The sequence below is a fragment of the Streptomyces stoeckheimensis genome (genome assembly GCF_045822005.1).
GTDB lineage: Bacteria > Actinomycetota > Actinomycetes > Streptomycetales > Streptomycetaceae > Streptomyces > Streptomyces stoeckheimensis.
The window spans coordinates 1-114,998 of the sequence record NZ_CP169550.1; the positions used below are offsets into that span (position 1 = coordinate 1).

A 114,998-nucleotide genomic window follows, 5' to 3' on the forward strand; every position below is an offset into this window, starting at 1 on the left:
GCACCGTCCCACCACACTCACGAACGCCCGAGAGAACGACCACCACAAGGTGGGCCTCACGTTGCTCATGGGCGACGCGGTCGCGGACGACGTCGGCGTAGGACTGGGAGCTGAAGCCGCGGACGAGCACCGGGATGCCCGCGAACTCGAGCCAGCCGGTCAGCTGCTGGCGGAGGGTGTCCTTCTCCGCGGCGACGTACAGGGCGTGCTCCTGGCCCGCTGTGCGGTCGAGGCGGAACCAGTCGGAGATCTCCCGAACGAAGGCGTCCGCGTCCGGCCAGGCCGGCAGGACGTGGACTTCGCGGACGGTGTCGATCAGGTCGGGGAAGCGGGCCTTCCCGCCGGGCCTGGGCCAGCTGCGAGGACAGCCGCCGGTACATCGGCGGCGTGTGCGGCAGCACGCCCTCGGCTGCGAGCCGGTACATAACCTGTTCTCCACCGTTTCGATGTCTCACGAGACACGGAAACGAGTGCGCTCTCCATGACGGTTCCGCCTCGCCAGTCTTGGTTGTCAGACCCGGCTGAGACAGTCTTCACGATGCCGTGCGCTGATCATCCTGACTGTGAGGTGAGGGAAGCGCGCTGAGGCCCGGTCAGGAGTGGGACGTGGAGCGCAAGTGTGTGGACTGCCAGAAGACCTTCCGCGGCAACGGACTGCGCTGCAATGCGTGCAACGCCCGGGACCGACTGTGCGTGCTCTGCAATCACCCCTTCCATGGCCGAGAGGCAAAGTGTCCAGACTGTCGATCCATCGAACGGAATTGCACTCAATGTGGGAATTCATTCAAGGGTGACAAAAGCCGATGCTGGCGCTGTAAATCCAAGAAGCGCAAGTGTTCAAATTGTGACAACGAAGCCTATGGAAGTTCCTTGCTCTGCAACCCTTGCAAGGCAACCACCAAAAAATGCATAAGCTGTGACCGAGAGTTTCGTAGCCGCGGACGAAAATGTGGCAGCTGTCAGAGAGTCGTCCGAAGCTGCACGGACTGCGGAAAAAGGATCACAGGTACCAATACTCAATGTGCACCCTGTCGTGCCGTAGATCGGATCTGCTATGGCTGCGATCGCCTATTTCATGGCGTAACGAATCGATGCAAGCCATGTCGGGCGACCAAGCGAACTTGCAAGGATTGCTCCAGACCATTTAGAGGCCATGACAATCGGTGCCCCAGCTGCTGGCGCATGCTCATCCCCGAAGCGGTTCGCTCTGCCATGGCCCGGGCCAGCACCAACCTGAGGCGTGCTCGAAAGAAGGGCGCGACTGTCGCCGATCCGGTATCAGCTGATGTATATAGACTGGTGCTCGCGTCAGGCCCATGTGTTTATTGTGGCGAGCCGCCCGAGCACGTCGATCACATTCGCCCGCTTTCACGGGATGGATGGGAGCACGAGTCGAATTTGGTTCCAGCCTGCGAACATTGCAATCTGAGCAAGCGCGAGAAGCTGTTGTCCGAGTGGACGCCGGACAAGGTCCACCACGGTGTGATGAATTCAGTCAAGGTGGCGATCGAATACGCCCGACAGACAGGTGCGGAGTTGGTGATGAAGTAACCCGTCATTCACCCCGGGGGGCGTTGAGTGAGACCACGGACCCTTTGCGTGAGCCAATATGTTCGTGGAGCGCTGCATTGTCGTGGTGCAGGGCCGCAATGACCGTTGCGGCCGCGTCGACCTTGGCCTGGAGCTCGGTGCGTTGGCGCTTGAGCCCTTTCACCTCGGCTCGCAGGCCCTGGAGTTCGTCATCACGGCGGGCCTCGCCCTGGGTGCGGGATCCGGTTTCTTTCGTCCGCTGGTCCCATTCGGCCAGGACGGCCCGGGCCCGGTTCATCGTGGCCCGGCTGACGCCAGCCTCCTTGTAGAGGTTCTCCTTGGTCAGTCGGCCGTCCGTGCGACGCGGACGGCCGGCCAAAAGCCGGTCCATGGCCTCGCGCAGGGTCTTGGCGGTCGCCGCCGGGACGCCTTTGGTCGGGTCGATGGTGGTCACAGCTCGTCCGCCTTTCGGATCACATCCTGGACATCGTTAAGTTGCCGACCCAACTGTTCGCGGCGGCAGGGTGGCAGCTTGGGCGTGTCCAGGAGCTTGAGGAGGCTGTGCTCCTCCGATCGCCAGAGCTGCAGGTGGTCGGGGGTGATGACGCTGTTGTGGCAGCGGCTGGGCTGGCAGCGGTCGATCAGCGGGCCGCGGTGTCCGGGTGGGGCGGTCGCCTGCTCCAGGCAACGAGCGCCGGCGGGGTTGTTCTCGTCGAAGGTGCAGTGGTGGAGCTTGCCGAACCGCAGCGAGATCCGGGTCTTGCGCAGGAAGGTGTACTCGGTGCGCTTGTCGCCGCCCACCGCGGTGCGGGTGCAGTGCCCGGCGGCGGCCTTCTTGACCGCGTCAAAGGCAGTGGTGAAACGTCTCGACGGCCGGCTCGTCCAGCACGACCGGACCCTCCAGTGCCCGGTCCAGCCAGGTCTGCTGGGCGGTGGTGACGGTGTTCCCCGACAGCACCCGCAGCGTCGTGCCATGGGCGTAGTGGCCCAGGAACGTCTCCGCGGTGTGGTCGTCGGCGATGTCGGTGACCACCCCGCGGAACGCGACGGCCTTCTCGACCTTCACGGACTTGCGCAGGCGCCGGATGTCGAGCCTTCCGGCGACCTGCACGTTCGCCCGCTTGGCCCAAGCCGCCAGGCAGCCGTTGCTGTCGGTCGACTCGAAAGGCGCGAAGGCCAGCTCACCGCTTCCCACCCTCATGGTGCGTGGCAGCACCCGAGCGCAGGTGAACAGGAAGGCGGGCTGATGGCGCTCTTTGAAAATAGATCCGCATCAGCGTCGCCCTCCGGGTGGACTAGGCCATGTCTCTCCGATCATCTGACTTGTTGTCCCTGCGCGACTCGACAGGATCTTCGTGCCCGTCAGATCGCTGCAACCAGATGTGGTGGGTAGTAGCCCTGTACCACTGGGCGCGCTCCGGCAGAATCTGGATGCCGCACCGGCTGCCCAACTGGTAGCGTCGGGATCTTCACCGGTCCGCCGGATGGAGTACCCGGACAGGATCCCCATGACCGACCCCCACCGTCGACTCAGGAACGCACTCGACGCACTGGACGTCGCCTTCGCGCCCCTCACATCGGATGCAATCACCGTTGGCGGCTGCACCCACTGCTACGCCGACAGCGACCTCGCGACCCTCGAAGGGCCCGTCGACCAGGTGCCGGATGACCTGATCTCCTCCATCGCGGCCAAGTCGGTCGGCCACTGGGATGACTTCCCCGCGCTGCATCGCCGAATGACGCCCCGGATCGTACGGCTCCTGGCAACCGACCAGCTCCACGTCGATCACGGGCTGATCGCCTCCCGGCTGGTCACCGCAGGTTGGCACGACTGGCCCGTCCCTCAGCGGGACGCGCTGGAGCAGGTCTGGCACGCCTGGTGGCGCTCGACTCTGCACGAACACCCCGGCCCCGCGTACATCATGGGGGTGTTGGAGACCATCTCCGTCAGCACCCGCACCCTGACACCATGGCTGACGATCTGGGCCGACACCCGGACGGAGGCGGCAGACCGGCACCTGGACGACGCCCTCGACGACTGGCTCTTCGAGACGCGACTCACCACCCTGCGGCTGGGCTTCTACGACGAGCTGGATGCCACTGTCGAACTGGTGCCCTGGCTACTCTCCCTGGGCGCTGCCCGGATCGGGGCCACCCGGTTCTTCGAGGTGGAACGGATTTCACTCGGCCAGGCCATGCCCCACCATTCATGAGCGGAGCCAGATGATAATGGCCGCGAAGGTCACAGTGCCAAGAAAAACGTGGCCGCGCTTGTCGTAGCGCGTGGCCACGGCCCGGAAACCCTTGAGCCTGTTGATCGCTCGCTCGACGACGTTGCGCTTCTTGTACCGCTCCTTGTCGAAGCCGGGAGGCCGACCGCCGCGGGAGCCACGTGTCACGCGGTTGGCCGCCTGGTCCGCCTTCTCCGGAATGACGTGACGGATACCGCGTCTACGCAGGTAGGCCCGCGTGCGTCGATTGCTGTAGGCCTTATCCGCGCTCACGCTGTCGGGGCGTGTGCGGGGCCGCCCGGCGCCGGTCCGGGGGACACGGATCTTCTCCATGACCGGCTCGAACTGGGTACAGTCCGCCCGCTGTCCGGGTGTGACCAGCAGAGACAGTGGGCGACACCTGCCGTCGACACTCAGATGGACCTTGGTGGTGAAGCCGCCGCGCGAGCGGCCCAGTCCCTCACCTGCCGCACCACCTCCGCCAGGTGGGCGGCCAGCCCCGCCCACACCGGCTCGATCTGATGTCCCATCTCCACCGCCCCCTTTGAGGACACGGCAGGCGGCAGGGCCTTGCGCGCGCCGGCTGCGTGTTGGTGGGCGCGCATCACCGTGGAGTCGACCGAGACGTCCCAGTCGATCGCGCCCTCGGCATCCGCAGCAACCTGGACTTGCTGCAGCAGCCGCTCCCAGGTCCCGTCGGCCGACCACGGCAGGAGCCGCTTGTGGACGGTCTTCCACGGGCCGAACCGCTCCGGCAGGTCGCGCCACTGCACGCCCGTCCGAACTCGGTGCAGGACACCGTTGATCACCTGTCGATGGTCCCGCCACCTGCCGCAACGTCCATTGCTCACGGGCAGGAGGGCCTCCAGCCTGGCCCATTCCGCGTCCGTCAGATCACCGCGACCAGTCACACCAAGCTAACGATCCGATGATCGGAGAGACATGACCTAGTGCCACGCGCACTTCGCGGGTCAGGCTGTCGGCCCGAGAGGCCAGGTCCGGGTCGGTGACCAAGACGGGGTGCCGTAGCTGCCCTTGTCACCCCACAGGCAGACGGCTCGCGGGCCACTGCCGTCGGTGAGCTCTATTCATTCCAGCCAGCCGCTGGCCAGCCCGGCCGCCGGTTTCAAGGACCGCACCAAGTCGGCCCAGCCGGGGGCGGCCGGCGAGCAGGCGCACCGCGAGGGTTCACACTGCGGGGCGTTCTACCGGCTGCCAGTCCTCCACCGGCTTCGTACGGAACAGGCCCCGGTACACCAGGCGGGTCAGCACCACGGCGCCCTCCCCGTACTCGTCGAGCTCGTCGAAGGCCTCGGTCGCCGAGTCGTACACGAACTTCTTGCCCTTCGCGTTCTGGATGACCCACTCCCGATCAGCCGCAGCACCAATCCCACCGGTCTGCATAGCTCCCCCATCTGCATCTGCAAGATCTCAACGAACGCGCGATCGTAACCCTGCCGTCCCGCCAGCTATACCCCTGCCCCTGGGCTAGCCCTCAGAGCCAGAGGCGGCGGGGCTCGAAGCCACCGCTTGCAGCAGCGGCCTGAGAATCCACGCCACGGCGGTTTACTCGGCCATCTCCTCCGGAGAACGACGGGTGATCTTCATACCCGCTTCGGTCTCCACCAGAATCACTGCACCGATCCAGTCGCCATCTGGGTACTCCCAGTTGGCCGCGTCCTCCAGGACGGCCGGGAGCTCGTCACGAGGCACCAGCTCTCCGGGCTGGAAGCCCTGCTCCCCTGACGGGGACGTCCACGGCGCGACTCGACGAACCTCGATCCATCCGCGATCGATAAGACTGAGCAAGATCCCTGCCAGCTCCCTCACGGGCCGGGCCCGATCGACATCGTCGAAATCTCCCCAGACGCCAGCCAGGATGTCAATCTCAAACGAATTGACCATGAACGCTTCCTCGGACTTGGTCAAGGCCTGCCACTCACGCTCGCTCATTCACCGATCATCGCAGGACACCCCAGTGATCATTTCGGGTCCAAGGACCCGCGTGGGCTGCCGTATGCACGGGCCCATAAGGCCGCTGGCCCATCTCCCCGAGGGAGGCGGGCCAGCGGTTGATGGGTCAGTGGGTGGGGCTAGCCGATGGCTCCGAGGGGTGAAGCGAGGCCGGAGGCGTGCCAGCGTTGTGCGTTGGATCCGTTGCAGTCGGAGAGTTCGAGTTGGGTTCCGTTGACGGTGCGGGCGTAGGGCAGGTCGAGGCAGCGGCCGGATTTCGGGTTGTAGAAGCCGCTGGTGGCGGTGGGGAGCCACTGCTGGCTGCCGGCGCCGGTGGTGCAGGTGTTGAGCTGGATGAGGGTGCGGTTCGCGGTTCCGCCATCCGCGGCGGTCACGCACTTGCCGGCCACGCGCAGTTCGCCGTCCTCCTGGATCTGGAAGGTCTGCGAGATGCCGGGGGGCGTGTTGCAGTCGTGGATGTAGATGCGGTTGTCCTCGGCGTTGCTGCCGCGGTCGTCATCGGCGCACTTGTTGCTGTTCACCGCTGAGACGAGGGTGGTGCTGGTCGCGGTCGGGACCGTCGAGTGGTCGTAGACGGTCACGTTGCTGATCTGCCCCTTCCAGAAGGACCAGGGCTTGCTCTGGTTCTTGAATCGACCGAGGACCAGCGACCCGGCGGCCTTCCAGACGTTGGCCTTGGGGTGGTGTCCGGTCCCAGCAAGGGTGCCGTTGACGTAGAGGGCGATCAGGCCCGTGGTCTCGTCGTAGGTTGCGGTGAGCTGGGTCCACTCGTTGAGGCTGACCTTCGCGGCGTCGTTCATGACGCCGGTCTGGTCGTAGTCCCAGCCGTCATCATCCCTCTTCGACATACCGAACCGCCAGGTGCCGTCCGCGTCGTGCCAGATCATGAAGCCACTCGCGTGCAGCCCGTCCTGGCTGAGGACGACGTCCTGCCCCGCGGACTTGGCCCAGGCCGAGACGGTAAAGCTGCCCGTGGTGTCGACCGGCGAGCCGGCGGAGGTGACGGTGCCGGTGGCGCCGTCGAGGCTGACGACCTGGGTTGCCGTTCCCGCGACGGTGCCGGCGATGCGAGTGGCGCCGGTGGCGCTGAGCGTTCCGTTGTTCCGGCGGCGCATGTCGAAGACGGTCGGTCCGGTCGTTCCGTCCGCTTCCTTCTCGTCCAGCTTCCAGTGATTGGTCGAGATCCGGGCATCGCCCATGAGCTCGGAACCAGCGAAGCCGGTGACCTTGCCGTTGGTCGCCTTGCCGTTCCACGTGCGCAGGCGGTGGTTGCTGTCGAGGGCCCACAGGTCGGGGATACCGTCGGCGCTGGTGTCGCCGGAGGTACCGATCACCGGGTAGGAGCTGGCGGGGACCCCTGAGCCGATCTTCGTGCGCTTGGTGTGGTCGCCGAGGGCGGCGGGCTTTCCTGCGACGTTGGCGTACTGCCAGACCTCGCCTGTGAGGTCGTCACGGGCCCACAGGTCGGCCAGGCCGTCGCCCGTGGCATCGCCGGGGGCCATGAGGGTGAGGTTCTCCCAGCCGCTCGGGCTGAGGATGAACGTGCCCGAGTCCATCAGAGCGCCGGTTGCTGCCTTGCCTTGGAAGAGGACGAGCTGTGTGCCGCCCGCCCCGTTGCTCTCCACGGTGAGCAGGTCGTTTCGTTGTGTCGTGGTGCTCATGTCGGGCAGCACGTCGCCGACGGCGAGGATCTGCTTGACCCGGCTCCAGTTCGCTATGTACTCGGCCCCGCACGGCTTGCTGGTGGTGGCCACGGTGCAGCCCTCGCTGGGCCTCAGCACATCCACGACGCTGCCGGCGTCGAAGTAGGGACCGCCGTCCTTCTTGGTGTTGCGATAGACCTGAAGCTGTCCGCCGCGGAAGGCCCACAGATCATCAACCTGGATCCCGTTGCCCCCGCGATGCGTGGTCAGGGTGCCGTTGCCCCAGCCCGAGCCGCCAGGGCTGTCTGCCTTGATGGAGGCGATCTGGCCGCCTGATGAGGGGTCGGTGGCGGTGGGGTAGACGATGAGGTCGCCGTTGTCGGCGGGGGCGATGAAGTCGACGAGGTCGTCGTTGGTGATGTCGCCGAGGGTGGTCTTGGAGTTCGGATTGTCCGGAACGTAGAAGACGTAGGTCTGCTGCTGTGAGCGGTTGCCTGCACGGTCCACGGACTGGACACGCAGGATGTTGGTGCCCCACCACGTCGGCGTCAGCGGGATGGTGGCGGTACCGTCGGCCGCCGCGTTGATCCGGTTGGCGCCGCCGACCGGGATGTCTTCGTTGAAGGCCCACTCGTAGTAGAGGACGCCGCTGAGGGAGTCGGTGGCCTCGACCTTGAAGTTGCCCTTCTGGCCGACGTACTTGTTGGAGCCGGGAAGCGTGCCGGAGGGCGGGTACTCGGCGGAGGTGACGACCGGGATGGACGGCGGCTGGCTGTCCATGGAGAAGCGGCCGCCTTCGACCCAGGCGGAGCCCAGTTCGCCGTCCGAGCTCTGGACCTGCCACAAGTATTGGTGACCGTCGATCAGGTTGGCGGGGTAGGCGGTGACCTTGTGGTCGCCGTTGGCCTCTCCGATCATGGCGCTGTCGTAGACGGCGCCGCTGCCGTTGGTGTCGTAGACCATGAACCGGGCCGAGGTGGCCTGGCCGTCGGGGTCGCCGCTCCAGGCGCTGAGGCTCATACCGGGGTAGGAGGTAGCGCCGAGCCAGCCGCCGTTCTGCGGCGCAGGCGTCATCGCGAGGCCCCAGGGGGTCTTCGGGGCCCGGTTGTACTCGATGTAGAAGAACGGGAGCTTGGTCTTGTCGCGGGTGAACCGCTTGAAGCCGTTGTTGCTGTCGTTCTTGGACTCGTTGTCCGCGAAGAGTGCAAAGGTGAGAGTGGGGTTGTTCTTGTAGGTGGTCAGGTGGCTGGCCACGTCCCACTCGCCGCGCGTGGTGGAGTCGGGGCAGCCGGGACCGCCGGCACTGTTCATCGAGGCCGTGCCCAGAACCCCCAGGTCTACGGGCTGGTCCTGCCAGGTGATGTTCGACAGGAGCGGGCCGGTGGCGTGCAGGTCCACGTTGTAGCGGTTGCTGCAGGTGGCGTCGGCGGCGTAGGACTGGGTCGCGTTGAAGGAGGCCTTCTTGATGACCTTGTCAGCCAGGTCATTGGCATAGAGCTGAACGTAGTAGCGCTCCCGGCCCGTCTTCGTACGCCAGTGCTGGTAGCCGACCCCGGGGTCGTAGGGGTCCGCATAGTCGTTGTAGCTGGTGGTGGTGTCGTACGCCTCCTGGACCCAGGCCCAGCTCTGGGTCTCGCGCTTGATGGGGATCCACGCCGGGTCGATGTACACCGGGTAGGCCGTGTCGGGGGCGGTGAGGAAGGACGGGTCCGGTGTCAGGGCGACGGAGTCCGTGCCGAGGTCGGCCTGCAGGCGGGTGGTCTTGGCGAAGTCGCCCGGGCCGTCGCTGTCCGAGGTGGTCTTGACTGCCTCCTCGTTCCCCGTACCGGACGGTGTCTCGTCGGCGATGACCGCCTGGGAGAAGGCGATGGTGCCGGAGGACTTGGCGAGCGGGACCTGAACGGGGGCGGTGGAGTCCCACATGGTCGGGGTCGGCGCCTGGAAGACCGTACGGCCTGAGGCGTCAGCGGCCTGCAGGTTTCCGGCGGCGTCGGCGGAGACGGTGACGCCCTCGCCCTTGAGGCCTGTGGTCAGTTTGGCGAGCTTCGGGTTCTTGGCGGCCTCGGCCGTTTTGACGACGAGGATCTGTGAGATCCCGCCGCCCACATCGGCCGTGACCTTCAGGTCCGCTCCCGGGAGGACCTCGCGGTAGACGGCGCTGGATTCCTCGAGCACCGGTTCGGGCAGCGGGTCCGGCCAGCTCAGCACCAGCTGCTTGCCGTCCTGGTCCAGGGTGGCCAGCGGGGCGGTGCCGCCGCCGGACAGGGTCAGGCTGCTTGCCGAGGCCTTCGGGCGGAGGGTGCCGTCGGCCGCTTTGATCAGGGTGGCGTCCAGGTCTGCCCAGTTGCCGTCCTGCTTGGTGCGCACGGGGGCGACGCTGCGGGTGATGCCCAGAGTGCCTTCCGGGTTGGCCACCACGGTGTCGGTCTCGGTGGTGCCGGCCGGCACGGGGACGGGCTTGCCCGTGAGCTTGGCCTCCGCGAGTGCCGTGTCCTCCGCCTGCTCCCGCTCGGTCCTCGGCCGCTCGGGCGGAGTCGGCTCGCTCTGTGCGGGCGGCGTGTCCACGGTTGGTGCTGCCGTGGCGCCGGGTGCGGCACCAACGGCGGTTATCGACAGGGCCAGTGCGATCAGCCCTGACAGTGCGACCGGCCGGCTGGCCGGTCGTTTGCTTCTCTGTGTGCCCCCCACGGCAAAACTCCCAATGCGGTCGCGATGGTCAACTGGCCGCGAACGCTAACAGCCCGCCTGACCAGGCCTTTCAGAGCCCCCAGGATCTGGAACCAAGAATTCCAATCAAATATCCGACAATGCGGCGTTTGTCCGTCATCGACAGTTAGGGCATCACGTAAGCGAATGATCAAATTTAGATCACACTTTCAAACATCGCAGGTCAGACGCAGGTTGATTGTCTGGATTGATCCACGTTTCGCGAACCAGAAGGAAGCGTAGGATCCGTCGCCAATTGATCATTTGGCTGACCGTGGGGGGAATGCCGTGCAGGCGCCACCAGAACTACGCTCGAAAAGAAGGCGATCTGCGGTGAAACGCCGCATATTCGTCAGCTCCGCTGTTGTGCTTTCGCTGCTCGTGGGGGCCGGTACCGCCGGGGCCTCCGAGTGGAAGCCCAAGGACCCGACTCTCTGGTCACCCGGCCCCGTGCAGGAAACCGAATCGGTACCTGGCAAGAGCGCCCCGAAGCCGGGAGAGGAAGTTCCTGAGGAGCAGGTCGATGCCTGGGCTCCGAAGGACGTGTACTGGCCGCCGGCCACCGAAGCCGAGGTCGATCTCGGCGCCACCGCGCCCATTCCGGCAGACGGCTCGCTCTTCACCAACCCCGGCCTCGCCAAGGGTCCGGCCGCGCCAATGCCCGATCCGAGCCGTGTTGGTGACGCACCGGTATGGGTCGCCCCCGCCGCCGCAGAAGATGCGCCGCGCAGCGGCAAGGCCGATGTGGAGCTCGAGGACCGCGCGGCTGCCGAGAAGGCCGGCCTGCAGGGCATGCTGGTCTCGGTCCGCCCGGGTGAGGGGGTGACCAAGGGCGGTCCGGTCAAGGTATCCGTGGACGTCTCGCACATCTCCGGGTCCTTCAGTGCGGACTGGCTCTCGCGGGCCCAGCTCGTCGCGCTCCCCGAGTGCGCGCTGACGACGCCCGACCGTCCGGAGTGCCGTAAGCAGACTCCGCTGACCACCGCCAAGGACGGGGACCGGCCCGGTCTCCTCAGTGCGGAGGTCCCCCTCGCGGCACCCGAAGGCGCTGCTCAGACCCTGAGTGCCGACTCCGGTACCGCGGGCGGGGCCACCGTGTTCGGTGCGGTGGCGAGTCCGAACGGCCCGGCCGGCAGCTTCGCAGCCACCAGCCTTGGGTCTTCAGGTTCCTGGAGCAGCGGCTCCAACACCGGCGGGTTCTCCTGGTCCTATCCCATCGACGTACCAGAGGGCCTGGGCGGCACGAAGCCGAGCGTTGGACTGTCCTACAGCTCCCAGGCGGTCGACGGCCGTACGGCCGCGACGAACAACCAGGCGTCGTGGATCGGTGAGGGCTGGGACTACTCGCCCGGCTTCGTGGAACGCAGCTTCAAGCCGTGCTCCGAAGACGGCCACGAGAACTCCGGCGATCTCTGTCTGGCCGGCCAGAGCGTCACCGTCTCCCTGGGCGGCAAGTCCTCCGCGCTGGTCAAAGACGACACGACCGGCGAATGGCGGCTGGAGAACGACGACGCCTCGAAGGTCGAGCGCCTGACCGGTGCGGTCAACGGAGACGACAACGGCGAGTACTGGAAGGTCACCACCACCGACGGCACCCAGTACTACTTCGGTCTCGGCCACCAGCCTGAAACCACAACCGGTCCGGCCACCAACTCCGCCTGGACCGTGCCCGTCTACGGGAACAACACAGGCGAGGACTGCAACAAGTCGACATTCGAGGCGTCCTGGTGCCAGCAGGCCTGGCGCTGGAACCTCGACTTCGTCGTCGACACCCGCGGCGGCCTGATCACCCACACCTACGGCACCGAGACCAACCGCTACAAGCGCGGTATCTCGGCCGCGAACCCGACGGGCACGCTCACCCAGTACATCCGCGGCGGCAACCTCGAGAAGATCACCTACGGCTCAAAGCTCTCCGACGCGGCCACCGTCAAGCCGGCCGCGCAGGTCCTTTTCGAGACCGATGAGCGCTGCCTGCCCGAGAAGGACGTCTTCGACTGCGACGCGTCGAAGCTGACCGCGGCCAACCAGGCGAAGTGGCCGGACGTGCCCTTCGACCAGAAGTGCGAGGCGACCGGTACCTGCGAGAACTACTCGCCGACGTTCTGGACCACCAAGCGACTCACCAAGATCACCACACAGGTCCTGGACAGTGCCGGCGGATACGACAACGTCGACTCCTACGCGCTGACCCATCAGTTCCGCGACCCGAAGGACGGGACAGCCCCGTCGCTGTGGCTGGCCTCCGTCCGGCGGACGGGCTACGACGGTGCGGCGACGTTCACCCTGCCGCAGGTCGTCTTCTACGGCCTCCCGCTGAACAACCGTGTCGACTCCAGCATTGACAACCGGCCGGCGATGAACCGGCACCGCATCGTGAAGATCAAGTCCGAAACCGGGAAGATCACCGACGTCGGGTACGCCGACGCGGACTGCTCTCCCGGCGCCGGCCTTCCCACGGCCGCAGACGCCAACACCAAACGCTGCTTCCCCGTCTACTGGAACTCCGACCCCCGCAGTCCCAACAAGCCGAGCCTGGACTGGTTCCACAAGTACGTCGTCGACCGCGTCACCGAGTTGGACCCCTTCGGCGGCTCCCCTGACCAGGTGGTCACCTACGAGTACGTCGGCGGGGCTGCCTGGCACCGCGACGACGAGGAACTGACCAAAGACGAGTACCGGACCTGGAACCAGTTCCGCGGCTACGGACAGGTCATCACCCGCGCGGGCAAGGCCCCCGATGTCCTCTCCAAGACGGCCTCCTTCTACCTGCGCGGCATGGACGGCGACGTCCGGGCCAACAAGACCAAGCGGGCCGTCACCTTCACCAACATCGCCGGGACCGCGGTCAAGGACAGCAACCACCTCGCCGGGAACCTCCGCGAGCTGCAGACATTCGCCTCCGACGGCGGGGAACTCATCTCCACGGCCCAGCACGACCCGTGGATCCCGGCAGTGACCGCCACCCACAGCCGCGGTGACGACCTGCCTCCCCTCACGGCCCAGATGCAGGGCACGGCCCTGTCCCAGCAGAAGGTGCTGCTCGCCAACAGCGCCTGGCGGACCACCTCGCAGGCTGTCGACTACGACACAAACTACGGACTGCAGAGGACGGTCCTGGACAAGGCCGACGGCCTGCCCGACATCTGCACCACCACCTACTACGTCCGCAACACCACCACCCGGATCGTCGACCGCGTCTCACAGGTCCTGCGGACCCAGGCCGCCTGCGACGTGGACCCGACCGAGGCGAACACCCTCGGCGGCAGCCGCGTCCAGTACGACAACAAGCCCTTCGGTACCCTCGACGGCCCCGGAGACCCCACCAACACCAGCGTCCTGGACCGCTTCGAGTCCGGGGTCCACAAGTACATCCCCAAGTCCACCACCACGTACGACGCCTACGGCCGCATCACCAGCACCACCGACGCCGCAGGCGCCACCACCAAGACGGCGTTCACGCCGGCCGCTCCGGCCCGCCCGACGACCCTGAAGGTCACCAACGCCAAGAACTGGACGACGACCACCACCCTGCACCCCCTGCGCGGGCTCCCGGTCAAGACCGTCGACCAGAACAACCGCATCACGGAGATCGCCTACGACGAGCTGGGCCGCACCACAGCGGTGTGGCTGCCAGGCCGTGCCCGCGCCCAGAGCGCCAGCAAGGTGTTCACCTACGACCTGAACCAGTTCGGGACCAGCTCGGTCACCAGCCAGACCCTCCGGGCCGGAGAGACCTACGCCACGTCCATCAGCATCCTTGATGCGATGGGTCAGCAGATCCAGACCCAGTCGGTACCGCTGGACAATGCGTCAAACACCCGTCTGATCACGGACACCGCCTACGACAGCCGCGGCCGCGTCTCCAAGACGAGCAGCACCTACCCCAACAAAGAGTCCAATCCGGTGAAGGACCGCTTCATCGCCAAGGACGACATGGTGCCCGCCCAGAACGTCACCCAGTACGACGGCCTCGGCCGGCCGGTCGCGGGGATCTTCTACTCCAAGGCAAAGGAGCAGTGGCGTAGCACCACCGCGTATCCGGGTGCCGACCGTGTCGACACCACGCCGCCCCAGGGCGGCACCGCTACGAGCAGCATCACCGACGCCCGGGGCCGCAAGACCGAGCTGCGTCAGTACAAGGTCGGCACCCCCACGGGGGCGTTCGACACCACCCGCTACGGCTACGACACTGTCGGCCAGCTGACGCAGATCACGGACCCTGCCGGCAACGACTGGGCCTACGAGTACGACCTGCAAGGCCGTCAGACCAAGTCGGTGGACCCGGACAAGGGCACCTCCACGAGCACGTACGACGTGGCCGACCGCCTCGTATCGTCCACGGACGCCCGCGGCACCACCGTCTTCACCAACTACGACATCCTGGGCCGCCCGACCACCCGCAACCTCAACGCGGCCGACGGCACCAAGCTCGCCGAGTACGAGTACGACACCCTTGTGCCCGGCCTGGCGACCGGATCCACGAGCTGGGTTGGCGGCAAGGCCTGGATCCAGGAAGTCACCGGCTACGACATCGGCTACCGCCCCACCGGCAGCAAGCTGACCGTCCCCGCCGGTGAAGGAGCCCTCACCGGCACCTACACCACCTCCACCGCCTACAACGCGATCACCGGCCTGGAAACCAGCACCGACGTACCCGCAGCGGGCGGCCTGCCCGCCGAGGACCTGTCCACCGGCCGTAATCCCAACGGCCTTCCCGTGTCATTCGGCTCGAACACCGTCGACTACGTCAACGAAACCGACTACAACGAGCTCGGCCAGGTCCAGCGCACCACCTTCGGTGACGTTCCCAAGCAGGTCGTCGCGACCAACATTCTGGAACCGGCTACCGGCCGCCTCCTGCGCATCGAGCTCGCCAAGCAGGAAGAGGCCGCCACCTCGGTCAACTCCACCGCGTACACCTACACACCCAACGGTGACGTCACCTCCGTCACCAACATCCAGGGCGCAGCCCGCGACACCCAGTGCTTCACCTACGACTACCAAGGCCGTCTCACCGAGGCCTGGACCGACACCGGCACCACCACCACCAAGCCCGGCCCCAGCGTGCCCGGCATCGGCGGCTGCACCAACACAGCACCCAGCAACGGTGAGATCGGAGGCCCGGCGCCGTACTGGCAGTCGTTCACCTACGACGTCACCGGCAACCGCAAGACCCTGACCGACCACGACCCGGGCGGCGACGCCAACAAGACCGCCGTCACCACCAACACCTACCCGGCACCCGGCGCAGCGCGCCCGCACACCCCCATCTCCACCACCAGGAAGATGGGCGACGGCGGCCCGGTCACGACCAACCTCACCTACGACAAGACCGGAAACACCCTCACCCGCCCCGACACCGGCGACGCCCCCGACACCCTCCCCGGTGACGGCGGACCCATCCAGACGCTGACCTGGAACGCCGAAGGCAGACTCGCCACCAACACCACCAACGCGGGAACCTCCACCTACATCTACGACGCAGCCGGCAACCGCCTGGCCCGCAAGGACCCCGGCAAAACCACCCTGTACGCCGGGACGGACGAGCTCACCCGCGACACCGCCACGGACAAGGTCACCGGCACCCGCTACTACGCGACCCCCGGCGGCACCACCATCGTCCGGACCTCCGCCGGCAAGCTCTCCTACGTCGCGGCCGACCACCACAACACCGGCAGCACCTCCATCGACGCCGCAACGCTCGCCGTCCAGCGCCGCTTCACCAAGCCGTTCGGTGAAGAACGCGGCACCAAGCCGACCGCCTGGCCCGGCGAACGAGGGTTCGTCGGCGGCACCCAGGACAAGACCACCGGCCTCACCCACATCGGCGCCCGCGAATACGACCCCCAAGCCGGCCGATTCCTCTCCGTCGACCCGCTGATGGTCGTCGACGACCCCCACCAGCACAACGGCTACCAGTACGCCAACAACAGCCCCCTCACCAACTGGGACCCCACCGGCCTCGCCACCGACGACGGCACCGGACACGGCGAAAAGCCCGACGGCACACCCCCCAGCAACCCCGTCACCCCAGGCGGTAAATCCCACGATGGTAGCGGCGGCTACAGAGGCGGTGGCCCCCCGTCATTCCGCGGTAGCAACTGCGGCAACGACCCTGACTGCCGCAACGTGAGCAGCAGCACGACCCCATGGCAGCGACATTGGGGCCCGCCACCAGTCTGCAAACTCTGCCTAGCACCAACCCCGCCGCGACCTTCTCTGAAAGACCAGGCCGCTGGGTTCGTGAGCGGCTTCATCACCAGCATGCAGAGCGCGAAAATTTCCAGGTGCGTCGGGGACCCTGACCTTCCTTCCTGCCAACTGGACGACGCATTCGACAGGTGGACGAAAAGAAATGGGGTCAGCGATTACGGCCTTGAACAAGGGAAACTAGCCTTCGCAGCGGCAATCCCTGTTCCTGGTCCTAAGATTTCCACGAAACTGAGCGCAAGGCAGTTTCGGCACGTCAAGGGGCGCCCAGAGTTTGAGGGTGGCGGATATCTCCTACACCGCAACGACGGGGAAGCGGTTCTCGCCGCCTACCACGCAGGCCGCACGAAGGTCCTAGGCGCAACAAGCGAAGGGCACCTTGTAGTCCGCTACGAAGGCGTTACCGGATACAATAACAACCCCGGCGCCGGCTATCTCGATCAGCCGACACACGTATTCTTCATCAAGGGAACATCCAAACCCAGCATCGTCCCAGCAAATCCGAATTGGACTCCTTAAAATTGAACCCCCTTGAACGCGAGAACTACTTCGTAATTCAAGCCATGCAGGCCTGCATCGGGCTAATCACGGAAAATGTCCTCGCAATTGCAGTTCAGGTCGATTCCAAGACCGACGCCATCACCCTACACTTCTCACTGTCGAGCCAATCCTCAGATTTCGAAGAGGATGTCGACGACATCAAATTCAAGCTAGACCAATTCCTTCAGGGGAAGTTCCAAATCGACGTTCAAATCTACGAGGGACTTCCCGACGAAAACTGGGTCGGACGTTCCTGGAGATTGATCTATCTAAGGAACCCAAGATTGTGGGCAAGTGAGCGCCTTGAAGATTGAATAACGCACACCAAATCCCATGCGAAACGTGAGCAGGTGCACACTAAACACAATCGTCAGAATGGTGATTTGATTTCCATCACTTCCACCTTGAAGGCTGAAGTGTTGAGCCAATCTTCTCGATTCTCCTGAGAATAGAGTCCCCGTCAGGCACGTCCTGGCGGGGACTCCGCACGGGGACAGCGCTATCCGGGGTCCCGCCCGCCACAGCTGCGGCCCCAGCCCACCCAGAACGAGCACCACGGCCGGGGAGCACTACGTGCAGGACCGAGACCTCTCGGAACCCGCCCGCGACCTCCCCGCCCGTGCGCAGCAGGCCCGGAGTACGGTCCCCGCGCCTCGGAGATCCGCTACCTCTACCTGATCGACCGTCAGCGCAACCAGGTCGTGTTCTCGGTGCAGCTGTGGGTGAACCGTTCCGGGTTCGGTAGAGACTCTAGATCTGGGTTGTGACCTGGGGTTTTGTGGTTGCGAGGTGGTAGGCGGTCTCGTATTCGACGGGTGGGACGTGGCCTATCTCACCGTGGAGTCGGCGGTGGCAGTACCAGTCGACCCACTCGGCGGTGGCGAGCTCGACCTGGGAGTGCGTCTTCCAGGGGCGGCCGGGTTTGATCAGTTCGGTCTTGAACAGGCCGATCGTGGACTCCATCAGGGCGTTGTCGTAGGCGTCTCCGACCGAGCCGATCGAGGCCGCGATGCCGGAGGCGTCGAGGTGTTCGGCGAGCCGGAAACTCGTGTATTGCGACCCGGCGTCCGAGTGGTGTATCAACTCGCCACGCTGGTAGGGGAATCCGTCGCGGTCGCGCTGCCACAGGGCCATCTCCAGGGCGTCCAGGACGAGCCTGGTCTCCTTCGTGGTGGCGGCCGACCACCCGACGATCCGGCGGGAGAAGGTATCCACGACGAACGCGACATAGATGACCCCGGACCAGGTCTTCACGTGCGTGAAGTCGGCGACCCAGCAGCGGTTCGGCGCGCTCGCGACGAAGTTCCGGTCCACCAGGTCCGGGGCCCGCTCGACAGATCCGTCCGGAATCGTGGTGATCACCTTCTTGCCGCGGACGGCGCCGGCGATGCCGTTCTCGCGCATGAGGCGCTCGACGGTGCAACGGGCCACGATGTGGCCTTGCCGGTTCAGCTCGCGCCAGATCTTCCGGGCTCCGTATACGCGGTAGTTGTCCTTGAAGACCTGGTGGATCAGGGGCTTGAGTTCCTCGTCGCGCACGGTCCGCGCGGATGGTTCGGTGAGGCGTTTGTGGTGGGCGTAATAGGTAGAGGGGGCGATCTTGCAGTCGTGCTCGGTGAGCGTCCTGCAGATCGGCTCGACGCCGCCAAAGCGGTCCCGGTGCTCGTCGATGAACGCTACGAGCGAAGATGTGGCCGGTCGAGCTCGGCCGCGAAGAAACTCGCCGCCGCCTTCAGGATGTCGTTCGCCCGCTTCAGCTCAGCGATCTCCTTCTTCATCGCCTTGACCTGCGCGGATTCCTCGCTGGTCACGCCGGGACGGGCGCCGGAGTCGACCTGGTCCTGACGGACCCACTTGCGCAGCGTCTCGGTCGAGCCGATGCCGAGTTTCTCGGCCACGGCCTTGATCGCGGCCGACTCGTTCGGGTAGTCGCCGCGGACCTCGGCGACCATACGGACCGCTCGTTTGCGCAGCTCAGCGGGATAGGAGGAAGGACGTGCCATGACTCGATCCTTTCATGCAATCGAGTCTCTACCGAACCCGGAACGGTTCATCCAGCCGCGTGCTGATGAGCCCGGCAGGAGGTGGAGTCCACGCTCACCATGCTCCAGTCGATCCGACCCTCAGCGTCCGCGTCCGCCTGGTCTGCCGTGGCAGGATCTTCTCCCACGTGCCGTCCGCTGACCATCTGCGGTGACGGTCGTGAACTGTCTTCCACTTCCCAAAACGGGACGGCAGATCCCGCCACGGCAGACCAGCCCGCTGCCGAAAGAGGACCCCGTTGATCACCCTGCGGTGACACTGCCACCGCCCACCCCGACCAACACTCCTCGGCAAATGAGGTTCCAGCCGAGCCCATTCCTCATCCGAAAGATCACCCCGCCCCACGTTGACCGCAACGATCCACCGGAGGCGGAGTCACGCGACCCATCGGACACCACCTAGTCCCCGGTTGGCCACGGCGTGTGCGCTGACGGCGCGAAGCCACGTGTACAGGGCCTGACCGGGGCCGTCGGGTCCGTCGAGAAGATCGCCGGCCTTCGCGCAGAGAACCTCCACCCGGTCCTTGAAGACCGCTTCCAGGAGTGCCTGGCGGCGCTACGGGGCAGTGGGAACAACTCGCCCTGCACCTGCCTGTCTAGCGGGCCGCCACCCATCACCCGACCGACCGAAATGGTGACCCGTCCGGCCGCCCTCTGTCCTGTGCAGGACATGTCGCGTTGAGGACACCCGAGAACCCTGGTCCATCCCCTTCACCTGCGGCAACCTTGATCACGTCAGCAGGAAACGCCGCACAACTCCGGGGGAATCCAGTCATGTTCAGCCGCCTCGAGGCCGCCACGTCCGTCACCGTCACGGCCACGCACACCACCGGTGCGAACGGCAGACGCCTGGCGACCGACAGCTGATCACCGGGCAACGATCCGGCGGGAAGAGGGTCCGCGAGTCCGGCCGGTGTTCGCAGCGGCCCGGCCGGAAGCACCTTCCCGTACCACGGATCGCTTCGCTTGCTTTCCCCCGCCGCCCCCCGCGGCCACGGCCCCTGCTCGCCTCCGGCGCGGTCCGCCCCCGAGGACGCACCCCCGGCCCCTCGCCTTCGCCCGCGGTTCCGCCCGCGCGCCCAAAAGCTACCCCCTCATCCTGTCCCTTTTCCTTCCATGGAGTCACGCGTGAAGAGATCCAAGCGGGTCGTGCTCGCCGCCTCGGCAGTAGCCGCCGTTCTCACTGCGATACCGGTCGGTCTCAACCCCTTGTCCGGTGCCGGTCCGGCGTTCGCCGCTGAGAACGGGGCGATCGACGCGCCGCTGTTCGACGAGACCCAGGACGGCGGCACCGTCCGCGTCAACGTGCTTCTCGACGCCCAGTCGGAACTCTCCTCCGCCTCCGAAGCGGGCGAGGTCCTCGTCTCCTACGAGACCCTGCCGATGGTCACGCTGCGCGTGGACCGGGCGGGCCTGGACTCGCTGAGCACGATGCCGGGTGTCGTCAGCGTCACCGAGGACATCCCGGTGGCGCCGACGCTGAACGAGTCCACCGCCATGATCGGCAGCGACGCGGCCGTCGCCGCCGGGAAGGACGGCGCGGGCAGCGCGATCGCGATCCTCGACACCGGTGTCGCCACCAACCACCCGTTCCTCGCCGGCCGGGTCAAGGCCGAGGCGTGCTTCTCGGTCACCGACGAGGCGTACGGTGCCACCAGCCTGTGCCCCGACGGCATGACCGAGCAGGAAGGCCCCGGCAGCGCCGACGCCGACAGCGGCCCCTGCACCACCGTCGGCGCCGGCTGCTCCCACGGCACCCACGTCGCCGGCATCGCCGCGGGCAACGGAGCCGGCGTGGCCGGAGCCCCCGCACGCGGTGTCGCGCCCGGCGCGGACATCATCGCCATGCAGATCTTCTCCAAGATCACCTCCGAAACCCGGTGCGGCACGACCCCCAGCCCCTGCGTCCTGAGCTTCCCCAGCGCGCAGATCAAGGCCCTGGAGAAGGTCTCGGCCCTCAAGATGGCCGGCACCAACGTCATCGCGGCCAACATGTCCCTGGGCGGCGGCTTCTGGACGGCGGCGTGCAACACGGACGCCCGTAAGCCGATCATCGACACCCTCTTCGCCCAGGGCGTCGCCACCGTCGTCGCGGCCGGCAACATGGGCTGGACGAACGCCGTCAACTCCCCGGGCTGTGTGCCCTCGGCCCTGACCGTCGGCTCCACGACGGACGACGACCAGCTCTCCACCTTCAGCAACCGCGGCCCGCTCCTGGACATCCTCGCGCCGGGCACCGCCATCACCTCCTCCGTCCCCGGCGGCGGCTTCGCCGCGAAGAACGGCACCTCGATGGCCGCGCCGCACGTGGCCGGCGCCCTCGCGATCCTGCGCCAGGCCCACCCCGGCAAGACCCTCGCCGAGCTGGAGGCGCTCCTCAAGGAGAGCGGCACGCCCATCACCTACAACGGCGCGGTCACCCCTCGCCTCAAGGTCGAGATCTCGTCGACGCCGGAGCCGACCCCGACCCCGACCCCGACTCCGACTCCGACTCCGACTCCGACTCCGACTCCGACGCCGACCCCGACCCCGACCCCGACTCCGACCCCGACTCCGACGCCGGCCGCCACCCCCGGCGACATGTCCGGAGACAAGAAGCCGGACCTCGTCGCGGTCGACAGCGCCGGCAAGCTGCTCCTGTACCCCGGCATGGGCACGGGCGCCCTCGGAGCGCACACCGTCATCGGCACCGGCGGCTGGACGGGAGCGTCCGTGACGCACCGCGGCGACTGGACCGGTGACGCCAAGGAGGACATCGTCGCCCGCGTCGGCTCCGAGCTGCGCGTCTACCCCAACCGCGGCGACGGCACGCTCGGCGCGCCGATCAAGATCGGCACCGGCCTGCCCACCACCGCCCAGGTCGTCGGCGCCGGCGATGTCACGAAGGACGGCCACCCGGACCTCGTCGTCCAGCACTCCAACAAGCTGTACCTGTACGCGGGCAAGTCGGGCTCCGCGCCGTCCGTCGCCGCCCCCATCACCATCGGCACCACCGGATGGGACGTCATGGACCTCACCGCGCCGGGCGACGCCGACAACGACGGCCGCGTCGACCTGCTCGCCCGCAACAGCACGGACGGCATCCTGTACCACTACCTCGGCCAGCCCGACGGGAAGACCTTCAGCGACTACACCGAGTACGGCCGCGGGTACACCACTGCCTTCCGGCCCCTGATCGCCGGCGGCGCCGACGCCGACGGCAACGGCACCGCCGACATGTGGGCGACCGCAGGCGACGGGACCCTGAAGTTCTACAAGGGCGGCAGCTCGATCCACGGCCCGGTCGACGGCCCGAGCATCCAGGTCGGCACCGGCGGCTGGGGCTCCATCAAGTCCATCAGCTGACCCGGCCCCTTACGCCCGACCTCAGCGCGGGGCCCTCCACCGAACCAGGTGGAGGGCCCCGCGCTCGTACAAGGCCGATGGCCTCCTCGGCGACCTGGGCGATGTCGCGGTAGGGCCGCGGATAGGCCGCGCCGATACCGAAGCCGGAGGCCACGATGTCGGCGAAGGCGGCTGCGATGCGGATCTCTCCGTTGGGGTTGGGGTGGGTACCGTCCCACGTGTGCTTCTCGGCCACGAACTCAGCGGCCGTCTCCGCGACGTACAGCGGGGACTGCTCGGTGGAGAGCTCCTTCACCACAGTGCGCAGCCGGTTCGTTGGCCCCGGCCACCTTCAGCGCGAACTCCGCTTCCTGGACGGTGCGGGTGGTCTCCATGTCGGTGCCGAAGGCTGCGGCGAGGTTCGGGTTGCTGCGGCGGGCGTTGGCGATGAACTCACGCAGGTTCACCTCGAACTTCGGCGGGTCCACGTCGTACCAGACCAGGTCGTTGATACCGAGGAGGACCAGCAGGTAATCGGGCTCGTGCTCGGCGACCTTGGCGCGAGGAGGAGGCCATTGCCTTCAGTCTCCCCACTCCCCGGCCCGGCTTTTCAGGGAGTGCTGGTCCGGTCGGTGGCCTCCGCACGTCTGCGCGGTTGGGTGAAGGACATCGGCAGTGCTCCAGGACGGACGGATGCCGCTCGTCTGCGCCTGGGGCACGTATTCACGGGCGTTGACGTAGCGGGCGGTATCGATGTGGTAGTCGAAGTTGCCGCGCAGGAGGTGTCTGTAGCCCTCCAGTACGTCGAGGGCCGCTTCAGTGATTTCCGGAGTAGCGGCGCTGGTGGCTTTTAGTTGCGCGGGAAGTGCCTCGCAGGCGGCCTGGAACTGGGTGACGAGTCCGGTCAGCACACGGTTGACGATGTCCACGGCCTCCCGCGTCGAGCAGGAGCGGTCCGCCCGGATTACTTGGACCACGTTGTGGAGGTAGCCGACGGCCTCCTCCTTCTCGTTCGAGAAGACATCGTTGTAGAGCGCCCGACCCATTCGATCGCGCGCTCTCGTGCCTGTGTCATGGCGGGCAGGTCTCGGACTTCGGATGGCAGCTCGATGTCTCTGACGTGTTCAGCCATGAGGAAGAAGATCCGTTCTCCCACACCGTCCCGGCGATGTGGGGCATAGGCGTTGAACTGCATGATCCGTCCCTCTCGGCTGGCCTGTGCCTCGATCGGGTACGTGCCCAGCCACGCCGTGTTGGCCTCGGCCAATGCCAGCCGCCACTGCTGCGAACGCCCGAGGCACAGAGCATCAAGGACTTCACGCAAGGCGCGACCCGCGATGCTCTGCGGGCGCTCGTCGTCGCGGGCTACACCGATCAGCTCGGCGCTGAAAGCCGAAACGCAATCTTCATCGCCGGCGCTGATCGAGTCGTCGAACAGGTCGTCGACGATGAACGCCCAGGCCATGAACCGATTGATGACCTTCAAATGCTCGACATCCGCCCGGGGGTAGTACAGGGCGGTCGTGTACTGCGGCCGGGTGCGCACGAGTTGTTCACGCAGTGACTCGTTCGCGATGAGGCCATGCCGCTCGAGCCAAGCCCACATGTCCTGCTCGATGTCGGCCATCGCGGCCGAGGCCCCGTACTCCGGCAGAGGCATGACGAAATCTGGCAGCTCAAGGGACGTCATGAGGGTTCCTCTCGGGTGTGGCAGGCATCTGCGGGTTGCGGGTACGGGCACGGGCACGGCGAAAGGCTGATGCGCCTCGGCAGTGCTGATGGTCTCGACGTCGTGCGCGCTCATGCACGGACTCGGTGAGTAGGTGGAGCCGGACGGGCCACCCTCCTGCCACGGCCGGGCAAAACGTTCCTGCCGCCCCGTATCGACGACCAGCGCATCCGGGGGCGCCGATGACCGGGGCAGGGCGAGATGCCGATTCCATTACCCTCAGCCCGGTCCCAGACACTCACCCGCCGCGCACACCCCTCCGTCAGAAACTCCCGAATCCCGGCGGCCGGCTCGGTACGGATCCGATACCAGTACAGACATCGCCGGGGCAGGTGACCGACGCCGGGGTTTTCTCCGCCTGTACCGCCTTCGCGGTCACCATTTCCGTATCCGCTGATCCACCATGCCCGGACTTCCGGACTTCGGCCGAAAACAGCTCATCATCCGTACAGCCCTCGACATCCCCCTCCGGTGCCCCAGCACTCCCCTCCGAAGGGGCGCACGGAATCGCCACGAGGCAGTGCACACGACAAAGGCATACTCCGCACTCCGGCCCGCGTCCCGGCGCACTCAGTGCGCCCACTGATGCACCCCCAGCCCCAACACAGGCCTCGGACCGCTGGCCCAAAGCTCCACCGCGCACGGGCGGCGGGACCCACGCCACCGCCGATGCCTGCGCAGTACAAGAACCACACCCAGGGCAGCACAGACCGCGCACCACGCCGAACACCCCCGACCCCTCGTCCCGAAGTCTTCAGGCGATCTGGTCCGATCGGTCTCCCCGCACCAGATCTAGGGCGGCTGGCATTATCCGGGCAGTCCGTTGCGCGAGGAGTGACCCGGACGCGGGTTGATCATTTCTGTGGTGGTGTCCGGCGTACCGGGTCCGGCGCCGGCCTTCACCTTGCGCGTGGTATCCGCGGTGCGGGAGGGGCCCCGGGATCCGGATCGTACGATACGCCCCTTGCGCTTGGGCCAGGAGAATTTCTGATGTGCGGGCTGGTCGCGTTTCGCATGACGCTTGACCCCGAGGCCGACACGACAAGCAACCGGTCTGAGGACTCACAGCCGGTCCCAATGTCAGATCCTTGCGGACGGCTGTGCTCCTGGGTGCTGTTCCAAGCGATCCAGGGAACGGTGCAACCCCTCGACGAGGCGCGCCCTGCTATGTGCGTAGGCGAGGACGCCGAGGCCCGAATACGTTACCGAGAGGCGTCGGGCCGCTTCGGCCATGCTGTATGCCAGCAGTTCGCCGAGCGCGGACCCGGCCGGCAGAGCGGCGACACGGGCCTCGAGCTCCTCCAGGATCACCCGGGCGTGACCCGTCAGCTCGAGCGCGGCCAGGTCGATCACTTCCAACGGCGGGGCAGTCGGCGTGGACCAGGCGAGGACCTGTGCCGCCCGCTGTAAATGAACTTCCCGGTCGAGCGACAGCCCACGACCGAACTCTCCGTCCGGATCCTCCACGAACCCCGCACCGGCCACTTCGGCCCCTCCCTCCGTCGCGCGGATCACCCGAGCCCGGCCGCCCGCACCTATCTCGATGAATCGCGTGCAGCGTGCCAGTACGCATTTCGGCTCATGGCAGCTCACCGGATGCACCCGGGCCCCAATCCGGCACATGCCGGCGCGTGCTGTCCATCGGCCCATTGATCCAGCCGGTTGTTGGGCGCCCGGCAGTCCGGGGAGGGGTGGGCTGCCGGGCGCACGGCATGAAGGGGCGGTCCTGTCACCGCGGGTCCTCATGCCGTGAACTCCCAGGAATACGGGGCGCCGGGGGGATGACGCCCATGCGTGCATTCCACAGGGAATTCGGCCCTTCAACGATCCGGAACAGAAACGGTTCTGCACGCATGTCCGGATCCCTGGGCCGCCAACCGTCCTGTCATCGGCTCGCTGACGGAGGGACGGGGGATGCACACCCGCACCCAGCACTCCGAGCGTGCCGGGTGCGGGCCCGCATCACACCGCACCGGAGGGCTCGGGTCCGCCCATAGGGCGGTAGCGGGCAACCCCGGCCACGACCCCGGTGAAGGTCTGCCCGGATGTCGGGACCGAGCACGCCGCCCAGCGGGGAACCAGGCGGTGGTGTCGTGTCGCAGCGCGGCGGGACCAGCACCGCCATCCTTGGTTCGCAACGAGACCGCCGAGCACCACGACGGCACGGACTGTGTCGGGGTGCGGCCCCGTCGCTGCCCTGGTGGCCAGGGCCGCACCCCGTACCCCGCAACGTACCCCGACGGCTGCCGGCTCTACTGCACGGAATGAGGTCCGTGCCGAAGGCGGGGGTTCCCCCGGGACCGATCGCCGCGCCGGCACCACGATCCTTGCAGGGCGAGGCACACGGGGATGATCAGTTTTCGGCGGCCGACGGCCTTCATGCCTTTTACGATCATGTACCAGCCCGTCACGCCCTCGCCGGCCGCCGGTCGCTGGAAGACCTCTCTCGGTTCCAGCCGGCGTCGAACTGCTCTCCGGTGGAGTAGGCAACCGAGGCGCAGTGGACCTCGACCCGGTTCACCTTCAGCCTGCACCCTTGCCCATACCAAGGGCGCAGGCCCCGAAAAGCTCCGCACTGCCGCAGGGCATGAGCGGTGACGGATGGGTCACGGCCCGCGACGGCGCGAGTCGCTAGTCGTTGGGCAGGTCATGGAGCAGAGAACCGTTTCGGCGCCGAGGTGTTCCACTGATCCGAGCACAGGTGGCGGATGGGCATGGGATTCGCCGATCTATGACGCCGTTGAGCGGCAGTGGCTCCAGGAGGGCCGTGAGGTTCCGCGTGCGGGAGGATCCGTGAGAACGCGGATCGGCTCACACCGGGCCCCTGACCCAGACCTGTTCCACCGGGGCTGACCGGGCCCGGCTCGTTGACCCGCCGAGCCTGCTGTCCCCGCAAGGACGGCGGTGCCGAGGCCGCGGGAGGCACACGCACACTCCACACCCCGGGCCGGGGTGTGGAGTGTGCGTCCTGGTCTGTCAACGAACCAGAGCACCGGTTCCGCTCCCGATGCCGGAAGCGCCCAGGCCGCCTCCGGCCCTCGTCTTCCTCGGCTGCGCAGCGGGTCTGAACGGCCTGATTCCCGTGCGGCGCAATGCCCCGTGACGTTGCGGGTGGCGGATCGTTTCAGCGAACATGATCAACAGCCGACGCTCCGGAGCGTCCTCCGCCGGCCCGCCGCACTCCCCCACGATGGACGGCGCACCCCGCCCACCAGGTCTGCTCACGCGGCGGGACACTACTGGTGCCCGAGGACCGTCCAGGTCTGGGGCGGGGGTGTGAGGGAGCGGGAGCGGTCGTTCTACTGGTGCCGGGCCTGCCGCCAGCCCCTGTACGCGACCAGCACCGCCACCGCTTCGTCGGCCCGGGACTGGGAGATCGACCACCAGCAGCCCGGAACCTGCACGCGCCAGCACACCCTGCCCCTGACCGGTATCGCCGAAGGCCCGGAGGACCTGCCGACCGCAACAACGATCCTGCGGCACTTCGGCGCATAGCCCCGGCCCCTCAAGCCGGCCGTGCACGCCTTGATTGGGCGCAGGAGGGAACCGCTTGAAGGTGGAGTTCTGCGCCTTTCGGGAGGAGACGCCGGTGGGCGCAGGGGGCTCGCCGGCCTGCTCCAGGCCTCCGGCTACCTGGCCGAGGAGTCCGACATCGATCGCTTCGTCAGCGTCGTCGAGGAGATCCTCGAAGAGCAGAAGTGGGAGACCCAGGCGGTCATCCGGCTGACCATCGACGGGCACTCGGACTCCGAGATCGCGGACAAGCTGAAGATGACCAACGCGGCGGTGCGCATGCGCAAGAGCCGCTTCCGGGGGCGTCTACCAGGCCACCCGGAAGCGGCGTATCTGGATTCCCGAGCAGCTCCACACCAAGGACAAGACCAACCCCGTCAAACAGCAGGACGGTGCCGCGTGAGCACCCCGGCGTCGACGACCCCGCCGGATCCCCCGACCTACGCCCCGGCCCCGGCCCCGGCCTCACCGACATGCCCGTCTTTGTCTTCCTCCTTTCCGGGGCCTGCGCCGGTCTCGTCGCCTTCGTCATCGCCCGCTACCTCGAGGCAGAACCGCTCGTGGCCCTCGGCGCGGCTGGCTCTGCGGCTGGCCAGGGCTGCGGGGCCGTGGTGGCGATCAGATGGTCGACGACGTCGGTGAGGCGGGCGCGCTGGCGGTGGGCCGCGCGTTGGGCTTCAGCGCGGTTGCCTTGGGTACGCAGCCGGGACCACAGCGTGTGGACGAGGTGGGTGTCGCCGTGGTGGTGGAGTGCGGGTTGCAGGTGGGCCAGGAGCTGGTCGATCTGCGGCGTGGCCGGCTTCAGGTGGCCGGTGAGGGGGTCGAGGCTGTGGCCGGTGATGCCGTCGCGGGCTGCTCGCCAGCTGGCGGCCCTCAGGAGTTCCGGGGCGGGTTGAGGGGCCGGTTCGCCCGCGTCGATGGCCGTCATGGCGGTCGCGGTCAGCGCTCTGACGATGCCGGCGAGCAGCGCGGTGTCCTCGGGGGTGGCGGCGGCGTCAGCGGGGCGGAACTCGAGGGTGGGCTGATGGTGGGAGGGGCGGATGTCCCAGTACAGGCCGCCGGAGTCCAGGATCGTGCCGCTGGTGAGGAGATCTGAGATGAGGTCCTCGAAGTGTGAGGGGGATTCGAAGTACGGCGGGGGGCCGGCGACGGGCCAGCGTCCCCAGGTGTGGTGCGCCAGCTGGCGTAGCCGGTGTCGAGGCCCTGCCAGTACGGCGAGTTGGCCGACAGGGCGATCAGGACGTGGATCCAGGGCCGCAGGTGATTGCTGATCTTCAGGGCGGTGGCGAGGTCGGGTACCCCGATGTGGATGTGGCAGGCGCAGGCGATCTGCTCGTCGTCCAGGGCCCGGAACATGGCGGCGCTGGCGGCGTAGCGGGGGCCGTCGGTCAGGGGCGTGGTGAAGCCTCGCCCGCGCCTACACCCTCATGTTCACTCGGGGAACAACGGCCCGGGGCCAGACCGGACAGGGCCCCGGCTGAAGCCAGGTCCCTGTCCGGTTGTGAGGCTCAGTACCAAGGCCGCCGAGTGTGTGGGCCCAGGTCAGCCGTGAAGCCGGAGGAAGCCGTCGGTGACGCCTTCGCCAGCGTGGGTGTGCGGGGAGTTGTAGTTGACGCAGGTAATGGCGCGCAGCGTGCACAACGTGCTCTGCTTCTCGTCGCCCCACTGTGCGGACGGGGTGTCGGAGGGTGCTGCTGTGGCTGTGGGAGCTGCCACCAGGGCAGCGCCAGCCGCGAGGACTACGGCGGCGAGAAGTGTACGAGTGGTCATGCCGTGATCAACGATGAGGAGAAGGCACGGATGTGCCTCCTTGCCCCACGTCCTCACCAGCATTTCTTGAGGCCCGGACACAGGTCCCGGGCTCCAGGCCCCACAAGCGGTGCGCATACCGCTGGGTGGTACCACTTGATCAGTCGCCGGTTGGCGGCTGACTGTCGAGTTCGGAAGCGCGTACAGCGCGGAGTGCGACGTGGCTCTTCCGCGTCGATCACGCCATCGTGGCCCACTGGAGCAATTGACCTCCGGCGCGTTGCTGACAAAACCCTGCGCCGTACCGACATCTCCTCTGCACCCGACACGTACGACGAAGCCGCCGCGACGGCCTCGGACATCGTGCGTCCGGTGACCTCTACCGGCCCGACCCTGTTGGAGAACCTGTGAGCACCCAGTCAGGCTTGGGAGCGGGCGCCGGACGGGACCACGCGGCGGGGCCGGCCGGTCATGGTTGGGCCACGGGCGGCCCCGCCGGCATCGACCGCTACGTTCGGCAACTCATCGATCGGATCGTCCAGGCCGTACGCGCCGGCGACGATCCGAGGATCCGGGACCTGCTGGCAAAATTCGCGACGGTAGCCGACACCACCGCCCTTCTGCACCTGCGCCGGCGGCTGTACGAAAACGTGCCCACACCGGGCTCCCACCACTGACAAGACCCGTGTCGCCGACAACGCGCCCGAAGGGCGCCCGGCGATGCACCCGCAGGGCCCGCCAGGGCCCGGAGGGCGGCACACGGCACGCCGCGTGGGTGCTCGCCTACGGACCAGGTAGTGACGGAGCGGATGGCGTCGCGCTCGCCAGCTGGTGACCCGCGTTCACCAGAGCGGACGCCGACGCGTACGGAGCGAAAGCCTTCACCGGCGCGTCATCCGCGAGCGCGACACCTCCCGTCACCCGCGCCGCCACAACGGCCAGAACAGCACATCCCACTACGGGCTTGGACAGCTTGATCGAACGCAATCTCTTCAGCGTTCACGGGCATCGTCGCGGGCCGCACCACAGAGTGATCGTTTTCGCACAGACGGACACGACGCCGGTGTCGCCGAAGTCCACCCACCCAGCCCCCGACCGCCCTCCAGCCAAAGGCCGCGCCCTGGCGTGTGGCAAGAGCCCGGCCAACATCGTCACGGCAGGCCCGGCCGGTCAGCGCAGCCATCCGCGGCGGCGGAGCTTGGGAACGGTCCCGTCGGCCAGGAGCACACCCACCCGGCCCTGATGCGACGCCCCGAACTCATCCGACGTCCACGTCGGCCTCGCCCCACAGCTCACGCGGCGGGGGCAGGCCGTGGGTCAGGTCGGCGGGTGGGCGGCAAGCCAGTGGCGGGCGATGCGCTCGCGCGTGGTGACCCATGCTCCGCCGCGCTGCGCGACGTGCTGCAAGAACCCGTCCAGCGCACGGATGCGGCCCGGGCGGCCGATGATCCGGCAGTGCAGGCCGACGCTCATCATCCGCGGCCGGTCGGCCCCTTCGGCGTGCAGCGTGTCGAAGGTGTCCACGAGGTAGGTGAGCATGTCGTCGGCCGTCGTGAACCCGTGCACGATCAGGAACTTGAAGTCGTTGGCGTCGAGGCCGTACGGCACCACGAGGTGCGGGCGGCCGGCTGCCTCCACGTAGAACGGCAGGTCGTCCGAGTAGTCGTCGGAGTCGTAGAGGTAGCCGCCCTCCCGCGCCACCAGCGTCCTGGTGTTCCCGCTGGTTCGGCCGGTGTACCAGCCCACGGGACGGCGGCCGACGAGCCGTTCGATCGTCGCGGTCGCCCGCCCGATGTCGGCGCGCTCCACGTCCTCGGGCACGTCCCGGTAGTCGATCCAGCGCCGGCCGTGGCTCGCCACTTCCCAGCCCGCCGCGCCCATCGCCCGCGCCGCACCGGGGTTGCGTTCGAGCGCCTGCGCCACCGCGAACACCGTCAGCGGCGCGCCGTGGGCCGCGAGCGTGCGGTGGACGCGCCAGAAGCCGGCTCGTGATCCGTAGGCGAACATCGACTCGGCGTTCAGGTCGCGGCCGCCCACCACCGGCGGTGCGCCCACGATCTCGTGGAGGTAGCCCTCCGACTCCGCATCGCCCTCCAGGACGTTGCGCTCGCCCCCCTCCTCGTAGTTGAGGACGAGACTGACGGCGACCCGGGCGCCCCCGGGCCAGGCGGCATCCGGCGGCACGGCGCCGTATCCGACGAGATCATGTTGCGGCTGGGACACGGGCCGGACTCTACCGCCGGTCCCGCGCCGCCCCCGGCAGGCCGCACCCGGCAGGAGGCGCGTCCCCGGCTCGGCGATCGCTCAGATGACGACCACGGCCTCCGTCCCGCTGTCCGGTTCGAAGCGGATCAGCACCGACTTGTAGGCCGGCGTGTTGCTCACGTCGGAGGTGTGGTCCAGCGGCACCAGGACGGTGGCCTCCGGCATGTAGGCCGCGGCGCAGCCGCGGGCCGTCGGGTAGGCGACCAACTTGAAGTGGGCGGCCCGGCGTTCGCGGCCGTCGGGCCACGCGGAGACCAGGTCGGTGTACGCACCCTCGGTGAGGCCCAGCCGCTGGATGTCCTCGGGGTTCACCAGGACCACGCGACGGCCGTCGTGGACGCCGCGGTAGCGGTCGTCGAGGCCGTAGATGGTGGTGTTGTACTGGTCGTGGGAGCGCAGGGTCTGGAGCATCAGCCGACCCTCGGGGATTTCCGGGACCACCATGTCGTTGACCGTGAAGTTGGCCTTGCCCGTGTGGGTGGGGAAGGTCCGCGTGTCGCGCGGGGCGTGCGGGAGCGAGAAGCCGCCGGGGACGCGGACGCGGGCGTTGAAGTCCTCGAAGCCGGGCACCACGCGGCCGATGCGCTCGCGCAGCCGGTCGAGGTCGTGGGCGAACTCCTCCCACGGGATGTCGTCGGACGCGCCGAGTGCGGCGCGCGCGATGCCGCTCACGATGGCGGTCTCCGAGCGCAGCGTGGCCTCGCCCTTGAGGCGGCCTCGGGAGGCGTGGACGCGTCCCATGGAGTCCTCGACGGTGACGAACTGGGGGCCCGCCTCGGTGCGGTCCTCGTCGGAGCGGCCGAGCGTCGGCAGGATCAGGGCGCGGCGTCCGGTGACCAGGTGGGAGCGATTCAGCTTGGTGGAGATCTGCACGGTCAGCGCGCAGCGGCGTACGGCTTCCTCGGTGACCGGGGTATCCGGGGCGGCGGAGACGAAGTTGCCTCCCATGCCGACGAACACGCCGACCTTGCCGTCGCGCATGGCGCGGATGGCGTTGACGGAGTCGTAGCCGTGGTGGCGGGGCGAGGTGAAGCCGAACTCGGCGTCGAGGGCGGCGTGGAAGGCTTCGGGCATCCGCTCGAAGATGCCCATGGTGCGGTCGCCCTGCACGTTGGAGTGGCCTCGGACGGGGCAGACCCCGGCGCCGGGGCGGCCCACGTTGCCGCGCAACAGGAGGAAGTTGACGACCTCGCGCAGGGTGGGCACGGAGTGCTTGTGCTGGGTGAGTCCCAGGGCCCAGCAGACGATGACGCTGCGGGACTCCAGGACCATCGCGGCGGCCCGTTCGATCTGCTCGCGGGGCAGGCCGGTGGCGGCCAGGACGTCGTCCCAGTCGGTCGTACGGGCGTCCTTCGCCCAGGCTTCGTACCCGAGGGTGTGCTCGTCGACGAAGGCCCGGTCGACGACGGTGCCGGGCGCGGCGTCCTCGGCTTCCAGCAGGAGGCCGTTCAGGGCACGGAAGAGGGCCAGGTCTCCGCCCGCGCCGATCTGGAGGAAGAGGTCGGTCAGACGGGTGCCCGATCCGAGGACCCCGCGGGGGCGCTGCGGGTTCTTGAAGCGTTCGAGTCCGGCCTCGGGGAGCGGGTTGACGCTGATGACGCGTCCGCCGTTGTCCTTGGCGCGTTCGAGGGCGGCCATCATGCGCGGGTGGTTGGTGCCGGGGTTCTGGCCCGCGACGATGACCAGGTCGGCGTGGTGGATGTCGTCGAGGGTGACGCTGCCCTTGCCCACGCCGAGGGTTTCGACGAGGGCGGAGCCGGTGGACTCGTGGCACAGGTTGGCGCAGTCGGGCAGGTTGTTGGTGCCCAGGCGGCGGGCGAGCAACTGGAGCGCGAAGGCTGGCTCGTTGGGGGTGCGGCCGGAGGTGTAGAAGACGGCTTCGTCGGGTGAGGCGAGTGCGGCGAGCTCGGCGCCGATGATCTCGTAGGCCCGTCCCCAGCTGACCGGGGCGTAGTGAGTGGCGCCCTCCTCCAGGAGCATGGGGTGGGTCAGCCGGCCCTGCTGGCCGAGCCAGTAGCCGGAGCGTCCGACCAGTTCGGCGACGGAGTGGCGGGCGAAGAAGTCGGGCGTCACGCGGCGCCGGGTGGCTTCCTCCGCGACGGCCTTGGCGCCGTTCTCGCAGAACTCGGCGCGGTGCACCTTGTCCTCTTCGGGCCAGGCACAGCCGGGGCAGTCGAAGCCGTCGTGCTGGTTGACGCGCAGGAGGGCGCGGGCGCCGCGGACGGCGCCCATCTGCCGCTCGGCCATCCGCACGGCTGTCGTGACGGCGTGGACGCCGACCGCGTGGTGCTCTGGGCGGCCGATGCGCGGAGTGTCCTGGGCGGGGTCGGATCCCGGTGCGCGGGCGATCATCGTGCTCCTCGGGCTCGGCGCCGTGTCCGCTTGGTACGGGGGCCTCCGTGGGATCCGCGAGCACAGCTCCACCACGTTAAGGCGGCCCGGGCGCCGCGCTCATGGGCCGGAGGTAGGGCTCCGCTCGGGCCCTACGTCCCGGCTCGCGGTACTTCGGGCCTGCGGGGCGGCGGCGAGGGCTGCCCGGCTCCACTGGTGCGCGGGGTCTCGTCGGTCGGGCGCGGCCGCCGCTGGATCCGGCATCGCCGACAGTCCATCGAGCAGTCCGTTCCACTCCGTGACAGACACCCTCGTACGTCACCATCACGTCCCGGGGCTGTAAGGGAACCGGGCCCGGGGCACCCGCACGCCCGGTCGGCCACTAGCCTGCGGGCGTCGGGCCACGCAGCCCAGCGGACCACCACACCCCGGGAGACTCAGCCATGCCCCTCGGTCGCCGCGCCCTCCTCGCCACGATCGCCCTCGCAACCACGCTGGCGCTGACCGCCTGCGACCCCGCAGCCGAAGGCGAAGGCTCTCCCGCCACCTCCGCCCCGGCCTCCCCGCCCGCGAAGTCGACCGTGTCCACCCCGCCCGCCGTCTCCACCTCACCCGCCGTCTCCACCTCACCCGCCGGTTCGGGCCGGCACACGCTGACCGAGGCCGCCACCGCCGGCGGGCTCACCAAGGCCACCGGTGCCGGCGCGGTCTCCGACGTCCCGGTCGACCCGGGCGAGATGCGTGACGGCATGCACCTGGTGGTCGCCGCCTACGACCGTGCCGGGCAGACCTCCGGCCGCCGCATCCTCTTCGTCGGCGTCGACGGCGTTCCGGAGGACCCGAACAGGCGCCGCGAGCACCTGTGGCGCGGCCTGATCGACTACGCGCTGCAGAACGGCTCCACCGGTACCCCCACCACCGCCAAGCCCTACCCGCCCGGCCCGTTCGGCGGATCCCTCGAGTGCTTCAGCCTGCCCGAGTCCGCCAACGCCACCGACGTCATCTGCGGCTGGTCCGACACCACCACCGCCGCCGTCGCACTCTTCCCCCGCACCACCCCCGCCGACGCCGCCCGCCTCTTCGCCGCCATGCGCACCGACCTGGAACACTGACCGGCGACCAGCCCTCGTCCAGACCCACCGCACGTGCCCGGGCGACTCCCCCGCGAGCTGACGGCCGTACTCCCCGTCCCGATGACGCGTCAGGGTTCCTCACGGTGCGGTGCGGATGGGCGATCGGGGGGTCGCGGGCTGCCGGTGTGCCCCGGCGCCGTCCGGTGGCGATCCCGCCATGCGGAGGGGGCCGGCCGCGTCGGAGTGGGGGCTGCACGCTTCCAGCGGCCTCAGGTCCGACGACCTCCTTCCCCCGCCCCCGGTGGCGGACCACGGTCCGACACCTGGCGGGAGGCAGCCAGCCACGGCAGCAACTCCGGCACCGATCCCGATGTATCCGGCGAATCGGGCATATCGGCAGGATGGTCACTGGATCGCGGAACCGATCGAGGCCCTGGGCCCTGTAACGCGCGCCAGATCGAGCATCTCCCCTCGTACTGTTCGCCCCCCTGACCACCGGATCGGCCGACCATGCCCCTGGGCCCCGTAGGAGCCCCCGCCCCCGCCCGCTTTCCCGCCCGCGTCCCCGCGTACGCGGGTGCCGTACTGGCACTCGCGGCCGGGCTGGCGGGCTGCTCCGGTGGGGCGGAGGCCCGGGACTACGGCCCGGCTCCGAGCCTGTCCGCGCCTGCGACGGTCTCGGCGCTGTGGCCCGACCGCGCAGAGACCGCCGGTGCCGATCGCCGGGACCCCTCGGGAGACTCCCGCCTCCCGGTGCCCGGCGTCACCGTTCCGCCCGGCGGGGTACGGGAGCTGGACGGCGCCGCCGTCCTCGCGGCCGACCCGGGTACGGAGGCCGCCGTGAAGGCCGGCCTACGGGGGTGCCCGGGCGCCGGGTGCCGACTGCGCCCGCCCGAGTACGCCGATCTGACCGACAGCGGGCGCCCCGGGCTCGTCCTGGCCTACGACGACCCGGACCGTACGCTGATGTGGGTGTACGCGCCGGAGGCGGATACTCCGTCTCCACCGCCGAGGACGGGCTGGAGGGCCTCGAGGCCTTCCACGAACACGAACCCGACCTGCTGCTCCTGGACGTGATGCTGCCCGCGCTCGACGGCATCGGCCTGTGCCGCCGGATCAGGGAGACGAGCATCGCGCCCATCCTGATGATGTCGGCGCGCGGCGACGGCCTGGACGTGGTGGCGGGCCTGGAGGCAGGCGCGGACGACTACGTGGTCAAGCCGGTGCCGAGCGCGGTGCTGGTGGCCCGGATCCGCTCCCTGCTGCGCCGGGCGGCACTGCCCGCCAGCACCGTCCGGGGCGGAGGCGCCGCGGCCGGTGGCTCAGCTGATTTTGCCCCCGCTCCCGTGCCTGTCGCCGCTGCCTCTCCCCCTCCCGCTCCCGCTCCCGTCGCCGTTCGCGACCCGGAAGCCGGATCCGGCCATCCGGATCCCCACGTGCTGGTCTTCGGGGACTTGGAGATCGACACGGACGGCCTGGAGGTGCGGCTGTCCGGGGATCCCGTACGGCTGACGCCGACCGAGCTGCGGCTGCTGCTGGAGTTCGCGGCCAATCCCGGGATCGTCCTGGAGCGGCGCACCCTGCTGCGCAACGTGTGGGAGCACACCTGGGGCGGGGACAGCCGGGTCGTCGACCTGGCAGTCCTGCGGCTGCGCTCCAAGATCGGTGTCGGCCGGATCGAGACGGTACGCGGCTTCGGCTACAAGCTGCTGCGCACGTAGTGGCAGGCGTGGAACGCGCCGGTGCCCGGCTGCGGCAGGCCTGGGGACGGCGGACAGGGAGATGGCCCGCCGGGAGGGGTGCCTCGCTGCGCTGGCAGATCGCCGCCCTGGTGGCCGCCACAACGTGCGCGGTCGCCGCCGCCATCGGCCTCCTCGTGCACGATGCGAGCCTCTCCAGGACCCTGAGCCAGTCGCGGGACGCGGCGATCCGGCAGTTGGACCTCGCCACCGCGGCCTACGTCCGCACCGGATCGGCCGAGGACTCGGGTGCCACGCTCGACAACGGTCGGGTGCCTCAGGAGCTGCGCGGGCTGGTTGCCGGGGGCACGTCGGCGCCGAACTCGGCGAGGGGGTGTACGGCGGGCACGTGATGTGGGCGGCGCGCCCGGTCGGCGGCCGGATGCTCGCCGTGGAGATCGACCTGCGCTCAGAGATGCGCGATCTGAAATGGCTCGACGCCAGCACGGCGCTCGCCGGCCTCCTCTCCGTCGCCGTCGTCGTACCGCTCGGCGTCCTGGTGGCCGGACGGCTCAGCGGGCGGCTGCGGTACGCGGCGTCCACCGCCCGACGCATCGCGGACGGGGATCTGGAGGCGCGGATCGCAGCCGGCGGGCGACCGGGACGACCCGGCGACGAGATCGCCGAAATCTCCGCCGCCGTCGACTCGATGGCGGGAGCACTGCACGGCAGACTGCTGGCCGAGCAGCGGTTCACGGCCGATGTGGCCCACGAGCTGCGCACCCCCCTCATGGGACTGGTCACCGCGGCGGAGCTGCTCCCGGACTCGGAGGCGACGGGCTACGTCCGCGACCGGGTCGACGCTCTGGGCACGCTGGTGGAGGAGCTACTGGAGATCTCCCGCCTCGACGCGGGAGTCGAACGGGCGGACCTGCTGCCCTGTCCGGTCGGGGAGACGGTCGCGGAAGCCGTGCGCCGCACGGGACTTGAGGTGCGGGTGCACGTGGTGACCGATGCGGTCGCCGTGACCGATCCGCGCCGTCTCGACCGGATCCTGGCCAACCTGGTCGCCAATGCGCACCGGCACGGCCGCACCCCCGTGGAGGCGACCGTGGACGGGCCGACCGTGACGGTACGGGACCACGGCGCCGGCTACCCGCCGGAGGTGCTGGCCGGGGGTCCCCGCCGGTTCTGCACGGGAGCGCGGGAGCGGGGCCGGGGCCACGGGCTCGGGCTGACGATCGCGCTCGGCCAGGCCGGTGTGATCGGAGCCGAGCTCGATCTGGTCAACGCCCCGGGTGGCGGCGCGCTGGCGAGCCTGCGGCTGCCGGCGGGGCACTGACGCCGGATCCGGGCGAGGCCGCTTCAGTCGACCGTGAAGCAGGGCCGAAACAGGGTCGAAACCGGCCCAAGCAGTCACTGCAACACGCCCACATCGGGACGGAAACCCCGACCACCAACGATGGCGGCAGCCGGCCGGCACTCCTCGTGCCCGGACACCTCGCCCGCCAGTCCCGATGCGTGATGCGGCGTACGCGGTCCGAGAAGGCCGCCCCGCCCGCGAAGGAGCAGTGATCACCCTTGTCCCGTCCCACCCAGACCCTGCGCGCCGTCCCCGATCCGCCCGATCCGGCGATCGGTCCGATCCGTGCGTTCCATCCGATCGCTCCGGCCCGTCCGATCGCTCCGGCCCCTCCGGTCCATCAAGTCCGTCCGGCCCGTTCAGCCTGTTCAGCCCTTCGGTCCGCCGCCCCTACTCCCCCGGCCTCGACGGACTGCGGGCGCTCGCCGTCACCGCGGTCGTCGTCTACCACCTCAACCCCGCCTGGCTGCCCGGCGGCTTCCTCGGCGTGGACGTCTTCTTCGTCCTCAGCGGATTCCTCATCACCGATCTGCTCCTGGCCGAGCACCGGGCCAACGGCACCGTCCGGCTGGGCCGCTTCTGGATGCGCCGGGCCAGGCGGCTACTGCCGCCGCTCGTGGTCGTCCTCATCCTGTCGACGGCCGTGGCGGCCCTCCTACGCCCGGCCCGGCTGGCCGAGGCGCGGGGCTCCATCCTCTCGGCCCTGACCTTCACCAACAACTGGTGACAGACGGCAACCGATGCCTCGTACTTCGCGCATTTCGGGCCGCCCCCGCTCTTCCGCCATCTGTGGACCCTCAGCGTCGAGGAGCAGTTCTACCTCGTGTGGCCGCCGCTGCTCCTCGCTTTGCTGGTGGCCGTACGGTCTCGGTTCCGCCCGTCCCTGTGGCTGGGTCCCCTTGCCCTAGCGGCTGGCTCGGCCCTCGCGATGGGGCTGCTGTACTCACCGGGGGCGGACTCCTCGCGCCTCTACTTCGGTACCCACACCCATGCCTTCCCCTTGCTCCTCGGCGCGGCCCTGGCCCTGACCCGGCCCGGCGCCGGGCTCGCCGCCGCCGCGCGAGGCGCCGGGCCCACGGGCTTCGCCGGACTCGCGGGGTTCGCGGGGTTCGCCGTGCTCGTCGCGTGCTTCTGTCGCCTGCGTGACACCTCGGCCGCGCTGTACCCGGGCGGGTTCCTGCTGGTCGCCGCCGCGGCCGCGGCGGCGGTGCTGGGCGCCGTACAGCCGCGCGGCCCGCTCGTGCGCGCCTTGTCCGCCGCGCCGCTGGCCTGGCTCGGCAAGCGCTCGTACGGGATCTACCTCTGGCACCTTCCCGTACTGTCCCTCGCCGTCCCCGACACCCGGACCCCCGCCGAGGTGCCACTGAACTCCCTTTCGGCCGCAGCGATTTCGGTGGCGCTGGGCGCGCTCTCGTACCGCTGGATCGAGGAGCCCGTACGCCGCCAGGGGCTACGGGTGATGTCCCGCCGGCTGAGCCTGGCCGTGGAGGGGGCGCCGCCAGCGAGCCGCCCGGCCCGGGCAGGTGCCCGTACGGCCGTGGTCGCTGCGGCCGTCGCGATGGGGCTGGCTGTCTGGGGCATGGCCTCGCCCCGGCCGGGGGACAGCGCCGCGGACCGGGTCAGTGCGGGGCAGCGGGCCCTGGACGACGCGGCGTCACCCTCGGGCGGATCCGTACCGGGCAGCATCAGTGCCATCGGCGACTCCGTGATGGTGGCTTCCGCGCCCGCGCTGAAGACGCGGTTCCCGGGGATGGTCATCGATGCCGAGACCAGCCGCCAGCTCTCGGCGGCCGCCAGGGAGGTCAAGTCCCTCAAGGCGGCGGGCACCTTGGGCGACACGGTGGTCATCGGCCTCGGGACCAACGGCGTGGGCGGCCGGAACGACCTGGAGTCCGCCGTGCGCGAGGCAGGTCCCGAGGAGCGGATCGTGCTCGTCACCGCGCACGTCCCCAAGTCCTGGCAGAAACAGGTCAACCAGGCCATCGAGGCGGTCTCCGCAGCCCACTCCAACGTGGCCGTGGCCGACTGGGACAGGGCCATCGCCGGCCAGGAGGGCCTCTTGGTCGCCGACCACGTACACCCCGGCCCGCAAGGAGGCCGCGTCTACGCCGACACCATAGGAACGGCCCTGGCGTCGCTCCCCCCGATCCCCCTGATCCCGCTCACCTCGACGATCCCGCTGAGGCGCCCCTCCCATCCGTGGCGGGGCGCCCGCGTCAGATCTCCACCCTCGGTAGATCCTCGAACTTGCCGCGGATACAGGGGATTTGACCTCTCCCCTACTCACGGCGGGACCGTTGGCCGAGGGGACTGCCATGGACCTGAACGAGGCCATGGCCGCCTTCGGGTCACACCGGGCCCCTGACGCGAAGTGGCGACAGCCTGGCGTGACGGACGTCGGTCCGGTGGAGATCGAGGTGCCGCGGCCGAGGTCTACGGAGCCGAGGTCTCCGAACAGACCATCGCCACGATCACCCACTCGGTGATGGAGGGCATGGCCGAGTGGCGGGCCCGGCCTCTCGCCTGACAGCTGCGGCCGCGCACGCACCGCCACCGCTGCTCGGAGGTGTCGATCGCGTCACCGCAGCGGGGGCACACCTCGGGGAAGGCGATCGGGCTCTCGGCGCCGGTGCGCTGGTCGACCAGTGGCGCCTCGACCCGCGGGGTCACCTCGTCGGCCCGGTAGACGAATACAGGGTCAGCGCGGCAGTGCCCGGCGGCAGCGTGACCGGGAGGCGGGCGGCGTCGGTGTCGATGGCCGAGCCGGCGCTTGACGGACCTGGCCCTGAAGACGCTGCCCGGGGTCGGCTTCCTCGGGCGCGCGGATCGCCCTCTCTCAGGCCCCATTCCCCGCCGATGGGATGTTTATACCGTTTCTTGACAGTTCGGAGTGAATTAGAGTACCGTCGACGTGCCATGAAAGAGAAGCGCGCGTACGAGAGTCCGCTGCGTGCCGGGCAGCTCGAGCAGACCCGGCAGCTGATCCTCGCCGCGCTCACCGAGGCCATCGCCGATGAAAGCGTCCAGGAGCTGACCATTCCGCTCGTGGCGGAGCGCGCAGGCGTCGCCGTCCGCACCGTCTACCGGCACTTCCCGACCAGGGAGGCGCTCTTCGCGGCTTGGAGCGGGTGGGCCCAGGAGAATCTGCACGTGCTCATGCAGTCCTACCCCGACACCTTGGACGGGCTGCGCCGCGTCGCGCCGGAGCTCTACCGCTCTTACGACGAGCACGCGCCCCTGATCCTCGCCATGCTGAACTCCAAGGCGGCCCGGCCTCTGCGGGAGCAGGGCCGCAGGGACCGGTTCCACTCCGTGGAGACCGCACTGGCCGAGCTCACTGCGGAGGCCGACCCGGTCGCCCGCCGCCGTGCGGTCGCCGTGCTGTACCTGCTGGTGAGTGCCCCGGCCTGGCAGGCCATGCGGCTACAAGCGGGGCTCGACGGGGTCGAGGCCGGCGCGGCGGCCGCCTGGGCGGTGCGGGTGCTCACGGACGAACTGCGGCGAGACCCGGACGGCCCGCTACGCCACCCTGGCAGATGACCGGCGAGGAGGAGAGCCATGAGCATCGCCACGGAACGCACTTTCGCTCCACCGGGGCCGGGCACGTGGTTCCTGGACCCGACCCACTTCACCCGCCCGGTGACCAGGTTCCACGCCGAGATCTTCATCGAGGAGATGCACCGCGGCTTCGGAGAGAGCCTCCGCCGGTACGGATCGCTGCTCGAACGGCTGGACTGGGCCTTCGTCAACGGTTTCTGCTACTACCATCCCCAGCCGCTGGGAGCCCCGCCGGACGCCACGGACCATCCGCCGAGGGAGGTCTGGGAACACCTTGCCGCCGATCACCCCGAGATCCGCACCAGGCTCGCGACCAGCGCGACCGTCTTCGAGCGCAAGCTGTGGCGCGAGGACCTGCGCCGCTGGGACGAGGAGGTCAGACCCGGGCTGCAGCGCGAGCGGCGCGAACTACAGCAGGTCGAGCCCGGTCTCCTCGATACCGGCAGTCTGCTCGCGTACCTCGACCGGTGCCGGGAGCACCAGCGCCGAGCCGGTTACCTGCACCACCTGTTCAACATGCCGGCACTGCTGCCGATGGGCGATCTGCTCGCCCACTGTCAGGAGTGGACAGGGCGCACCACCGGCGAGATCCTGGCCCCGCTGGCCGGATCGAGCCCCGATCCGCTGGCGGACCGGGAGGAACTGGCCGAGCTGGCCGCCGCCGTAGCAGCGGACCCCCGGGCGAGCGAGCTGCTCGCCTCCTCGGCACGACCCCAGGAGCTGCTGGCGGCGCTGGGGGCCGTCGCGGGACGTACGAGTACCGCCCTCGCCGAGTACCTGGCGACGGCGGGCTGGCGCCCCGTCAACGGCGAGGACGTGGGCGATCCCTGCGTGGCCGAGTTGCCCGCCGTCGTGCTCGCGGCCATTCGCTCGGCGGTTTCCTCCGCGACGAAGCCCCAGGAGGACGCCCCCGCCGAACAGCGCGCCGACGCGGCGGCCGACCTTCGCGACGCCGTACCCGCGCCGCACCGCTCCCGCTTCGACGAGCTGCTCGCCGAGGCGCGGTTGGTCTCCCGGCTGCGCGACGAGCGCGGGTCGTGCGCGGACCTTCCGGCCATCGGCCTCACCCGGCGCGCCATCCTGGCGGCCGGCCGACGGCTCACCGAGCAGGGCCGGATCCACGCACCCGCCCACCTGGCCGAGGCGGACTACGTCGAGCTGCGCGCCCTGGTCCGTACGGGCTCCGGGCCCGACGCCGCAGAACTCGCCTCCCGGGCGCACTACCGCGACCACGCCCGGTACGCGGACGCGCCACCGATGCTGGGTCCACCGCCGGGCGACCCGCTGCCTCCCGATTGGCTGCCGCCCGCCGCGGCACGCCTGGAACGCGCCCTCGGTGCCGTCGTCCTTGCCATGTTCAGCAACCCGGCAGCCCGGACCGAGGGGCGGACCGTCCACGGGCTCGGCGCGAGCCCGGGCGTGTACGAGGGCACGGCACGGGTGATCAGCGGCGTGCCCGAGTTCGACCGCATCCAGCCCGGGGACGTCCTGGTCACCGGCGCGACCACCACGGCCTTCAACATCGTCCTGCCGCTGCTCGGCGCGATCGTCACCGATCGCGGCGGAGCGCTTTCCCACGCCGCCATCGTCGCCCGGGAGTTCGCCATCCCCGGCGTCGTCGGATGCACGGATGCCACGGCGGTGATACCCGACGGCGCCTGGGTGCGGGTCGACGGCCGGGCCGGAGAGGCGGCGGTGGTCCGATGACCGGTCTGCTGTCGCCGAGCACGTGGTCCGCCCCTGTGCCGCTCCGCCTGGCCACCGACGAGAGCCAGTACGGCGGCAAGGCCTCGCAGCTCGCGGCCGCCGCCCGGGCCGGTCTACCGGTACCGGCAGGAATCGCCCTGGAATGGCTGTTCGTCGACGCCGTCGCAGCAGATGACGACGAGGCGCTCGCCGCCCTGCACGTGGCAACCGCCGGCTTGCAGGGCGGCGGGCTGGCCGTGCGTTCCTCCGCGCTGGGCGAGGACTCGGCCGGGGCGAGCTTCGCCGGACAGCACCTCACCTGCCTCAACGTACGGGGTCCGGACGGGCTGACCGAGGCGGTCCGAATGGTGAGAGATTCGGCGCACTCGGCCGCCGCGCTCGCCTACCGTGAGCGGCTCGGGCTGCCCGGCCGGCCCAGAGTGGCAGTGGTGGTACAGGAGTTGGTGGAACCCGAGTGCGCCGGAGTCCTGTTCTCCCGAGACCCCCTCGACGGCTCCGACGTTCTGGTGATCGAGGCGAGTTGGGGCCTGGGCGAAGCCGTGGTCAGCGGCCTGGTCGTACCGGATCACTACCGGGTCCGCCACGACGGCAGGGTGATCGAGCGTACGGCGGGCATGAAGGACCTGGCCGTGGAGCCCGCGCCGGCCGGCGGAACGAGCCAGGTCCCGGTCCCCGCCGACCGAATCCACCGACTCTGCCTCGACGAGACGCGGCTGGAGAGCCTGCGGGATCTCACCGCCCGCTGCGAGCAGGTCTTTGGCGGGACGCAGGACCTGGAGTGGGCCTTCGTCGCCGACCGCCTCCTTCTGCTGCAACGCCGGCCGATGACCGGGGCCGCGCCCCCGCACTGACCCCTGCGTAGCCGCCCACCTCAGCTCGGGACGAGCATGGACTGCTTATGGTTGAAGATGTTGGCGGCGTCCCGGATGGGGCGTGCCCCAGAGAGGGTCCTTAGGTCGTCGAACGGTGTAACCAGGTTGTTGGGGATACCCTGTTCGACCTACACGTTCCAAAATCTGTTGAGATACGGCTTCTAAGTCACACCTGGCCGTGACTTAGAACTCCTAACAAAATGAGATGAAGGATGGCCCCAGGTCGGACGAGGATCGCTCGGTACTCGCCGACGAAAGGGCAGCCATGGGTGACAGTCCCCCGAGGGAGCTCATCTCGCTTGCTGATGACGAGGGCAACAGCGTCTCGGTCAACGTTCTGGGACGTAGCCCCAGATGGACCGCCGGGCTCGACGTGGAGATCGTCGTCAAGACGCCCTTCGTGTCCGGCCGTATCGACCTGGCGCTGTATGTTGCGCGGTTGGAGAGCTGGGCCGACGCACTGGACCGGCTTGACGCCGGTGAAGACGTGGCCTGGATGGCGATGAGCAGTGGGCCGTCCATCTTCATCCAGCTCACGGGCGAGCGTGACTGCCCGGAGGTGGTCGTGGAGGACGAGTCGGGGTCCATGGTCACCGTGCGGGTCCCGCTCGTCCCGCCGGATGACTGGATTGCTGACCATCGCCAGCGTCTGCGCCAGGTGATGGATCACTGGGTTCCGATGCTGTCAGGGTAGGGAGATAAGTCGCCGCCAGCAGATGAGGGCGCATCCGAGGGTCAGGAAGGCTTCGTGGATGTCGTCGCGGATCTCCCAGCGAATCCGCAGGCGGCGGAACCAGTGCAGGTGGGCGAATGCACGCTCCACGAACCAACGTTGGGTACCCAGTCCCGAGCCGTGCTCGGAGCCGCGTCGGGCGATCACCGGCTTCACCCCGAGGGCCCAGACGAGGCGGCGGTACTTGTCGTGGTCGTAGCCGCGGTCACCGAGCACGATGTCCGGTCGGCGCCGGGGCCGGCCGCGCTTGCCCCGCACCGGTGGAATGGCTTCGAGCAGCGGAATGAGCTGGGTGACGTCGTTGCGATTGCCGCCGGTCAGGGTGACGGCGAGCGGGATGCCGGTGGCGTCGGTGATCAGGTGGCGCTTGTTGCCCGTCCTGCCCCGGTCAACAGGACTTCGTCCCGTCTTGGGGCCCCCTTTGGCGCCCGAATGTGAGAGCCCTCGACCGCCGCGCGGGAGAAGTCCAGGGCGTTCGCGCCGCGCAACTTCGCCAGGAGCTCTTGGTGCAGCCGGGGCCACACGACAGCCTCGGTCCACTCGGCCAAGCGGCGCCAGCAGGTCATGCCCGAGCCGAAGCCGAGCTCCTGCGGCAGGTGTTCCCACCCAATCCCCGTGTGCAGCACGAAAAGGATGCCCTGGAACACCAGCCGGTCCGGTTGCCGCTTCCGCCCAGGATGCCGAGTTCGACGCTCGGCCTTCGGCAGTAGCGGTTCGATCAACGCCCACAGTTCGTCATCGACATCCCACGGCTTCGGTCGAGCCACCCCGCGCCCCCAGATCAAGAGTCCCGGAGCGATCCAACCACCAAGAAGATCATTTCGTTAGGAGTTCTAAGGGCCCGGGCGCCGCTGTGACCGGTACCGGAGCCGGGGCGCGCGGTTGGCCGCCGTGGGCTGTGGACGGCGTCGGGTCACCCCCGAACGACACATCCTCGAGCCCGTCCCACAGAACGTACCGAGGGCTTCGCCACGCCACGTGGACCGCGCGCACCCTCGGTGCCCTCCCTCTCCTTACCACCGCTCCTGCCTCCATCGGCATCTCCCCTTCGATGAAGGTGACCTCCTTCGCCGAGCACGGTCCCGTCGATAGTGCCGGAGTACCAGGTGCTGCCGGAACGACGCCGAAGTCCAGGCTCCCTCGGACTTGCAGAGGACTGCCCGAATACCACCGTCGTCTCCGAAGACGCCCTATTGGCTCTATGGACGACAGGTGACTCCAGTCGGAAGGTGAGTTCCGACTCCACTTGGCGTGTTCTGCACCGTGAGCCCGAGAGCCCGCAGTGCGACAGTTGGGAGCATGCCTACGTGCTCCCAAGGGCGGTTCGGGCTTCCTGGAGGAAGGATCCTGTGGACGCCTTCGTTTTGGCCATCGCCTGATTGAACGCGTCAGCCATCGCTGGCACAGGACAGTAGGTGACTTGTGCCTTGGCGCCGTAGTCGGCACCTGTCCGTTGCCGTCCATATCCAGGCGCTTTGACAGCGAACATAGTTGCTGCGGCTTCCTGGCCAGCGAACCCAATCGTACGAGGGTCTGGACCCGACTCAGGAGCGACAGCGCCCAGTTGTCTGCCGGCGGAGGAATCGCTTGGTCAGTGCTCGTGGAGAGATCATCATGTGGGAATGCCTGAGAACCGATCCGCTGTGGCACCGACTGTGGTGCGCCTCCCCCACTATACGAAGGCGGACCAGGAGGAGATCCTTGGCGCCAGCGATGATCCCTTCGGTGTCGCCTCGACCGGTCTGACCTGGCTGCCGAAAGAAGAACACTTCGGAATCAGACACGAAGACCGGCTCGTGGCACACGCCGGCCTGCTGCGACTGTTTGTCGCGATCGGCGACGCCGAGTCGGAGGTGGTGGGCGTCGGCGGGGTGGCTGTCGCACCCGGCATGCAAGGTCAGGGCCTGGCTCGGCTCGTCGTCACAGCTGCCCTGGAGCACGCCCGCACGATGGGTCCTCAGCACGCACTCCTGTTCTGCCGGCCTCCTCTTGTGCCGCTCTACCAGCGCCTCGGATGGCACCCGCTCGACAAGGACGTACTCGTCGAACAACCCGAAGACCGCTTGGTGACCATGCCGCTGCGAACTATGGTGACACCCTTGCGCGACGACGCCCGCTGGCCCTCAGGGCCAGTACGGCTGTTCTCGCTCCCTATGTGACGCAGGGCCACCCGGCACCACAGCAAGGGTTCACCCATCCCACACCGGTCCTGACTGATCATTTGCCATTCGATCCAGTCGTCGCAGGCCAACGCGAACAGACCGACCAACTTCGTTGTCCAAGGGCAGCACCTGAGCGTCGTGGTTGGCACCGGAGGACAGCAGGGCGTTGTAGTTGGCCTCGATGCGTGTTCTTGTCGGCCCAGAGTGGGTGCGTAGGTGGCCCGAAGGGGGAGCGCGCTCAGACCCCGTTTCACGGGGTCGGGGCCTACGGCCCGTTGGGCGGGTCCGCTCCGCTCCCCCGCTGGCCGCAGTAGGAGGTGGGGTGCCAGGGCAAAGGACAATCCTTCCTCGCCCCAGACTCCCTGAAGCCCTTCGGTTGTGCTCCGCTCCACCAGAGCAGGGCACAACCGCTCCCACCCGGCACCTCGCGCGACCGTCGTGCCTCAGAGAGCCCGTCACCAAGCCCGGATGCGGTGTGGTCGCATCAACACCGCGGCCCACCCTCGGGAAGGGGCATGCCTGCGACTGAAGGATCTTGCTCGCACTGTGGACCGCCGCCGCGAGCTCGCCGACGTCGCGGAGTTCGGCAGCAGTGATGCCAAGCTTTTTGAGTTCCGCAATGTGACCCTGGGCATTCGATCGGGTTCCCCCGACGATCGATGCCGCAAGCGTGTAGATCTCGAAATGCTTCTTCTCGACATCGCCGTGCGTCGCGTAGGCCTGCATTCTGATCTGCGGCGGCTGGGTCTTCAGCTCGGAGTCGTCCGCGTCCTCCACGTACTCGGCCTGGAGGCGGGCGAGGAATTCCGGTACGCGGCGACGTGGTTCTCGACCCGCGGCGATCGGCTGGCAGCCGAAGGCCCGGCAGGCCTCATGGCCACCGGCTCCGAGGGCGGTGCCACCCTGTGGGACCTCTCCTCCCGGCCCGGCGAGCCGGAGCGGCTCGGCTTCATCAAACGCGAGTGGAAGAAGGTCCGGGAGGTTCTGTTCGCCCCCAACGACCCGGTCCTGGCAGTCGACGGGGCGCTGTACGACGTCGGCGACCCGCGCAAGCCCGACCGGCTGTCCGCGCTGCCCTCCGCGGACGGAGGCAGGAACCTTCCGATGCCGCGCGCGTTCTCCCCCGACGGCAACCGGCTGGAGGTGACGGACTTCCGTGCATCGGGAGGCTTCCTTTACGACGTCTCCGGCCCGGCCCGGCCCCGGTTCCGCGGCCGCGTCCCCCAGGGCAGCGAAGAGGCGCCGTACGCGTTCGGCGCGGACGGCCGACTGCTCACGGGAGCCGGCTCCGGATCCCGGCTCCTGGCCTGGGACGTGTGGGACCCCACCGCTCCGCACGCCGTGGCGACCCTCACCCTGGACGAGGAGGCACGCCCCCTCGGCATCTCCTCCGACGGCGCCACACTGACCACCTACACCTACACCTACACCTACACCTACACCTACACCTACACCTACACCTACCCCGGCCAGGCCGTCCGCTGGAACATCGCCGAGATCGGCGCCACCCTGAGTGACCCGATCGCACGTGCCTGCCGCCTCGCCGCGGCCAACCCCACTCCCGCCGAATGGAAGAGGATGGCTCCCGGCGCCCCCTTCCGTCGCGTCTGTCCCACCCTCCCGCCAACCCCTTCCCCACCCCCAAGGACGGCTTCCCGACCCCTTCCCTGTCAGCCCCAGTGCCCTCCCCGCGGGGAACTGAGGCCCCCAGGCTTTCCCACAACTGGATCAGCCTGCCAGCCCTGGTCGTGGGTGTCGGGAACGAGGGCCAAGGGCGCTACGCCGTCCGGTACCGCGACCGGGCCGCCCGCGGACGCGAAGGCGCCCGCCCCGGGCGCTGTTCCGGGGCGGGCGCCTTCTGCGCGAGAGGTGGTACGTCTGCGAGCCGGAGGCCTGGACGGCTCGGTCTCAGAGCAGGGACACCCTGTACTTGGCGAGGGCCTCCGGCACCGGCTGGTAGAACGTCGTGCCGCCGACCGAGCAGTTGCCGCTGCCGCCTGACGTGATGCCGAGGGCCTTCGTGCCGTCGTACAGGGCGCCGCCCGAGTCGCCGGGCTCCGCGCACACGTTGGTCTGGATCATGCCGCGCACCGTGCCGCCGCCGCTGTAGTGGACGGTGGCGTCCAGTGCGGTGACCGTTCCGCTCCGCGTGCCGGTGGTGGAGCCGCTGCGCTTGACGGGCTCGCCCACGTAGGCGTCGGCGGCGGTGAAGCCGCCGGAGTGGCTGAGCGAGGCGTTGTCGTAGCGGACCAGCGCGTAGTCGTTGCCCGGGAAACTGGACCCGACGGTGGGTCCGATCAGCGTGCTCTGCGCGGAGTTGGTGTACCAGGTCTTGACCACGTCGCCGCAGTGGCCGGCGGTCAAGAACGAGTCTTCGCGAGGTCAGCGGCAGACACCGTGCTGTCGGCCGTCACGACGACCCGGCCGCTCTCCCGGTCCACGTACCACGCGGTGCCGCCGACATCGGCGGCCAGGACGGCCTGGTCCACCTTGGCGAGCTGCGCCGCACCGAAGGACGGGGGTGTGGCTGCCTGGGCGGTGGGCAGGGTGAGCGCGGCGGCCGTCAGCAGGCCGGTGGCCACGGCGGTGAGTGTGGCCCGCCGTGCGGTGCGGGTGGGGGAACTGGTGCGCGTGATCCTCACTGATCTCCTCCTCGGAGCGTCGGGGCCCATGGGGTTGGGGGCCCTGTGAGGCGCATTCAGGGATTGGCGTGTCCCTGACAGGCGCTGCCAGTGAAGTATGTGAAGGCGCGTGCTCGCGCACAAGACCGCCGCCGCGAGATGCCGACTCCGGTGCGCGTGTGGTTGCGAAAACCTCGCGGCACACAGGGGGTTCTCAGTGCAATTTCACATTGCTATGTTACGCGTCACTGCCACTCCCCCCTTCTTGTCGACCCGTAAGGAGACTTCGTTGCGCGCTCCGAGATCTGTGCGTGTTTCCCTGCTCACCGCCGCGATAGCCGCCACCCTCACGCTGTCCGCGATCCCCGCCACCCGGGCCGCCGCCGCCCCGGCCCCCGCCGCCTCACCCGCCGTCGCGGCGAAGGCGGCGCCCGCGCCGGTCGCAACCGGCCGCGACCAGCACGGCCGCCGCAAGCACGACCGCGCGGAGCGGGCCGCCACGGCCGCGGACGCCACGCAGGCCACCGGCGGCGGCACCTGTCATTCGCCGAAGTGCAAGGCCGAGCTGGAGGCGCGGCTCTTCCCGTACACGTACACCTACGACAAGGGCGCGATCAAGGTCCGCACCGCGCTCGACCGGACCACTGTCGACCAGCTCTACTACGCGAGCAAGCAGGTCAAGACGCAGTTCCACCGCGTACTGGGCACCGATCAGCCGATCGCCGGGGATGCCAACACCACCCTCACCGTGGTGCTCTACGCCTCGCGCGCCGACTACGTGGCCTACCAGCCGGTCCTCACGGGTCTGAGCACCGACAACGGCGGCATGTACATCGAGTCCACCGCGACCTTCTACACCTACCAGCGCCGCGTGCCCCAGGACTCCTCCCTGACCCTGGAGGAGCTGTTCCGGCACGAGTACACCCACTACCTCAACGGCCGGTTCGCCGTCCCGGGCACCTTCGGTTCCGGAGCCTGGTACAGCGGCGACCGGACCACGGCGATGGACGAGGGGACGGCCGAGTTCTTCGACGGCGCCACCCGCGACGACGGGATCGCGGTGCGCAAGTCCCTGGTCCAGGGCGTCATCGACGACACGGCGACCGGCGGCCCGCGGATGACCGTGAACCAGCTCCTGCACGCGACCTACGCCGGCGACGGATTCCGGTTCTACGACTACGCCGGCACCTTCTACGAGTACCTGTGGCGGGACAAGCCGTCCGAACTCCAGTCGATGTACCGGTTGTTGCCTTCCAGCCCACCGCGACCCTGACCCACGACACGGCGGCCCAAGTGCAGTCGGCGCTCACCGCGTCGAGCGGGACCGCACCGCAGTGCGCGGACACGGGCGCCACCGGCACCAACCGGCGCTTCGTGTGCACGGGTCAGCTCACGACCGCGCTGAGCGGCGCGGCGAGCGCGGACCTGGTCTTCAAGGACATGTCCGCCGCCACCGACAGCCGGCTGATCGAACGCGCTCTCGGCAGCGGCACCAACTTCCAGGACATGAACTGCTGGTTCGGCCCGGCCGCGATCGCGGGGAGCGCCGCCACCTCGTCGTACGCCTGCGAGGGCCCGCTGCGGGGCTGAGGGTCCAGGGACGTCGGCGGCGTACGGGCGGCCCCCACCCCTGGCCACGCCGCCGCGCGGGCCCGAGCCGCCGACGTCCCACCCTGCCCCAGCTTCGCCGCCCCGCGGTGCTCGGCGCGGTCCTGAAGGGGGCAGGTGGCCCCCGGCCGCCGAAACCCAATAATCGTCCGCAACGAAACTATCTGCTACGGTCTTCCTTGTTGCGTCAACTGGCCGGAGACACCACGCGTTTGCCGCATCCGGTTGTCTGACCCGCCCTCCCACCCCGACCAGCAAAGGCTGATCCCCATGAGTGAGCACACCGCCACCGAGACCCCCACCACCGGCACCACCCAGAACGACGGCCCGGCACCCCGAGCACTCACCGACCAAGAGCTGTCCCAACTGCTGAGTCAGCAGCAGTTCGGCGTGCTCGCGAGCGTCAGGAGCACCGGCCACCCGCACCTGTCCACCGTTCTCTACGACTGGAACGCCGAGGAACGCGTACTGCGGGTCTCCTCCACCGCCGACCGCCTCAAAGTCCGACAGTTGCGCCGCGACCCGCACGCATCACTGCACGTCAACGGCCCGGACATCTGGTCGTTCGCCGTCGCGGAGGGAGAGGCGGAGATAGTGGACCCGGCCGACGGGGCGGCCCCCGGGGAGCAGCCACTGCCTGATCGGCGCGTGACCATCCTGCTCCGGGTGTCCCGCCTGTACGGGACCGCCCTGGACATCCCCGCCCAGAGCTGATCCGGCCTGCCGAAGGCCGGAACGGTCCCAGACTCCTTCCCGCCCTTCCACTTCCAGCCGGTCAGACTCGACCGGTACCCGTCCGGGTCGTACGTGATCAGGCGGGCGCGGACTCAGCCGGCCCTCTCGACCCGGTCCCGTGCAAGGGGCCATGGCCTGCCGAGGCCTGCCGAGGCCTGCCGGGCGAGTTGCCCGTCGGCCGCGCTCTGAGTGCTCCGCGGCTACTTGGGGTCTTCGCTGTCCCAGGGGTAGACGAACTGGCTGAACGAGGTCCTCGCGCCGATTCACAGCCAAACGCGAGCGCAGATCTTCAGCAGCTTCCTCGGCCCGAGCCACGATCGTGTGGCTCCATGCCGTATCCCGCAGCATCTGCGCGGCCGCCTCACGGGCCGCCCCATCCTCAACCTGCTGGCCCGCGGCGAGGCGATCCACCAGCCCTGGGAAGAGCCTGTCGACCGAACCCCACGAGGGGTTGTAGGCCACAACGTGATCCGGCCCGAACTGCGCCAGGGCCCGCTCCACCCCAGCATGGCCCACCGCCGGCCGCAAGGACGACCACGCTGCCACTGCCTCCCCACGACTGCGACACCCGCGCCAGACCGAGAGCCATCCACCGCACCCAGTCCTCGTCATGAGGCACCACGACCACCAACCGCGGGGGACGCGCCGACACCGACAACGGCACAAACGAGAAGGCCCGCTCACCCATCCCCGCAGCATCCCAGCCACAAGACCAGCCGGAGAAGAGCCGAGCAGTGTCCGGCACCGTCCCAAGCCGACAGGTCGTGCACTGGAACAGTCACGCCCATGTCAGCCGGCCATCCTCGTGATAGGCGCCTGCCGGCAGCAGCCTGGTCATCTCGTGACAGCCGTGATCACAACCACCGTGCAGCTTGAACTGGGATAGCCGCCTTGTGTTGACTGACGCCCAGTCAGTGCCACCAGCTCGCTGATTCACAGTGGTGCCGCCCGAGCAGCGCACCCAAAGACCATCGACAGGCGGAAGAAGGGATAGCTGCCACCGGACTCTGGACTGCGCGAGCTACGGCCCCCGCGCTGAGCGCCGGTGGACCGCCGGAGCTGTCGGTCGTATCGACGGGATCAGCCGGACAGCGGGCCGTAGCGGGCGGCGGGCGCCTGGGTGGCGTGGGCCCAGTAACGGTCACCGTACGACCAGTGCCACCACTCGGTGGGGTAGTTGACCAGGCCCGCCGCGACCAGTGCCGCGGCAAGGATCCGCCGGTGCTGCCGGGCGAGCTCGGAGATCTGGGCGGCCTCTGTGTAGCAGGCGAGGCCGCTTTCCTCCGGGCTCACGTTCAGCTCGGTGCCGAAGTCGAGCTCGGTTCCGTCCTCGGTGCACAGGGTCAGGTCGACGGCCGCTCCGGCCACGTGCGGGGCCACCTCGGGCGGGGCGAGCGAACGGCTCGCCTGGACGCGCAGGTGCTCGTCCGTCCAGTCGGGGTTGGCCGCCCGGAGCTGCTCGGCGTACGCGGTGAAGTACGCCACCTGGAGGTTCATCGGACGGTATCCCTCCACGACGAGCAGGCGCAGTCCACCGGGCAGCAGTGCGGCCGCGGACCGCAGGCGGCTCGCGACGCCCCGGCGCAGGTGGGCGTAGTGCCCGTCGGCGTCGGCCAAACGCGGGTCGATCCGCAGCTCGGGGAACCCGCGCAGGTCGACCAGGGGTTCGCCGCATTCGGTGACGGGCAGTGCGGTGACGCGGGGGTCGCTCATCAGCACGATCTCGGACATGGTGCTCCTCGAAGCGGCGGTGTCCCGCCACGCGGACGTGGCGGGACACCTGTGGCGGATGCGGTTACAGCAGGACCCAGCCCGAGTTCCAGGATCCGTTCGGGACGGACTGCCAGCGGTGGAAGGCATTGCCGTCGCCGCCGATCACCGACACCTCGAGCCGGCCGTCGAGGTTGGTCGCTGCGGCCACCCTGCCCGAGAGGGTGTTCCCGCCGAGGTTGCCGAAGCCGGACACCCAGCCGCCGTTCTTGACGGTCTGCCACTTGTCGTACAGGTGCCCGTCGCCGGCAACCACGAAGACCTCCAGTCGGCCGTCGGCGTTACTGCCGACCGCCACGCCCTTGAGGGCGCTGCCTCCGAGGTTCTCCCAGCCGCTGATCCAGTCGGCGCCGGGCGTCTGCTGCCACTTGTGGTAGAGCTGCCCGTCGCCCCCGACGGTGAAGACCTCCAGCCTGCCGTCGTCGTTGCGGCCGACCGCGAGGGCGCTGCTCGTGCCGTTGCCGCCGAGGTCGCCCCAGCCGGCGGACCAGCCTCCGCCCGCCGTCAGCTGCCACCGGTCGTAGATCCGGCCATTGCTCGCGGTCGCGAAGACTTCCAGTCGGCCGTCGTTGTTACGCCCGGCCGCGACTCCGACGAGGTTCTCTCCGCCCAGGCTCTCCCAGGCGTCGACCCAGTCGGCGCCGGGCGTCTGCTGCCACTTGTGGTAGAGCTGCCCATCACCCCCGACGGCGAACACTTCCAGCCGGCCGTCCGCGTTGCTGACGGCCGCCACGCCGCCACGCAGGCCGCTGCCGCCGAGGTCGCCCCAGCCGGACCAGCCGCCGTTGGGTTCCAGCTGCCACTTGTTCTGCACCCGTCCGTTGGAGATGCGGAACGCCTCCATCCGTCCGGAGGTGCTCGCCGCGCTGCCGGTGCTGGTGGCGAGTGCGACGCCGTCGTCGACGAAGTCCGCCGCCCGGTCGTAGCGGATCGCGGTGTAGCCGGTCACCTCGGACCACGAGTTGAACCCGAGTTTTTGGAAGTTGCTGACGGCAGAGGGGTTCTCGACCGTCTCGCCGTTGGTGTTGAAGGAGTAGACGTAGGCGCCCTGGGTGTGGTCACCCGGGTTCTTCCAGTGCGAGAAGAGTTCCATGTGGCCGTCGGAGCCGTATCCGTCGGAGTCGCGCACCATCGCATCGCCTGGCCGGAAGTCGTCGCGGGAGATGACGCGCATGCCGCTGCTTCCGGCCTGGGCGTACGACAAGAACTCGTTGGTCAGCGGGCTCGACCCGAGGTGCCAGGCCATCGCCACCAGGCCCGAGCAGTCCCGGCGGTAGCCGTGGCCGCCGTCGGTGTCCGTGGCCGTGTACGACTGGGTGTAGGTGATGCCGCGGTCGACCCAGTCCTGGGCCCGCGTGAGTATCTCGGTCCGGCTGATGGTACCGGTGGCCGACGAGGCCGCCTGCGCGGGTGCCGATGCCATCAAGGTGATGGTGCTGCCCAGTGTCGCCACGGCCAGTGCCGCCGCCGTCGTTCCGGTCAGCCGTCGTGACGGGCGTCGCTTGGTGCTCCTCATGTCCGGATCCCCCTCCGTGTGTCCGTTTGCCAGCCGCCGGGCCTCAGCTCGGCCGGCCGCCGTCCCGCTGAGGAACACACTTCCGGTCGCCGCTCTAAGTTCCCTCTAGGTCCCCCGACGCCGCGTGGAGGCCCGAGAGTTCGGTGTACTCGCGGGCGCCGAACTCGGCGAAGACCGCCAGGGCCCGCGCCCGGACGGCGTCGGCCCGGGCACGGTCGCCGGCGGCGGTGTACACCGCGGCGAGGTCCCGCAGCGTGCGCGCTCCGAACAGCGGCAGCTCCAGTGCGTCCCAGACCTCGCCCGCCGCGGTGAGGCAGGCCTCGGCCGGGCCTAGTTCGCCCGCGGCCAGGTGGAACTCCCCGATGGTCCGCAGCACCAGGCCTTCGCCGAGCCGGTCGTGGTGGGCCCGGCAGACCAGCAGCGCGTCCTCCAGAGGCGCTCGCTCGGCGGTGCCCAGCCGGATCCTGGTCTTGGCCAGCGCCTGGTCCGCGTAGGCGATCATCAGCTGGTCGCCGAGCGAGCGGAGCATCTCCAGCGATTGCTCGAGCAGCATCTCGGCGGCGCCGTACTCACCCATGGCGCGCCGGACCAGGCCGGTAGTGCGGAGGGTCAGGGCCTCGCCCCGGCGGCTGCCCAGTCTTCGGTAGGCCGCCCGCGCTCCGTCCAGAGCGTACAACGCGTCGGCGTACCGGCCCTGTTCCAAGTGGACCGAGCCCGCGAGTCGGCCGGCGTAGCCGAGTCCGGCGTCGTCGCCGACGGTCCGAAAACCGGCGACGGCCTCGTCGAGGGCATCCCGGGCCGCCGAGAACCGTCCCTGTTCCCGGTAGGCGCTGCCGGCGCCGGCTCGGCTGACGGCCTGGCCCCGGAGGTCTCCTGCTGCGGCGAACAGCCCGAACGCCGACGCGAAATACTCGTGGGCCTGGTCGAAGCGGTCCTCGGCGTAGCGTAGTTGGCCCAGTCCGGACAGCACCATCGCCTCGCCCGTGCGGTTGCCCGCGCGCCGGGCGGCGGCGAGTGCGGCGGTATGGGTGCGCCACCATTCCTCGAACCGGTTGCGGACGCCGAAGGACGACGAGGAGAGCGCGACCGACACCTCGCACGCGGCCACGTCGAGGTCGATCGCGGCGGCGTGTTCGACCGCGAGCACCAGCACGGGCGCCTCCTGCTCGAACCAGTCGTTGGGCGGGTCGGGCAGGCTCCGCACCGGGCGCGCGGTGGTGAAGTCGGCGCCCGGTTCCACCTCGCCGGAGGGCGCCTGCCGGCGGATCAGCCAGAGCCACGAGCCCAGGGCCCGTGAGAGCGCCGCGCTCAGGTCGGCGGGGGTGTCCTCGGCCTCGGCCCGTTCGAGGGCGTACACCCGCAACAGCTCGTGGAGCCGGAAGCGTGGTCGTCCGACCCCGGTGACGCCGAGCAGCTGCGCGTCGATCAGCGCCTCGACCGCGTCGTCGGCGGTCCGGTCGTCGGTGTCCAGCAGCGCGGCCACCACCCAGGGCGCGAAGTCGGCGGCGCCGAGCAGGCCGATCAGGCGGAACGCGCGCCGGGCGGCAGGGTTGAGTACCTGGTAGCTCAGTGCCACGCTGGCCCGGACCTCCAGGTCACCGACGGCCAGCTCGTCGAGGCGGCGACGCTCGTCGGACAGCCGGTCCGCCAGGGTGGCGGTCGTCCAGTGCCGGCGGGTCGCGAGCCGGGCGCCGGCGATCCGGACGGCGAGCGGCAACTGCCCGCACAGGGCTACGATGCGCCGGGCGGCCTCGGGTTCCGCGGCGATCCGGTCGGGGCCTGCGATCCGGGCCAGCAGGTCCAGGGCGGCGGCAGTGTCGAACACCTCGAGTTCGGTACGGGTCGTTCCGGCCAGGCCCGGCAGGCGGTTGCGCGAGGTGATCAGTACGCCGCAGCTCGGGCTGCCGGGCAGCAGCGGACGGACCTGTTGCTCCGTACCGGCGTCGTCCAGGACCATCAGGATCCGGCGGCCGGTCAGCACGGTGCGGAACAGGTCCACCCGTTCCGCCACCACTTCCGGCACCTCCTGGCCAAGGGCGCGCAGGAACCGGCCGAGGATCTCGCCCGGGGTGGCCGGGCTCTCCGTGACGCCCCGCAGGTCGGCGTAGAGCTGGCCGTCCGGGTAGGCGTCGGCGACCTGGTGGGCGGCCTCGGCCGCGAGCGTCGACTTGCCGACGCCGCCGGCCCCGGACACCACGCACACCGCAACGGCGGTCCGGGCCCCGGTGAGCGCCGCGGCGAGCGCGTCGAGTGCCTCCACCCTGCCGGTGAAGTCGGGCGCGGTGGGCGGAAGCTGCGCAGGAGTCAGCGCTGGGTCCCGCGGCGCCGCGAGTAGGGCGGGGTCGCCCCGGAGGACCGCCTCATGCAGTCGGCGCAGCTCCGGACCGGGGTCGATCCCGAGTTCTTCGGCCAGCACCCGCCGGCCGTCCTGGTAGACCTCCAGCGCCTCGGCCTGCCGCCCGACCCGGTACAGGGCCAGAATCAGCGCACCACGGGTCCGCTCCCTGGTCGGGTGGTCGGCCACCAAGGCCGCCAGCTCGGCGATGTCGAGGTCGAGCCCCTGCGCCGACTCGGCTGCGATCCGCTCGTCGAGGACGGTCAGCCGTTCCTGGTCGAGGTGGGCCGCCGTCGCCTGCAGAGCGTCGCCGATACCGCCGAGCGCGGGCCCGCGCCACAGGTCGAGTGCGGTCCGGAACTCCCTCGCCGCGACGTCGTGGCTGCCGTTGGAGGCGGCCTGTCGGCCCCGGGCCACGTGGTCGGCGAAGACGTCGCGGTCCACCTGGCCCTCCTCGACCCGCAACAGGTATCCCGGTGCCCTGGTCTCGATGACGTCGCCCAGTTCACGGCGCAGCAACCATACGTAGGTCTGGAGCAGCGTGCGGACGGTGTCCGGTGGACGCTCGCCCCAGACTGCGTCGATCAGCGTTTGGGCGGAGACGACGCGGCCCCCGTGCAGCGCCAAGGTCGCGAGCAATGCGCGCGGCTTCCTGCCGCCGAGCGGCAGCCGCTGCGAGGTGCGCCATACCTCCACCGGCCCTAACAGTCGGAACTCCAATTTCCCCCTCATGAGCGACGAACCTACCCCCGGCCCCAGGCACGAGAACCAGTTCCAGGATCTGGGCGGCAACGTCACCGTCTTCCCACCCGACGACGTCGAAGCGTGGGTCCCAGAGATCCCCATCATGTGGGCCCTCCGCCGACGGCGCGGGCGGCTCCGGCGACGGGCCGGCGGAGGATGAGCTGCCGTAGGGCCTGGCGGGTGAGCGACTCGGATCACCACCGAAACGTTCGCGCAGCACACCCCACTGACCGTCCGTCTCACCCCCACCCCTGACGACGTGGTCACACCGGAAACCAGGGGCTGGTAGTCAACGGCCTCAGCCAGATTGAGGTGGCCAGTCTCAATGTGGACTTGCTCGGCAGGTTCAACATCGACTTCGTCGTGAACGGTCCGGTTCAGCCTGAAGAGGGTCTGTCCGGCACGGCCAAACCCGGCCGCGCCGGACTCACCGTTCAACGGGTATGCGGCCCGGGAGCGCCCTGCCCGGGCCCCGGTGGTGGGCCGGGCCCCGGGCCGCCGCCACGTCCGGTTCCTGGGCCATGAGGGGTTGGGCGGTCTATTGGACGGTCCCGGTCTCCTCTCGGATGTCGATGACGGGAATGCCGGCGGCGCGGGCCGAGGTGATGCCTTCGGCTGTGTTCTCGAACGCGAGGCAGCGTTGGGGGTCGGTGGCCAGTTGCGCTGCGGCGAGCAGGTAGGCGTCGGGTGCGGGTTTGAGCTGGGTGACCTGTTCGCGGGCGACGAGGACGTCGAAGAGGTCGGCCAGGCCCACCGCGGTCAGGCCGGCGCGGACGACCTGGCCGTCGTTGGCCGAGGCGACGGCGGTGGGCACAGTGGCCGCCAGGTGGCGGGCCGCGGCGATGACGCGTGGCACGGGCCGGGCCTGGAAGCTGCGGGTGAGCCAGTGGGCGCGGGTGCGAGCAACGAACTCACTATTGGAGCAGGTGAGTTGGATGCCGTGGTCGGTGTGCAGGTGTTCGCGTAGGGCGTCGAGGTCGGCGAGGGGGGCCGTGTTCAGCCACGCGTGGGAACGGCGAGGGCGAGGTCGGTGAAGGTGGCGTGGATGGCGTCGGTGTTGAGGGTGCTGGTGTCGACCAGGGTGCCGTCGAAGTCGAAGACGGCGGCCGCCGGCCGCAGGGCGGCCAGGAGCTCGCGGGTGGGGGCGTCGGTGGGGGCGGGGCTCGTCAGCACGGACCGTTCTCCAGGTTCGCGGTGAGTGCGTCGCGCAGTCCGCGGGCTGCCAGAGCGTGGACCGGGGTGCCGGTGACAGTCAGGAACGGCCGGGGCCCGTACATGACGGGCCGGTCGCTCCAGGTGCCGTCGGCGCTCTGGGTCTCGATGAGGAAGCGCACGGTGTCTCGCGCGGCGTCTCGCAGGGCGGGGTCGCCGGCGCGGAGGCGGCTGCCGTGGTGCGCGGCGAGGGTGGTCAGGGCCAGGCCGGTGGCGGTGGGACTGGAGTACGGCTCGACTTCGATGCGGGGCCAGCCGCCGTCGGGGCGCTGCGCGGCCAGGAGGGTCTTCAGGTTGGGGTGGTGCGGGATGTGTGGGTGAGCGGTGGTGCTGATCTCGGCCGCGCCGTAGGCGGGGGGGGTACGTACCAGTCGCTGTTCCAGTGGCCGCCGGCGCCGAGGGCGGCGAGCCAGGTGCGGGCCAAGGTGAGGTCGATGCCGGGCAGGGCGGCAGCCTCGATGCCGGCGCTCATGTGGGCGACGACGTCGGGGGCCGGGGTGTCGTCGTGGGAGAGCCAGGTGTTCCACAGTCCGTCGGCCCTCTGGTGTCGGCGCGCGAAGCCGGCGGCAGCTGCCCGTACCTGGTCGGTCCAGGTGCAGCCCGGCCCGATCTCCGGATACACCACCGCCTCCGCCAACAAGACTTCCTGACGGGTGTTGCATGCGTCGTCGGGCAGGTCACGGCAGTCCAGTGCCGGAAGCCGGTGCGCTGGTTCAGAGCCCAGAGCGGCAGTTCACTCCCCCGGGCCGTCCGATTCACCGCCGAAACGCCACTGCACCCCAACCCATGCGAGCAGGGCGTGGTCGGTGTAGTGGAGGACTTCTGCGGGGGTGAGGACCCTCAGGTCGCCGAAGACGTTGCACGGCGGGATGGGGCGTGGGTCGCGGTGAACAGGAGGCCGGCGGCCAGCGTGTCCGCGCTGATCGCGTAGCGGTTGCTGTGAGCGCCGGGCATGCGGTCCTTGTTCTTCGGAAGGCGTGGTGACCAGTGCGCTCCAAGATCGTTCATCCCTGTATGAACAACACCAAGCGCGTACTTGTCGCACTCACACTTTCGGGAGCCGTCCTGACCACGTCGGGAGCTGCCCACGCCGAGGCCGCGACGGCGAACAGTCCCAGCAGCGCCGCTGGGGCCAACATCCTCGGCATCGATCTCAACCACATCCTGCACGGTCTGGGCCTCGGCGTCGGCGGCCAACTCCTCGGCAACGCCAGGGGCGAAAACCACGCCACGGGCCATTTCCTCCCCGCCGGCCACTCCGTCGTGCTGCCCGCCGCCGCCACGGTCCCCATTGCCGGCGGTCTCCAGTAGCAGCCACCGAGCTCGCTCTTCCAGAACGGCGAGTCCCGCATGCGGGACTCGCCCGGGACGCTGCTCCGAGGTGGCCGTGCTCCGACATGAGCAACGCTCCGTCCACCACCTCCTGCGGACGCCACCCCGTCACGTCCACCAGCATGCCTTCCAAGGGGCCGCCCACCAGTTCCACGTAGTCGTGACCCAGCCTCGGGCCGGTCTCCGGATCATCCGGCTCCCACCCGTACACACGCCGATCCCACCACGTAGCGTCCACGCACGCACCCTCCCACCACGAGGCCGGCGGCCGGGCGGAGATGCCCGGTCCGGGCCCGGGAGGAGTGAAAGGCGGGGCGGCCCCAGCCGGCGCCCGCACCCGAGCGCTTCGCGACCCTACGAGCGCACCCCCACCCCAGCCAGCCGCACACATGTATGGGCAACCCCCGTAACAGCCACCCACCCTGCTGCTATGCAGCCCATGGCAGCAGACTAGTCACGCCATGACAGCCAGGATCTGAACCGCTGCACGACCCGACCAGGAACAACCACGCGGACCCGGCTGACGCCCAACGAATGCCACCGACGCTCCCATTCACATTTCGGGGCCGTCGGACGGTGACAGGGTGGTGACGAGGTTGCTCACCCAGACCGCGGCCCAGACGAAGCGGCCGTCGCCCGAGACGAGCGCGAGCGACGGGTACTCCCTGGTGCCCGCCGCGGCGTCGCCCGAGCCCAGCGCGACCTCACCGATCTGGTGCAGTCTCGCCAGCTGGGCATCCCCGCGACCACCGGCTCCCCCAGCAGAACAGCCCCGCCGCGTGCCTGCCCGTCAGCGCGGCTGAGCCAGCGTCGTCGTACGACGGGGGATGGTACGAGCACCGCGCCGATGGGCTGTGTGGATCATCGGCATTGACTCTTCCAGGGGCCGATCCCTCGTTGGCGGCGAGCCTGTCGCATGCGCGGGCCGCGGGGTTGGCTACTGGGGGTTGTCGTCACACTCCCGTCGTCGCCCGAAGGGCGAGGCAGACGGGAGTGTGACGACAACCCCCAGTAGCCAGGCAGCGGAACAGGTACCCGGGAGAGACGAATGGAGCAGCCCCCGGCGGCCGAAGGTGCGGGAACGGGTCCTCCTCCCCGCTCGACCGGCCGCAGACGCCTCCTCGCCCTCGCCGCCGCGTCCCTGGGCGCCGTCCACTTCCCCGGCGCCGCCGGCGCCGCCGGCGCCGCGCACGCGGCCGCCCCGCGCTGCGGCCTCGACGTGGCCGGGGAGAACGCCCTCACCGGCACGGCCGACTGGCGCGTGACCCGTACGGGAGCGGCCGGCGACATCGAGGGCTTCGCCGGGCGGGCCAGCGTCCTGGCCGGCGAACCGGTGAACCTGCACGTGTCGACCACCGCGCCCCGTTTCACCGTCTCCGCGTTCCGCATGGGCTGGTACGGCGGCGCCCGGGGACGCCTGGTCTGGCGCTCCTCACCGCTGCCCGGAGCAGTCCAGCCCCGGACCGAAACCGACGCCGCGACCCGCATGGCCCATGCCGCATGGCAGCCCTCCGCCCGGCTGGACACCGCCGCCTGGCCCGAAGGGTGCTACCTCCTGCGCCTGGATACCGCCGACGGCCGGGCGCAGCGGTACGTACCGCTCACCATCCGCTCCGCCTCCACGGCCGGCCGCCTGGTGATCGTCAACTCCGTGGCCACCTGGCAGGCGTACAACCGCTGGGGCGGCGCCGACCTCTACAAGGGAACCACCGGGAAGAAGGCCTCCCGTTCCCTGGCCGTCTCCTTCGACCGCCCCTATGCCGGCGGCCAGGGATCCGGTCAGTTCCTCGTCTACGAAGCGCCGCTCGTAGCACTGGCCGAACGCATGGGCCTTCCGTTGGCCTACGCCACCGGGGCCGACATCGCTCGGGACCCGAGCCTCCTGTGCGGGGCGGCCGCGATCCTCTCCCTGGGACACGACGAGTATTGGAGCCCGGAGCAACGCCTCCATGTGGCCCGAGCACGGGACGCCGGTACCAATCTGGCGGTCTTCGGAGCCAACTGCTGCTACCGCCGCATCCGCTACGAACCCTCGTCACTCGGCTCCGACCGGATCGTGGTCTGCTACAAGGACGACTACGCCCGGGACCCGGGCTACCGGCGCGGACTCCCGCCCACGAACGACTTCCGGCGTTCCCCGGCGGCCGATGCCGAGAGCAAGCTCCTCGGAGTCATCTACGACGGTTACCCGGTCGATGCTCCCTACGTGGTCACTCACCCGCACCACTGGCTCCTCGCGGGGACCGGTGCCCGGCTCGGCGAGTCCATTCCCCACCTCGTCGGGGTCGAGTACGACCGGGTGAACACCCGTCATCCCACCCCGCGACCGATCGAGATCCTTTCGCACTCCCCGGTGGTGCGCAAAGGACACCGGAGCCACGCGAACACGGCATACCTGACCCTGCCCGGTGGCGCGGGAGTCTTCGCCACCGGCACGATGCGCTGGGTCGAGGCACTGGACGCGGGCGGGCCCGGCGCCCCCCACGGCTTGGACGCGCGGGCCCACTCGTTCACCCGCGCCGTCACCGAGAACGTCCTCCGCGCCTTCGCTCAGGGCCCGGCCGGGGCCAGCCGCCCGGCGGCCGACAACGTGGCGACCCACTACCCGGCAGACCCGGCGACCACCACACCCGCCCCATAGGTCCCCCGGCCCTCCCCCTCCTCCCCCGGCCGGGACCCGGACTCCGTGAAAGCCGCGTACACCCCGAAAGGCCGTCATGCGCAGACTCGGTACCTCCCTCGTCTTCTTCTCCGCCCTCGTCACACTGACCGCGCTCGCCCCCGCCGCACACCCCACACCGGCACCCACACCGGGAGCGGGCGCGGGCGTTGGGACCAACATCCTCGTCGTCGGCATCGACAGCCGAGCAGGACTGTCAAGGGCCGAGAAGAACCGCCTCAACGTCGGCGGCAAAGGGTGCAACTGCACCGACGTGATGATGCTCGTCCACCTATCCGCGGACGAACGACGCGCCAGTGTCGTCTCCATCCCGCGCGACTCCTACGTCACCTACCCGGAGGACGGGGCACCCGCCCGGTCAGGCAAGATCAACGGTGCCTACGCCATCGGCGGTGCCACCCTCACCGTCCGCACCGTCGAGAAGGTCACGGGTCTGCGCATCGACCACTACCTCGAAACCAGCTTCACCGGCTTCGAACAGGCGGTCAACGACCTGGGCGGTGCCGTCATCTGCACCGACAAGCCCCTCAAGGACGTCAACTCCGGCCTCGACATCACCACCGGCATCCACGAGGTCGACGGCCGCGGCAGCCTGCGCTACGTCCGCGCCCGCCACATCGAGAACCCCGGCGATCTCGGACGCGTCCGGCGCCAGCAGCGCTTCGCATCCGATCTCATCGCACGCCTCACCACGCGCGATGCCCTCTCCGGCCCGCTCGCCGCCGTACAGACCGCGCGCACCCTGCTGCAGTCCGTCCGCATCGACCCGGATACCAGCCTGGCTGACCTGGTCCGCATCGGATGGGCACTGGGCCGGATGAAGCCGAGCCAGAGGGAGTTCGCCACCGTCCCGATCAGCGTCTTCGACCACCGGGTCCCGGGAGTCGGCTCGACGCTGCTGTGGGATCAGCCCCGCTCCGCGGCCCTGTGGTCCGCCCTCGCCGCAGACAAGCCCATCAAGGGTGACGCCCGCATCCAGCCGGCATCCGGCACGCCCGCCAGACCTGAGAAGGTGCAGGCCCGCGTGGACGACGCCGGGGTGGCTCTCGCTCTGCGGGCCGCCGGTTTCCAGGTCACCGACACCTCCGCGACCGCACCGGCCACACGCCCCGCGGGCCCGCCCGTCATCCGCTACGCCCCCGGCGCCGAACGCGGCGCGACCACGCTCGCCACCGCCCTTCCCGGAGCCCGTCTCGAACGGGTTCCCGGGCATGACGCGATCGTCGACGTCGCGCTCGGCACCAGCCCGGTAACCGTCCACGAGGTCCACTACGACCGCAACACCATCGAAGGCGCGCCTGCCACCGGTCACCAACTGGGCTGTAAGAACGGCCCGCGTTGACGGTGCATCCGGCCGCATCGCGGCTACGGAGGTCGGCTGCGAGGGCCGGGGGTTCGTAGTCGCCCGGCCCTCGCGTATCCACCGCCTTCGACCGCTGCGGGTCTGCTGCCTCACCGGCCTCGGCCTCGGCCTCGGTCACGTTCTCACTGGTCATCGTTGCATCTTCCTTGATCGGGAGTTACACCGAACGATTTACAGCCCCCGAAGGGCTCCTGCGGCACCGGCAAGGGCGGCTGTGAATGCGGCCTGTTCACGCTCCAGGTGCCGAGCGGCACCCGATAGCCGTCAGCCCCTCAGCGGGCTCTCGGAGTTGCCCATGAGCTTCCAGGTGTTCGATCCGGCGGGCCGGAAGTAGTAGTTGACGATCTGGCCGCCGAAGGGCTCAGGTCGGGTCGGAGTGGTTGAGCTTGCCGGTGACGGTGAGCGGCTGGCCCTTCTTGACCGGTTTGGGCGAGGCGTTGAACTGCGGGATGGCGGTCATGGTCCGGGCGACCTTGATCTCCGGGGTTGGTCCAGCCGTGGATGGCCTTCGTGCCCGCGTACCGCAGGCGGATGTAGGCGGAGCCCGGGTAGGGCAGCGTCGTGCTGACGAACGCCTCGCGGTTGGTGCCGGGCTCGGTGGGCACGTCTACGTCGACGCTCTTGCGGGTGGTCCAGCCGGTCTTGCCGTCCACCGAGTGCTGGACCTCAACCTTCAGCGAGGTGGCGCCCGCCGGGATCTCGAAGCGCTCTAAGGCGGAGCACACGTACACGGTCTTCTTCGAGTCCACGGAGGCGGTGTGGTGCGAGAAGCGGGTCCCCGCCGTGGTGTCGACCGTCACGGACCGGGCGGATGCGGTCAGCCACTCCGAGGTTTCGCTGACCGTCCAGGTGCCGTCGTTGAGGAACGTGGGGGTCCCGGTGAACCGGCCGGCGCTGTCCGTGGTCATTTCGCCCATCGTGCCGCCGAAGACCCGGCTGCCGGCCGGGACCGGCTCCCACGTGCCGTCGGCGGCCTTCCAGGTAACCGTGCCTCTGATCTTGCCGCGCGTCGCGTAGGCGCCGGTGGCCTTCGAAGAGTCCAGGGCGATGCGGGCCGGCGTGATGAGGACGTAGATGCGGTCGGACGCCTCGATCTTCACACCGTTCAGCGTGGTCGCGAAGTCGATGCTCGCGAAGCTCTGCCCGTAGTCGACCTGCTCGTAGGAGGTCCGGACTTCCTCGGCACCCGTGAAAGCGGCCTTGAATTCGAAGTGGCCCCGGTTCGGCGCCGTCACCACTCTGTTCAAGGCCGGGCATGGTCAACCGACCGCGCCCCAGCCCCATGCCCGACCCGAAGGCGAGACCGCATGTACGGGATGGTTACAGGACCTTGCGGTGCGGGGCGGTGAGATCGACGTTCGGGTTGCGCGCACGGCGTTCATCGGTGTCGCAGCTGCACGCCAGGGGTGGCGCCCCGCCAAGACGGGCCTGCGTCCTCCTCGCGGCCGGGGCCATCCCCGGCCCGAATGATCTCCGTCTTGCCAGAGCCACATTCATGTGTAGGCCGGCAAGGTGACATCGCCATACCTGTCAGATGTGACAGTCGGCTCGAGCCCCTCCTTCGCAACTGCGCACCTATGCACCCTCCCGAAAGAGGGTTCGCAAGTTCCGTGCAGCGTTTGCGATTTGGGAGGTCAGGGGTGCTGGGCCCGACGGACTGCCGGGTCAGATCTGGCCCGCGACCCTCCGGCCGAGCCGTTCTTGGGGCGACGCGGCCTCGTAGTGGTCCAGATACTCCTGCATCTCGACGTCGAGGAACACATCGCCCACGCCGTTCACAGCGCGCCAGAGACGGTTCTCAAGCCAGAAGCGGTAGGCGAAGTGCTCGAAGGAGGGAGCACACCAAAGGATCTCGGCCTTCTGAGCGGCAACGTCGTTCAGCTCGCTCTCTTGCTCGGAGTCCTCCGAGTCCCGCGCTTCGTACTCGTACTCGTAGTCAAGGTAGGAGTTGACCACGAAGACCTCGCCAGACGGGCGCAAGTAGAGGTACCAAAGAACGCAGTCCTGCTGGTCACGGAAGAAGCGGACGACGAACGCACCCGGCTCAACTGGGCTCGGCAGCGGATCGGAAAGGCTGCTCCAGCAACCAGTCACCGACACCGAATCCAAGGCCTCTCGCAGGTTCGACGAGACGTGGAAGGTGACGAAGTCCTTCGGCAACGTCAGTCCTTCGGCAGCCAGCCTCTCCTCCAGCTGCCGCACCTTCGCCGCCCGCTCGGCGACGACTTCGCCTGGATCGCCCAGCCACTGGAACACGCCTGTGAGCTGCTTCCTACCCAGAGGCGGCAGGGTGTCGTAGGGATACCTCTCATACGTATAGCGGCAGGGGCGATGGTCGCCGAGATCTGTCGCACACCAGGCGGCATCAAAGTCAACACCCATCGCCAGCAGCTCCGTTCGTAAGAGGACATGCGATCGACAGGATCTCACCCGGGTCCGACACCACTGCGTGGCAGAGCCGACGCGCATGCGCTTCCCTCTCCCCACCTTCCCCACACCCTTGACCAGCTCAATCAACTGGGCAACGAGAGCGACACTGGGGATTTCGCAGGCTCTGTCCGCGATTTCGTGAACGCTCTTCGGGCGGCGCTCGACCGCACCCGACCGACCGCGAGGAATAACCGTTGGCTGTCGGTGTTCCCTGCTGGAACGATCCTGGGATGACCGACCACCGTGACGCCGTCCTCCGCCTGTGGGGTCGCCAGCTCTACGAGCGTCAGAGCGAGCCACTCGCCTGGGCGGAGGCGGTCCTGAAGGCCACCGGTCGCCCGCCGACCGCCGTCACCGCGGCGATGTCCGGCCGACTCGACGCCCTCGCTGATTCCCCATCGGACCGCGCACAGCTGCTGTTCCGTACGGTCGCCAAGCTGGCCGCGAACCTGCGGGGCGACGGCCACTACGACGCGGACGTCGGCACCCGAATCGGCCCACTGGCCCTGTGGTTGGGCGAGCTCGAACCACCGCTCGCCGGCCCGCTCGGGGACGCACTCGGCCACCCGCCGGACGGGCCGACATCCCTCGTCACCGTCCACGCCGCCGAGTTGAACAGGAACCGCACGACCCGGCTGCGGGCGATCGACGCCCTGCTGGAGTGGGCCGAGCTCGGCCATCCGCAGGCCCTCGCGGCCCTGTCCGAGATCGCCTCCGACCACCGGACGCAGGATGTCACCGTCTGGACCAAGGCACTCAACCGGATCGCCCTGTTCAGCGACGCGAGCCTCGAACCGGGCCTACTGCGCGCGCTCGCCGACACCGGGCACCACGGGGTGCGCTGGTCAGCGCTCGCCTGTGCCGAACTCGGCTTCCGCCGGGCCGTTCCGCTGATCACCGCCCTGCTGGAGCATCCCGATCCGATGGTCCGCGAGGGTGCCTGCGAGGCGCTCGGCCTCCTTGAGGAACAAGCCGCCGTGCACGCCCTGACAGCCCGGCTGAACGACGAGACCAACTGGGTACGCAGCAGGGCCGCCCAGGCGCTCGGCCAAATCGGCGGCGCCCGGGCACTCGCTGTGCTCTGGCAGGCCATGCTGGAACGCCGGAACCCGAAGGCCAACCATCTCGCCTCAGCGATCGCCGCCTTCGGCCCGCCGGTGGTGGACGACCTGATCGCCCTCACCACCGATCCCGACCCGGACCTCCGAGCACTGGCCTGCCGCGCTCTCGGCTCAACAGCCGACGACCGGGCCCTGCCCGCACTGGAACACCTCGCCGCCCACGACCTCGCCAGAACCGCCCTCGGCGGCCTCGTGGCAACCGCCGCCAAGCAGGGACTGCGGACCGCGCACCGCATTCGCGCGCGCACCGCATCGACCTGAGCTCGACGCTCGTCTCGACTGACGTTCACTCTGAACCCCCGTCGGCCGACCTGACCGGACAGCGGCTGGGCGCGAGACGGTGGGGAATCGTTTGATATGGGGAATTGACGACTCTGTCGCTGATCTTGTGACGTCAGCCGTCAAAACGGATCCAGTCGACGGGCAGGTCGGCCAGCGGTGCCAGAGCGCTTCGGTGACCGGCGCCGGCCCAGACATCGAATTCTTCGCCGTCCTCGCTGCTGACATGCACGACGAGGCCAGGGGCCACGTAGAAGTGAGTGGGTGCCCACGGCCAGAAGGGACGCAAGGGCACAAGGTGCAGCACTTCGGTTACCTGAGCGGCCTGTGCTGCCGTGAGTCTGCGCGGCAGCGCCAGGTAGTCGGCAGTCATGGAAGCCTCGAAGAGGGAGAACTGGATCAGGAAGCCGCTGAGCGGTTCCTGTTCTGAGATCGGTTTCTCGTCGAATCCACGGAACCAGACGGTCGGATCGGCCTCGGGACCGTCGAGCGTCCACAGGAGTGACCAGAAGAAGCCTCCGTGGTTCTCAACGCCGAAGACGAGCATCTCCCCCAGGTGGTCGGTGTGCAGGTCTGGCTCGGGCAGGATGCTGTTCTGGGTTCCGAGGGCGCCCGGCCGCTGCTTCGCAAGCCGGTACAGCTGCCGCAGCCCAGCAGGCAGGCGTGAGGGAGAGCAGTTGGCAGGTGGTTCGGTGGCGTCTGCGGCGGGGGTACCAGCCGGTGACGAACTGTTCCAGCGCTGCCGTACGGTCACCGTTCACATTCCTGAGCCACTCGAGGCCCGGCAGGTCCACCGGGGACCGCGGTGGGCGTACCCGGTTGAGGAGTTGGCGACTCAAGGGTTCTTCAAGCCGCATTTCACAGTGGGTGAGGACGCCGTCGGATGTGCTGGCCTGGCTCACCTTGGCAGTGCCCAGGTGCGGACCTCTTCTCCGAGGCGGACCGCGATGTGGATCGGCAACGAGCTGTCGTCCGTGTCCCATGGCGACCCCATCAGTCGCTCTGTGACGGGGGCCGGTGCGGGCCTGATCAGACGGACCTCCTCAGCGCTCCACACACCGCTCCTGGCGGGGTGTCAATCGCTTCCACGATGATTACCGTCCCCGCCTGGCCTATGACGATGCTGGCGCCCCCTACCATGAACGGTCCGGCAATCGCCGAGGCGCCGACGAGCACGGATACGTGCTCCTCATCGAATACCAGCGCCCGACCACCACTGGGCATCCCTAATGTCTGCCAGCTGCGACCGTCACAAGATCAGCTCCAGGGCCGAATTGACCGACCGTCGACAGCCACCTCAACAGAGTCAAATGCCTCACGAGGGCGATGTATGGACGGGCCTCCTTCGAGCTCCTTCGCATCAGGATCCTCACAGATCGTCGCGAACATGTACGCAACTCATTGCCGCAGCTCAGAGCTCGTCTAGTCATCAGGTCGATCGGTAAACCTCACGACCTCCTCGCCCTCCAGAAGGAACGGGAGCGGACCTCCACCACCCTCGCCCACACCCCCGCCCTCACGGCTCGGAGCGCAGCATGACCGAGCAGACCCCCACCACCCGCCCGCGCCCGGTCACGTGGGCTCCCGGCCAGGCCGGACCCTGCCGGAAATGGCGTATTGACTGCACCATGGCTCCGAAACCGGCGAGCGACAGTGCCACCGTCAGTACCCCTCACAGGTGGCCCTCAGTCCGTGAGGAAGGCTCCCTCGCGACAAGGGCGGCAGACGAAGACGTAGCCCAGCTGACCGCCGAGGTTCATCGCGGTCTCCCAGGTCATCCCCTCCTCCAAGTGCGCCGCGAACTCCATGGTGCCGGTGCAGGAGGGACACGCGGGCAGGCGGTCGTCCTCAAGGTAGGAGGGGCTGCCTCCGAGTGACCCAAGCACTTCGCGCTGCTTCCCGAATCGTTCTTCGGGTTCCCGCTTCCATCCCGATCGGGCAAGGTCGTAGGCGTCAGGCTCGATCCCTTCCTCGTCGCAGGCATCTTCGCGGTCGATCGTCACGACGTGGGTGCGGATGGCCGAGGTGGCGGGCAGCAGCGTCAGTCCCGCCTCGGGTACGGCTACCGGCTGCAGTCCCTCCCGGGGAAACAGATGGACCCTGTTCGCGCTGGAGCTCGCGTCCCAGAACTCACACGCCCCGGGGTCGTTCTGGCACAGGAACACCGACAGGACACCGTCCTCGACGGGGAGATGGGCGAAGAACTGAAGCGGTCCCCCGCAGCCGCACAGGGGCCAGGCGAATCCGGCAGGTGCCAGCGGCACGCCCCCGGTACGCAGGACGTCGGAATCGGCCGGAGCGGCGCCGTCATAAATCATCAGAGTGGTCTGCATAGCGACAGGCTAGAGGCGGCCCATGACATGACCGGCCCCGTCATCGGCAGCCCCGTCGATCGCCTTCAGCAGGCTCATCGACCACTCCCGCTCCCGCCCTCCGGCTGGCGCGCCCGGGCTCGCAGAGCGCCCTTGACATGCGCGGTGTCCCCGGCGCCGGCGAAGCAGCCTGTGGAAGGTGCAGGACGCCCGCGCGCCACGCACCGGCACGCCCTGAGCGGCGGACGGACGTGACCCGGATGGACTGAAGATCGTTTACAGGGCATGAACAACACCACGCGCGTATGCGCCGCGCTCGCCCTGGCGGCAGCTGCACTGTCCTTCTCCGGCGCCGCACACGCTGACGACGATGTCCTCAGCGCTCGGGAGGAAACGGGGGCATCGACGCGCAGCACTCTCGGCAACGAAGAATGGCTACTGGTCGGCAACTCCCTCTGGACCGCAGACGGGAACGTTGAGTTCAAGTAGGACAGACCTCATCGCGAAGAGACCCCCGACGCTGCCTGCCGGGGGCCTCTTCGCGGGTGGAGCGGGCTGGCTCTGGCTCAGCCGACCACCGCTCGAAAACGGGCCCAGGGGCCGCCGCGATGGCGGCCCCTGGAGATTGTGCAGGTGCAGTCGCGGTCCGCTCAGAAGGCGACGATCCAGGTCTCGTCCACGCCGCCCGGGAGAAAGGAAACAACACGCGGCTCAGCGAAGTCCGTGACGGACAGCTCCTCGCCGCCGTAGGTGTCCTCTGCATGGACGGGTCCAGCCAGCGACAGGGCGGCGCCCGCCAGAGCAATGGCAGCAAGGGTGCGCAGAATGGAATGTGCGCGCTGATGACAGCCGGCCACCATCCTGTTGGGCACCCGACGGCAGCATCCTGGTCACTCGGCGATCAGGCCGGGCAAGCCTGCTCGCCGGTGGACTGCCCGCCCGCGTGACCGGTCATCGGGGTCGGTCACGCGGGCGCCGTGACCGATCAGCGGTGCGCCATCGGTCAAAGCGCACATCAGTGGCGTGACCGGTCCGTGCAACTGCGGCATTCCCGAGTGGCTTTGTTAATGAGAACGGACGGCAGATGTTCACGACTTCGGGAGGCACCTCTGTCCGGTGCTGTTCGATTACGGCAGCAGCGATCGAGCTTCACCCTCCACGGGGCGCCGCGTCGGCCGCTGCCCTCCCTCCGTGCCCTCGAACGCGGTTGCGGAAGCCAGGTGAGATCCTGCACGTGTGAACCATCTCGGCGACGAACGCCTGCGCAGTTGGACGATGCGCTTTATGGCCCTCCTGGCAGCCGACACCCCAGATCAACTTGCCTGGCTGGGCAAGCGTGAGGAGGACACGAAGGGCGTCGTTGAAGAGGTAGAGCTACTCTGCCGAGTCTCAGAAGGACTCGCGGAGCGCGGAGTCTTCAAGCCCGAGGATCTGCACAACCTTCGGGCCATCGGCCGTCGCCTCGGCGAGATCGATGCCGGCGGCCGCGTCGGCCTCTGGGACAACGCCCTGGCCACAGATCCCGTGTGGGACGACATACGTTCTCTCGCCCGCCAGTTTCTCCTCACGAGACTGGGCGACTGGCGCCAGCCACTGCCACCTCCCGTCCGCCCGCACACTGGCGACCGCTGAGCCGCCCAGGCCGCCTGCGCGACTCTGAAGCAGTCGGCGCCGCACACACGAGATCGCGAGACGTCGCGGCTACGCTCGGACGGGTGGCGGCAGGTAGGCCGCCGCACACCACCTGCCACTGAAGATGGACCGCCGCAGGTCAGTGAGGTGAAGGTCAGCACGGGCACAGGTCAGCGGATGGACCGCGGACGTACCCGGGCCGACCCGCTCTCGGAGCGTGCCGTACGTGAGCGTCGCTGGCATGTTCCGCAGGAGGCGTCCTCGACGGCTCCCGCGGCCTCGTCTCCCCAGGCCCGTCACCACGCGGTCGGGCTTGGTCGGCCAATCGCCGCCGTACTCCCGTTGGCTCCGATCCAGTCAGGGAAGTGAGCCACAAGTCCTTGTGCGACTGGAGCCCCTGCTCGCCGGAGCTGTGCCCCCTCCCTGAACCAGTTCGTCGGTTTCGGCCAGTGCGAACGGTCTTTTGGGTCACCGCTACCGAAGGCCCCGGCTCAGGAGACGTTGTCGCCCCACTCTGGAATCCAGTGCAGTCGCCGCCCGGCAAAGGGTCGGCAAGCGATCGGAACACTTCGGGGAAGGAACACATCATGGGGGTACGAGGGCGAATGCGCGGGACCGGTATCGCAATGGGGGCCGCGGTGGTGGCGGTAGCAGTGGCATCTGGGCCGGCGGCGAGCGCCGACCAGTGGCGGCCTCGGCCGGGGACCTTGTACATCTCCGACCTGCCCAAGACCGAGTCGTGGCGCGCGGCACCGGTCGCGCGGGGCTGGGGCATGTCTCACGAGTGTCTGGCGAACTGGCCGGAAGGCATGCCCGAGGTAAACGTCTGGCACCGGGACTTCAGCACCGCGGAGACCGCCTACGCCGAGCAGAAGGTGGTGGTCTTCGCCACCGAAGCGGAAGCCATCACCTTCGCGGAAGAGACCCGCAAGAGCTACGCCGAGTGCGCGAACCGCCCGCAGGAACCCGGGGTGACCGCCACCGGATACGACCACGGCGTACTCGACGTGGAGGAAGGGGCGACGTTGCACGGGATGTACACCTTCGACGCCGAGGCGTCCGACCGCCCGCACTACAACTACCTCTGGGGCGTCGGCCGCGACGGAGACACTGTCACCCTGAACATGTGGCAGAGCTACTGGGGGGACCCGCCGGTCACCGAATGGAAGAACACCTTGCGGACCGCCGTGAACAAGCTGTACTGACCCGCCACGCGGCAGGCAGAGCGTCCCCACCCTGCGTTATGAGAGGCGTTACCGCAGTCCAGGGCCACAACGCGAGCTCTGTTCAGCGAGCGTGGGGCCCGCCCACAGCACAGCTGGCTCACGTACGGCACGCTCCGAGAGCGGGTCGGCCCGGGTACGTCCGCGGTCCATCCGCTGACCTGTGCCCGTGCCGACCTTCACCTCACTGACCTGCGGCGGTCCATCTTCAGTGACACAAACAGCCATCAATCCAAGTTCGATGGCAAGCGGCCCGGCTTCGCTGTCACAGGTCAGCTTCGGTCGCGGAGTGTGACGGTCAGCCTTTGCTGTCGGGCGGGGTGTCACGCTGTCACGCCGAAAGGCCCCAGGGTGGGGGTGGAGGCCCAATCCGACACTCCGAACGCCTCAAATGCGGACACATTGTGATGGATGCTGTCGCGGTCGTCCGCCAGGCGTGACAGGGGGCGTGACACCCCTGATGTGACGGTAAGTAGTCGACTTCTGGGTTGTGACGGCCGGACGGTGCACCAGAGTTCCGTGCGGGCGCGTGCTGGCGACCGACGCACCACCAGCTCAGAAGGTGACGAGTTCGTCCTCATGGCCGCCGCTCATCCCCGGCTCGCCGCAGAGCCGGTGGCTCGGGCGAGGAAGGCGGCGAAGTCACCGACGGCTTCGGGGGCAGCGGCGGTGAGCCGGGCCGCGAAGCCCATCTCGGCGACATCGGCGTCCGGGACGAGGTGGGTGAGCGCGGAGAGCAGGGCGGCCTGAACGAGGACCGGCGCGGGCAGCAGCGTGGCGGCCACCTTTCGGGCGGCCGGGTCGGCGTAGTGCCCCAACTCGATCTTTGACGTCTGGGCCGTTGGTCAGCCGCTGAACGGGGTCGAGGTGATCCCAGGCCGCGTGGGATCACCTCGGCATGCGCCTGGTAGCTGACGGAGCCACGCCGACCTCGCGGTTGGTACTGGTGAAGGACTTCGAGACTGACGACGGATTCGCCTTCGAGCTGGCGAGTCCGTTTTTCCTGGCCGCCAGTGATCGAATCGCTTTCGAAGACGGCAGGCTTGTTTTCGTGCGGGCCAGCGGAGAGCGACTGTCACCGGCCGGCGACTGGTCAACTCGTTGCGGGCCCGGATCTCTGCGCCGCGAGTAGAGGTGCACGGGGGCGGTCCGCAGGGTCCATGACTCGGGCGAAGGTCTTCGGCGACAGGCCCACCTCACCGCGAAACCGCTCGGTGAGGTGCAGACGACCCAACCGAGTTCCGTCAGCGACCGCACCAACCTTGGACGCAGCCCCGCACAGCGACGAGTGGGACCAATCGGTGGACGAGCTCGGCGGCAGGCATGCCGTAGACGGCCCGAGCCCAGACCGCATGGGACCGCACGGTCGTCGAACTACCGGTCGGAACTCCCGTCGCTGGTGAAGTCATCGGCTGCCAACCCTTCGGCGTCTTCATGCGCCTCGACGGCCATCTCGACGCGATTGGCTTGGCCGGGGTCACCTCCATGACCCAATGCGGAACCCTTCCTCTTGCTGATGCACTGCTGAGATACGGCTCGTCCCGGCCGCCGGTCGTGGTTCCGATCACTCGGCTACTGCCGTCTGCCATGTCCATGAGGTTCGGCGCGCGCGGCCGTCCAGGTCGCCCCTGCCGGTACACCAGAGGAGAACCCGCGCCGGGTCACCGGGCGGGGCGTCGGGGAAGAGACGGTGGAGCACCGCGTCGCAGAGAGGGGCCGGAGGCAGCCACGACACTCCCAGCCCCTGGGTGATGTCATGGGTGTGCAGGAGGACCTCGGCGACACCCATCGCGGCGAAGCCCGATGGGTCGCAAGGACCGAAGTGCCACGCCCGAGCCTCCGGGCCGGTTGTGGCCAGCGCACTGGCGAGCAGCCCCGCGCAGGCGGTGACCACCTGGAGCACCTCCTGCGGGGAGCTGTCCGTGCGGACGGCGAGGTCGAAGGGCAGGTAGGCGGCCGTAGGGCGGGCGGCGACCTGCCCGGCGTAGGCGATCAGGTCATGGGCGATGTGGGCGGCCGTGGTCCAACAGCTCCATTCCAGCGAACCCGCCGGCACCGACCAGTCCTTCGCGTCGTGCGGTCCGAGTACCCGCACCATCTCGCTCACGGCCTCATTGACGTCTGGTGTGTCGATGTTGCGCATCAGGCGATGCTATGGCTGCAGGCGGGAGCATTCCGCCGCTCACGGCCGGGCCGCCATCGGGTTTGTGGGAGGCGAACCATCCTGGCGGGTGAACGTCAGCGTCAGTCAGCAGACAAAGTCCCCCGCAGGCCTCGCACATGCCACACCATTGGCTGCCTACAGGCACCAGCGCAGTGGGTATCAGATCCAGCCCCGTTGGGCGGCCTTGGCTCCGGCTTCGAACCGGCTTCCAGCCTCCAGGCGAACCATCAGGTCTGCCATCATTCGACGCACACTTCGAAGGGATACTCCTAGGCGCTTGCAGGCCGCCTCGTCGGTGAGACCGGATCCCAGGAGCCTCAGCAGCGCTTGCTCTTGCGACGTAATTCCCTCATCGGTTCTCTGGTCCGAAGTGCCCAACGGGTCTGCGAAGTTCCAAATACTGCCGAACATTGCGATCAGCGCGTCGACCACACCGGCCACTCTCACCAGCAGCGCTTCCTGCGATTGAGAATCGACCGGGATGATCGCCATCTCGCGGTCGATCACCGTCAGCCGTCTCGGGAGAACCGCGGCGGTCCGCACCTCACCACCGAGTTCAGTGAGCCAGGAGGCATAGTCGCGAGCAGCCCTGTCGTTGCGGATGCTGTCCAAATACAACGTCTGCAGCCTTACGCCGCGCTGCATGAGGCCCTCGTCGAGAACGCGGCTCGATTCCATTCCATCCGGGTCCAGGCGGGAGAGCGGAATAATCGCCAGGACTTCCGATGAAATGCCGAAAGAGAGTCGTTCCAAAGTCCCCCTAATCTCATCTACGCCTCTGAGGACTTCAATTCCCTCGGTTGCACCAGCATAGGGGTGTGCTCCGATCTCGGCGACCAGTTCGGAAGCTGCGACACTGCTCAGTTCCAGCTCGTGCTGCACCCGGAAAAGTTCGGCCTTACGTTGGGTGACCAGCGCCTCCAAGGCGACTTTGGGGCTGATCAGAACGGACTGCCGGGCAGTGCTCGTCGGCCTGACCAAGGCGAGGTCGGCGAGCTCGTCCATGCATGAGCGAACCACCTCGTCGTCCATCCCGACCCCACGGCTGATTTCCTGCACGCCCATCTCCGGATGGGTAACGATGGCCCGATAGACCCGCTCAGCGGAATCTGTGAGTCCAAGCCCCTCCAGGCCGCCCATCGCACACTCGCCCATCTTCTAGACCCTGATTGATTGCAGGCAATAGTATCACAAGCGATCTCGCCAAAATCCCTTAGCGGATTTCATTCCCCATCGCATTCAGTTTCCGCCTCCCTGATATCTCGCGGTCAGATGCCAACGAGTGGATAAGGGTTCATTTTGACGTCCAAGAGGTTGAAATCTTTGAAGGCCACCATCAAGGACTCCTCCATAGATTTCTCTGCTTCACTCAATGTGGCGGCGACGATGAACATGGAAACAACAAGCCCGCCGGGGATTGTCACGGCGCGAACATGCTGCACCGACCCACCCTTCGTGCATTCTTTTTTAATTGATTCGACGGCCGATGCGGCATGCGAGGAAAATTCCGAGTGAGAATCCCTTCGACTCTTCAGCTCGGCTCGAATGAGGTACACGACCTCACCTTCCCCTCTTTGAATCATCCGCCATTCGAAGCATCCTACAGATCATCCGAAATAATCCCTATCTTCTTGAAATGTGATCTCTGTAGGGGCGAGAAGATCAGAAGGTCGATGGAAATGCCGACGGCCAGGATCAGCAAGATCGCCAGGAACACACCGGGCATGTCGATGTTGTTGCGGCCGTTTTCGAGGAGCTGGCCCAGGCCCAGGCCCAGGTCGGGAGAGCTGGCGATGATCTCGGCGGCCATCAGGGAGCGCCAGGAGAACGCCCAGCCCTGCTTGAGGCCGGCCAGGTAGCCGGGCAGAGCTGCTGGCATCACCACATGCCAAATGCCCTTGAAACCGGTGGCTCCGAGGTTCCCGCCTGCGCGTATGAGCAGCGGCGGAACCTGGTCCACGCCCGCCAGCAGGCCGTTGGCGATGGAGGGAACCGCGCCGAGCAGGATCACCGCGTACATCATCGAATCGTTCAGACCGAGCCAGATCACGGCCGGCGGCACCCAGGCCACGGAGGGCAGGGATTGCAGGCCCTGCAGGATCGGGCCGATCGCGGCACGCACGAAGCGGATCCGGGCCACGAGCAGGCCCAGTGGCGTGCCGATCGCCAGGGCCGCCGCAAAGCCGAGCAGGCCGCGGGAGACCGAGGTCCACACGACCTCCAGGAGGGTGCCTTGCAGCCACATGTTCTCCAGGCCGTCCCAGACCGCGCCGGGCGGGGGCAGCGTGGTGGGCTCGGCGACCTCCGCAGTGACCAGGGCCTGCCAGAGGGCGAACACGAGCGCCATCGCGGCGACCGGCGGCAGCACCTTCTTGACGAGCACCTCGCGGGCCGGGGCGCGGCGGACCTCGACAGCGTCCAACGCGTCGAGTCCGGCCTCCAGGCCGGCGAGGTCGTCCGGGCGATCGCGGCCCGGGGCGGTCTTCCGCCCGAAGGCGGTCTCAGTTCTGGCCATGGCGACGGATCTCCCCACGCAAGTGCTCGGTGATTTCGAGGGACAGCTCTGCGACGCCCGCATCCTCGATGCGGCGCGGCTGCGGGATGGCCACCCGCCATTCCGTGGCCACGCGGCCGGGGCGGGAGGACAGCAGCACCACTCGCTGCGCGAGCCGGACGGCCTCGCGAACGTTGTGGGTGACGAAGAGGACCGACAGGCCCTCTTCCTCCCAGATGCGGGTCAGCTCGTTGTGGAGCACGTCCCGGGTGATGGCGTCCAAGGCCGCGAACGGCTCGTCCATCAGCAGCAGTCGGCTGTCCTGGGCCAGGGCCCGGGCCAGGGCCACGCGCTGGCGCATGCCGCCGGACAGCTCGTGGACCCGCTTGCCGTACGAGCCGCCGAGCCGGACCAGCTCCAACAGCCGCTCAGCCTCCGGCTTGCGGTCGGCCTTGGCCACCCCCCTTAGCCTCAGGGCTAGCTCTATGTTCTTCCCGGCCGTCAGCCAGGGAAACAGCGCGTGATCCTGGAACATCAGGGCCGGGCGCCCGCCGGGGGTCTCGATGGAGCCCGCGCTCGGCGCGTCCAGCCCCGCGACCAGGTTCAGCAGTGTGGACTTGCCGCAGCCCGAGGCGCCGAGGAGGGTGACGAACTCGCCGGGGGCGATGTCGAGGGTGATGTCGTCGAGGACGAGCTGGGGGCCGGCCGGGCCGGGGAACGACTTCGAGACGTGCTCGATTCGGGCGGCACGGGTGACTGCCGCGGTGGCGCCGATGTCGTCGGTGGATCGGGCGAGCGTGGCGGCCGTCACCTCCTGAGCTGATGGAGAGGGCGATGCCTGTGTACGTGCTGCATCCGTGGGCGTCGATGGCGACCGAGTCGCCACACCGTGCGTGAAAGCCATGCGAGGGGGGTTCCTTTCCGTGTGCGAGACCTGATCGGTCAACTCGTCCGGCCGAGACCGGCGTTGGAGACCTCGGGCTTGCCTGCGGCCTTCAGTACCTTGTTGAGGAGTGTCAGGTCGTAGATGCCGTCCAGGTCGGGCTCGTCTATGAGCTTGGTCTTCACCGCCCACTCCGACTGGGTCTTCAAGGTCGCGGCCAGCGGGTCGTCGGTGCTCGCGATCGAGGGCCATGCCGAGTCGACGACCCGGGGGTCCAGGGCCTTGCCGTTCAGGTTCTTGAGAGCTTTGTTCGCGGACTCCTTGGCCCTGTCCCTGTTGGCGTTGATCCATTCATTGGTCTTGACGGTGCCGGTGAGCACGGACTCGACGACGTCCGGGTGTTCGGTGAGGAACTTCTGCGACACGACGATGTTCGTGATCACGAACTTCTTGTCGGGCCACAGGGCGGTCTCGTCGAGGAGGACGGCGCCGCCGTCGGCGACGAGCTTGGAGGCGGTGGGCTCGGGGACCCAGGCGCCGTCGATCGAGCCCTGCTTGAAGGCATCGGGGGTGACCTTGTTGTCGGTGCGGACGACGGAGACGTCACCCTTCCCAGACTCCGGGTCGACCTTCCAGCCCTTCTCCGAGATCCAGTTGAGGAACGCGACGTCCTGGGTGTTCCCCTTCTGCGGGGTGGCGATCTTCTTCCCCTTGAGGTCGTCCAGGGTTTTGATCTTCGCAGGGTTCACGACGAGTTTGACGCCGCCGGAGGTGGAGCCGGAGATGATGCGGAGGTTCCTACCCTTGGACTTGACGTAGGCGTTGATCGACGGCGAGGGGCCGATGAAGCCGATGTCGAGAGAGCCGCCGTTGAGGGCCTCGATCTCGGACGGGCCGGCGTTGAAGGTCTGGGTCTTGGCCTCGGTTCCGCCTAGCTCTTTCTGGATCAGTCCCTCCTGCACTCCGACCAAGGCGGTCGCGTGGGTGAGATTCGGAAAGTAGCCGATCCGCACCTCGGGGGCGGAGAGCGCGGCGCGGTCCCTGCTCGCGGCTGCGTCCTTGCCAACCCGGTCACCACGGGACCCGGCGGCCTCGGACCCGTAGCCACACGAGGCCAGCACGGCCACCAACAGGCAGAGCGAAAGGGGAGCGAAGAGGCGGCGGCTCGGGATTCGGGCCTGCCCCGACCTGGTGGAGGTTTCGATGCTCTTCATGATCAGAAGTCCCACCCTTCCTCATCAGCTTGGACGGTTTCGTCTTCGGGCCCGGCGGTGGAGGCGAAGGATTCGCCGACCATTCCGGCCGCCAGGGTCGTGCCGTCCGCGGGGTCGATCAGCAGGAAGGACCCGGTGCGGCGCGAGTCGGCGTACGAGTCGAGCGCGAGCGGCTCGGCGGTACGGACGACGACGCGGCCGATGTCGTTGGCCACCAGCTGCCCGGGGTTCGGGTGCTGGGACAGGTCGTCCAGGGTCAGCCGCGAGGGGATCTCCTTGACGATCGCCTTCACCGTGCGGGTGGTGTGCTTGATCAGCACCCGGGCGCCCACGGCGAGGGGCTGGTCCGCCACGTGGCAGACCGTCGCCACGACGTCCTGCATGGTGGCGGGGGAGCTCGACGACGGCGCGATCAGGTCGCCGCGCGAGATGTCGATGTCGTCCTTCAGACGCAGGGTCACCGACTGCGGGGCCCACGCGATGTCGACGCTCTCGCCGAGCGCGTCGATGCCCTCGATGACCGAGGTGCGGCCCGACGGCAGGACGGTGACGGCCTCGCCGACGCGCAGCACGCCGGAGGCGATCTGACCCGCGTAGCCCCGGTAGTCCGGGTTCTCGGCGGTCTGCGGGCGGATCACGTACTGCACCGGGAAACGCGCCGGGCAGGCGGTGAGGTCATGGCTGACCGGGACCGTCTCCAGGTGCTCCAGCACCGTGGGGCCGCCGTACCAGTCCATGTTCGCGGAGGGCTCCACCACGTTGTCGCCGGCCAGGGCGGAGATCGGGATCGCGGTGATCTCCGGGACTCCGAGGCCCGTGGCGTACGCGGTGAACTCCTCGGCGATCGATGCGAAGACGGTCTCCTCGTAGCCCACGAGGTCCATCTTGTTGACGGCGAGGACCACGTGGGGGACCCGGAGGAGGGCCGCGACGGCGGCGTGCCTGCGGGTCTGCTCGATCACGCCGTTGCGGGCGTCGACGAGCACCACGGCGAGGTCGGCGGTGGAGGCGCCGGTGACCATGTTCCGGGTGTACTGCACGTGCCCGGGGGTGTCGGCCAGGATGAACCGGCGCCGGGCGGTCGCGAAGTAGCGGTAGGCCACGTCGATGGTGATGCCCTGCTCCCGCTCGGCCCGCAGGCCGTCGGTGAGCAGCGCCAGGTCGGGGGTGTCCTGACCACGGCTGGCCGAGACCCGCTCCACGGCTTCCAGCTGGTCGGTGAGGACCGACTTGGAGTCGTGCAGGAGGCGGCCGACCAGGGTGGACTTGCCGTCGTCGACGGAGCCCGCGGTCGCGAAGCGCAGCAGCGTGGTCGCCGAGAGATCGGCGAACTGCTCGGTGGTGGAGGTCATTTCTAGAAGTACCCTTCGCGCTTGCGGTCTTCCATCGCGGCCTCGGACAGCTTGTCGTCGGCGCGGGTCGCGCCCCGCTCGGTGAGGCGGGAAGCGGCGATTTCGGTGATCACGGCGTCCAGCGTGGTGGCGTCGGAGTCGACGGCACCGGTGCAGGACATGTCACCGACGGTGCGGTAGCGGATCAGGCGGGTCTCGGTGGCTTCGCCGTCCTTGGCGCCGCCCCACTCGCCGGCCGTCAGCCACATGCCGTTGCGCTGGAAGACCTCGCGCTCGTGGGCGAAGTAGATCTCCGGCAGTTCGATCTTCTCGCGGGCGATGTACTGCCACACGTCCAGCTCGGTCCAGTTGGACAGCGGGAAGATGCGCACGTGCTCACCCGGCGCGTGGCGTCCGTTGTACAGGTTCCACAGCTCGGGCCGCTGGCGGCGCGGGTCCCACTGGGAGAACTCGTCGCGCAGGGAGAAGACGCGCTCCTTGGCGCGGGCCTTCTCCTCGTCGCGGCGGCCGCCGCCGAAGACGGCGTCGAACTTGCGGCTCTGGATCGCCTCCGTGAGGGGGACGGTCTGCAGCGGGTTGCGGACGCCGTCGGGACGCTCGCGGAGCTTGCCGGCGTCGATGTACTCCTGGACGGAGGCCACGTGCAGGCGCAGACCGTGCTTGGCGACCGCGCGGTCGCGGTAGTCCAGGACCTCGGGGAAGTTGTGGCCGGTGTCCACGTGGAGCAGGGTGAACGGCACCGGCGCCGGCGCGAACGCCTTCAGCGCCAGGTGCAGCATGACGATGGAGTCCTTGCCGCCCGAGAACAGGATCACCGGCTTCTCGAACTCACCCGCCACCTCGCGGAAGATGTGCACGGCCTCCGACTCGAGGGCGTCGAGGTGACCACTGATAGCAGGCAGGGTCGCGGTCGTCATATCAGGCCCTTCTCCGCGAGGAGGTTCCATAGGGTGTCCGTGGAGGCCACGGGGCTTTGGGTATGGGCGTGGAGTCGGATGTCCGGCGCAAGCGGCGTCTCGTAGGGGTCGTCAACCCCGGTGAGGCCGGCGAGCTCACCGGCCAGCTGCTTCGCGTACAGGCCCTTGACGTCTCGCATGGAGCACACCTCGACTGGGGTGGCCACGTGTGCTTCCAGGAAGGCCAGCCCCTGCTTTTCGTGCCGGGCGCGCACCGAGGCCCTGCTGGATGCGTAGGGGGCGATGACCGGTACCAAGGTGATCAGGCCGCTCGCGGTGAGTACCTCGGCCATGACGCCGATCCTGCGGACGTTGGCTTCCCTGTCCTGCCTGCTGAAGCCGAGATCGGTGGTGACCTCTCGCCTCACCTCGTCCCCGTCGAGGACGTGTACGCCTCTCCCGACATCGCGCAGGCGGTCTGCCAGTAGCCGCGCGATGGTGGATTTGCCCGCACTCGGGAGCCCTGTAAGCCAGACCGTCGCCCCGCAGGTGCATTGTGGGGACAGGTGGTGCTCGTGGGGTAGGCCGGTGTCGGGGATGTGCCGAGTCGAAGACTCTGTCGGGTGCATCGGACCTCTCATTACTACGACCGCTCGGCGTCACCTTCGCTGACGTCTCGCAACCGGTCAGGGGCTATCGAATCTGGGTAGACCTTGATGCGCATAGGGGGCGGCGACATAACCGCGAGCCACCCCAAACATTCCAATCGATGATGTGGCACATTCCTGCGTCTTCTCTCTGTCTGAGCTGGCAGCAAGTTGGTTTGGCAGGTTGCTGCCCGGCGAACATTCCTATGAGTCCGCAAAGTCTGCACACTCAAGGACTACACACCGAAGCCCCGGAGAACCCCTTTTCAGGCATCTGCGATAAATGCGTTTAAATCGGACAATGACTCACCGGGTGGGCAGGCTTGCAGGCTTCATGACGGCCGCCTGACCTCGCCTTAGATTCGATAAAACAGCTGCAAACCGGACGAATGTATACGTGTTCACCTGCCGCGAAGAAGCGGCACTCCACGGTCCCCCCAAGGCCGTCGCCGGCGGGTTACGCCATCAACGAAGGAGCCTTGATAGGCCAATGAACTGGGCGTTTCCCAGGCGCCGCGAGGCTCGGCGGCCCGTAAGGCCACCCCCAGCACGAAACCCGCTGCCGCCGACCGAGCGCAGTCGGTGGGCGATAAAACGGGACATTCAATGCGATTCGTGACCCACAGGTGCCCCAGGCAGCAACCTGCCAGGGAAGTAGGTGCCAGTCGATCCGGATGACAGTCGATACGTGCGGCATGCATGGTTACGTCAGAACGCAAACAAGCAATCGTTTGCCGAAGCTACACAAAATCCCAGGAGACGAAATGAAGAAGCTCGCCGCCATCTGTTCTATCGCACTCGCCATTGCCATCGGCGGGGCTGGCATGGCCCAGGCCGATGAATCCGCCTCGGCGGCCGTTCCGGAAGTCGGCACGTACAGCCTCTACTGGTGATCCGAACCTTTTCAGGCCGCCTTCTCGATCGATCACAGAGGATTTGATAGGCATGGACAGGGAACGGTACTCGGATATCCGTGACCGATTCTTTCGGTTCGCCCAACAGGAGATCGCGCCCGGGAGTGCGGAACGCGACCTGAACGCATCCTTCGACCATGTGGTGTGGAAGAAGCTCGCGGAATCCGGATTTTGGCGGGTACACATCCCGGTGGAGCTTGGGGGCGAGGGCGGGGGCCTGTGGGACCACGTCGCCGCTTTCGAGGGCTTGGCCCGCGGTGCCAACGACTGCGGCCTCGTCCTCTCGGTGGCCGCGCACGCGGGGTTGGTGCAGCTCCTGCTCCATCACGGAACCCACGAACAGAAGCACGAGCTGCTTCCCGGCCTGATGTCGGGAGCCGTGGCCGCCACCGCTTCCACCGAGGCCGGCGGCGGCTCCCACGTCGCCGCGATCCGCACCACCGCCCGGCATCTGCCCTCCGGCGCGTTCGAGCTGTCCGGCGAGAAGAGCCACATCACCAACGCGCCGGTGGCCGACCTCATGATGATCGTGGGGCGGGTCCCCTCCGCAGGGAAGAAGGACATCACCCTCTTCCTCGTGGAAGCCGGTCAACAGGGAGTCGGGCAAGGAGCCCACGAAGACCTGATGGGGCTGCGCACCAGCCCCCTCGGCCCCATCGAGCTCGACAAGGTCGTCGTCTCATCCGACCGGCTCATCGGCAACGTGGGCGAGGGCCTGGAAAAGCTCTACTGGTGCCTGGCCTTCGACCGGCTCATCTACGGCATCGTCGTAGCAGGCCATCTGGGAACCGTTCTGGAGACCGCGGTGCACCGCATCACCTCCCGCAGCGCCTTCGGCTCCCTGCTCGCCGAGCACCAGTACATCCAGGACAAGATCGTCACTATGAAGGTGGCCATCGAGAGCTCCCGGGCCCTCGCCTTCGAGGCCGTGCACGCTCTCGACGACAACCGTGCCGACGCCGGCACGCTGGCCTCGTGCGTGAAGCTCATCTCCGCCGAGGGCATCGTCGAGTCCGCCCTCGAACTGGTCCAGATCTTCGGCCACATCGGCACTGAGAAATCCTACGGAATCGAACGCCATCTGCGTGACGCCGTCGCCTTCCGCATCGCCGGCGGCACGAACGAGATGCAGAAGAAGAACATCTTCAAGCACGTGCTGACCGACGTCACGGCGTCCAGGTGAGTCGAACACAGAGCGAGAACACAATGAGCAGTGAAGGCAGTGGCCTCAGCGCACGAGCTGTCCAGACGGTGGGGTCCCTCGACTGCGCCACCCAGTGGGGCAACGATGACCTGGAAGTCCTTTCCACCCCCTCGATCCTGGGGCACATGGAGCGGCTGTGTGCGCAGGTCATGGAGCGCTTCATGAATCCGGGCGAGATGAGCGTCGGCGTCAACGTCACCATGCACCACCGTGCGCCCACCCCCATCGGAGCGCAGGTCGAGTATCACGTCCAGACTGACAGCACCGACCGGATGGTCACGTTCACCTTCCGGGTCGTCGACGAGGGTGGCAACGTTGTCTGCGACGGAGAGCACTTGCGGGCCGTGGTGAACAACGCCAGGTTCCACGAGCGCATCACCCTCTTGCAGTCTCCGGCTTCCGGCACGGGTCCGGAGGTGGAAGCATGACGACCACGGTCCCCTCTCCCGGTCGAGTCGAGATCCCCGCACCTGCCCTGCCGGTGGCGGTTCGCGCACGAGGCGTTCGCGTCTACGACGAGGACGGCAGGGCCTACATAGACGGCAGCTCCGGTCCCATCTGCGTAAACATCGGGCATTCCGTCCCCGAGGTCCTCAAGGTCATGCGCGAACAGGCGGAGGAGATCACCTTCGTCCACCGGAGTCAGTTCGCCCATCGGGCCGTCGAGGGGCTCACCTCCGAGATCCTTTCCATCACGGGCTCCGATTTCCGCGAAGTCGTCTACACCAACTCCGGTTCCGAGGCGACGGAAACCGCGCTTCGCCTTGCGATGCTGCACCACCACCGCAACGGTCAACGACAGCGCGACGTGGTCCTCACCCAGTTCCCGAGCTACCACGGGATGACCGCCGGTGCGCTGGGTGTCTCCGGGCACCCCGCGCGACGTGCGGGTCTCGAACCCCTGCACGACCGGACTGCGTCAACGCTGCCGGTGTCCTCCTCGGACCCCGAACGGTTGCTTCCCGATGCCGGCGACTGGGAACGGGCCTTCGCGGAAATCGGGCCCGCCCGCGTGGCGGCGGTGATGGTGGAACCGGTGGGTGGGGCATCCAGCGGCGCCGCCGAGCTACCGGACAGTGTCTTTCGCCGGGTCGAGGAACTGTGCCGCGAGCACGGCGCTCTGCTGATCTCCGATGAGGTCATGACCGGGTTCGGCCGGGTCGGCCAGTGGTTCGGCTACCGCCGGGCGAACGTCGTGCCCGACCTGATCGTCACCGGCAAGGGACTGAGCGCGGGATACACACCCATCGGAGCATGTGTCGTGGGGCAGCGGGTGCTCGCAGGGCAGTCTGCCGCGGATCTGGCCTTCGGGCACACCATGAGCGGCAATCCGCTCTCCGCCGCGACGGCATTGGCCGTTTTGCAGTTCACTCGCGAGCACCGGCTGCCTGAGCGAGCCGAGCAGCTGCATCAGGTGGCTCGAGCCCGCCTGACCGCCCTCTCCTCGGAGTTCTCCTTCCTCGGCGAGCCTCGTGGTCGCGGGCTGCTCCAGGCACTGTCCGTCAACCGCGAGCACGCCGTCGCCGCGAGGCGCTCCGGCACACCGCTTCCCCAGCTCATCTGCACCCGTGCTCGGGAGCGCGGTCTGATCCTCTACCCCGCCGGCGCGCACGACCTCGCGCAATCCGTGCTGATCGCCCCGCCCCTGACCATCGGCTGCGCCGATCTGGATCTGCTGTTCACCAAGCTCGAGTCCGCCCTGCGAGCGGTGGCCACCGAGCTGGCCGAAGGAGAAGAGTCATGAGCCGGATACTCATCGGCAACGCCTACAACGAGCACCTCGTGTCCGACCACGACACCATCTCGGCGGAGGAACGCCCCACTGCGGGGAACATCGCGCTCCGCCTCTTGTGGCTGACCGAAGTGAACGACGTGGTGATCGTGCCCCAGGCCCCCGATCCGCAGTTCGTTCGGTACGTGCTCTCGCTGAAGGGCCTCGCCCCTGACGCGGTCTCGGTACTGGTGCCACCGCCTGGACGGTTCGGCATGGATGTACTCACCCGCGAGCGCCTCCTGGACGCGACGTTCCTACGTGAAGTCGCGGCGGTTGCCGAGCGGCGCGGAGTCGACACGGTCCTGCCCTACTGCTTCGACAGCACCATCGCCCGCTTCGCGCGACGACTGGATCTGGCAGCCGGCACACCCGGGTTCCGCTTCCTGGAGGCGGGCGGGTCGGAGATGCTCAACAGCAAGGCCGCCTTCCGTACTATCGCCTCCGGTGTGGGGGCGGCGCTGGTCGACGGAGTAACCACCGGTTCCCGCGAGCACGCCGAGTCGTTCATCGGCGAGGTCCTCGGGCGTGGCGCTCCGGTCATCGTCAAGCAGGACTTCCACCAGGGTGGCTTCGGCAACGACATCCTGACCCCGCGCGGGGACGTCGAGCCCATCGGCGCTCCTCGGGCCGTCCTCCTCGTCGACGAGGAGGAGATCGCACGGCATCTCGATCGATACTGGGCCGCGTACACCGGACGCGGCGCGCATCGTGTCGTCATCGAGGAGTACATCCCCGATTCGTTGCCCTTGGGCGCCGAGGTACACATCACCGAGGACGTCGTCGCCGTGCATCACGTCGGTGAGATGCGGATGGCGCCGATCTACGACGGCATGGCCATTCCCGGTTCCGTGGCCACGCGAGCCCAGCAGAGCTCCTACGTCGAGGCCATGGTGAAGCTGAGCGCACCGATCCAGGCCATGGGGTATCGCGGTGTGATCAACATCGACGGCATCCTCACCCCCGGAGGAGAGGTGTTCCTGTCCGAGTTCAACGGCAGGATGGGTGGCACCACACACCTCCACTGGATCGGCGAGTCGTTCCTGGGCGCCGACTACCAGTCGCACCGCCTGCTCGTGACGCGTAACCACTGGCACGTCCCCTCCTTCACGGAGGCGCTCGACGCCCTGGGCGCAGCGGGGCTGTCCTTCGATCCGCAGACCGGCCGAGGCGTGATCATCGCCTGCGATCACGTCCGGCAGTCCGGTGCCGTCGAGTACTGCGCTGTCGCGGAGTCCGCGGAAGACGCCGCGCTCATCGAGAAGAAGCTCACCGAGCTGTTCGCCTGACCTGCTGTCGCACCGAGACCGGCCGGCCTGTCAGGCCTTCCCTCTCGTCTCCTCTTCTCTCCTCTCCTCTCCCTTTTGCCCTCACCAACGAAAGGCATCGCCATGCCCATTTCCACCGAGAACGCCTGGGCTTCCTACCTCGCCGGCTTCAGCAGCCAGATGGACGACCTGCGAGCCCGCTTCGTGACCGACGAGTTCCTCGAGTTCCCCGACTTCGGCCCCGCCGAGCTCCGGGAGCAGCTCGACACGGAAGTCGTCTCCCTCCTCGACAACCACGGCGTCAAGCGCCGCATCAACGTCGCCCGCACCGGTAACACCCCGCGCTTCATGGAGGTTGTCGGACGGAAGACGATCGTCGAGGAGTCCGAGACCGTTCCGCAGACCTACCACTCGCAGGCTCTGCGCTCCTTCCTCGCCGAACTGACCAAGGAAGCCGCCATCCTGCCGGTGCCCTTCGAGCCGGAGGAGATGGTCATCTCCCGCCTGGCCGAGCAGGGAGAGACCCACGGCTGGCACTGGGACGACTACTCCTACGCGCTCGTCTGGATCGTCGAGGCTCCTGCCGAGGAGGCCGGCGGTTCCCTGGAGTACATCCGGGACACGGCCTGGGACAAGACCAACCCCCGTATCGAGGAGCACCTGGCCAACGGGACCGTCGAGCGACGCCACCCCGCGACGGGATCCGCGTACCTGCTGAAGGCGGACACCGCGATGCACCGGGTCGCGCCGCTGACGAGCGAAGGCGCCCGGCGGGTCATTCTCTGCTTCTCCTACGCCACTCCGGCCGAGGTCGACAAGACCGTGGACCACACCGAGGTCGACTTCTACTCCGCCTGAGCCTTCCGGCCCGCAGGGCCCCCACACGCGGGTTCAAGGTGCAGGACGCGTCAGCAGCAGTGGTTGTCCTTGCCGCACCCCAATCGTCTCCGAAGGATCAAGAGATCATGATCAGTTCCACGCACCGCGCGCGTCCCGAAGGAGCCGGCGTCGGCATCCTGGGGACCGGCTCCTGCCTCCCCGCGACCCGAGTCTCCAACGAGGAGGTCGAGCGCTCGGTTCGGCAGGAGGAAGGATGGGTCCGTCAGCGCATCGGTGTCCTCGAGCGGCGGTTCGTCAGCGACGACGAGACGGGCTTCGATCTCGCGGTCGGGGCCGTTCGACAGGCCCTCGAGGCCTCGGGGGTGGACCCGCTGCAGATCGGGGCGGTCGTCCTCGCCACCTCCACCGCGGACCTGCCCATCCCCGGTATCGGCAGTCGTGTCCAAGGGGCCGTCGGAGCGTCCAATGCCATGGCTTTCGACGTCAACGCCGCGTGCGCGGGCTTCCTCGTCGGCTGTGAGGTGGGACGGGGCTTCCTGACGGCTGATCCCGGCATGGAGGCTGTTCTGGTCGTCGCCAGTGACACCTATTCCCGTGTCCTGGACCCCGCCGATCGGCGTACCTACCCTTTGTTCGGCGATGGGGCAGGCGCTGTGGTGCTGGGCAGGGTTCCGGCATCCGAAGGGATGCTGGGAAGCCAGGTCTACACCGACGGAACGCTGGCCCACTTCGTCACCGGCGGCCCCGGGCTTCCGGTGCCTGCCGCGGGGTCAGCCAACACCGACCACTACCTGAAGATGTCCGGGCGTGACGTTGCCGATCTCGTCCGCCTGGAGTTTCCCCGGCTGGTGAACGACGCGCTCAAGGAGAGCGGGCTGACGATCGATCAGATCGATCACCTCGTATGCCACCAGGCCAACCCCCACCTGATCACGTCCTGCGCAGAGCGGGCCGGATTTCGACCCGAGCAGATCGTTCTGACCGGTGACCTGCTCGGCAACACCGGAGCCGCCTCCATCCCGATCGGCCTCGACATCGCCGCCCGCGACGGGCGCATCCGGCCGGGCGACAACATCCTCATGATCACCTTCGGCGCGGGCATGACCTGGGGCCGGGCCATGATGCGCTGGTCCAAGGCCGGCTGCCGCACCGCCGAGGCGGTGCCGGCATGAGCAGTCGCCTGGTTCTGGCCTCCTGCCCGCAGATGCCCCAAGGCGACGGAGACGACGCCGGCCTCGTGGAGGCCCTGGCCGAGCTCGGAGTGGAAGCACGCTGGCAGCCCTGGGGCGAGCAGACCGCTGCGGACGAGACCGTCGTCCTTCGCGCGACCTGGGACTACCAAGACCACCTGGCGGACTTCCTGAACTGGTGCTCCCAGGTGCCCCGCCTGATCAACCCCTATCCGGTCGTCACCTACAACACGGACAAGACCTACCTGACGCGACTGGCGGCAGCCGGTCTGCCCGTCATCCCCTCCACCGTGCTGGCCCCCGGCGAAGACCTCGGGGAGACCGCCGACGACTTCGTACTCAAGCCGACCGTCGGAGCGGGATCGCGGGGAGCGGCCCGATTCGATCGTACGCAGCGGGAAGAGGCCCAGCTCCACCTCAAGACGCTGCACTCCCAGGGTTTCAGCGTCTTGCTCCAGCCCTACCAGGCCTCGGTCGACAAGGAGGGCGAGGTGTCCCTGGTGTTCTTCCGGGGCCGCTACTCCCACGCCTTCACCAAGGGGCCGATGCTCACCGGCGGCGTGGTCGACACCCAGGGCGCGCTGTACCTCGAAGAGCACCTGGCCGAGACCAGTCCCGAGCCCAAGTGGCAGGAGATCGCGTCGGACATCCTCCGCGCCGCCGCCTCCGAGATCGGGATTCCCCTCGAACAGCTGGTCTTCGCCCGCGTGGACCTGGTCCGCGGGGCGGACGGACCCCTGCTCCTGGAGCTGGAGATGACCGAGCCCGGCTTGGGGTTTCCCTACGTGAACCCGGCGGCACTCCGGCGATTCGCGCGCGCCCTGGCCGACAGCTGTTCCTGAAGCAAGCAGTTCCGGGCCCGCGGGTTCGAGTCCTCAGCTCCGAGCCACGCGCCCATCTCTGGCACGCACTCCGTCCAGCCTTCCATTCACACTCCCCACTCCCCCGTTCAACCCCTGGAACTCACATGACGACGAGCACACAGACCACACTGACCGTCAAGCCGCTGACCATACGCATCGGGGCGGAGATCTCCGGCGTCCGACTCGGAGGCGATCTCGCCCCCGACACCGTGGCCGCGATCCGCGCCGCGCTCCTTCAGCACAAGGTGGTCTTCTTCCGAGGCCAGGAACACCTCGATGACGCCGCTCACCGGGACTTCGCATCCCTGCTGGGAAACCCCACTCCCCACCCCACCGTGCCCGGGGAAGCGGGTGCCGGCGCCGTCTTTGAGATCGACTCGCAGGGCAGCCGCGCGACCTCCTGGCACAGCGACGTCACGTTCGTCGCGAACTACCCCGCCTTCTCGATCCTGCGCGGAATCGTCATCCCCGAGGTGGGCGGGGACACCGCCTGGGCCAACACCGTCGCAGCGTACGACGACCTTCCCGAGCCGCTGAAGGCTCTGGCGGAGCAGCTGTGGGCAGCGCACACCAACGCCTTCGACTATGCAGCCGCGGCACGGGTCCGGCCGGCTACCGAAGAAGAGCAGGAATTCCGCAAGGTCTTCGAGGCGATGGCCTTCGAGACCGAGCACCCGGTGGTGCGGGTGCATCCCGAGACCGGTGAGCGCTCCCTGGTCGTCGGCGGATTCGCGCAACGACTTCTCGGTCTGTCCCAGGAGGACGGGCGGCAGCTGCAGCAGCTTCTGCAGCGGTTCATCACCCGGCCGGAGAACACCGTCCGATGGCGCTGGGCGGCCGGTGACGTGGCTATCTGGGACAACCGGGCCACCCAGCACGTCGCGATCGACGACTACGGCGACACGCCGCGGCGACTGCACCGCATCTGCGTCGACGGCGAGATCCCGGTCTCCGTCGACGGCCGCAGCAGCAGGGCCACGGTCGGCGCCGATGCTGCCTGGTACCGGCGGTGAGTCACCCAGGCCCCACTGCGGCGACGGTCTCGGGCCGTGCGCTTCGCCAGGGCCTGCACACGGCGATCTGGAGGACCCGCAGGGTCCTGTTCCACACCTTGGGGTCCGGCACGTCCCGGCCCCGACCGTCCGCCCGCGGGTCCGTCCCCATCGGGCGTCACACAGAGATGAGTTGCGCATGAAGCTGGGAGTGCTGGCCTGGATGGCCGGCGAGGATGAGTCGGTGGGCATCGCCCGCGTCGGCCGGGAGCGCGGGCACGAAACGGTGCTCTTCGAGTTCGACGACATCGTGTGCGTTCCCGACGAGAGCGGGACGCGGCCGACCGTCCACGGTCATGACGTGGCCGAGTTCGACGCGATCGTCTCCCGTGGTCACGTCAGTCTGGAGCACTGGCGCGAGCACGCCGAGCACCTCCATCTGCTGTCGAGCGTTCCCGACGTGGTCATGTTCGACGGTGCGGACGTCCACCTCGCAGCCGTCAGCAAGTTCACGATGCTCCACAAGCTGGCCCAGGCGGGTCTGCCCGTTCCTCCGACACGAGAGTGCCGCACCGAGGAAGACTTCATTGCCGCCTGCCGCGAGTGGGGGCGTGTGGTGGTCAAGCCGTCCGTCGGATTCGGCGGCGTTGACGTCGATCGTTTTGTCGACGGTCCCGTGGAATCCGCCCTGAGCCGGGTCCGAGCCATGCTGGAAACGTACGGCGTGCTGCTGTGCCAGCCGTTCCTGGAACACACCGGCGACTACCGGATCACGATCGTGGGCGACTCTCCTTCGGTGTGCGTGCGCGCACTGACGGAAGGGGACTCCTGGCGGCAGAGCCACGGCAACGGCGACGGGCCCCCGCGCAGCCCGATCGAGGTCATCGAGCCGTCCCCCGAACTGGTCGACCTGTCCGTCCGCGCGACCCGGGCGCTCGGGCTGAGCATGGCCGGCATCGACATCCTCTACCACCGGGGAGAACCGGTCGTCATCGAGGCGAACGTGGTTCCCGGCTGGGACGGTTTCCCCGCGGAACTGCAGAACACCGTCAACAACGACGTCCTCGATCTCGTCGAGCTCATCGTCGCCGCCCGCAGGTCCTGATCACGGCCGAGGCGATCCCTTCGCAGAAGCCTTGGTCCCCCTCCGACACCCCACGAGGTTCACTCATGGTCCACGACCGCCTTCGCATCGCCATGTGGTCCGGGCCCCGGACGCGCTCAACCGCATTGATGCGTGCCTGGGAAAACCGCGGTGACACCACCGTCGTCGACGAACCGCTCTACGCGTACTACCTGGCCCACACCGATGCCACCGACCCGGGACGTGACGAGGTCATCGCCGCCTACCCGACCGACTGGCGCCAGGTGGCGAGCGAGCTGACCGGGGGCACCCTCCCCGAGGGCAGCACGATCCACTATCAGAAGCACCTCGCCCAGCACCTGCTGCCCGAAGTGGACCGCACCGCCTTCGAGGGCCTGCGGCACGCCTTCCTCGTCCGCCACCCCGCGCAGATGCTCGCCTCCTATGCCAAGGTCCAGGCCCCCACGGTCGAGGAGCTCGGCCTACGTCAGCAGTTGGAGCTGTTCGAACGGTTCGGCGGACCCGTGATCGACAGCAATGAACTGGTCAGCGCCCCGTCGTCCGTTCTGCAGGCTCTGTGTGCCGCCCTGGACGTGCCCTTCACCGACCGCATGCTGTCCTGGCCGGCGGGCCGCCGCGCCACGGACGGAAACTGGGGCTCGCACTGGTACCACGGAGTGTGGCAGTCCACGGGATTCGCGGAGGGACAAACCCCTACCGCTCCCCTGCCCGATCACTTGCGCCGTGTGCTCGACGAGTGCATGCCGCTCTACGAGCAGCTCGCCCGGTACGTCCTCCCCGTCCTCCCCGCTGATACGGGCGCAACGGTTCCGGCCGCTCGCCCGGCACCCGCCCTGGCATCGAAGGGATCGGAGACCGCATGACGAGCCACGACAAGGGCTACCTGTCCACGCTCAGGATTCCAAGGCTGCGGCCCTGGGCGCTGCTGCTGCTCTGTCAGCGATTCTGTGTGGCCGCCGCGCCGGTGGGTCTGATCTACATCGGAAACGGCTCCAAGGGGTCGTTGGCCCAGGGGGCGGTACTCGTGGGCGCCCACGCCATCGCCGAGGCGGTCTGCGCCGCCTCGATGGGACGGCGCTTCGACCGCAAGCCCATGCGCCGTGAATTCACCCTGGTCCTCACCCTGCAGGCAGTGGTGTTCCTCGCCCTGGGCCTGTTCGCACGGCAGCTGCCCCTGCCTGCGCTCGCGGCCCTGGCGGCGATGGGTGGCGGAGTCGCCGCTGGGGCCCACGGTGGTCTGCGGGCTCTGGCCCTGCGCCTGGCGCCCGACCATGTCCGCCCCGTCATCGGGCTCGAAAGTGCCCTGAGCACCCTGGTGTGGATGGCGGCACCAGCCGCGGTCACCGCCCTCTCGCTGGTGACCGGGCCCGCCGTCCCCGTTCTGGTCATCTCCGCCTTCTCCGCGATCGGCGCGGTCAGCGCCCGCATCGTCAGCGAGCCCCCGCTGACCGTCTCGAAGACTCCGTCCGCGATCCGCTCGTTCGGTCATCTCCTGCCGGCCTGCACCCAGTCCGCTGCCGCGATGATGAGCTTCGGTGCGGTCACCATCACCCTGTTCGGGCTGCTGCCCCTGATCGGCGCTTCCGCAGACTCGGCCGGAGCCTGGCTCAGCGGCATGGCCGCTCTGGGCGTCCTCGGCGGCATCCTCTACGGTGCCCGCCGTTGGCCGGGGTCCGCCGCGTTGCAGTCCGGGGTTCTCCTGGGAGTCCTGTGCATAGCCGTGATGGCTCTCGGCGTCAGCGGCAACCTCATCGTGGCCGGATTCTTCGCCGTGATCGTCGGAATCCTCCAGCCCATGATCGGATCCTCGCGCGCCATGGCGGTCCAGGACCAAACCCCCGACGGCGATCTGGGGGCCGCCTTCTCCGCCACCTACGCCAGCGCCGGACTCGGCTACGGAGCCGCCGCACTCCTGGCCGGTGCGCTGCTGACCTCGGCCGGTCCCCGGGAGGCCGTCCTCGCTTGCGGCGCCATCGCCCTGCTCGCCACCGTCGTTACGAGTGTCATCGAAGTCCGCAGCCTGCGGCGCCGGAGCACCGCCCACCTCGACCCGGCCCACGTCCCGGCCTGAAGAGTCACGCAGCAGTCCCACGCCGGTCGAACTCACGGACAAGGCCCACACCATGCCCCACACCACGCAATCCGGGCTGCCCATCGAGACCCTCTACGGCCCCGAGTCCACCCGAGGTCCGGGCCACGCGGCAACGCTCGGGCAGCCCGGAACCCATCCCTTCACCCGCGGCGTGTACCCCACGATGTACACCGACAGGCCGTGGACGATGCGGCAGTACGCCGGCTTCGGCACGGCCGAGGAATCCAACGCCCGCTACCGCACCTTGATCGCGAACGGGACGACCGGCCTGTCCGTCGCCTTCGACCTCCCGACCCAGATGGGCTACGACTCCGATGCCGCCCTCGCTCGGGGCGAAGTGGGCAAAGTAGGGGTGGCGATCGATTCGATCGAGGACATGAGGGTGCTGTTCCACAGCATCCCCATGGGTCAGGTCTCCACCTCCATGACGATCAATGCACCGGCCGCGGTGCTGCTCCTGCTGTACCAGCTGGTGGCGGAGGAGAAGGGAATCGCAGCCGACCAACTGACCGGGACGGTGCAGAACGACGTGCTCAAGGAGTACATCGCGCGCGGCACCTACATCTACCCGCCCGCCGCCTCCCTGCGCCTGGCGACGGACATCTTCCGCTACTGCCGTACCGAGATCCCCCGATGGAACACCATCTCCATCTCCGGATACCACATGGCAGAAGCCGGCGCCTCGCCGGTGCAGGAGATCGCCTTCACCCTTGCCAACGGCATCGAGTACGTACGTGCCGCCGTGGCCGCCGGCATGGACGTGGACGATTTCGCCCCGCGCCTGTCCTTCTTCTTCGTCGCCCGGACGACCATCCTCGAAGAAGTCGCCAAGTTCCGGGCCGCGCGGCGCATCTGGGCTCGCATCATGCGCGACGAGTTCGGCGCCCGAAACCCCAAGTCACAGATGCTGCGATTCCACACCCAGACGGCCGGAGTGCAGCTGACCGCCCAGCAACCCGAGCTGAACCTCGTACGGGTCACCATGCAGGGTCTGGCCGCTGTCCTCGGCGGAACGCAGTCGCTGCACACCAACTCCTTCGACGAGGCCATGGCCCTGCCAACAGAGAAGTCCGCTCGCCTCGCCCTGCGCACCCAGCAGGTCCTGGCCCACGAGTCGGACCTGACGGCGACGGTCGATCCCTTCGCCGGCTCCTATGCCGTGGAGCGGATGACGGACGAGTTGGAAGCAGCCACGCTCGCCCTGATGCGGCGCGTCGAGGAGATGGGCGGCGCGGCGAAGGCGATCGAGCAGGGGTTCCAGAAGTCCGAGATCGAGACCGTCGCCTACCGCGTAGCACTCGACACCGACAGCGGACGGCGTGTCGTCGTCGGAGTGAACCGGTACGCCCAGGACGAGGAAGAGCCCTACGAGCCGCTGCGGATCGATCCCTCGATCGAGGCCCGTCAGATCGAGCGCCTCGCCAAACTGCGGGCATGGCGGTGCACGACCCGGGTCCGGGAGTCGCTCCAGGACCTCAAGGCCACCGCGCTGGGAACCGGCAACGTCTTGTATCCGATGAAGGCCGCGCTGAGCGCCGGCGCGACGGTCGGAGAGGTCTCCGACGCTCTGCGCGAGGTGTGGGGCACGCACACATCTGCGGACACCCGTCTGTGAACCCCGCCGAGGAGATCGTCATGTCAAAGAACCCGTTGCGTGTCGTCATCGCCAAGGCCGGGCTCGACGGCCACGACCGGGGGGCCAAGGTCATAACCCGAGCCCTGCGTGACGCGGGCGTAGAGGTGATCTACACCGGATTGCACCAAACCCCGTCCGGCATCGTGTCAGTGGCCGTCCAAGAGGACGCTCACGCCATCGGGGTGTCCTGCCTCTCCGGCGCGCACCTGACGGCGTTCGGCGAGATAGTCCGTCTCCTGAAGGAACAAGGAGCCCAGGACATCACCCTCTTCGGGGGCGGAATCGTCCCCCGAGGCGATCTGAAGGCGCTCAAGGACCTCGGAGTCGCCGAGATCTTCACGCCGGGGGCCTCGCTCTCCGGAATCGTCACGTGGGTGCTGGAGCACATCGGCTCGCCCGCTCTACCAGGGGCGGTACCCCTGTCCCTCATCCATGGCGCTCCGGCCTCCGCGTCCGCCTGAGCCGCCTGCGGCCGCTGCCGCTCACCGTTCGATCGTCGCGGGGAACCACCCCGTCCGACACCCTCATCCGAAAGGAACGACATGAGCACCAAAACATCGATGGAGCGCCCTGTGCGAGAAGGCACACAGGCCGCGCTGATCGTCGCCTGCCCTGCCTGGCAGAGCCTCAAAGACGCCGTGGAATCCATCGGGTCCTGGCAGTCCGAAGACGGCGCCATCAGCTTCGAAGAGGAACGGGGACCCACCCTGGAACAGGCGCGTGATGCGGTGACCCGCGTGGTCGGCTCGATCCGCCGGCTCTCGCCCCTGCTTCCGCACGACGCCGACTACCACCTGGCCCTGATCAGGGATCTGACGCGATGGGCGGACAACGGATTCGGCAAGCCGGATTTCCTGGACTCCCTCCTCGCCTTCGCGCCCGCCGAACAGCGCATCGACGGCCTGCGGCACCTGGTCGTCTTCCCGATGCACACACAGAACGGCAACCCCCACTGCAACCTGGAGGCAGTCGCCTTCCGTGTGGTGTGGCCCGAGTGGATAGCAGACCTGGAGCGGACCACCTACGGGAATCCGCTCTACCTCGGCATCGAGTTCGAGGGGTTCACCTCCGGATACGACACGCATGCCGCGGTCCTCTTCCCCGAGACCGTGGCCGTGCGCGAGAACCCCGGACGGTTCACCTGGGGCGCGATCTTCTGCGACCGGGAGGCCGCGCGTCTGCGCACCGTGACCAATGCCGCCGTCACCGCCACCCGGCTGGAACTCCCCGGCGCCGCCCTGAGTCTCCTGGCGGATCCCGAGCGCATGAAGGAGGCGTTCGTGCTGTGGGATCTCATCCACGACCGGACGCACAGCCTGGGCGATCTCCCCTTCGACCCCTTCATGATCAAGCAGCGTCAGCCCTACTGGATGTACGGCATCGAAGAACTGCGCTGCGACCTCACCGCCTTCCAAGCCGGCCAGGACCTCATCGACGACCACGTCCCCCAGGGACGGGACGTGCAGTACGCGATCCTCTTCGACCGTCTGTTCCGCTTCCCGATCACCGGCGACCGCGTTCGCAACTATGACGGTCTCGGCGGGCAGCTGCTCTTCGCCGCCCTGCACCGGGCGGGCGCAATCCGCTGGAGCGACAACACCCTGGCCGTCGACTGGGCAGCCACCGCAGAGGCCGTTGCTCGCCTCCGGACCGAGATCGAGGACCTGTACCGGCTCGGCATCGACCGGCCCAAGGTCGTGCACTGGCTCAAGAGTCACGCGTTCGTCTCCTCGTACCTCTCACCTCACCCCGCATCCGCCTGGGCCGACGGTGCGAACACCCTCGACTTCACCCTGCCGCCGCGCAAGCTCGTCGACTCCGCACTGCCCGACGAGTTCCCGTTGAGCATGTTCTACGAGGCCCTGGCGAAGAAGCTGCGGCACGTGATCGAAGCCACCCGCGGCATCACCACCTACGAGGAGACACGCACCGCGGCCTGAGAGCGTGGCTCACCTGCCACTCCCGGACAGCAACCTGCCAGGCAGCAACCTGTCCCGCCATCTCCTGGCAGGCCGACCCACCCGCCACCATCCTTGTTCAGGTACGGATCCCACGAACATCCCCCGGATCCCGGCGTGACCTTGCTGCACAACGAACGGAACGACGCCTTGAGCACCACCATGAGCACCCCTGCCCCCGCGCGGAAACACGACCCGGCGACGCGCTTCTTCGCCAGCGACAACTACGCCGGCGTGCACCCGGAGGTCCTCTCCGCGATCGCCACCGCCAACGGCGGTCATCAGCCCTCCTACGGCCGCGATGTCTACACCCAGAACCTGCAGGAACTCGCGCGTCACCATTTCGGGCCCCATGCGGAGATCCACCCCGTTTTCAGCGGCACCGGAGCGAACGTCGTCGCCCTTCAGGCAATGACGGATCGGTGGGGAGCCGTCCTGTGCGCCACCACCGCGCACATCCACGCGGACGAGTGCGGAGCGCCCGAACGCATCGGCGGCCTGAAGCTCATCACCATCCCGGCCCCCGACGGAAAGCTGACCCCGGAACTCCTCGCCACCGAGGCCTGGGGTTGGGACGACATGCATCGAGCCACCCCGCAGGTCGTCTCGATCAGCCAGGCGACGGAGCTAGGGACCGTCTACACGACCACGGAGATCCGTGCCATCGCGGACTTCGCGCACGAACGCGGCATGAAGCTCCACCTCGATGGCGCACAGCTCACCAACGCCGCCGCGTCCCTGGGCGTCACCCTGCGCGAGCTCACGTACGACGTGGGAGTCGACATTCTGTCCTTCGGCGGCACCAAGTGCGGTGGCCTCTTCGGTGACGCGGTCGTCGTGCTCACCCCGAACGGCCCCCGATCCCTGCGCCACATCATCAAGCAGACCACCCAGCTGGTGTCCAAGGCCCGGTTCATCGCGGTCCAGCTCGAGGCGCTCCTGGGCGGTGACCTGTGGCTCCGCAATTCCCGGCACGCCAACGCCATGGCCCAGCGCCTCGCCGCTGGCGTCCAGAACGTGCCGGGAGTGGAGATCGTCTATCCGGTGGAGGCGAACGGAGTGTTCGCCCGGCTTCCCGACGCCGCCGCCGTACGGCTCCAGGAGAAGTACCACTTCTACTTCCGTGACGAACAGCCCGGTGTAGTCCGCTGGATGTGCTCCTATGACACGGTCCCGGAGGACGTCGACACCTTCATCCGCACCATCGCCGAAGAGTGCGCCCGCGCTTCCTGACCCCTTGCCGGGGGTTGTTGAGCGAGGGTCCGTAAAGTTAACGGTGGTTTTGGAGTTGTTGGGGTTTCAGCGGCGGGCGGCTGAGAGCCGGCCGTCGAAGGTGATGTCGAAGGCGTTCAGAGCGGCCTTCCAGCGCTGGGTCCAGCGTTTGCGTCCCTGGCCGGTGGGGTCGAGGCTCATGATGGCCATGTAGACGCACTTGATGGCGGCCTGCTCGTTCGGGAAGTGCCCACGGGCCCGGACGGCCTTGCGGATCCGTGCGTTCACGGACTCGATGGCGTTCGTCGTGCAGACGATCCGCCGTATCTCGGTGTCGAACTGCAGAAACGGCACGAACTCGGCCCACGCGTTCTCCCACAACCTCACGATCGCGGGATACTTCTGGCCCCATTCCTCCTGAAACTCCAGGAACCGTTCCATGGCGGCGTCCTCGGTCGGCGCCGTGTAGACGGGCTTGAGCGCCTTCGAGATCCTGTCCCAGTCCTGCCGAGCCGCGTAGCGGAACGAAGCCCGCAGCAGGTGAACGACACACGTCTGCGTGATCGCCTGCGGCCAGACCGCTCCGATCGCGTCAGGCAGGCCCTTCAAGCCGTCGCAGACGACCATGCAGACGTCTTCCGTGCCGCGGTTCTTGATCTCGGTGAGGACCTGGAGCCAGTACTTGGCACCCTCGCCCCCGTCGCCGGCCCACAAGCCCAAGATCTCGCGAGTGCCCTCGACGGTGACCGCCAGGACCACGTAGACCGGCCTGTTCGCGACCTTCCCGTCCCGCAGCTTCAAGTGGACACAGTCAATGAACAAAACCGGATAGACCGAGTCAAGCGGCCGGTTCTGCCACTCGTTCATGCCGTCGATCACCTTGTCCGTGATCGTGGAGATGGTCGTCTTGGAGACCTCGGCGCCGTAGACCTCCGCGAGGTGAGCGGAGATCTCCCCGTGGGTCAGGCCGCGGGCCGACAGCGAGAGCACCAGCTCGTCGACGCCGGTCAGCCGGCGCTGTCGCTTCTTGACGATCTGCGGCTCGAACGAGCCCTCCCGGTCCCGTGGGACTTCGAGAACGACCGGGCCGACCTCGGTCACCACGGTCTTGGACCGGATCCCGTTGCGGGTGTTGCCCGAGCCGGCCTTCTCATGCTTCTCATGCCCGAGATGGTCGGTGATCTCGCCTTCCAGAGCCGACTCGAGAATCCGCTTCGTCAACTGCTGCAGCAGACCACCCTGGCCCGTCAGCTTGATCCCGTCAGCCTTGGCCCAGTCCACCAGCTGACTGATCAGCTGATCGTCCAGAACCTCCGGCGCCAACCCGGACGGCTGTACCTCCGCCACGGCCTCCGCCGACACGGTCACGTCTGTCATCAGGTGTCACTTCCTGTTCGAAGATCCACCGTTGACCGTACAGACCCTGCGGATGCGGCCGGGTGCTCCCGGAACAGCTTGAGCGCAGGCTGGGCGCATGTCCGCCAAGCTGATCGTCTACCCGCCGGACGCTCAGGGTTGGCACCGGGTCCGCTACGACGGCACCTCCATCGGGGTCGCACACCGCCCGTCCGACATCCGCGCCTTCCTCGCGGGGGGCCTCCTAGTCGGCCGGCCGGTCCTCGGCGAGGGCCTGCCTCAGCCGGTCGAGATAGGTGCGCACTTCGGGGAGCTTGGGGTGCGCGGGGCCGCCGATGCGCAGCAGGTCGGTGATCAGCCGCTCGGTAGCCGCGATCGCCTCGTCGATCCGTCTGGCCTGGTCGTAGCCCGAGATGAGGCCGATCAGCGCGTCCAGCGTCCCCACGTGGTCCGGCCCCAGGGTGTGCTCACGCGCGGCGAGGGCAGCTTTCAGGTACGGCAGGGACCGCTCCGGACGGCCAGCTTCCAGGTGGGCGATGGCGAGGTTGTGGTAGCGGTAGGCGATCTCTTCGCTGTCTGCTCCGTGGATGCGCTCGAAGCCGCCGATGACCCGTTCGTAGCAGGCGACGGCCGCGTCGAGGTCCCTGGCGTCGTGGTGGACGTGCGCCAGGTTGTCCAGCCAGATGTAGGTGTCGAGGTGGCCGGGGCCGTAGAACCGCTCCTTGTCGGCGACGATCTCCCGGCACAGTGCGATGGCCTCGGGCAGCTGGCCCGCCGCACGGTAGGCCATGAACAGCTTCTGCTTGCGGGCCTCCAGCCGCTCCCCGCCCGGCGGTAGGAGGAGCCTGCTGCCGGCCACGGTCTCCTCCAGCAGGGCGATCGCGCGGTCGGCGCTGCCTGCCTCCGCGTAGGCGTCCGACAGCTTCTCGCGCCAGGTGAGGCTCTCCTCCGTGTCGCGGTCGGGGCTCAGCCCGGTGCCCTCCAGGGCTTGTTCGAGGTACGGGACGGCCTCCGCGGGGCGGCCCGCCGACAGGTGGGCGGATCCGATGCCGTGGAGGGTCAGCAGGGTGTCGCGGGCGTGCGGGCCCAGGGTCGCCGACTGGTAGGTCAGGTTCTCCAGCAGCAGGGGGATCGCCCGGTCCAGCATGTACGTGTCCCCGGGCGGGGCCGCGGCGGACCAGATGCACAGGAAGAACGCGTAGTTGTGGCGCAGCTGCAGGACGTCCTCGTGGGCCGGCCCCAACCGCCGCTCCGCCTGCGCGAGTTCGTCGCCCATCCGCAGGGTGGCGTCCATGCTGAGGTGGACCGGTGCGTCGTCGGGCTCGTGCAGCCGCAGGTCGAGCGGATCCGCCGGAGCCGCGGGCTCCGGCGGCGGGTTCTCCGGGTGCTGCGGGATCTCCGCTTTCTCCGGCTTCTCGGGGGTGCCCTTGGCCCGCTTCCGTCGGAACATCGCGGTCACTCTCCTCGGTCGGTGACGGTCACATGGAGGACCCGAGGTCCCGTACGAGTTCCAGCAGTTCCCGGATCGCGGCGTACGGCGCCCGCCCGCTGTCGAGGTAGGCGCTCAGGGCCGCCCGGTCGGTCGCGGTCAGCGAGGCGAGCGGGCGGTCGGCGAAGGACAGCGGGGCGCCCAAGTCGTGCACGGCGGAGCCGTGGACCACGTAGCGGCCGCCGGGCGCGGCGGTCACCAGGTGCGGAGAGCCGCGGGACGGCCCGGCGAGCGGGCGCGGCTGCGGCACCGGGGAGAGGTCCACGGCATCGCGGAAGTACGGCGTCTCCTCGTCCCGGGCCCACCCGCCGACTACGCGCCACCCCGGGACCGCGAACAGGTGCTTCAGGCGACGTCCGGAGGAGTTCCAGGCGGTCACCATGGTCTGGTCGGACTCCTGTTGGAAGAAGTAGGCACCGCCGGTCGACGCAGCGGTCACGAACTCGTCGGGTGAGAGGAAGGCGGCGGCCTCCACCGTGCCGTGCTGCTCGGGCACCTTCCACCAGCCGCGGGCGGTCAGCGGCTTCAGACCCGCGTCGGTGAGGATCACGCGGCGGTCGCCGGCCAGCAGGAGGCGCTCCCCGGAGGGGTCGACTGCGTGGACGGTGCAGCGTTCAAGCCCCAGGTCCCGCAGGTCGATCCGCTCCAGCGGTCGCCCCACCGCGCCGAGCAGGGCCACGGGCGCGCTCCGCAGGAGGACGACGAACCCGCGGGCGGTGGCGAAGGTCCGGGCCCCCATGAGGAGGTCCGGGCCGCTCGCCAGGACCTCTGCCCGGCCCGGCCGGTACAGGACGAGGTTGGGAGCCAGCCATAGGTCCGCGCGCAGCGCGAGGACCGCGTCGGGCCCCAGGCAGGTGACAGCGTCGGTGCCGACCCTGAGATGGTCGGCGGACCAGAGGCGGGAGCGGGAGGCGAGGTCGTACACGTCGATGCGGGTGGCGTGCTCGTCGCCGGGTCGCCCTTTGGCCGGGTGGTACGTCTCCCGGGTCATGACCGACGCCGCCGGGGCGAAGGAAACGCGGTCCGGTGCCACGAGGCCGTCGCGGTGGGGCAGGCGCCACACCGCCCGCCCGGCGGCGGCCCGGGCGGCGCGCTCGGCGGCCTGCGGCCGGTGGCGGCGCGAGGCCAGCCGGGCGGCCAGGCGGTGGCCGCGGTCGCCCTCGGGCGGGGCCCAGTACTCGGGCGGGTGGCGGTGGGCGATCCGGATCGCGTCGGTGACCGGGATCCTGCGCATGAGGTCCCACAGCCCCGCGGGGTCGGCGGCCCGTACGAGCTGCGCGGCCGCCTCGTCGATCTCCGCCGGCGTGCCCCAGGGCAGGCGGTCGGCGCCGCGCCGCTCCCGCAGGTAGAGCAGCGCACGGCCGATGGCACGGCCTTCGGCTTCGGCGGTTGCGGCGGTGTCCGGATCGAGGGCGAGGCGCTCCCGGTGCAGGGCGAGGCTCTCCTCGACGATCGCGACGGCCTCGGTGTGCCGGCCCAACGCGATGAGCTTGGCCGCCGCGTCGTCGAGCCGGGCGGCGAGGACGTCCCGGTAGTCGGCACGGACGTCGGCAAGCTGGCGGTAGAGGTGGAGCGCCTCCAGGAGCGCGTCGACGGATTCAGCGTGCCGCCCCGCATTCCACAGGTGCACGCTCTGGATGCACAGGCCGGCGGCCAGGTCGTCGCCGAACCGCGCGGGATTGAGGTCCGTCATCTGGCGTACGTGCGCCACCACCGCCCCGGCGCCCTCGGCCGCCTCCTCCGGGCGTCCGGACTTCGCCAGCAGGAAGCCGTTCACCATCTCCAGGCGGTTCACCTCCGAGGAGAGGGACCACCACAGGAGGAAGTCGCGGTCCAGCACCTCCTCGAAGAGGCGTTCCGCCTCCACCACGGCCGCGTGCGCCTGCTCCGGGGCCCCGGTCTCCCAGAGCGCGAAGGCCAGCCGGGTGTGCGCCTGGGCCAGCGCGGCGAGGGCGGTGGGCTCGGGGCCGCCGTCGTCGCCCCGCGCTGCGCCGTCCCTCTTCAGCCCGATCACCTCCTGAAGGAGGTCGATCCGGTCCTCGGCGGCGATCTCCTCGATGAAGAGGTTGCCGAGGTTGAGGAGGGCGTCGCCGTACGCGGACCGGTGCGCCGGGTCCGCCTCGGCGGCCTCCCGGGTAAGCCGTACGGCCTCCTCCATGTGTGCGAGCGCCTCGCTCCGGCGGCCCGTCGTGAGGTGGGCGAAAACCAGCTTCATGGAGAGCCGGGCCCGTTCCATGCCGTCCACCGCGTGTCCGAGGTGGTGGGTGGTGAGCCGCAGGGTCAGCTCCGCAGCCCCGCCCTCCACCCGTACGTCGCCCGCGGGCAGCAGGGGTTTTATGGCCTCCAGCACATCGAGGTCCACGGAGTCGAGGGTGGCGATCGAGGTCAGCACCGCGTCGCCGCCCCGGACGGCGAGGGCGGGGTCGCGGCGCAGCAGCGGGAAGAGCACGGCGGGGCCGATGTGCGGCCAGCGTTCGGCCGCGGCGATGAGGAAGGTGAGGGCGCGCGGGGTCCAGGCGGGCGCGGCCCCTCCGTCGCGCCGCAGGATGCGGGTGGTCGCGGTGACGGACCACAGGTCGGTCGGGTAGCCGGTGACGGGGCTGCCGGGGAGGGTGAGGGCCAGGTAGTCCTCGGCGAGACGGTCGGGGAGCAGCGGTTCGAGTACGTGGGCGGCCGCGGGGTCGGTGGGCGGGTAGTGGACTGCGTGGGCGGTCAGGGCCCCGTCCGCAGGGGTGCGCAGCAGGAGCCGGTCCAGGAGCGGGCGGGCGGTGTCACGGCGCATCGGGCCGGTGAGGACAGCGGTGAAGACGGTGCGCGCGAGGTCGAGGGCGCGGCGTTCGTCGCCCTCGGCGCCCGCGCCGCCGTCTTCCCCGGTGCCGCCGCCGTCGTGCTCGCCCGCCCGGCGCCAGTTCTCGTGTTCGCGGTCCAGCAGGTACGCGGTCATCCCGACGAGGTCGGCGGGCGGTTCCCGGCCGCAGGCCCGGGCGTCGACGGCGGTGAGCGCGGCCATGTGGACGGCGAGGGTGAGGCCGAAGTCGGGGCGGGCGAGGTCCTGGTACGCAGGGCGCAGGTCAGTGAGGGCGGCGGGGTCCGGGTAGTGGGCGGCGAAGCCGCGGCGGGCGGCCTCGAACATCCTGCTGCGCTCGCCCTGTTGGCCGGAGAGCGGTTCCACCGGCTGGTCGGAGAGATCGGTCGCGCGCCGCTGGCGGCTCAGCTGCGCCCGCAGAGCGGGCCAGGGCCGCACCGAGCGGGCGATGAGGAGGATCCGCGCGGGGAGGTCTCCGAGGAGCAGGCCGTTGTGGAACAGCCATCTGAGATGGGCGTCCGGCCAACGGTCGGCGTAATCAACGAGTACCAGCACCCCGGCGCGGTGGGCGGTGCGCAGGTCCTGGCTGCCCCGGGCGGGCGGGTAGGTGTCCGTGCCGTGTACGGCGTCGACCACGAGCCAGCCGGCGTCGGCGCATTCGGTGGCGAAGCGGGCGGCGAGGCGGGACTTGCCCGAGCCTCCGGGTCCGTGCAGCCAGCGTGCGGCCGACCGTGCGGGCTGCACGCGCCACTCCCGCAGCCGGGCCAGCTCGGCTTCGCGACCGGAGAAATCCACGACCTCGCTGCGGGCGTCGAGCATCCGGCTGGGCTGGGCGCGCAGCCAGGCGGAGTCCCGCCGCAGGGCGTCCGCGGCGCCGTGGGTGTCGCGCGCGTACAGCAGGTAGACGGGGGTCCCGTCGCCGAAGACGTGGATGTCCGCGCCGACCGCGCCGTAGGCGAAACCGGCGACGGCGCGAACCTCTTGGTGGACCTCGTCGGGGAGGTCCACGGTCAGCCGGTCCCGTCCGCGCCGTCCTCGTCGGCGGGCGGTGGAACCCGCCCTCCGGTCGCCTGGTGGTAGTGGAGGCTGCCGCCCTGGACTGCGAAGAGGGTGCCGTGGTCGCGGGCGGTGTTCGACTGCGTCCACACCTGCCGCCCGGCCGGCAGGCCGTTCTGCACGCGGGCGACCAGCTCGCGCAGTTCGCCCTCGGAGTCGGGGTGTTCTTCCAGCAGCAGGAGCAGCCGCCGGCGCCACACCGGCAGCAGCTCCGCCCGGATCTCGTCCGCCCCGGCCGGTTCGGCGCGGACGACGAGGTCGGCGTCCTCGTCGAGCTGCGCGCCGATCGCCGCCCCGCGGGCCTCGCCGCCCCGCCCGAAAAGCCGGACGACCCCGCCGCGGGCCCCCTGCCACACGTCGGTGGCCATGGCTCCGATCAGCGCGGTGGCGCCCGCGCCGGCGAGCGCCGTCAGTGACTCAGCCAGCATCCGTCCTCCTAAGTCCCGTGCCGCGGGCAGCCCCCGTGATGCCGAACTCCCCTGTCCTGGCACCAGGTTAGCCGGGCGGGCAGGGCACGTGCTCAGCCGCGGAAGGCCTCCGGGCGTTCGGGCGAGGCCTCGGTCAGGGCCTTCGTGAACGCCGTCGATGCCGGCGTGAGCGTCCACATCGGGCACAGTTGTGAATCCGGGGGCGGCCGGCCACAGTGCCTAACGAGCTCGTGCATGGTTGGCGCAGGCACGTCGAAAGGTGGGGGTCGGCCTGGTGTTCACTGCCGCTGGGGCCGGGCCCGCCCGCGGCAGTCTGCTGGTGTGAAAGCAGTCCGGCGATGGCTTGGATCGCGTCGCTCATGTGCTCGCGGCGGCCGTGGTGGCGGGCGAGTGCTCGCCAGTTCTTGAGGTGTGCGATGCCGTGCTCGACCCGGATCCGGCGTGAGGAGTGGGCCTTGCGCTGGCGCTCGTAGATCTCCTCGTACCCGGCGGGTTCTTCTTGAACTTGCGATGCGGTGGTGTCACCACGCGGCCGCACGATCGAGGCCCGCGCGAAGCACGGTGTGGTCTGGGGTCCTGAGCTGGCTGCTCTTGATCAGTCAGTGTTTCCAATGCTGGGACCTTGTCGCCGCCCAAGTGGTCCGGCCGGGTGCGAGGGCGACCGCCCTGGGAGCGGGGAACGCGGATCCGTTCGAGGACCTCGATCATCTGCGGCGCGTCGCCCCACTGGCCGGGCGTGACCAGGAAGGCCATCGGCCGACAGCCACCCTCACCCGCGAGGTGGATCTTGCAGGTCAGGCCGCCCCGAGACCGTCCGAGTCCTTCGTCGCGGTGGTGGTGCCGAGGCGTCGTCCCTTTTTCGGGACACGTGGCTTCTTCGTGCGGGCGCCGGACGCGTGCTGATGGGCACGGCAGGACGTCGAGTGGACGCTGACCATGCTCCAGTGGATCCGGCCCGCGAGGTCGGCGTCGGCCTGAACGGCACATCAGATCACCCCGCCCCATGGCAGACACAACGAGCCAGCAATCCAACAGTCGCATGATCCGACGGACAGGAACCTGGCCCCACCGCCCGGTGTGCCAGTGCCTCCACCTGGGCAGTGGTCGTAGCCGGCCAGGCTCCCGCCTCGGATACCGTGTTCCTCTACGGGGTGCCACAACGGATGTGACGCCCCCCACCGGAGGTAGTCACCGTATGAGTTCAAAGCGCAGCAAGAATCCAGCCCTGCCCGTACTTGACGACGCGTTCCGACTCGCGTCGGTCAAGGAGGCCGAAGAGTCCACCCGTGACTTGGCCGCACGGCTGGCCACCACCGAGCTGCGCCGCGCTTCCCACCCGGGCCGGGTCACCTGGGAGCCCACCGATCAGGCCGAGCCCGTACCGGTCCCGCCGACTGTGGTCGACGGTGACGGGGACCTGTGGCTGCGGGACCGGGGCACTGGCACCTGGACCATGCCCGAGTTCAACCCGAAGGAGTTCCCGGCCCGCTGCGGCGAGGTTCTGACGTGGAACCAGCTTGCCTGCGAGTTCGGCCCGCTCACCGCACTGGCCGACGACCGCCGCATCGGCGGCGGCCGGCGCTGACCCCGCAGCCTTCTGGGATGACGGCGCCCCTGTCGACGACGGCCATATCGAACCGGCGGACCATGGCCAGGCTGGCCTCCTCTTGATCGTGCAGAGTGCATGCTCGAAGGAGCTGTCGGCAAGCGTGCGATCGGTTCTGCGGTGGTCCAGCGACACTGCCGGTGCCATGATCAGCCTCTGCGGGCCCTCATACGACACGAGGGAACAGCGCGCGTGGGTGAGCAGTGGAGTCCTCGAAGTCGAGCAGCACCGCGTTCTTGGGTCGTGCCCGGCGCGCCTGCCCGGGCGCGGCTGACGCATGTGGCCCGGTTATGCCGCCAGGGAACATCGACTCCACCGCCCGGTTCAAGCCCTCCAGCGTGCCCTTTGAGGTGCGGGGTGTAAGCGGGCAGGTCCTCCACCTGAACCACCAGAGCTGACCGCCCCGGGCGGGCGCCTCCTCGAAAGAAGATCCAGGTCGTCCAGGGCACGGGGTTCAACTGGCCCCGCCCCGACCACTTCCGGATCCTGCCCCTGCCGTACGCCGACGACCTGGACGCGGCAATCAGCCGTCTCGGCCGTTTCCTGAGCGGGTACCGCCAAGAGAAGGCGGTGACCACACAGCACACGACAGAGGCGGCCAGGCCGGGTTCGGGAAGGCCTGCGCGGGCGGCTGCCGTGGCCAGCCGTCCGGCTTCCCCTTCGCCCGGGAAGCCCCCGACGACGTCACGCGGCCGGCTGCGGGCTCCCATGGGACAAGCCCGAGCGCCGCAGGGCTCGCAGCATGGCCGGCAGGTCAGCGGGCTCGCCGCCCGAACCCCGGACGAGGGTCTCCAGAAGCTCCGGCGTCAACTCGTACCGCTCGGCGCGGCGCACCAGTTCCACGCGGCCCTCCCCGAGGACCGCCCCGCCGTCGAGCTCCCGCAGCAGCTCGTCCTCGTTGACGAAACGGCTCAACCCGCAGTCGAGACCGTCGTCATCGAGGTCCGCCGGGTACGGCGCCCGTGCCCAGGACCCGTTCTCGGACCAGTACACGCACCCCAGCTCGTTCCCCGCGATCAGCTCACGGAGCGCGTCGTGGGGGAGCCAGTCCGGAGCCCCGGCCAGCATGTCGACCGGCGGCTCGTGCCACTTGACCCCGCTGGACTCGTCCTCACCGAAGAGCACGAACCGGTCCCCGCCCAGCGGCTTCAACGTCCACCAGGTGCAGCCGCAGTCGTCGAGGTGCAGCCCACGGTCGTCGATCCAGCAGCCCGTGCGGTGGACCGGCGGCTTCTCCTCCGCCTCGGTCGTCGCCTCCAGCACGGCGACCGCGCTCCACCGGGCCCACAGGACCTCCGGCGCGGGCAGATCCTGCGGCAGTCCGGGCCTGTGCACTGTCATTCCATCCCCCACGGGTGCGCGATCACCTTCCGACGCACCCTAACCGTTCCCGTTGGCACCCCTACCTCGGTGCCGTGGCGCAGGGCCAGTGCGGTGTACTGGCTGATCCGGGGCAACGGGGATGTTCTCGTGGTTCCGGCGAAGTTCCTTGCCGCCGTCGAGGGTGCCGCAGCCCGTCCCTCGTCCGAGCAGTTCACCGTCGGCCACGCAGCAATCCGGCACACCGCGGTCCCCATGGAGCAGTACCTTCCCGATCTGGTCGTGGGGCTGTGACTCGGCAGCAGCAGCGATCGGACGCTCCAGGCGGCTCAGGCACCAGCCGCACCGCACGGCCCCGGTTCGCTCTGACGATCGACGTTGTCCTCGAGCGCATGCTGGGGTGAGCCCTCTGACCAATTGGGCCGGGCGCGGGTACGGTCCGGCGAGCACGAGAACCAATGGGTCGACGAGGGTGCAACGAGCCTGCATGCAGTCGGAGCTGCCGGGCATACGGATGACACCTTCTGGAAGGAGTCATGATGCTCGGCATCGCGGCCGCCGTACTGTTCTTCATCAGTTTCTTGATCAACGCGGCGGAGATCTCGACGAACCACGTATTCTCGTCCGGCAATTTCATGATCCTCGGCCTCATGCTGCTCGCTCTTCACGTGGCCGGCATCGGCGGCACCTGGGCGACCCGTAGCCGACGTCGCTGAGCATCGGGAGAAACGTCGGCGCCGTCACCGGCACCGGCGCCCGCACACTCCAAGGGACCCGGCGAGGGACCTCCCTCGCCGGGCGCCACCGATGCACTCAGTGCAGGTCGAGCAGCATCGCCCGTCCTGCACTACACACCCGGGTCGACTCCACTGGTCCTGCCCCCGGGGAAACCGGGCAGCGGCGTACGGCCCAGCTGCTGAGTACAGCGGCACCGCGGTCCCGCGTGCGGGTGAGCCCGGCGTACGCCGTGCACGGGCCGGGCACAGTCTGTCCGCGCGGGCCAGCCACAGCGGCCGACAAGCCGGACGGCGGGCCGGGAATTGCCGCGGGCCTGGACACGCGGGCCCTCGGTCAGCAGACCCGAGGGGCGCTGCGCACTCAGGAGGGCTCACTCGCTGTGTTCGACGGGGAAGCTCGGCTGCGTCGATCCAGCGGCCGGCCCTTCGGGCGGCCGGGAGGCTTGCGCTGCGCTTCGGCCTGGTTCGGGCTCCGCTGCGCTCCGCCGTACAGGCAGGCGGGTTTGCATCTTCCGTAGCGTCATGTGGTCCCGTGGAGTCGTTCCCGTCCGTACGTGAAAGGTTCCCCGCCGATGCCCATGTCCTTCTTCGTATCGCGTCAGGTCAAGATCGGCGATGCCGCTGCCCTGGTGGGCACGACGCCGCGGGCGATCCGGCACTACCACGACGTGGGCCTGATCCCCGAGCCCCAACGGGGTGGAGACGGCCGCCGCCAATACGGGTTCCCAGACGTGGTCCGGCTGCTGTGGATCAGGAAGATGGCCGACGCCGGAATCGCCCTCGACGACATCCGCGACGCCTTCACCACCCCTGGGGTCGGGGCAGGACCCGGCGAGGGTGAGGGTGGCGGGGACGGCGTGAATGGCGGGGACGGCATCGACGCCACCCTGGCGCGACTCGAGAAGGCACTCGCCGCGCAGCAAGCGGAACTGGCCCGCCAGCAGGCCCGTGTGCAGCGCATGCGTACCGAGGGCAGCCGGATGGGACTGCTTTCCGAGATGGTCACCGGCCGCCTCAAGAACCTCCCCGCCGGCTCACTGCGCCAGGCGGACCTGGACACCCTGCTCGTCACCGAGCGGATCTTCGGCCCGCTCGGTGCGGCCGTCCAGGCCTCCCGGTTCATCGCACTGGCCACCCACCCCGAGCTGCGGGACGCATCCGACCGCGTGGACGCCGCCGAGGAAGCCCTCGACGACACCGTGGCCATCGACGACCCGCGCGTGGCCGAGACGGCCGCCCGCCGGCATGCCTTCGAGGAGACCCTGATGGCAGTGATCGACGAATCGGGGATCGCCGAGGAGGAAACAGCCCTCTTCGACGCCTCGGACACCCCTCACCCCGGAACCGCCGAAGACACCCACACGCCCAAGACCGGGGACGGCGGCATGAGCGCCTTCGAGGCCGTCGGCAAACTGCCCCACGACCTCTCCCCGGCCCAACTGCGCTGCGCCGAACTGGCCCAGGAACTCGGCGCCCGGGACTGACCGCCACCGATCCGAGCCCGGCGCGGAACATGCTGCCCGACCTGGTCACGACGATCACCCGCGGGGGCATATCCGCGCAGGCGGAGAGTGGTGACGGTAGGGCGTGACACCGCAATGCTTCCCCGCCGACCTCCGCGCTCTCCAGCAGGAACGGGAGCGGACCTACACCGCCCTCGTCCATACCCCCGGGCCCGTGCCGGTCACAGGGACTCCCAGCCAAACCGGGCCCTGCCCTGCGCTCGGTGCCACCTTCTCTGCGTCAACTCGAAAGGCGCTGAGCGTCTGCGCGAGACATCAGGTCGGGGTACGGAGTCCCGCCAGAGGCCGGTCGAGTGCCTGCTCCGCGGCCTGCGGGTCTCCGCCCCGGGCGATCCAGAGCGCGGCCTCGTTCATCGCCCCTGAGAGCAGCCGGGCCAGGGGCTCCACCGGCTGATCTCCGATGATCCCGGCTGCGGCGAGCGCCGTCAGTGCCTCCGCAAGGTGCCGGGCGGAGGACTCCGCGTCCAGGGCACGCCACTCGTCCCAGCCCAGCACCGTCGGTGCGTCGACCAGCAGGATCTGTCGCACCGCCGGGTCGCTTCCCGCGGCCAGGAAGGCGCGGCAGCCGGCCCGGAGCTGCTCCCAGAGGTCCTCGTACCGCTCGGCTGCGGTCGCGACCCGCTCGCCCAGTTCCTGCTGGACCTCGGCGACTACGGCCCTGAAGAGCCCCGCTTTGCTGTCGAAGTGGTGGTAGGCAGCCCCCTTGGTGACCCCGGCGGCCCTCGCCACCTCGGCCAGCACCACGTGGTGGTACCCCTCGGCGGCGAACCGCCGCCGCCCTTCGTCCAGCAGCGCCTGCCGCGGCGCTGCCCGCTGCTCCACCACGCCACACGACCCTGGCCTGCAAAAAGAGGCCGATCAGTGGTACGTCCCGCCAGGCGGGAGCAGTAGCCGAACCTTCTTCACCGCCACCCGCCAGGCGGGAAACGGCCCAGGACCGGCAGCAAATGTGATCGCTCTCCGGTCCCGGCCCCGCACCCTTGTTACGTCAAAGCGCCCACGGCCCGAGCACGTCCTTCATCGCGTCCGTCATCGCGAGTTGCAGGAGCGGGCCGTAGGTGATCCGGCCGACGCCGAGGCGGCGAAAGCGCTCGAGATCGTGCTTGACGGGGTGGGCCGTGGAGTTCACCGGGATGGCGACGGCCTCGGTCACCGCCGCGAGCAGGGCATCGTTGTCCTGGATGCGCACCGGGTAGACGCTGTCGGCGCCTGCCTGCTCCATGGCCAGCAGCCGTTCGATCGCTTCGTCGAGGGCGGCGGAGGCGTCCTCCGCGTGAGCGAAGAGGTCGGTGCGCCCGTTGATCCAGACCGGGATTCCCGCGTCGTCGGCCGCGGCGCGCAGGCCGGCGATGTAGCTCGCGTGCTCCTGCGTGGTGCGCAGGCGTCCGCCCTCCGAGTGGACGGTGTCCTCGACGTTGAGGCCGACGCCGCCGACCTCGGTGAGTCCGGCAATGAGCTCTGCGGGCTCGCGTCCGTATCCGGACTCCAGGTCCACGGACACGGGGACGTCGACCGCGGCGATGATCGGTTGGACGGCGGCGAGTACCTCCTCGAAGGTCTGTCCCTCCTGGTCCTCGGCCCCCCTGGAGGCTGCGAGCGGATGACTGCCGACCGTCAGCGCGGGGAATCCGGCGTCGGCCGCCGTCCGCGCGGACCACACATCCCAGACGGTTGGCAGCACGAGCGGCTTGTACTCGGCGTGCAGCTGCTTGAGGCGTTGAGCTCGCTCAGCAGTGGTGCGAAAGTCCATATCGGAAACGCTACCCCCAGATGACCACCGACGCGGTGCTGATGCTGCTGCGGCGCGACGGAACCTGCCTCTACGGCAGCGGGAGCGCCCGCGGGCCGGACGGCGCCGCCGGAGGCGCACCGGACGAGCAGGCCCGGCCCTACACCGACGTGGAGGCCGCCCGGTTCCGGGCGGTGCAGCGCCGACTGCGGCAGGACTCCGGAGCCGACGGCGATATCGACCGCGTCCAGGGATTGAACACCGACATCACGGCCGCGGGGCTACCCTTCCTCCACCGCTTCGTCGGGCTCGCACTCGCGTTCCACCACGCCACCGGCGGTGAGGATCCGCCCGGCGGCGCCGGACAGCAGCACAAAGCGACGAAGGCCCGTACCAGACCATA

97 protein-coding genes and 10 pseudogenes (1 of these 107 running past the window's edge) are annotated in these 114,998 nt (G+C 68.9%); 53 read left to right on the forward strand and 54 right to left on the reverse strand.

What is annotated here, in order from left to right:
• Positions 1-439: pseudogene (locus ACE1OC_RS00005) on the reverse strand (hypothetical protein); the annotation flags it as partial.
• 743 nt (positions 440-1,182) lie between these two features.
• Between ACE1OC_RS00005 and ACE1OC_RS00010 the strand changes: the two are divergent.
• Positions 1,183-1,551 carry an HNH endonuclease gene (locus ACE1OC_RS00010; protein WP_407835145.1) on the forward strand — a complete coding sequence of 123 codons (369 nt, stop codon included), beginning with the start codon at positions 1,183-1,185 and terminating at the stop codon, positions 1,549-1,551.
• Between the two features lie 4 nt (positions 1,552-1,555).
• On the opposite strand, the gene ACE1OC_RS00015 is transcribed toward ACE1OC_RS00010, so the two are convergent.
• From ACE1OC_RS00015 to ACE1OC_RS00025, 3 genes are read right to left on the reverse strand one after another with little or no spacing between them, the layout of a single operon-like run.
• Complete coding sequence (locus ACE1OC_RS00015; protein WP_407835146.1) at positions 1,556-1,984, reverse strand: hypothetical protein; 429 nt, start codon at positions 1,982-1,984, stop codon at positions 1,556-1,558.
• Positions 1,981-2,331: a hypothetical protein gene (locus ACE1OC_RS00020; protein ID WP_407835147.1), complete on the reverse strand. Its 351-nt coding sequence runs from the start codon at positions 2,329-2,331 to the stop codon at positions 1,981-1,983. Before ACE1OC_RS00020 ends, ACE1OC_RS00015 begins: the two co-directional genes overlap by 4 nt.
• 43 nt (positions 2,332-2,374) lie before the next feature.
• Positions 2,375-2,725, reverse strand: a complete 351-nt coding sequence (locus ACE1OC_RS00025; RefSeq protein ID WP_407835148.1) for a hypothetical protein — start codon at positions 2,723-2,725, stop codon at positions 2,375-2,377.
• Positions 2,726-3,038: 313 nt separating this feature from the next.
• Between ACE1OC_RS00025 and ACE1OC_RS00030 the strand changes: the two genes are divergently transcribed.
• On the forward strand, positions 3,039-3,743 hold the full coding sequence (locus ACE1OC_RS00030) for a hypothetical protein (protein WP_407835149.1): 705 nt from the start codon (positions 3,039-3,041) through the stop codon (positions 3,741-3,743).
• On the opposite strand, the pseudogene ACE1OC_RS00035 reads toward ACE1OC_RS00030, so the two are convergent.
• From ACE1OC_RS00035 to ACE1OC_RS00050, 4 genes and pseudogenes are all read right to left on the reverse strand, one after another.
• A pseudogene (locus ACE1OC_RS00035) lies at positions 3,738-4,672 on the reverse strand (IS5 family transposase). The gene ACE1OC_RS00030 and the pseudogene ACE1OC_RS00035 sit on opposite strands and share 6 nt — an antisense overlap.
• Before the next feature lie 277 nt (positions 4,673-4,949).
• Positions 4,950-5,165: a hypothetical protein gene (locus ACE1OC_RS00040; RefSeq protein ID WP_407835150.1), complete on the reverse strand. Its 216-nt coding sequence runs from the start codon at positions 5,163-5,165 to the stop codon at positions 4,950-4,952.
• A gap of 162 nt (positions 5,166-5,327) precedes the next feature.
• Entirely contained in the window at positions 5,328-5,714 is a 387-nt protein-coding gene (locus tag ACE1OC_RS00045) for a hypothetical protein (protein WP_407835151.1), read from the reverse strand.
• Positions 5,715-5,854: 140 nt separating this feature from the next.
• Positions 5,855-9,943, reverse strand: coding sequence for a LamG-like jellyroll fold domain-containing protein (locus ACE1OC_RS00050; protein WP_407835152.1), 4,089 nt, complete (start codon positions 9,941-9,943; stop codon positions 5,855-5,857).
• A gap of 474 nt (positions 9,944-10,417) precedes the next feature.
• On the opposite strand from ACE1OC_RS00050, the gene ACE1OC_RS00055 reads away from it, so the two are divergent.
• Both ACE1OC_RS00055 and ACE1OC_RS00060 read left to right on the forward strand, forming a co-directional pair.
• Positions 10,418-16,816 carry an RHS repeat domain-containing protein gene (locus ACE1OC_RS00055; protein WP_407835153.1) on the forward strand — a complete coding sequence of 2,133 codons (6,399 nt, stop codon included), beginning with the start codon at positions 10,418-10,420 and terminating at the stop codon, positions 16,814-16,816.
• A 44-nt stretch (positions 16,817-16,860) separates the two neighbouring features.
• Complete coding sequence (locus ACE1OC_RS00060; RefSeq protein ID WP_407835154.1) at positions 16,861-17,151, forward strand: hypothetical protein; 291 nt, start codon at positions 16,861-16,863, stop codon at positions 17,149-17,151.
• 436 nt (positions 17,152-17,587) lie between these two features.
• Here ACE1OC_RS00060 and ACE1OC_RS00065 read toward each other — a convergent pair.
• Together ACE1OC_RS00065 and ACE1OC_RS00070 are read right to left on the reverse strand one after the other, a co-directional pair.
• Positions 17,588-18,840, reverse strand: a protein-coding gene (locus ACE1OC_RS00065; protein ID WP_407835155.1) for an IS3 family transposase whose coding sequence is annotated in 2 segments (ribosomal slippage) — positions 17,588-18,561 and positions 18,561-18,840 — 1,254 coding nt in all. Because the reading frame shifts where the segments join, the coding sequence is not laid out codon by codon here.
• 50 nt (positions 18,841-18,890) lie between these two features.
• Positions 18,891-19,225 (reverse strand): annotated as a pseudogene (locus tag ACE1OC_RS00070) (IS5 family transposase); the annotation flags it as partial.
• Positions 19,226-20,007: 782 nt separating this feature from the next.
• Here ACE1OC_RS00070 and ACE1OC_RS00075 point away from each other — a divergent pair.
• Positions 20,008-22,224 carry a S8 family serine peptidase gene (locus ACE1OC_RS00075; RefSeq protein WP_407835156.1) on the forward strand — a complete coding sequence of 739 codons (2,217 nt, stop codon included), beginning with the start codon at positions 20,008-20,010 and terminating at the stop codon, positions 22,222-22,224.
• Here the strand turns inward: ACE1OC_RS00075 and ACE1OC_RS00080 are convergent.
• The 5 genes from ACE1OC_RS00080 to ACE1OC_RS00100 form a co-directional block, all read right to left on the reverse strand.
• The gene (locus ACE1OC_RS00080; RefSeq protein ID WP_407835157.1) at positions 22,217-22,522 is read right to left on the reverse strand and encodes a hypothetical protein; all 306 of its coding nucleotides are present in this window, start codon (positions 22,520-22,522) and stop codon (positions 22,217-22,219) included. The two genes, ACE1OC_RS00075 and ACE1OC_RS00080, sit on opposite strands and share 8 nt — an antisense overlap.
• The gene (locus ACE1OC_RS00085; RefSeq protein WP_407835158.1) at positions 22,464-22,691 is read right to left on the reverse strand and encodes a hypothetical protein; all 228 of its coding nucleotides are present in this window, start codon (positions 22,689-22,691) and stop codon (positions 22,464-22,466) included. The genes ACE1OC_RS00080 and ACE1OC_RS00085 overlap by 59 nt, the downstream gene beginning before the upstream one ends.
• A 93-nt stretch (positions 22,692-22,784) precedes the next feature.
• Positions 22,785-23,249: a terpene synthase family protein gene (locus tag ACE1OC_RS00090; RefSeq protein WP_407835159.1), complete on the reverse strand. Its 465-nt coding sequence runs from the start codon at positions 23,247-23,249 to the stop codon at positions 22,785-22,787.
• Positions 23,168-23,893: a terpene synthase family protein gene (locus ACE1OC_RS00095; RefSeq protein WP_407835160.1), complete on the reverse strand. Its 726-nt coding sequence runs from the start codon at positions 23,891-23,893 to the stop codon at positions 23,168-23,170. Before ACE1OC_RS00095 ends, ACE1OC_RS00090 begins: the two co-directional genes overlap by 82 nt.
• A gap of 1,119 nt (positions 23,894-25,012) precedes the next feature.
• On the reverse strand, positions 25,013-25,417 hold the full coding sequence (locus ACE1OC_RS00100) for a restriction endonuclease (protein WP_407835161.1): 405 nt from the start codon (positions 25,415-25,417) through the stop codon (positions 25,013-25,015).
• A 1,791-nt stretch (positions 25,418-27,208) separates the two neighbouring features.
• Here ACE1OC_RS00100 and ACE1OC_RS00105 point away from each other — a divergent pair.
• Positions 27,209-27,427: a hypothetical protein gene (locus ACE1OC_RS00105; protein ID WP_407835162.1), complete on the forward strand. Its 219-nt coding sequence runs from the start codon at positions 27,209-27,211 to the stop codon at positions 27,425-27,427.
• 134 nt (positions 27,428-27,561) lie between these two features.
• On the opposite strand, the gene ACE1OC_RS00110 is transcribed toward ACE1OC_RS00105, so the two are convergent.
• The 3 genes and pseudogenes from ACE1OC_RS00110 to ACE1OC_RS00120 form a co-directional block, all read right to left on the reverse strand.
• Positions 27,562-27,726: a hypothetical protein gene (locus ACE1OC_RS00110; protein ID WP_407835163.1), complete on the reverse strand. Its 165-nt coding sequence runs from the start codon at positions 27,724-27,726 to the stop codon at positions 27,562-27,564.
• Positions 27,727-27,983: 257 nt separating this feature from the next.
• Positions 27,984-28,801, reverse strand: a pseudogene (locus tag ACE1OC_RS00115) (carboxylate-amine ligase).
• A 186-nt stretch (positions 28,802-28,987) separates the two neighbouring features.
• Complete coding sequence (locus ACE1OC_RS00120) at positions 28,988-29,215, reverse strand: hypothetical protein (protein WP_407835164.1); 228 nt, start codon at positions 29,213-29,215, stop codon at positions 28,988-28,990.
• Positions 29,216-29,601: 386 nt separating this feature from the next.
• Between ACE1OC_RS00120 and ACE1OC_RS00125 the strand changes: the two genes are divergently transcribed.
• A complete protein-coding gene (locus tag ACE1OC_RS00125; RefSeq protein ID WP_407835165.1) occupies positions 29,602-29,871 on the forward strand; it encodes a hypothetical protein in 270 nt (89 codons plus the stop codon).
• A 640-nt stretch (positions 29,872-30,511) separates the two neighbouring features.
• Here ACE1OC_RS00125 and puuE read toward each other — a convergent pair.
• Positions 30,512-31,417 carry an allantoinase PuuE gene (puuE, locus tag ACE1OC_RS00130; protein ID WP_407835166.1) on the reverse strand — a complete coding sequence of 302 codons (906 nt, stop codon included), beginning with the start codon at positions 31,415-31,417 and terminating at the stop codon, positions 30,512-30,514.
• Between the two features lie 81 nt (positions 31,418-31,498).
• Positions 31,499-33,811, reverse strand: a complete 2,313-nt coding sequence (locus ACE1OC_RS00135; protein ID WP_407835167.1) for an FdhF/YdeP family oxidoreductase — start codon at positions 33,809-33,811, stop codon at positions 31,499-31,501.
• A gap of 422 nt (positions 33,812-34,233) precedes the next feature.
• On the opposite strand from ACE1OC_RS00135, the gene ACE1OC_RS00140 reads away from it, so the two are divergent.
• From ACE1OC_RS00140 to ACE1OC_RS00190, 11 genes and pseudogenes are all read left to right on the forward strand, one after another.
• Entirely contained in the window at positions 34,234-34,902 is a 669-nt protein-coding gene (locus ACE1OC_RS00140; protein WP_407835168.1) for a hypothetical protein, read from the forward strand.
• Between the two features lie 471 nt (positions 34,903-35,373).
• Positions 35,374-35,940 (forward strand): hypothetical protein, encoded by a 567-nt coding sequence (locus tag ACE1OC_RS00145; RefSeq protein ID WP_407835169.1) that lies wholly within the window; start codon positions 35,374-35,376, stop codon positions 35,938-35,940.
• Entirely contained in the window at positions 35,832-36,584 is a 753-nt protein-coding gene (locus ACE1OC_RS00150; RefSeq protein ID WP_407835170.1) for a response regulator transcription factor, read from the forward strand. Before ACE1OC_RS00145 ends, ACE1OC_RS00150 begins: the two co-directional genes overlap by 109 nt.
• Before the next feature lie 8 nt (positions 36,585-36,592).
• On the forward strand, positions 36,593-36,955 hold the full coding sequence (locus tag ACE1OC_RS00155; RefSeq protein WP_407835171.1) for a hypothetical protein: 363 nt from the start codon (positions 36,593-36,595) through the stop codon (positions 36,953-36,955).
• On the forward strand, positions 36,955-37,884 hold the full coding sequence (locus ACE1OC_RS00160; RefSeq protein ID WP_407841441.1) for an ATP-binding protein: 930 nt from the start codon (positions 36,955-36,957) through the stop codon (positions 37,882-37,884). The genes ACE1OC_RS00155 and ACE1OC_RS00160 overlap by 1 nt, the downstream gene beginning before the upstream one ends.
• A gap of 229 nt (positions 37,885-38,113) precedes the next feature.
• Positions 38,114-40,270, forward strand: a pseudogene (locus tag ACE1OC_RS00165) (acyltransferase family protein).
• A gap of 60 nt (positions 40,271-40,330) precedes the next feature.
• A pseudogene (locus ACE1OC_RS00170) lies at positions 40,331-40,426 on the forward strand (transposase); the annotation flags it as partial.
• Between the two features lie 395 nt (positions 40,427-40,821).
• A complete protein-coding gene (locus tag ACE1OC_RS00175) occupies positions 40,822-41,445 on the forward strand; it encodes a TetR/AcrR family transcriptional regulator (protein ID WP_407835172.1) in 624 nt (207 codons plus the stop codon).
• An 18-nt stretch (positions 41,446-41,463) separates the two neighbouring features.
• Positions 41,464-43,170 carry a PEP-utilizing enzyme gene (locus ACE1OC_RS00180; protein ID WP_407835173.1) on the forward strand — a complete coding sequence of 569 codons (1,707 nt, stop codon included), beginning with the start codon at positions 41,464-41,466 and terminating at the stop codon, positions 43,168-43,170.
• Positions 43,167-44,021, forward strand: a complete 855-nt coding sequence (locus ACE1OC_RS00185; RefSeq protein WP_407835174.1) for a PEP/pyruvate-binding domain-containing protein — start codon at positions 43,167-43,169, stop codon at positions 44,019-44,021. Before ACE1OC_RS00180 ends, ACE1OC_RS00185 begins: the two co-directional genes overlap by 4 nt.
• Positions 44,022-44,247: 226 nt before the next feature.
• Entirely contained in the window at positions 44,248-44,736 is a 489-nt protein-coding gene (locus ACE1OC_RS00190; protein ID WP_407835175.1) for a DUF5959 family protein, read from the forward strand.
• Here the strand turns inward: ACE1OC_RS00190 and ACE1OC_RS00195 are convergent.
• Positions 44,728-45,542, reverse strand: a protein-coding gene (locus ACE1OC_RS00195) for an IS5 family transposase (protein ID WP_407835176.1) whose coding sequence is annotated in 2 segments (ribosomal slippage) — positions 44,728-45,197 and positions 45,197-45,542 — 816 coding nt in all. Because the reading frame shifts where the segments join, the coding sequence is not laid out codon by codon here. The two genes, ACE1OC_RS00190 and ACE1OC_RS00195, sit on opposite strands and share 9 nt — an antisense overlap.
• An 855-nt stretch (positions 45,543-46,397) precedes the next feature.
• Here ACE1OC_RS00195 and ACE1OC_RS00200 point away from each other — a divergent pair.
• Entirely contained in the window at positions 46,398-46,934 is a 537-nt protein-coding gene (locus tag ACE1OC_RS00200; protein ID WP_407835177.1) for a GNAT family N-acetyltransferase, read from the forward strand.
• A 30-nt stretch (positions 46,935-46,964) separates the two neighbouring features.
• Here the strand turns inward: ACE1OC_RS00200 and ACE1OC_RS00205 are convergent, their stop codons facing one another.
• Positions 46,965-47,663: a carboxymuconolactone decarboxylase family protein gene (locus ACE1OC_RS00205; RefSeq protein WP_407841442.1), complete on the reverse strand. Its 699-nt coding sequence runs from the start codon at positions 47,661-47,663 to the stop codon at positions 46,965-46,967.
• Between ACE1OC_RS00205 and ACE1OC_RS00210 the strand changes: the two genes are divergently transcribed.
• Positions 47,622-48,938: a hypothetical protein gene (locus ACE1OC_RS00210; RefSeq protein ID WP_407841849.1), complete on the forward strand. Its 1,317-nt coding sequence runs from the start codon at positions 47,622-47,624 to the stop codon at positions 48,936-48,938. The two genes, ACE1OC_RS00205 and ACE1OC_RS00210, sit on opposite strands and share 42 nt — an antisense overlap.
• On the opposite strand, the pseudogene ACE1OC_RS00215 reads toward ACE1OC_RS00210, so the two are convergent.
• Positions 48,846-49,579, reverse strand: a pseudogene (locus ACE1OC_RS00215) (S1 family peptidase). The gene ACE1OC_RS00210 and the pseudogene ACE1OC_RS00215 sit on opposite strands and share 93 nt — an antisense overlap.
• Before the next feature lie 268 nt (positions 49,580-49,847).
• Here ACE1OC_RS00215 and ACE1OC_RS00220 point away from each other — a divergent pair.
• The 3 genes from ACE1OC_RS00220 to ACE1OC_RS00230 all read left to right on the forward strand — a co-directional run bounded on the left by ACE1OC_RS00220 (position 49,848) and on the right by ACE1OC_RS00230 (position 51,880).
• Entirely contained in the window at positions 49,848-50,831 is a 984-nt protein-coding gene (locus ACE1OC_RS00220) for a collagenase (RefSeq protein WP_407835178.1), read from the forward strand.
• Between the two features lie 20 nt (positions 50,832-50,851).
• Complete coding sequence (locus ACE1OC_RS00225; protein ID WP_407835179.1) at positions 50,852-51,148, forward strand: hypothetical protein; 297 nt, start codon at positions 50,852-50,854, stop codon at positions 51,146-51,148.
• A 288-nt stretch (positions 51,149-51,436) separates the two neighbouring features.
• A complete protein-coding gene (locus ACE1OC_RS00230; protein WP_407835180.1) occupies positions 51,437-51,880 on the forward strand; it encodes a pyridoxamine 5'-phosphate oxidase family protein in 444 nt (147 codons plus the stop codon).
• A gap of 1,101 nt (positions 51,881-52,981) precedes the next feature.
• Here ACE1OC_RS00230 and ACE1OC_RS00235 read toward each other — a convergent pair.
• The 3 genes from ACE1OC_RS00235 to ACE1OC_RS00245 all read right to left on the reverse strand — a co-directional run bounded on the left by ACE1OC_RS00235 (position 52,982) and on the right by ACE1OC_RS00245 (position 58,218).
• Positions 52,982-53,632: a M15 family metallopeptidase gene (locus ACE1OC_RS00235; protein WP_407835181.1), complete on the reverse strand. Its 651-nt coding sequence runs from the start codon at positions 53,630-53,632 to the stop codon at positions 52,982-52,984.
• 64 nt (positions 53,633-53,696) lie between these two features.
• Positions 53,697-55,187, reverse strand: a complete 1,491-nt coding sequence (locus ACE1OC_RS00240) for a hypothetical protein (protein ID WP_407835182.1) — start codon at positions 55,185-55,187, stop codon at positions 53,697-53,699.
• A 94-nt stretch (positions 55,188-55,281) separates the two neighbouring features.
• Positions 55,282-58,218 carry an AfsR/SARP family transcriptional regulator gene (locus ACE1OC_RS00245; RefSeq protein ID WP_407835183.1) on the reverse strand — a complete coding sequence of 979 codons (2,937 nt, stop codon included), beginning with the start codon at positions 58,216-58,218 and terminating at the stop codon, positions 55,282-55,284.
• Between the two features lie 34 nt (positions 58,219-58,252).
• On the opposite strand from ACE1OC_RS00245, the gene ACE1OC_RS00250 reads away from it, so the two are divergent.
• Positions 58,253-58,426, forward strand: a complete 174-nt coding sequence (locus tag ACE1OC_RS00250; RefSeq protein ID WP_407835184.1) for a hypothetical protein — start codon at positions 58,253-58,255, stop codon at positions 58,424-58,426.
• A 378-nt stretch (positions 58,427-58,804) separates the two neighbouring features.
• Here the strand turns inward: ACE1OC_RS00250 and ACE1OC_RS00255 are convergent, their stop codons facing one another.
• From ACE1OC_RS00255 to ACE1OC_RS00270, 4 genes are all read right to left on the reverse strand, one after another.
• Entirely contained in the window at positions 58,805-59,266 is a 462-nt protein-coding gene (locus tag ACE1OC_RS00255; protein WP_407841443.1) for an HAD family hydrolase, read from the reverse strand.
• Positions 59,263-59,439 (reverse strand): hypothetical protein, encoded by a 177-nt coding sequence (locus ACE1OC_RS00260; protein ID WP_407835185.1) that lies wholly within the window; start codon positions 59,437-59,439, stop codon positions 59,263-59,265. Before ACE1OC_RS00260 ends, ACE1OC_RS00255 begins: the two co-directional genes overlap by 4 nt.
• Positions 59,433-59,600, reverse strand: coding sequence for a hypothetical protein (locus ACE1OC_RS00265; protein WP_407835186.1), 168 nt, complete (start codon positions 59,598-59,600; stop codon positions 59,433-59,435). The genes ACE1OC_RS00260 and ACE1OC_RS00265 overlap by 7 nt, the downstream gene beginning before the upstream one ends.
• A 167-nt stretch (positions 59,601-59,767) precedes the next feature.
• Entirely contained in the window at positions 59,768-60,115 is a 348-nt protein-coding gene (locus ACE1OC_RS00270; protein WP_407835187.1) for a hypothetical protein, read from the reverse strand.
• Between the two features lie 377 nt (positions 60,116-60,492).
• Here ACE1OC_RS00270 and ACE1OC_RS00275 point away from each other — a divergent pair, with 377 nt between their 5' ends.
• From ACE1OC_RS00275 to ACE1OC_RS00285, 3 genes are all read left to right on the forward strand, one after another.
• Positions 60,493-60,789 carry a hypothetical protein gene (locus ACE1OC_RS00275; RefSeq protein WP_407835188.1) on the forward strand — a complete coding sequence of 99 codons (297 nt, stop codon included), beginning with the start codon at positions 60,493-60,495 and terminating at the stop codon, positions 60,787-60,789.
• A 1,069-nt stretch (positions 60,790-61,858) separates the two neighbouring features.
• Complete coding sequence (locus tag ACE1OC_RS00280; protein ID WP_407835189.1) at positions 61,859-63,451, forward strand: N,N-dimethylformamidase beta subunit family domain-containing protein; 1,593 nt, start codon at positions 61,859-61,861, stop codon at positions 63,449-63,451.
• 76 nt (positions 63,452-63,527) lie between these two features.
• Entirely contained in the window at positions 63,528-64,832 is a 1,305-nt protein-coding gene (locus tag ACE1OC_RS00285) for an LCP family protein (RefSeq protein ID WP_407835190.1), read from the forward strand.
• A gap of 293 nt (positions 64,833-65,125) precedes the next feature.
• On the opposite strand, the gene ACE1OC_RS00290 is transcribed toward ACE1OC_RS00285, so the two are convergent.
• Entirely contained in the window at positions 65,126-66,100 is a 975-nt protein-coding gene (locus ACE1OC_RS00290; protein WP_407835191.1) for a hypothetical protein, read from the reverse strand.
• A 418-nt stretch (positions 66,101-66,518) separates the two neighbouring features.
• Entirely contained in the window at positions 66,519-67,370 is an 852-nt protein-coding gene (locus ACE1OC_RS00295; RefSeq protein ID WP_407835192.1) for a hypothetical protein, read from the reverse strand.
• Between the two features lie 143 nt (positions 67,371-67,513).
• On the opposite strand from ACE1OC_RS00295, the gene ACE1OC_RS00300 reads away from it, so the two are divergent.
• Positions 67,514-68,665 (forward strand): HEAT repeat domain-containing protein, encoded by a 1,152-nt coding sequence (locus ACE1OC_RS00300; protein ID WP_407835193.1) that lies wholly within the window; start codon positions 67,514-67,516, stop codon positions 68,663-68,665.
• 133 nt (positions 68,666-68,798) lie between these two features.
• Here the strand turns inward: ACE1OC_RS00300 and ACE1OC_RS00305 are convergent, their stop codons facing one another.
• Both ACE1OC_RS00305 and ACE1OC_RS00310 read right to left on the reverse strand, forming a co-directional pair.
• A complete protein-coding gene (locus ACE1OC_RS00305) occupies positions 68,799-69,437 on the reverse strand; it encodes a hypothetical protein (RefSeq protein WP_407835194.1) in 639 nt (212 codons plus the stop codon).
• A gap of 931 nt (positions 69,438-70,368) precedes the next feature.
• Positions 70,369-71,016, reverse strand: a complete 648-nt coding sequence (locus ACE1OC_RS00310; RefSeq protein WP_407835195.1) for a hypothetical protein — start codon at positions 71,014-71,016, stop codon at positions 70,369-70,371.
• A gap of 264 nt (positions 71,017-71,280) precedes the next feature.
• Between ACE1OC_RS00310 and ACE1OC_RS00315 the strand changes: the two genes are divergently transcribed.
• Complete coding sequence (locus ACE1OC_RS00315) at positions 71,281-71,484, forward strand: hypothetical protein (RefSeq protein ID WP_407835196.1); 204 nt, start codon at positions 71,281-71,283, stop codon at positions 71,482-71,484.
• Positions 71,485-71,645: 161 nt separating this feature from the next.
• Here ACE1OC_RS00315 and ACE1OC_RS00320 read toward each other — a convergent pair whose 3' ends face one another.
• Entirely contained in the window at positions 71,646-71,867 is a 222-nt protein-coding gene (locus ACE1OC_RS00320; protein WP_407835197.1) for a hypothetical protein, read from the reverse strand.
• 364 nt (positions 71,868-72,231) lie between these two features.
• Between ACE1OC_RS00320 and ACE1OC_RS00325 the strand changes: the two genes are divergently transcribed.
• Positions 72,232-72,627, forward strand: a complete 396-nt coding sequence (locus tag ACE1OC_RS00325; protein WP_407835198.1) for a hypothetical protein — start codon at positions 72,232-72,234, stop codon at positions 72,625-72,627.
• Between the two features lie 809 nt (positions 72,628-73,436).
• Positions 73,437-73,832, forward strand: coding sequence for a hypothetical protein (locus ACE1OC_RS00330; protein WP_407835199.1), 396 nt, complete (start codon positions 73,437-73,439; stop codon positions 73,830-73,832).
• Between the two features lie 608 nt (positions 73,833-74,440).
• Here the strand turns inward: ACE1OC_RS00330 and ACE1OC_RS00335 are convergent.
• From ACE1OC_RS00335 to cysC, 11 genes and pseudogenes are all read right to left on the reverse strand, one after another.
• Entirely contained in the window at positions 74,441-74,668 is a 228-nt protein-coding gene (locus ACE1OC_RS00335) for a hypothetical protein (RefSeq protein ID WP_407835200.1), read from the reverse strand.
• A gap of 341 nt (positions 74,669-75,009) precedes the next feature.
• A pseudogene (locus tag ACE1OC_RS00340) lies at positions 75,010-75,193 on the reverse strand (AraC family transcriptional regulator); the annotation flags it as partial.
• 221 nt (positions 75,194-75,414) lie between these two features.
• On the reverse strand, positions 75,415-75,993 hold the full coding sequence (locus ACE1OC_RS00345; RefSeq protein WP_407835201.1) for a maleylpyruvate isomerase N-terminal domain-containing protein: 579 nt from the start codon (positions 75,991-75,993) through the stop codon (positions 75,415-75,417).
• A gap of 180 nt (positions 75,994-76,173) precedes the next feature.
• Positions 76,174-77,169, reverse strand: a complete 996-nt coding sequence (locus ACE1OC_RS00350; protein WP_407835202.1) for a helix-turn-helix transcriptional regulator — start codon at positions 77,167-77,169, stop codon at positions 76,174-76,176.
• Positions 77,170-77,282: 113 nt separating this feature from the next.
• Positions 77,283-77,570, reverse strand: coding sequence for a hypothetical protein (locus tag ACE1OC_RS00355; protein WP_407835203.1), 288 nt, complete (start codon positions 77,568-77,570; stop codon positions 77,283-77,285).
• A 44-nt stretch (positions 77,571-77,614) separates the two neighbouring features.
• Positions 77,615-78,529 (reverse strand): ABC transporter permease, encoded by a 915-nt coding sequence (locus tag ACE1OC_RS00360; RefSeq protein ID WP_407835204.1) that lies wholly within the window; start codon positions 78,527-78,529, stop codon positions 77,615-77,617.
• On the reverse strand, positions 78,516-79,283 hold the full coding sequence (locus tag ACE1OC_RS00365; protein ID WP_407841444.1) for an ABC transporter ATP-binding protein: 768 nt from the start codon (positions 79,281-79,283) through the stop codon (positions 78,516-78,518). Before ACE1OC_RS00365 ends, ACE1OC_RS00360 begins: the two co-directional genes overlap by 14 nt.
• Before the next feature lie 167 nt (positions 79,284-79,450).
• Positions 79,451-80,605, reverse strand: a complete 1,155-nt coding sequence (locus ACE1OC_RS00370) for an aliphatic sulfonate ABC transporter substrate-binding protein (RefSeq protein WP_407835205.1) — start codon at positions 80,603-80,605, stop codon at positions 79,451-79,453.
• A 2-nt stretch (positions 80,606-80,607) separates the two neighbouring features.
• A complete protein-coding gene (locus ACE1OC_RS00375) occupies positions 80,608-81,957 on the reverse strand; it encodes a sulfate adenylyltransferase subunit 1 (protein ID WP_407835206.1) in 1,350 nt (449 codons plus the stop codon).
• Positions 81,958-81,959: 2 nt separating this feature from the next.
• On the reverse strand, positions 81,960-82,874 hold the full coding sequence (gene cysD / locus ACE1OC_RS00380; protein WP_407835207.1) for a sulfate adenylyltransferase subunit CysD: 915 nt from the start codon (positions 82,872-82,874) through the stop codon (positions 81,960-81,962).
• A complete protein-coding gene (gene cysC / locus ACE1OC_RS00385; protein ID WP_407835208.1) occupies positions 82,871-83,482 on the reverse strand; it encodes an adenylyl-sulfate kinase in 612 nt (203 codons plus the stop codon). The genes cysD and cysC overlap by 4 nt, the downstream gene beginning before the upstream one ends.
• A gap of 782 nt (positions 83,483-84,264) precedes the next feature.
• On the opposite strand from cysC, the gene ACE1OC_RS00390 reads away from it, so the two are divergent.
• From ACE1OC_RS00390 to ACE1OC_RS00465, 16 genes are all read left to right on the forward strand, one after another.
• On the forward strand, positions 84,265-84,393 hold the full coding sequence (locus tag ACE1OC_RS00390) for a hypothetical protein (RefSeq protein ID WP_407835209.1): 129 nt from the start codon (positions 84,265-84,267) through the stop codon (positions 84,391-84,393).
• A gap of 52 nt (positions 84,394-84,445) precedes the next feature.
• Positions 84,446-85,597, forward strand: a complete 1,152-nt coding sequence (locus ACE1OC_RS00395) for an acyl-CoA dehydrogenase family protein (RefSeq protein WP_407835210.1) — start codon at positions 84,446-84,448, stop codon at positions 85,595-85,597.
• Between the two features lie 23 nt (positions 85,598-85,620).
• On the forward strand, positions 85,621-86,046 hold the full coding sequence (locus ACE1OC_RS00400) for a thioesterase family protein (RefSeq protein ID WP_407835211.1): 426 nt from the start codon (positions 85,621-85,623) through the stop codon (positions 86,044-86,046).
• Positions 86,043-87,362 carry an aspartate aminotransferase family protein gene (locus ACE1OC_RS00405; RefSeq protein WP_407835212.1) on the forward strand — a complete coding sequence of 440 codons (1,320 nt, stop codon included), beginning with the start codon at positions 86,043-86,045 and terminating at the stop codon, positions 87,360-87,362. The genes ACE1OC_RS00400 and ACE1OC_RS00405 overlap by 4 nt, the downstream gene beginning before the upstream one ends.
• Positions 87,359-88,678 (forward strand): peptide ligase PGM1-related protein, encoded by a 1,320-nt coding sequence (locus ACE1OC_RS00410; RefSeq protein WP_407835213.1) that lies wholly within the window; start codon positions 87,359-87,361, stop codon positions 88,676-88,678. Before ACE1OC_RS00405 ends, ACE1OC_RS00410 begins: the two co-directional genes overlap by 4 nt.
• A gap of 102 nt (positions 88,679-88,780) precedes the next feature.
• Positions 88,781-89,515, forward strand: coding sequence for a hypothetical protein (locus ACE1OC_RS00415; RefSeq protein WP_407835214.1), 735 nt, complete (start codon positions 88,781-88,783; stop codon positions 89,513-89,515).
• A 38-nt stretch (positions 89,516-89,553) separates the two neighbouring features.
• Positions 89,554-90,669: a 3-oxoacyl-ACP synthase III family protein gene (locus ACE1OC_RS00420; protein ID WP_407835215.1), complete on the forward strand. Its 1,116-nt coding sequence runs from the start codon at positions 89,554-89,556 to the stop codon at positions 90,667-90,669.
• The gene (locus ACE1OC_RS00425) at positions 90,666-91,529 is read left to right on the forward strand and encodes an ATP-grasp domain-containing protein (RefSeq protein WP_407835216.1); all 864 of its coding nucleotides are present in this window, start codon (positions 90,666-90,668) and stop codon (positions 91,527-91,529) included. Before ACE1OC_RS00420 ends, ACE1OC_RS00425 begins: the two co-directional genes overlap by 4 nt.
• 125 nt (positions 91,530-91,654) lie before the next feature.
• Positions 91,655-92,563, forward strand: coding sequence for a TauD/TfdA dioxygenase family protein (locus ACE1OC_RS00430; protein WP_407835217.1), 909 nt, complete (start codon positions 91,655-91,657; stop codon positions 92,561-92,563).
• 178 nt (positions 92,564-92,741) lie between these two features.
• A complete protein-coding gene (locus ACE1OC_RS00435; protein ID WP_407835218.1) occupies positions 92,742-93,647 on the forward strand; it encodes an ATP-grasp domain-containing protein in 906 nt (301 codons plus the stop codon).
• A gap of 92 nt (positions 93,648-93,739) precedes the next feature.
• Complete coding sequence (locus ACE1OC_RS00440) at positions 93,740-94,510, forward strand: hypothetical protein (protein WP_407841445.1); 771 nt, start codon at positions 93,740-93,742, stop codon at positions 94,508-94,510.
• Positions 94,507-95,718: an MFS transporter gene (locus ACE1OC_RS00445; RefSeq protein WP_407835219.1), complete on the forward strand. Its 1,212-nt coding sequence runs from the start codon at positions 94,507-94,509 to the stop codon at positions 95,716-95,718. The genes ACE1OC_RS00440 and ACE1OC_RS00445 overlap by 4 nt, the downstream gene beginning before the upstream one ends.
• Before the next feature lie 52 nt (positions 95,719-95,770).
• Positions 95,771-97,354 carry an acyl-CoA mutase large subunit family protein gene (locus ACE1OC_RS00450; RefSeq protein WP_407835220.1) on the forward strand — a complete coding sequence of 528 codons (1,584 nt, stop codon included), beginning with the start codon at positions 95,771-95,773 and terminating at the stop codon, positions 97,352-97,354.
• 20 nt (positions 97,355-97,374) lie between these two features.
• Positions 97,375-97,836, forward strand: coding sequence for a cobalamin B12-binding domain-containing protein (locus ACE1OC_RS00455; protein ID WP_407835221.1), 462 nt, complete (start codon positions 97,375-97,377; stop codon positions 97,834-97,836).
• Between the two features lie 99 nt (positions 97,837-97,935).
• A complete protein-coding gene (locus ACE1OC_RS00460; RefSeq protein WP_407841446.1) occupies positions 97,936-99,315 on the forward strand; it encodes a DUF6421 family protein in 1,380 nt (459 codons plus the stop codon).
• A gap of 180 nt (positions 99,316-99,495) precedes the next feature.
• A complete protein-coding gene (locus tag ACE1OC_RS00465; protein WP_407841447.1) occupies positions 99,496-100,566 on the forward strand; it encodes a threonine aldolase family protein in 1,071 nt (356 codons plus the stop codon).
• Between the two features lie 66 nt (positions 100,567-100,632).
• Here the strand turns inward: ACE1OC_RS00465 and ACE1OC_RS00470 are convergent, their stop codons facing one another.
• The 5 genes and pseudogenes from ACE1OC_RS00470 to ACE1OC_RS00490 all read right to left on the reverse strand — a co-directional run.
• Positions 100,633-101,913 carry an IS256 family transposase gene (locus tag ACE1OC_RS00470; RefSeq protein ID WP_407841448.1) on the reverse strand — a complete coding sequence of 427 codons (1,281 nt, stop codon included), beginning with the start codon at positions 101,911-101,913 and terminating at the stop codon, positions 100,633-100,635.
• A gap of 232 nt (positions 101,914-102,145) precedes the next feature.
• Positions 102,146-103,351, reverse strand: coding sequence for a tetratricopeptide repeat protein (locus ACE1OC_RS00475; RefSeq protein WP_407835222.1), 1,206 nt, complete (start codon positions 103,349-103,351; stop codon positions 102,146-102,148).
• Positions 103,352-103,379: 28 nt separating this feature from the next.
• Complete coding sequence (locus ACE1OC_RS00480; protein WP_407835223.1) at positions 103,380-107,204, reverse strand: hypothetical protein; 3,825 nt, start codon at positions 107,202-107,204, stop codon at positions 103,380-103,382.
• A 2-nt stretch (positions 107,205-107,206) separates the two neighbouring features.
• Positions 107,207-107,680, reverse strand: a complete 474-nt coding sequence (locus tag ACE1OC_RS00485; RefSeq protein WP_403721994.1) for a hypothetical protein — start codon at positions 107,678-107,680, stop codon at positions 107,207-107,209.
• Positions 107,681-108,370: 690 nt separating this feature from the next.
• Positions 108,371-108,609, reverse strand: a pseudogene (locus ACE1OC_RS00490) (IS5/IS1182 family transposase); the annotation flags it as partial.
• A 266-nt stretch (positions 108,610-108,875) separates the two neighbouring features.
• On the opposite strand from ACE1OC_RS00490, the gene ACE1OC_RS00495 reads away from it, so the two are divergent.
• On the forward strand, positions 108,876-109,265 hold the full coding sequence (locus ACE1OC_RS00495) for a hypothetical protein (RefSeq protein WP_031142953.1): 390 nt from the start codon (positions 108,876-108,878) through the stop codon (positions 109,263-109,265).
• 441 nt (positions 109,266-109,706) lie between these two features.
• A pseudogene (locus tag ACE1OC_RS00500) lies at positions 109,707-109,847 on the forward strand (aminotransferase); the annotation flags it as partial.
• A gap of 123 nt (positions 109,848-109,970) precedes the next feature.
• Here ACE1OC_RS00500 and ACE1OC_RS00505 read toward each other — a convergent pair.
• Entirely contained in the window at positions 109,971-110,627 is a 657-nt protein-coding gene (locus ACE1OC_RS00505) for a hypothetical protein (protein WP_407835224.1), read from the reverse strand.
• A 69-nt stretch (positions 110,628-110,696) separates the two neighbouring features.
• Between ACE1OC_RS00505 and ACE1OC_RS00510 the strand changes: the two genes are divergently transcribed.
• The 3 genes from ACE1OC_RS00510 (at position 110,697) to ACE1OC_RS00520 (ending at position 112,827) form a co-directional block, all read left to right on the forward strand.
• The gene (locus tag ACE1OC_RS00510; RefSeq protein ID WP_407835225.1) at positions 110,697-110,900 is read left to right on the forward strand and encodes a hypothetical protein; all 204 of its coding nucleotides are present in this window, start codon (positions 110,697-110,699) and stop codon (positions 110,898-110,900) included.
• A gap of 242 nt (positions 110,901-111,142) precedes the next feature.
• The gene (locus tag ACE1OC_RS00515; RefSeq protein ID WP_037893985.1) at positions 111,143-111,322 is read left to right on the forward strand and encodes a hypothetical protein; all 180 of its coding nucleotides are present in this window, start codon (positions 111,143-111,145) and stop codon (positions 111,320-111,322) included.
• A gap of 593 nt (positions 111,323-111,915) precedes the next feature.
• Positions 111,916-112,827 carry a MerR family transcriptional regulator gene (locus ACE1OC_RS00520; protein WP_407835226.1) on the forward strand — a complete coding sequence of 304 codons (912 nt, stop codon included), beginning with the start codon at positions 111,916-111,918 and terminating at the stop codon, positions 112,825-112,827.
• 294 nt (positions 112,828-113,121) lie between these two features.
• Here the strand turns inward: ACE1OC_RS00520 and ACE1OC_RS00525 are convergent, their stop codons facing one another.
• Complete coding sequence (locus ACE1OC_RS00525; protein WP_407835227.1) at positions 113,122-113,691, reverse strand: TetR/AcrR family transcriptional regulator; 570 nt, start codon at positions 113,689-113,691, stop codon at positions 113,122-113,124.
• Positions 113,692-113,854: 163 nt separating this feature from the next.
• Entirely contained in the window at positions 113,855-114,616 is a 762-nt protein-coding gene (locus tag ACE1OC_RS00530; RefSeq protein WP_407835228.1) for an isocitrate lyase/PEP mutase family protein, read from the reverse strand.
• A 20-nt stretch (positions 114,617-114,636) separates the two neighbouring features.
• Between ACE1OC_RS00530 and ACE1OC_RS00535 the strand changes: the two genes are divergently transcribed.
• On the forward strand, positions 114,637-114,998 hold the 5' portion of the coding sequence (locus ACE1OC_RS00535; RefSeq protein ID WP_407835229.1) for a hypothetical protein. It continues 10 nt past the right edge of the window; only the first 362 of its 372 coding nucleotides appear in the window; its start codon is at positions 114,637-114,639; the stop codon falls past the right edge of the window.

Excerpts from the sequence above, each read along its gene's own strand:
- ACE1OC_RS00330 (WP_407835199.1), top strand. The coding sequence starts at position 73,437 with ATGCCCGAGGTAAACGTCTGGCACCGGGACTTCAGCACCGCGGAGACC.
- ACE1OC_RS00475 (WP_407835222.1), bottom strand. The coding sequence starts at position 103,351 with ATGTTCCGACGGAAGCGGGCCAAGGGCACCCCCGAGAAGCCGGAGAAA.
- ACE1OC_RS00180 (WP_407835173.1), top strand. The coding sequence starts at position 41,464 with ATGAGCATCGCCACGGAACGCACTTTCGCTCCACCGGGGCCGGGCACG.
- ACE1OC_RS00145 (WP_407835169.1), top strand. The coding sequence starts at position 35,374 with ATGCCCCTGGGCCCCGTAGGAGCCCCCGCCCCCGCCCGCTTTCCCGCC.
- ACE1OC_RS00350 (WP_407835202.1), bottom strand. The coding sequence starts at position 77,169 with ATGGGCGAGTGTGCGATGGGCGGCCTGGAGGGGCTTGGACTCACAGAT.
- ACE1OC_RS00400 (WP_407835211.1), top strand. The coding sequence starts at position 85,621 with ATGAGCAGTGAAGGCAGTGGCCTCAGCGCACGAGCTGTCCAGACGGTG.
- ACE1OC_RS00315 (WP_407835196.1), top strand. The coding sequence starts at position 71,281 with ATGAACAACACCACGCGCGTATGCGCCGCGCTCGCCCTGGCGGCAGCT.
- cysD (WP_407835207.1), bottom strand. The coding sequence starts at position 82,874 with ATGACGACCGCGACCCTGCCTGCTATCAGTGGTCACCTCGACGCCCTC.
- ACE1OC_RS00060 (WP_407835154.1), top strand. The coding sequence starts at position 16,861 with ATGCAGGCCTGCATCGGGCTAATCACGGAAAATGTCCTCGCAATTGCA.
- ACE1OC_RS00450 (WP_407835220.1), top strand. The coding sequence starts at position 95,771 with ATGCCCCACACCACGCAATCCGGGCTGCCCATCGAGACCCTCTACGGC.
- ACE1OC_RS00435 (WP_407835218.1), top strand. The coding sequence starts at position 92,742 with ATGAAGCTGGGAGTGCTGGCCTGGATGGCCGGCGAGGATGAGTCGGTG.
- ACE1OC_RS00185 (WP_407835174.1), top strand. The coding sequence starts at position 43,167 with ATGACCGGTCTGCTGTCGCCGAGCACGTGGTCCGCCCCTGTGCCGCTC.
- ACE1OC_RS00205 (WP_407841442.1), bottom strand. The coding sequence starts at position 47,663 with ATGCAGGCCTACGCGACGCACGGCGATGTCGAGAAGAAGCATTTCGAG.
- ACE1OC_RS00110 (WP_407835163.1), bottom strand. The coding sequence starts at position 27,726 with ATGCGCACCGCCGCGTTGGTCATCTTCAGCTTGTCCGCGATCTCGGAG.
- ACE1OC_RS00230 (WP_407835180.1), top strand. The coding sequence starts at position 51,437 with ATGAGTGAGCACACCGCCACCGAGACCCCCACCACCGGCACCACCCAG.
- ACE1OC_RS00395 (WP_407835210.1), top strand. The coding sequence starts at position 84,446 with ATGGACAGGGAACGGTACTCGGATATCCGTGACCGATTCTTTCGGTTC.
- ACE1OC_RS00250 (WP_407835184.1), top strand. The coding sequence starts at position 58,253 with ATGAGCGACGAACCTACCCCCGGCCCCAGGCACGAGAACCAGTTCCAG.
- ACE1OC_RS00390 (WP_407835209.1), top strand. The coding sequence starts at position 84,265 with ATGAAGAAGCTCGCCGCCATCTGTTCTATCGCACTCGCCATTGCCATC.
- ACE1OC_RS00030 (WP_407835149.1), top strand. The coding sequence starts at position 3,039 with ATGACCGACCCCCACCGTCGACTCAGGAACGCACTCGACGCACTGGAC.
- ACE1OC_RS00235 (WP_407835181.1), bottom strand. The coding sequence starts at position 53,632 with ATGTCCGAGATCGTGCTGATGAGCGACCCCCGCGTCACCGCACTGCCC.
- ACE1OC_RS00240 (WP_407835182.1), bottom strand. The coding sequence starts at position 55,187 with ATGAGGAGCACCAAGCGACGCCCGTCACGACGGCTGACCGGAACGACG.
- ACE1OC_RS00010 (WP_407835145.1), top strand. The coding sequence starts at position 1,183 with ATGCTCATCCCCGAAGCGGTTCGCTCTGCCATGGCCCGGGCCAGCACC.
- ACE1OC_RS00515 (WP_037893985.1), top strand. The coding sequence starts at position 111,143 with ATGATGCTCGGCATCGCGGCCGCCGTACTGTTCTTCATCAGTTTCTTG.
- ACE1OC_RS00440 (WP_407841445.1), top strand. The coding sequence starts at position 93,740 with ATGTGGTCCGGGCCCCGGACGCGCTCAACCGCATTGATGCGTGCCTGG.
- ACE1OC_RS00415 (WP_407835214.1), top strand. The coding sequence starts at position 88,781 with ATGCCCATTTCCACCGAGAACGCCTGGGCTTCCTACCTCGCCGGCTTC.
- cysC (WP_407835208.1), bottom strand. The coding sequence starts at position 83,482 with ATGCACCCGACAGAGTCTTCGACTCGGCACATCCCCGACACCGGCCTA.
- ACE1OC_RS00090 (WP_407835159.1), bottom strand. The coding sequence starts at position 23,249 with ATGGGTCGGGCGCTCTACAACGATGTCTTCTCGAACGAGAAGGAGGAG.
- ACE1OC_RS00135 (WP_407835167.1), bottom strand. The coding sequence starts at position 33,811 with ATGATCGCCCGCGCACCGGGATCCGACCCCGCCCAGGACACTCCGCGC.
- ACE1OC_RS00445 (WP_407835219.1), top strand. The coding sequence starts at position 94,507 with ATGACGAGCCACGACAAGGGCTACCTGTCCACGCTCAGGATTCCAAGG.
- ACE1OC_RS00425 (WP_407835216.1), top strand. The coding sequence starts at position 90,666 with ATGAGCAGTCGCCTGGTTCTGGCCTCCTGCCCGCAGATGCCCCAAGGC.
- ACE1OC_RS00275 (WP_407835188.1), top strand. The coding sequence starts at position 60,493 with ATGAACAACACCAAGCGCGTACTTGTCGCACTCACACTTTCGGGAGCC.
- ACE1OC_RS00140 (WP_407835168.1), top strand. The coding sequence starts at position 34,234 with ATGCCCCTCGGTCGCCGCGCCCTCCTCGCCACGATCGCCCTCGCAACC.
- ACE1OC_RS00190 (WP_407835175.1), top strand. The coding sequence starts at position 44,248 with ATGAAGGATGGCCCCAGGTCGGACGAGGATCGCTCGGTACTCGCCGAC.
- ACE1OC_RS00460 (WP_407841446.1), top strand. The coding sequence starts at position 97,936 with ATGGAGCGCCCTGTGCGAGAAGGCACACAGGCCGCGCTGATCGTCGCC.
- ACE1OC_RS00200 (WP_407835177.1), top strand. The coding sequence starts at position 46,398 with ATGCCTGAGAACCGATCCGCTGTGGCACCGACTGTGGTGCGCCTCCCC.
- ACE1OC_RS00210 (WP_407841849.1), top strand. The coding sequence starts at position 47,622 with ATGCTTCTTCTCGACATCGCCGTGCGTCGCGTAGGCCTGCATTCTGAT.
- ACE1OC_RS00455 (WP_407835221.1), top strand. The coding sequence starts at position 97,375 with ATGTCAAAGAACCCGTTGCGTGTCGTCATCGCCAAGGCCGGGCTCGAC.
- ACE1OC_RS00345 (WP_407835201.1), bottom strand. The coding sequence starts at position 75,993 with ATGCGCAACATCGACACACCAGACGTCAATGAGGCCGTGAGCGAGATG.
- ACE1OC_RS00505 (WP_407835224.1), bottom strand. The coding sequence starts at position 110,627 with ATGACAGTGCACAGGCCCGGACTGCCGCAGGATCTGCCCGCGCCGGAG.
- ACE1OC_RS00530 (WP_407835228.1), bottom strand. The coding sequence starts at position 114,616 with ATGGACTTTCGCACCACTGCTGAGCGAGCTCAACGCCTCAAGCAGCTG.
- ACE1OC_RS00405 (WP_407835212.1), top strand. The coding sequence starts at position 86,043 with ATGACGACCACGGTCCCCTCTCCCGGTCGAGTCGAGATCCCCGCACCT.
- ACE1OC_RS00370 (WP_407835205.1), bottom strand. The coding sequence starts at position 80,605 with ATGAAGAGCATCGAAACCTCCACCAGGTCGGGGCAGGCCCGAATCCCG.
- ACE1OC_RS00310 (WP_407835195.1), bottom strand. The coding sequence starts at position 71,016 with ATGCAGACCACTCTGATGATTTATGACGGCGCCGCTCCGGCCGATTCC.
- ACE1OC_RS00280 (WP_407835189.1), top strand. The coding sequence starts at position 61,859 with ATGGAGCAGCCCCCGGCGGCCGAAGGTGCGGGAACGGGTCCTCCTCCC.
- ACE1OC_RS00300 (WP_407835193.1), top strand. The coding sequence starts at position 67,514 with ATGACCGACCACCGTGACGCCGTCCTCCGCCTGTGGGGTCGCCAGCTC.
- ACE1OC_RS00485 (WP_403721994.1), bottom strand. The coding sequence starts at position 107,680 with ATGCTGGCTGAGTCACTGACGGCGCTCGCCGGCGCGGGCGCCACCGCG.
- ACE1OC_RS00095 (WP_407835160.1), bottom strand. The coding sequence starts at position 23,893 with ATGACGTCCCTTGAGCTGCCAGATTTCGTCATGCCTCTGCCGGAGTAC.
- ACE1OC_RS00375 (WP_407835206.1), bottom strand. The coding sequence starts at position 81,957 with ATGACCTCCACCACCGAGCAGTTCGCCGATCTCTCGGCGACCACGCTG.
- ACE1OC_RS00045 (WP_407835151.1), bottom strand. The coding sequence starts at position 5,714 with ATGAGCGAGCGTGAGTGGCAGGCCTTGACCAAGTCCGAGGAAGCGTTC.
- ACE1OC_RS00430 (WP_407835217.1), top strand. The coding sequence starts at position 91,655 with ATGACGACGAGCACACAGACCACACTGACCGTCAAGCCGCTGACCATA.
- ACE1OC_RS00040 (WP_407835150.1), bottom strand. The coding sequence starts at position 5,165 with ATGCAGACCGGTGGGATTGGTGCTGCGGCTGATCGGGAGTGGGTCATC.
- ACE1OC_RS00410 (WP_407835213.1), top strand. The coding sequence starts at position 87,359 with ATGAGCCGGATACTCATCGGCAACGCCTACAACGAGCACCTCGTGTCC.
- ACE1OC_RS00160 (WP_407841441.1), top strand. The coding sequence starts at position 36,955 with ATGTGGGCGGCGCGCCCGGTCGGCGGCCGGATGCTCGCCGTGGAGATC.
- ACE1OC_RS00120 (WP_407835164.1), bottom strand. The coding sequence starts at position 29,215 with ATGACCACTCGTACACTTCTCGCCGCCGTAGTCCTCGCGGCTGGCGCT.
- ACE1OC_RS00520 (WP_407835226.1), top strand. The coding sequence starts at position 111,916 with ATGCCCATGTCCTTCTTCGTATCGCGTCAGGTCAAGATCGGCGATGCC.
- ACE1OC_RS00495 (WP_031142953.1), top strand. The coding sequence starts at position 108,876 with ATGAGTTCAAAGCGCAGCAAGAATCCAGCCCTGCCCGTACTTGACGAC.
- ACE1OC_RS00175 (WP_407835172.1), top strand. The coding sequence starts at position 40,822 with ATGAAAGAGAAGCGCGCGTACGAGAGTCCGCTGCGTGCCGGGCAGCTC.
- ACE1OC_RS00360 (WP_407835204.1), bottom strand. The coding sequence starts at position 78,529 with ATGGCCAGAACTGAGACCGCCTTCGGGCGGAAGACCGCCCCGGGCCGC.
- ACE1OC_RS00465 (WP_407841447.1), top strand. The coding sequence starts at position 99,496 with ATGAGCACCCCTGCCCCCGCGCGGAAACACGACCCGGCGACGCGCTTC.
- ACE1OC_RS00285 (WP_407835190.1), top strand. The coding sequence starts at position 63,528 with ATGCGCAGACTCGGTACCTCCCTCGTCTTCTTCTCCGCCCTCGTCACA.